Annotated in this window: 107 protein-coding genes (2 of these 107 cut by a window edge); 35 read left to right on the top strand and 72 right to left on the bottom strand. The window is 35.6% G+C overall.

Annotated elements, in window-relative coordinates; translation table 11 throughout:
* The 5 genes from MHB48_RS05595 to MHB48_RS05575 form a co-directional block, all read right to left on the bottom strand.
* Window positions 1–153 carry the beginning of a biotin carboxylase N-terminal domain-containing protein gene (locus MHB48_RS05595; protein WP_342600553.1) on the bottom strand. 1,209 nt of this gene lie to the left of the window's left edge, so 153 of the gene's 1,362 nt are visible here — the first part of the coding sequence; it begins with the start codon at window positions 151–153; its stop codon lies beyond the left edge, outside the window.
* 651 nt (window positions 154–804) lie between these two features.
* Window positions 805–1,233: a hypothetical protein gene (locus MHB48_RS05590; protein ID WP_342600552.1), complete on the bottom strand. Its 429-nt coding sequence runs from the start codon at window positions 1,231–1,233 to the stop codon at window positions 805–807.
* Window positions 1,234–1,293: 60 nt separating this feature from the next.
* On the bottom strand, window positions 1,294–2,055 hold the full coding sequence (locus MHB48_RS05585) for an enoyl-CoA hydratase/isomerase family protein (RefSeq protein ID WP_342600551.1): 762 nt from the start codon (window positions 2,053–2,055) through the stop codon (window positions 1,294–1,296).
* Between the two features lie 92 nt (window positions 2,056–2,147).
* A complete protein-coding gene (gene rpmF, locus MHB48_RS05580; RefSeq protein WP_340918757.1) occupies window positions 2,148–2,321 on the bottom strand; it encodes a 50S ribosomal protein L32 in 174 nt (57 codons plus the stop codon).
* Between the two features lie 24 nt (window positions 2,322–2,345).
* Window positions 2,346–2,891, bottom strand: a complete 546-nt coding sequence (locus MHB48_RS05575) for a YceD family protein (protein WP_342600550.1) — start codon at window positions 2,889–2,891, stop codon at window positions 2,346–2,348.
* A 125-nt stretch (window positions 2,892–3,016) separates the two neighbouring features.
* Between MHB48_RS05575 and MHB48_RS05570 the strand changes: the two genes are divergently transcribed.
* Window positions 3,017–4,231 carry a nucleotidyltransferase gene (locus tag MHB48_RS05570; protein ID WP_342600549.1) on the top strand — a complete coding sequence of 405 codons (1,215 nt, stop codon included), beginning with the start codon at window positions 3,017–3,019 and terminating at the stop codon, window positions 4,229–4,231.
* Window positions 4,232–4,234: 3 nt separating this feature from the next.
* Here MHB48_RS05570 and MHB48_RS05565 read toward each other — a convergent pair whose 3' ends face one another.
* On the bottom strand, window positions 4,235–5,281 hold the full coding sequence (locus tag MHB48_RS05565) for a SepM family pheromone-processing serine protease (RefSeq protein ID WP_342600548.1): 1,047 nt from the start codon (window positions 5,279–5,281) through the stop codon (window positions 4,235–4,237).
* A gap of 222 nt (window positions 5,282–5,503) precedes the next feature.
* Between MHB48_RS05565 and MHB48_RS05560 the strand changes: the two genes are divergently transcribed.
* Window positions 5,504–6,379 carry a hypothetical protein gene (locus MHB48_RS05560; RefSeq protein ID WP_342600547.1) on the top strand — a complete coding sequence of 292 codons (876 nt, stop codon included), beginning with the start codon at window positions 5,504–5,506 and terminating at the stop codon, window positions 6,377–6,379.
* Window positions 6,380–6,476: 97 nt separating this feature from the next.
* Here MHB48_RS05560 and coaD read toward each other — a convergent pair whose 3' ends face one another.
* The 3 genes from coaD to MHB48_RS05545 all read right to left on the bottom strand — a co-directional run bounded on the left by coaD (window position 6,477) and on the right by MHB48_RS05545 (window position 9,229).
* Window positions 6,477–6,962: a pantetheine-phosphate adenylyltransferase gene (gene coaD / locus MHB48_RS05555; protein WP_342600546.1), complete on the bottom strand. Its 486-nt coding sequence runs from the start codon at window positions 6,960–6,962 to the stop codon at window positions 6,477–6,479.
* Between the two features lies 1 nt (window position 6,963).
* Window positions 6,964–7,530, bottom strand: a complete 567-nt coding sequence (gene rsmD / locus MHB48_RS05550; protein WP_342600545.1) for a 16S rRNA (guanine(966)-N(2))-methyltransferase RsmD — start codon at window positions 7,528–7,530, stop codon at window positions 6,964–6,966.
* A gap of 280 nt (window positions 7,531–7,810) precedes the next feature.
* On the bottom strand, window positions 7,811–9,229 hold the full coding sequence (locus tag MHB48_RS05545; RefSeq protein ID WP_342600544.1) for a hypothetical protein: 1,419 nt from the start codon (window positions 9,227–9,229) through the stop codon (window positions 7,811–7,813).
* Window positions 9,230–9,281: 52 nt separating this feature from the next.
* On the opposite strand from MHB48_RS05545, the gene MHB48_RS05540 reads away from it, so the two are divergent.
* Window positions 9,282–9,668 carry a methylthioribose kinase gene (locus MHB48_RS05540; protein WP_340918738.1) on the top strand — a complete coding sequence of 129 codons (387 nt, stop codon included), beginning with the start codon at window positions 9,282–9,284 and terminating at the stop codon, window positions 9,666–9,668.
* A gap of 11 nt (window positions 9,669–9,679) precedes the next feature.
* Here the strand turns inward: MHB48_RS05540 and MHB48_RS05535 are convergent, their stop codons facing one another.
* Window positions 9,680–9,952 carry a DUF2129 domain-containing protein gene (locus tag MHB48_RS05535; protein WP_340918736.1) on the bottom strand — a complete coding sequence of 91 codons (273 nt, stop codon included), beginning with the start codon at window positions 9,950–9,952 and terminating at the stop codon, window positions 9,680–9,682.
* Window positions 9,953–10,259: 307 nt separating this feature from the next.
* Between MHB48_RS05535 and MHB48_RS05530 the strand changes: the two genes are divergently transcribed.
* A complete protein-coding gene (locus MHB48_RS05530) occupies window positions 10,260–11,162 on the top strand; it encodes a glycerophosphodiester phosphodiesterase (protein ID WP_342600543.1) in 903 nt (300 codons plus the stop codon).
* Window positions 11,163–11,208: 46 nt separating this feature from the next.
* On the opposite strand, the gene MHB48_RS05525 is transcribed toward MHB48_RS05530, so the two are convergent.
* On the bottom strand, window positions 11,209–11,658 hold the full coding sequence (locus MHB48_RS05525) for a YlbF family regulator (protein ID WP_342600542.1): 450 nt from the start codon (window positions 11,656–11,658) through the stop codon (window positions 11,209–11,211).
* A gap of 83 nt (window positions 11,659–11,741) precedes the next feature.
* On the opposite strand from MHB48_RS05525, the gene MHB48_RS05520 reads away from it, so the two are divergent.
* The gene (locus tag MHB48_RS05520) at window positions 11,742–12,239 is read left to right on the top strand and encodes a PaaI family thioesterase (protein WP_342600541.1); all 498 of its coding nucleotides are present in this window, start codon (window positions 11,742–11,744) and stop codon (window positions 12,237–12,239) included.
* On the opposite strand, the gene MHB48_RS05515 is transcribed toward MHB48_RS05520, so the two are convergent.
* Window positions 12,188–13,627 (bottom strand): UDP-N-acetylmuramoyl-L-alanyl-D-glutamate--2,6-diaminopimelate ligase, encoded by a 1,440-nt coding sequence (locus MHB48_RS05515; protein ID WP_342600540.1) that lies wholly within the window; start codon window positions 13,625–13,627, stop codon window positions 12,188–12,190. The genes MHB48_RS05520 and MHB48_RS05515 overlap by 52 nt on opposite strands.
* A gap of 129 nt (window positions 13,628–13,756) precedes the next feature.
* Between MHB48_RS05515 and MHB48_RS05510 the strand changes: the two genes are divergently transcribed.
* On the top strand, window positions 13,757–14,488 hold the full coding sequence (locus tag MHB48_RS05510) for an aspartate kinase (RefSeq protein ID WP_342600539.1): 732 nt from the start codon (window positions 13,757–13,759) through the stop codon (window positions 14,486–14,488).
* On the opposite strand, the gene MHB48_RS05505 is transcribed toward MHB48_RS05510, so the two are convergent.
* The gene (locus tag MHB48_RS05505; RefSeq protein WP_342600538.1) at window positions 14,489–15,565 is read right to left on the bottom strand and encodes a CAP-associated domain-containing protein; all 1,077 of its coding nucleotides are present in this window, start codon (window positions 15,563–15,565) and stop codon (window positions 14,489–14,491) included.
* A 152-nt stretch (window positions 15,566–15,717) separates the two neighbouring features.
* Here MHB48_RS05505 and MHB48_RS05500 point away from each other — a divergent pair, with 152 nt between their 5' ends.
* Together MHB48_RS05500 and ytvI are read left to right on the top strand one after the other, a co-directional pair.
* Window positions 15,718–16,086 carry a YugN family protein gene (locus MHB48_RS05500; protein WP_342600537.1) on the top strand — a complete coding sequence of 123 codons (369 nt, stop codon included), beginning with the start codon at window positions 15,718–15,720 and terminating at the stop codon, window positions 16,084–16,086.
* A gap of 116 nt (window positions 16,087–16,202) precedes the next feature.
* Window positions 16,203–17,255, top strand: a complete 1,053-nt coding sequence (gene ytvI, locus MHB48_RS05495; protein ID WP_342601302.1) for a sporulation integral membrane protein YtvI — start codon at window positions 16,203–16,205, stop codon at window positions 17,253–17,255.
* A gap of 724 nt (window positions 17,256–17,979) precedes the next feature.
* Here ytvI and MHB48_RS05490 read toward each other — a convergent pair.
* The 7 genes from MHB48_RS05490 to cyoE form a co-directional block, all read right to left on the bottom strand.
* Window positions 17,980–18,441 (bottom strand): DUF420 domain-containing protein, encoded by a 462-nt coding sequence (locus tag MHB48_RS05490; RefSeq protein WP_342600536.1) that lies wholly within the window; start codon window positions 18,439–18,441, stop codon window positions 17,980–17,982.
* Window positions 18,442–18,474: 33 nt separating this feature from the next.
* Window positions 18,475–19,386, bottom strand: a complete 912-nt coding sequence (gene ctaG, locus MHB48_RS05485; RefSeq protein WP_342600535.1) for a cytochrome c oxidase assembly factor CtaG — start codon at window positions 19,384–19,386, stop codon at window positions 18,475–18,477.
* Between the two features lie 156 nt (window positions 19,387–19,542).
* A complete protein-coding gene (ctaF, locus tag MHB48_RS05480; protein WP_342600534.1) occupies window positions 19,543–19,878 on the bottom strand; it encodes a cytochrome c oxidase subunit IVB in 336 nt (111 codons plus the stop codon).
* A gap of 1 nt (window position 19,879) precedes the next feature.
* Window positions 19,880–20,506: a cytochrome (ubi)quinol oxidase subunit III gene (locus MHB48_RS05475; RefSeq protein ID WP_342600533.1), complete on the bottom strand. Its 627-nt coding sequence runs from the start codon at window positions 20,504–20,506 to the stop codon at window positions 19,880–19,882.
* A complete protein-coding gene (locus tag MHB48_RS05470; protein WP_342600532.1) occupies window positions 20,506–22,371 on the bottom strand; it encodes a cytochrome c oxidase subunit I in 1,866 nt (621 codons plus the stop codon). The genes MHB48_RS05475 and MHB48_RS05470 overlap by 1 nt, the downstream gene beginning before the upstream one ends.
* Before the next feature lie 33 nt (window positions 22,372–22,404).
* Window positions 22,405–23,487, bottom strand: coding sequence for a cytochrome c oxidase subunit II (coxB, locus tag MHB48_RS05465; RefSeq protein WP_342601301.1), 1,083 nt, complete (start codon window positions 23,485–23,487; stop codon window positions 22,405–22,407).
* 99 nt (window positions 23,488–23,586) lie between these two features.
* Complete coding sequence (cyoE, locus tag MHB48_RS05460) at window positions 23,587–24,510, bottom strand: heme o synthase (protein ID WP_342600531.1); 924 nt, start codon at window positions 24,508–24,510, stop codon at window positions 23,587–23,589.
* A 326-nt stretch (window positions 24,511–24,836) separates the two neighbouring features.
* Between cyoE and MHB48_RS05455 the strand changes: the two genes are divergently transcribed.
* A complete protein-coding gene (locus tag MHB48_RS05455) occupies window positions 24,837–25,748 on the top strand; it encodes a heme A synthase (protein ID WP_342600530.1) in 912 nt (303 codons plus the stop codon).
* A 40-nt stretch (window positions 25,749–25,788) separates the two neighbouring features.
* Here MHB48_RS05455 and pyc read toward each other — a convergent pair whose 3' ends face one another.
* The 3 genes from pyc to MHB48_RS05440 all read right to left on the bottom strand — a co-directional run bounded on the left by pyc (window position 25,789) and on the right by MHB48_RS05440 (window position 30,757).
* Window positions 25,789–29,229: a pyruvate carboxylase gene (gene pyc / locus MHB48_RS05450; protein ID WP_342600529.1), complete on the bottom strand. Its 3,441-nt coding sequence runs from the start codon at window positions 29,227–29,229 to the stop codon at window positions 25,789–25,791.
* A 16-nt stretch (window positions 29,230–29,245) separates the two neighbouring features.
* The gene (locus MHB48_RS05445) at window positions 29,246–30,409 is read right to left on the bottom strand and encodes an FtsW/RodA/SpoVE family cell cycle protein (RefSeq protein WP_342600528.1); all 1,164 of its coding nucleotides are present in this window, start codon (window positions 30,407–30,409) and stop codon (window positions 29,246–29,248) included.
* 66 nt (window positions 30,410–30,475) lie between these two features.
* Window positions 30,476–30,757 (bottom strand): YlaN family protein, encoded by a 282-nt coding sequence (locus tag MHB48_RS05440; RefSeq protein WP_340918690.1) that lies wholly within the window; start codon window positions 30,755–30,757, stop codon window positions 30,476–30,478.
* Between the two features lie 177 nt (window positions 30,758–30,934).
* Here MHB48_RS05440 and MHB48_RS05435 point away from each other — a divergent pair, with 177 nt between their 5' ends.
* Window positions 30,935–31,432 carry a peptidyl-prolyl cis-trans isomerase gene (locus tag MHB48_RS05435; protein ID WP_342600527.1) on the top strand — a complete coding sequence of 166 codons (498 nt, stop codon included), beginning with the start codon at window positions 30,935–30,937 and terminating at the stop codon, window positions 31,430–31,432.
* 11 nt (window positions 31,433–31,443) lie between these two features.
* Window positions 31,444–31,647 (top strand): YlaI family protein, encoded by a 204-nt coding sequence (locus MHB48_RS05430; protein ID WP_342600526.1) that lies wholly within the window; start codon window positions 31,444–31,446, stop codon window positions 31,645–31,647.
* Between the two features lie 1,378 nt (window positions 31,648–33,025).
* Here the strand turns inward: MHB48_RS05430 and MHB48_RS05425 are convergent.
* Entirely contained in the window at window positions 33,026–33,358 is a 333-nt protein-coding gene (locus tag MHB48_RS05425; protein WP_342600525.1) for a YlaH-like family protein, read from the bottom strand.
* 21 nt (window positions 33,359–33,379) lie between these two features.
* A complete protein-coding gene (gene typA / locus MHB48_RS05420; protein WP_342600524.1) occupies window positions 33,380–35,227 on the bottom strand; it encodes a translational GTPase TypA in 1,848 nt (615 codons plus the stop codon).
* Window positions 35,228–35,331: 104 nt separating this feature from the next.
* Here typA and MHB48_RS05415 point away from each other — a divergent pair, with 104 nt between their 5' ends.
* Window positions 35,332–35,517: a YlaF family protein gene (locus MHB48_RS05415; protein ID WP_342600523.1), complete on the top strand. Its 186-nt coding sequence runs from the start codon at window positions 35,332–35,334 to the stop codon at window positions 35,515–35,517.
* A gap of 84 nt (window positions 35,518–35,601) precedes the next feature.
* Here the strand turns inward: MHB48_RS05415 and MHB48_RS05410 are convergent, their stop codons facing one another.
* Together MHB48_RS05410 and MHB48_RS05405 are read right to left on the bottom strand one after the other, a co-directional pair.
* Window positions 35,602–36,393, bottom strand: coding sequence for an inositol monophosphatase family protein (locus MHB48_RS05410; RefSeq protein WP_342600522.1), 792 nt, complete (start codon window positions 36,391–36,393; stop codon window positions 35,602–35,604).
* Between the two features lie 101 nt (window positions 36,394–36,494).
* Window positions 36,495–36,695, bottom strand: coding sequence for a hypothetical protein (locus MHB48_RS05405; protein ID WP_340918674.1), 201 nt, complete (start codon window positions 36,693–36,695; stop codon window positions 36,495–36,497).
* 153 nt (window positions 36,696–36,848) lie between these two features.
* Between MHB48_RS05405 and MHB48_RS05400 the strand changes: the two genes are divergently transcribed.
* A complete protein-coding gene (locus tag MHB48_RS05400; RefSeq protein ID WP_342600521.1) occupies window positions 36,849–37,478 on the top strand; it encodes a DUF1054 domain-containing protein in 630 nt (209 codons plus the stop codon).
* Window positions 37,479–37,521: 43 nt separating this feature from the next.
* Here MHB48_RS05400 and MHB48_RS05395 read toward each other — a convergent pair whose 3' ends face one another.
* Window positions 37,522–37,791, bottom strand: a complete 270-nt coding sequence (locus MHB48_RS05395; protein ID WP_342600520.1) for a UPF0223 family protein — start codon at window positions 37,789–37,791, stop codon at window positions 37,522–37,524.
* 12 nt (window positions 37,792–37,803) lie between these two features.
* Window positions 37,804–38,763 carry a nitronate monooxygenase family protein gene (locus tag MHB48_RS05390; RefSeq protein WP_342600519.1) on the bottom strand — a complete coding sequence of 320 codons (960 nt, stop codon included), beginning with the start codon at window positions 38,761–38,763 and terminating at the stop codon, window positions 37,804–37,806.
* A 138-nt stretch (window positions 38,764–38,901) separates the two neighbouring features.
* On the opposite strand from MHB48_RS05390, the gene MHB48_RS05385 reads away from it, so the two are divergent.
* Window positions 38,902–40,359, top strand: coding sequence for an aminotransferase class I/II-fold pyridoxal phosphate-dependent enzyme (locus tag MHB48_RS05385; protein ID WP_342600518.1), 1,458 nt, complete (start codon window positions 38,902–38,904; stop codon window positions 40,357–40,359).
* Between the two features lie 713 nt (window positions 40,360–41,072).
* Here the strand turns inward: MHB48_RS05385 and MHB48_RS05380 are convergent.
* The 4 genes from MHB48_RS05380 to MHB48_RS05365 form a co-directional block, all read right to left on the bottom strand.
* Window positions 41,073–41,750: an LrgB family protein gene (locus tag MHB48_RS05380; RefSeq protein WP_342600517.1), complete on the bottom strand. Its 678-nt coding sequence runs from the start codon at window positions 41,748–41,750 to the stop codon at window positions 41,073–41,075.
* Complete coding sequence (locus tag MHB48_RS05375) at window positions 41,747–42,124, bottom strand: CidA/LrgA family protein (RefSeq protein ID WP_342600516.1); 378 nt, start codon at window positions 42,122–42,124, stop codon at window positions 41,747–41,749. Before MHB48_RS05375 ends, MHB48_RS05380 begins: the two co-directional genes overlap by 4 nt.
* A gap of 364 nt (window positions 42,125–42,488) precedes the next feature.
* Window positions 42,489–43,307: a polysaccharide deacetylase family protein gene (locus tag MHB48_RS05370; RefSeq protein ID WP_342600515.1), complete on the bottom strand. Its 819-nt coding sequence runs from the start codon at window positions 43,305–43,307 to the stop codon at window positions 42,489–42,491.
* Window positions 43,308–43,393: 86 nt separating this feature from the next.
* On the bottom strand, window positions 43,394–46,441 hold the full coding sequence (locus MHB48_RS05365; RefSeq protein ID WP_342600514.1) for an efflux RND transporter permease subunit: 3,048 nt from the start codon (window positions 46,439–46,441) through the stop codon (window positions 43,394–43,396).
* A gap of 104 nt (window positions 46,442–46,545) precedes the next feature.
* On the opposite strand from MHB48_RS05365, the gene MHB48_RS05360 reads away from it, so the two are divergent.
* Complete coding sequence (locus MHB48_RS05360; RefSeq protein WP_342600513.1) at window positions 46,546–47,160, top strand: helix-turn-helix domain-containing protein; 615 nt, start codon at window positions 46,546–46,548, stop codon at window positions 47,158–47,160.
* A gap of 35 nt (window positions 47,161–47,195) precedes the next feature.
* Here MHB48_RS05360 and lpdA read toward each other — a convergent pair whose 3' ends face one another.
* The 5 genes from lpdA to MHB48_RS05335 all read right to left on the bottom strand — a co-directional run bounded on the left by lpdA (window position 47,196) and on the right by MHB48_RS05335 (window position 53,349).
* Complete coding sequence (lpdA, locus tag MHB48_RS05355; RefSeq protein ID WP_342600512.1) at window positions 47,196–48,608, bottom strand: dihydrolipoyl dehydrogenase; 1,413 nt, start codon at window positions 48,606–48,608, stop codon at window positions 47,196–47,198.
* Between the two features lie 4 nt (window positions 48,609–48,612).
* The gene (locus MHB48_RS05350; protein ID WP_342600511.1) at window positions 48,613–49,965 is read right to left on the bottom strand and encodes a dihydrolipoamide acetyltransferase family protein; all 1,353 of its coding nucleotides are present in this window, start codon (window positions 49,963–49,965) and stop codon (window positions 48,613–48,615) included.
* A gap of 31 nt (window positions 49,966–49,996) precedes the next feature.
* Complete coding sequence (locus MHB48_RS05345; protein ID WP_340918651.1) at window positions 49,997–50,974, bottom strand: alpha-ketoacid dehydrogenase subunit beta; 978 nt, start codon at window positions 50,972–50,974, stop codon at window positions 49,997–49,999.
* Between the two features lie 3 nt (window positions 50,975–50,977).
* Window positions 50,978–52,090 carry a pyruvate dehydrogenase (acetyl-transferring) E1 component subunit alpha gene (gene pdhA, locus MHB48_RS05340; RefSeq protein ID WP_342600510.1) on the bottom strand — a complete coding sequence of 371 codons (1,113 nt, stop codon included), beginning with the start codon at window positions 52,088–52,090 and terminating at the stop codon, window positions 50,978–50,980.
* A 611-nt stretch (window positions 52,091–52,701) separates the two neighbouring features.
* Window positions 52,702–53,349 carry a YkyA family protein gene (locus tag MHB48_RS05335; protein WP_342600509.1) on the bottom strand — a complete coding sequence of 216 codons (648 nt, stop codon included), beginning with the start codon at window positions 53,347–53,349 and terminating at the stop codon, window positions 52,702–52,704.
* A gap of 134 nt (window positions 53,350–53,483) precedes the next feature.
* Between MHB48_RS05335 and def the strand changes: the two genes are divergently transcribed.
* Window positions 53,484–54,041 carry a peptide deformylase gene (gene def, locus MHB48_RS05330; protein ID WP_342600508.1) on the top strand — a complete coding sequence of 186 codons (558 nt, stop codon included), beginning with the start codon at window positions 53,484–53,486 and terminating at the stop codon, window positions 54,039–54,041.
* A gap of 41 nt (window positions 54,042–54,082) precedes the next feature.
* On the opposite strand, the gene MHB48_RS05325 is transcribed toward def, so the two are convergent.
* Both MHB48_RS05325 and MHB48_RS05320 read right to left on the bottom strand, forming a co-directional pair.
* Window positions 54,083–55,018, bottom strand: coding sequence for a carbohydrate kinase (locus tag MHB48_RS05325; protein WP_342600507.1), 936 nt, complete (start codon window positions 55,016–55,018; stop codon window positions 54,083–54,085).
* Between the two features lie 11 nt (window positions 55,019–55,029).
* On the bottom strand, window positions 55,030–55,803 hold the full coding sequence (locus MHB48_RS05320) for a Cof-type HAD-IIB family hydrolase (protein ID WP_342600506.1): 774 nt from the start codon (window positions 55,801–55,803) through the stop codon (window positions 55,030–55,032).
* Between the two features lie 281 nt (window positions 55,804–56,084).
* Here MHB48_RS05320 and MHB48_RS05315 point away from each other — a divergent pair, with 281 nt between their 5' ends.
* Window positions 56,085–56,294 carry a DNA-directed RNA polymerase subunit epsilon gene (locus MHB48_RS05315; protein ID WP_342600505.1) on the top strand — a complete coding sequence of 70 codons (210 nt, stop codon included), beginning with the start codon at window positions 56,085–56,087 and terminating at the stop codon, window positions 56,292–56,294.
* A 3-nt stretch (window positions 56,295–56,297) separates the two neighbouring features.
* Complete coding sequence (rnjA, locus tag MHB48_RS05310; protein WP_340918637.1) at window positions 56,298–57,965, top strand: ribonuclease J1; 1,668 nt, start codon at window positions 56,298–56,300, stop codon at window positions 57,963–57,965.
* Window positions 57,966–58,011: 46 nt separating this feature from the next.
* On the opposite strand, the gene MHB48_RS05305 is transcribed toward rnjA, so the two are convergent.
* Together MHB48_RS05305 and MHB48_RS05300 are read right to left on the bottom strand one after the other, a co-directional pair.
* On the bottom strand, window positions 58,012–58,671 hold the full coding sequence (locus tag MHB48_RS05305) for a TrkA family potassium uptake protein (RefSeq protein WP_342600504.1): 660 nt from the start codon (window positions 58,669–58,671) through the stop codon (window positions 58,012–58,014).
* A 101-nt stretch (window positions 58,672–58,772) separates the two neighbouring features.
* Window positions 58,773–59,225 carry a TlpA disulfide reductase family protein gene (locus tag MHB48_RS05300; protein WP_342600503.1) on the bottom strand — a complete coding sequence of 151 codons (453 nt, stop codon included), beginning with the start codon at window positions 59,223–59,225 and terminating at the stop codon, window positions 58,773–58,775.
* A gap of 196 nt (window positions 59,226–59,421) precedes the next feature.
* On the opposite strand from MHB48_RS05300, the gene MHB48_RS05295 reads away from it, so the two are divergent.
* From MHB48_RS05295 to MHB48_RS05270, 6 genes are all read left to right on the top strand, one after another.
* Complete coding sequence (locus MHB48_RS05295; protein WP_342600502.1) at window positions 59,422–59,964, top strand: XRE family transcriptional regulator; 543 nt, start codon at window positions 59,422–59,424, stop codon at window positions 59,962–59,964.
* A gap of 217 nt (window positions 59,965–60,181) precedes the next feature.
* On the top strand, window positions 60,182–61,288 hold the full coding sequence (locus MHB48_RS05290) for an ABC transporter ATP-binding protein (protein WP_342600501.1): 1,107 nt from the start codon (window positions 60,182–60,184) through the stop codon (window positions 61,286–61,288).
* A complete protein-coding gene (locus MHB48_RS05285; protein ID WP_340918626.1) occupies window positions 61,278–62,099 on the top strand; it encodes an ABC transporter permease in 822 nt (273 codons plus the stop codon). The genes MHB48_RS05290 and MHB48_RS05285 overlap by 11 nt, the downstream gene beginning before the upstream one ends.
* A complete protein-coding gene (locus MHB48_RS05280) occupies window positions 62,086–62,889 on the top strand; it encodes an ABC transporter permease (protein ID WP_342600500.1) in 804 nt (267 codons plus the stop codon). The genes MHB48_RS05285 and MHB48_RS05280 overlap by 14 nt, the downstream gene beginning before the upstream one ends.
* Entirely contained in the window at window positions 62,886–63,959 is a 1,074-nt protein-coding gene (locus MHB48_RS05275) for an ABC transporter substrate-binding protein (protein ID WP_342600499.1), read from the top strand. Before MHB48_RS05280 ends, MHB48_RS05275 begins: the two co-directional genes overlap by 4 nt.
* Before the next feature lie 408 nt (window positions 63,960–64,367).
* Window positions 64,368–65,552: an MFS transporter gene (locus MHB48_RS05270; protein WP_342600498.1), complete on the top strand. Its 1,185-nt coding sequence runs from the start codon at window positions 64,368–64,370 to the stop codon at window positions 65,550–65,552.
* Window positions 65,553–66,671: 1,119 nt separating this feature from the next.
* Here the strand turns inward: MHB48_RS05270 and MHB48_RS05265 are convergent.
* From MHB48_RS05265 to fadH, 12 genes are all read right to left on the bottom strand, one after another.
* On the bottom strand, window positions 66,672–69,272 hold the full coding sequence (locus MHB48_RS05265; RefSeq protein WP_342600497.1) for a VWA domain-containing protein: 2,601 nt from the start codon (window positions 69,270–69,272) through the stop codon (window positions 66,672–66,674).
* Window positions 69,256–71,013 (bottom strand): BatA and WFA domain-containing protein, encoded by a 1,758-nt coding sequence (locus MHB48_RS05260; RefSeq protein WP_342600496.1) that lies wholly within the window; start codon window positions 71,011–71,013, stop codon window positions 69,256–69,258. Before MHB48_RS05260 ends, MHB48_RS05265 begins: the two co-directional genes overlap by 17 nt.
* 11 nt (window positions 71,014–71,024) lie before the next feature.
* Window positions 71,025–71,900: a DUF58 domain-containing protein gene (locus MHB48_RS05255; RefSeq protein ID WP_342600495.1), complete on the bottom strand. Its 876-nt coding sequence runs from the start codon at window positions 71,898–71,900 to the stop codon at window positions 71,025–71,027.
* Window positions 71,897–72,889 carry a MoxR family ATPase gene (locus MHB48_RS05250; RefSeq protein WP_342600494.1) on the bottom strand — a complete coding sequence of 331 codons (993 nt, stop codon included), beginning with the start codon at window positions 72,887–72,889 and terminating at the stop codon, window positions 71,897–71,899. The genes MHB48_RS05255 and MHB48_RS05250 overlap by 4 nt, the downstream gene beginning before the upstream one ends.
* A gap of 12 nt (window positions 72,890–72,901) precedes the next feature.
* A complete protein-coding gene (locus MHB48_RS05245) occupies window positions 72,902–74,338 on the bottom strand; it encodes a hypothetical protein (RefSeq protein WP_342600493.1) in 1,437 nt (478 codons plus the stop codon).
* A 13-nt stretch (window positions 74,339–74,351) separates the two neighbouring features.
* Window positions 74,352–75,194, bottom strand: a complete 843-nt coding sequence (locus MHB48_RS05240; protein WP_342600492.1) for an ABC transporter permease — start codon at window positions 75,192–75,194, stop codon at window positions 74,352–74,354.
* Between the two features lies 1 nt (window position 75,195).
* Entirely contained in the window at window positions 75,196–76,125 is a 930-nt protein-coding gene (locus MHB48_RS05235) for an ABC transporter ATP-binding protein (protein WP_342600491.1), read from the bottom strand.
* A complete protein-coding gene (locus MHB48_RS05230; protein WP_342600490.1) occupies window positions 76,122–78,533 on the bottom strand; it encodes a hypothetical protein in 2,412 nt (803 codons plus the stop codon). Before MHB48_RS05230 ends, MHB48_RS05235 begins: the two co-directional genes overlap by 4 nt.
* A gap of 57 nt (window positions 78,534–78,590) precedes the next feature.
* Window positions 78,591–79,466: a LysR family transcriptional regulator gene (locus tag MHB48_RS05225; RefSeq protein WP_342600489.1), complete on the bottom strand. Its 876-nt coding sequence runs from the start codon at window positions 79,464–79,466 to the stop codon at window positions 78,591–78,593.
* 2 nt (window positions 79,467–79,468) lie between these two features.
* The gene (locus MHB48_RS05220; RefSeq protein ID WP_342600488.1) at window positions 79,469–80,938 is read right to left on the bottom strand and encodes an MDR family MFS transporter; all 1,470 of its coding nucleotides are present in this window, start codon (window positions 80,936–80,938) and stop codon (window positions 79,469–79,471) included.
* A gap of 664 nt (window positions 80,939–81,602) precedes the next feature.
* Window positions 81,603–82,055 (bottom strand): cyclic-di-AMP-binding protein CbpB, encoded by a 453-nt coding sequence (cbpB, locus tag MHB48_RS05215; protein ID WP_342600487.1) that lies wholly within the window; start codon window positions 82,053–82,055, stop codon window positions 81,603–81,605.
* A gap of 114 nt (window positions 82,056–82,169) precedes the next feature.
* Window positions 82,170–82,937: a 2,4-dienoyl-CoA reductase gene (gene fadH / locus MHB48_RS05210; RefSeq protein ID WP_342600486.1), complete on the bottom strand. Its 768-nt coding sequence runs from the start codon at window positions 82,935–82,937 to the stop codon at window positions 82,170–82,172.
* Window positions 82,938–83,451: 514 nt separating this feature from the next.
* Here fadH and MHB48_RS05205 point away from each other — a divergent pair.
* From MHB48_RS05205 to MHB48_RS05195, 3 genes are read left to right on the top strand one after another with little or no spacing between them, the layout of a single operon-like run.
* Window positions 83,452–83,691 (top strand): helix-turn-helix transcriptional regulator, encoded by a 240-nt coding sequence (locus MHB48_RS05205; RefSeq protein WP_342600485.1) that lies wholly within the window; start codon window positions 83,452–83,454, stop codon window positions 83,689–83,691.
* Window positions 83,681–84,031 carry a DUF2178 domain-containing protein gene (locus MHB48_RS05200; RefSeq protein ID WP_342600484.1) on the top strand — a complete coding sequence of 117 codons (351 nt, stop codon included), beginning with the start codon at window positions 83,681–83,683 and terminating at the stop codon, window positions 84,029–84,031. Before MHB48_RS05205 ends, MHB48_RS05200 begins: the two co-directional genes overlap by 11 nt.
* A 39-nt stretch (window positions 84,032–84,070) precedes the next feature.
* Window positions 84,071–84,199 (top strand): hypothetical protein, encoded by a 129-nt coding sequence (locus tag MHB48_RS05195; RefSeq protein WP_342600483.1) that lies wholly within the window; start codon window positions 84,071–84,073, stop codon window positions 84,197–84,199.
* Window positions 84,200–84,516: 317 nt separating this feature from the next.
* On the opposite strand, the gene MHB48_RS05190 is transcribed toward MHB48_RS05195, so the two are convergent.
* Window positions 84,517–86,559: an EAL domain-containing protein gene (locus MHB48_RS05190; RefSeq protein WP_342600482.1), complete on the bottom strand. Its 2,043-nt coding sequence runs from the start codon at window positions 86,557–86,559 to the stop codon at window positions 84,517–84,519.
* A gap of 202 nt (window positions 86,560–86,761) precedes the next feature.
* On the opposite strand from MHB48_RS05190, the gene MHB48_RS05185 reads away from it, so the two are divergent.
* A complete protein-coding gene (locus MHB48_RS05185; protein WP_342601300.1) occupies window positions 86,762–87,229 on the top strand; it encodes a YkyB family protein in 468 nt (155 codons plus the stop codon).
* A gap of 121 nt (window positions 87,230–87,350) precedes the next feature.
* Here MHB48_RS05185 and MHB48_RS05180 read toward each other — a convergent pair whose 3' ends face one another.
* The 7 genes from MHB48_RS05180 to MHB48_RS05150 form a co-directional block, all read right to left on the bottom strand.
* Window positions 87,351–88,253, bottom strand: coding sequence for a chemotaxis protein (locus tag MHB48_RS05180; RefSeq protein WP_342600481.1), 903 nt, complete (start codon window positions 88,251–88,253; stop codon window positions 87,351–87,353).
* Window positions 88,254–88,321: 68 nt separating this feature from the next.
* On the bottom strand, window positions 88,322–89,191 hold the full coding sequence (locus MHB48_RS05175) for an NAD(P)-dependent oxidoreductase (RefSeq protein ID WP_342600480.1): 870 nt from the start codon (window positions 89,189–89,191) through the stop codon (window positions 88,322–88,324).
* Between the two features lie 141 nt (window positions 89,192–89,332).
* Window positions 89,333–90,577: a hypothetical protein gene (locus MHB48_RS05170; protein WP_342600479.1), complete on the bottom strand. Its 1,245-nt coding sequence runs from the start codon at window positions 90,575–90,577 to the stop codon at window positions 89,333–89,335.
* Window positions 90,549–91,727: a DUF58 domain-containing protein gene (locus MHB48_RS05165; protein ID WP_342600478.1), complete on the bottom strand. Its 1,179-nt coding sequence runs from the start codon at window positions 91,725–91,727 to the stop codon at window positions 90,549–90,551. The genes MHB48_RS05170 and MHB48_RS05165 overlap by 29 nt, the downstream gene beginning before the upstream one ends.
* Window positions 91,724–92,662: a MoxR family ATPase gene (locus MHB48_RS05160; protein ID WP_342600477.1), complete on the bottom strand. Its 939-nt coding sequence runs from the start codon at window positions 92,660–92,662 to the stop codon at window positions 91,724–91,726. The genes MHB48_RS05165 and MHB48_RS05160 overlap by 4 nt, the downstream gene beginning before the upstream one ends.
* A gap of 21 nt (window positions 92,663–92,683) precedes the next feature.
* A complete protein-coding gene (locus MHB48_RS05155) occupies window positions 92,684–92,860 on the bottom strand; it encodes an aspartyl-phosphate phosphatase Spo0E family protein (protein ID WP_340918575.1) in 177 nt (58 codons plus the stop codon).
* A 94-nt stretch (window positions 92,861–92,954) separates the two neighbouring features.
* Window positions 92,955–93,143 (bottom strand): hypothetical protein, encoded by a 189-nt coding sequence (locus MHB48_RS05150; RefSeq protein ID WP_342601442.1) that lies wholly within the window; start codon window positions 93,141–93,143, stop codon window positions 92,955–92,957.
* Window positions 93,144–93,269: 126 nt separating this feature from the next.
* Here MHB48_RS05150 and MHB48_RS05145 point away from each other — a divergent pair, with 126 nt between their 5' ends.
* The 3 genes from MHB48_RS05145 (at window position 93,270) to MHB48_RS05135 (ending at window position 94,864) form a co-directional block, all read left to right on the top strand.
* Window positions 93,270–93,458 (top strand): DUF2187 family protein, encoded by a 189-nt coding sequence (locus MHB48_RS05145; RefSeq protein WP_340918573.1) that lies wholly within the window; start codon window positions 93,270–93,272, stop codon window positions 93,456–93,458.
* Window positions 93,459–93,613: 155 nt separating this feature from the next.
* Window positions 93,614–94,225 (top strand): CPBP family intramembrane glutamic endopeptidase, encoded by a 612-nt coding sequence (locus MHB48_RS05140; RefSeq protein ID WP_342600476.1) that lies wholly within the window; start codon window positions 93,614–93,616, stop codon window positions 94,223–94,225.
* Window positions 94,226–94,273: 48 nt separating this feature from the next.
* Window positions 94,274–94,864: a hypothetical protein gene (locus MHB48_RS05135; protein WP_342600475.1), complete on the top strand. Its 591-nt coding sequence runs from the start codon at window positions 94,274–94,276 to the stop codon at window positions 94,862–94,864.
* Between the two features lie 166 nt (window positions 94,865–95,030).
* On the opposite strand, the gene MHB48_RS05130 is transcribed toward MHB48_RS05135, so the two are convergent.
* Both MHB48_RS05130 and MHB48_RS05125 read right to left on the bottom strand, forming a co-directional pair.
* Window positions 95,031–95,477 carry a MarR family transcriptional regulator gene (locus MHB48_RS05130; RefSeq protein WP_342600474.1) on the bottom strand — a complete coding sequence of 149 codons (447 nt, stop codon included), beginning with the start codon at window positions 95,475–95,477 and terminating at the stop codon, window positions 95,031–95,033.
* A gap of 73 nt (window positions 95,478–95,550) precedes the next feature.
* Window positions 95,551–96,606: an ATP-binding protein gene (locus tag MHB48_RS05125; RefSeq protein ID WP_342600473.1), complete on the bottom strand. Its 1,056-nt coding sequence runs from the start codon at window positions 96,604–96,606 to the stop codon at window positions 95,551–95,553.
* A gap of 196 nt (window positions 96,607–96,802) precedes the next feature.
* On the opposite strand from MHB48_RS05125, the gene MHB48_RS05120 reads away from it, so the two are divergent.
* Entirely contained in the window at window positions 96,803–98,542 is a 1,740-nt protein-coding gene (locus MHB48_RS05120; protein WP_342600472.1) for a B12-binding domain-containing radical SAM protein, read from the top strand.
* A gap of 1,112 nt (window positions 98,543–99,654) precedes the next feature.
* Here MHB48_RS05120 and MHB48_RS05115 read toward each other — a convergent pair.
* The 6 genes from MHB48_RS05115 to MHB48_RS05090 all read right to left on the bottom strand — a co-directional run bounded on the left by MHB48_RS05115 (window position 99,655) and on the right by MHB48_RS05090 (window position 110,228).
* The gene (locus MHB48_RS05115; protein ID WP_342600471.1) at window positions 99,655–101,007 is read right to left on the bottom strand and encodes a TrkH family potassium uptake protein; all 1,353 of its coding nucleotides are present in this window, start codon (window positions 101,005–101,007) and stop codon (window positions 99,655–99,657) included.
* 159 nt (window positions 101,008–101,166) lie between these two features.
* Window positions 101,167–101,934, bottom strand: a complete 768-nt coding sequence (locus MHB48_RS05110) for a TerC family protein (RefSeq protein WP_342600470.1) — start codon at window positions 101,932–101,934, stop codon at window positions 101,167–101,169.
* Between the two features lie 218 nt (window positions 101,935–102,152).
* Complete coding sequence (locus MHB48_RS05105; protein WP_342600469.1) at window positions 102,153–103,241, bottom strand: SDR family oxidoreductase; 1,089 nt, start codon at window positions 103,239–103,241, stop codon at window positions 102,153–102,155.
* Window positions 103,242–103,302: 61 nt separating this feature from the next.
* Window positions 103,303–106,380: an efflux RND transporter permease subunit gene (locus MHB48_RS05100; RefSeq protein WP_342600468.1), complete on the bottom strand. Its 3,078-nt coding sequence runs from the start codon at window positions 106,378–106,380 to the stop codon at window positions 103,303–103,305.
* Window positions 106,381–107,452: 1,072 nt separating this feature from the next.
* Window positions 107,453–109,027: a peptide chain release factor 3 gene (locus MHB48_RS05095; protein WP_342600467.1), complete on the bottom strand. Its 1,575-nt coding sequence runs from the start codon at window positions 109,025–109,027 to the stop codon at window positions 107,453–107,455.
* Between the two features lie 151 nt (window positions 109,028–109,178).
* The gene (locus MHB48_RS05090) at window positions 109,179–110,228 is read right to left on the bottom strand and encodes a M42 family metallopeptidase (protein WP_342600466.1); all 1,050 of its coding nucleotides are present in this window, start codon (window positions 110,226–110,228) and stop codon (window positions 109,179–109,181) included.
* Window positions 110,229–110,334: 106 nt separating this feature from the next.
* Between MHB48_RS05090 and MHB48_RS05085 the strand changes: the two genes are divergently transcribed.
* Entirely contained in the window at window positions 110,335–111,900 is a 1,566-nt protein-coding gene (locus tag MHB48_RS05085; protein ID WP_342600465.1) for an ATP-binding protein, read from the top strand.
* A 310-nt stretch (window positions 111,901–112,210) separates the two neighbouring features.
* Here the strand turns inward: MHB48_RS05085 and MHB48_RS05080 are convergent, their stop codons facing one another.
* Window positions 112,211–113,599, bottom strand: a complete 1,389-nt coding sequence (locus MHB48_RS05080) for an aldehyde dehydrogenase (protein ID WP_342600464.1) — start codon at window positions 113,597–113,599, stop codon at window positions 112,211–112,213.
* 294 nt (window positions 113,600–113,893) lie between these two features.
* On the opposite strand from MHB48_RS05080, the gene MHB48_RS05075 reads away from it, so the two are divergent.
* The gene (locus tag MHB48_RS05075; RefSeq protein WP_342600463.1) at window positions 113,894–114,037 is read left to right on the top strand and encodes a hypothetical protein; all 144 of its coding nucleotides are present in this window, start codon (window positions 113,894–113,896) and stop codon (window positions 114,035–114,037) included.
* Window positions 114,038–114,094: 57 nt separating this feature from the next.
* Here the strand turns inward: MHB48_RS05075 and MHB48_RS05070 are convergent, their stop codons facing one another.
* Window positions 114,095–114,937, bottom strand: coding sequence for a DNA-3-methyladenine glycosylase (locus tag MHB48_RS05070; protein WP_342600462.1), 843 nt, complete (start codon window positions 114,935–114,937; stop codon window positions 114,095–114,097).
* Window positions 114,938–114,986: 49 nt separating this feature from the next.
* On the opposite strand from MHB48_RS05070, the gene MHB48_RS05065 reads away from it, so the two are divergent.
* On the top strand, window positions 114,987–115,343 hold the 5' portion of the coding sequence (locus MHB48_RS05065) for a thermonuclease family protein (RefSeq protein WP_342600461.1). The gene runs 366 nt beyond the window's last position; only the first 357 of its 723 coding nucleotides appear in the window; its start codon is at window positions 114,987–114,989; the stop codon falls past the right edge of the window.

Genomic DNA, 115,343 nt, shown 5'->3' with positions numbered 1-115,343 from the left:
ACCAATTAAGAATGCAAAATCCGCTTCTTTCACGTAAGGTAAATCCTGATCTGCCTCGGAATAGATTGCTACCGTCTCGATATTTAACTTTTTACACGTTTTAATTATTCGACGGGCAATTTCTCCTCTGTTTGCAATTAATACCTTTTTCATCTCTTTTCCCCCTTGTTACAAAAAGTGAACCCCTTCTCTATTAGTCTATACGAAAAATGAAAGCGATTTCAACTAAATATGAAATTTTCTAACAAAATAGTGACTCCACTTCATCTACATTTTAACAAATGGCTCTTGATGAATATATTTTGTGTCGAAATTCTGCGAGACTCCTGCGGAAAAACGGACTGACAAAACCCAATAGCGGCCTTAAAGGAACAAATCCTACATTCACCACATCCAAGTGGCAACGGATTTGCATCTGTCGCCTACGCCCTTCGACGCAGAATGGGCCTTGTTTCCTCGAGGTGGCTTGGTAGTTCGTCCACGGAAAGCGAGCGGATTTTCAGCCATAACTACATGATTGTTTAAAAAAACAACAACCTGGTTTCACAGAGCCTGAGTAAATTTCATAAATAGTACTTTGTCATTAAAATGCGAACATTTTTCACTTTGTTGATTGAAGCGGCTGGCGGTGATGGCTTATAGCTCACCCCGCGGAAAGCGTACGCCTATAGCGGGAATCAAATATTATTTATGTAAATTGGAATTATGAAGTTAATTCGCCTAATAAATAAATTAATTAAACTAATCATTTTTCCAACTATTTCTGCAACAAAAAAGAAGCCTCTATTTCTAGAGACTTCTTTTTTAGTTATGCTCAATGTGTGTAAGGCCCTGCTTTGCCCAGTTTACTAATACCTCGTAATCTTTTTTCAATAAGTTATACGCATTAGAAATTTCATCGTACGATTGTCTCATTTCATCATAGCTTTGCATTGCTAACTGCAAGTGGTTTTGAAGGGAAGTAGAATCTACCAATTCTTTTGTTGTATCATCTTTTGATGTATCTTCTTTTAATGTTGCCTCAAAAGCAGATACTTCTTTTCGGAAAATTTGAGAACGTAGATTTTTATTCCAGCGGAATGCACAAGCTTGTTTGGAGCGTCCTAATAAAATGCTTGCCTCCTGAAAACCAGAAATTTGGGTATGGCCTTGCTCAATCTTTTTCAAAACTAGCTCTTTTAATAGATTGTCTTCTTCTATAGTCCAACTATCTTTTCTCATTTTAACATTCATTTAGTTCACCCTTTGCTTTTTTACTAATATATGCAAAGTAGGGCTAAATAGACTCTCATTTTATTTCTTTTTTGCTAAAAACAATTCGACTGCTTCATGATGTACATCTTGCTCCCAAAGGATTGAACATGCCTTAACTTCATCCATTATTCTCTCGTATAATTGCGACTGTTCCCATTTTCGGATAGCCAGCTTTTTATATGCTATTAATACGGTAGAGTGAGGAATAATCATTTTTTCGATAAACTTATGCAATGCAACTTGTTTATCTCCCTCAAAAATGTCAGTTGCCCAACCAAAGGATACAAGCTGAGCAGCATCATAAGGCACTGCTTCCGTAAGCATTTGAAGTGCATAGTCATGTCTCATTCCTTTTTCAAATAAGTAGGATCCACCACCCCATCCAGATGTAATGGCTAACTTACCTTGAATGAAACCACATTTCGCTTCTTTCTTTACTAAACGGTAATCGCATAATGTAGCAATTTCACAACCACCACCTATTGCAATTCCATTTACTAAAGCAAGCGTCGGAATTTCTAATGTTGCTATATCATATAAAACTTTTGCAGCTTCACTTAACATTTCAAAAGACTCTACTGCTGTTTTTAATTTATGAAAAACAGATAAGTCCCCTCCCGAACAAAATGATTTTTCACCTGCTCCTGTAATGACTGCTAATTTTATCGCTCTATCTGTTTTCACAGTATGTATGAATTTCCTAAATCCTTCTAAAACTTCTCCATTTATCGCATTATGAATAGCAGGTCTATTTATTTCAAAAATAATTATTTCATCTTTTTTCTCAATAGTATAAGCCATGTATTCCACCCCTTGTTAAATGTGTATATAGAGAAAAAGGCTACCGAAGAGCCATGGTCTCTTTGGTAGCCTTTTGAGAAACAAATACTGAATTATTTGCTTACTACTTCTTTCCCTTTGTATTGTCCGCATGATTTACAAATACGGTGAGCCAATTTCATTTCACCACAATTTGAACACGAAACCATACCAGGTACGGATAATTTAAAATGTGTACGACGTTTTCTTTTTACAGTTTTAGAAGTTCTTCTAGCTGGTACTGCCATTGGTGGCACCTCCTTACAGATCTATTATTCGTCTGTTTGATCAAAATACTTAGCTAATTCAGCAAGTCTTGGATCCAATTTTGGTTGGTCATCTTCTTGCAAATCATTAAGATCTTCATCTGTTGTATAACTCCAACCGTTTCCACCTTCATGTTTAAATTGGTCTGCACCTTCTTTATACACTTGCATTGGAATTTCTAAAAGGACTAACTCCTCTAGAACCGGATCTACATGAATAACATCGCCTTCAACTATATGAAAGTTATCATTTGTTTGTGCGGATGCTAATGCTAATGCAGTCTCAGACCAGTTGAATACTTCAACAGTTTCAATCTCAAAAGGATATTCTACATCTTCCCATGTGCGAGCACATGGCAATATTAGAGTCCCTGAAAGCTGTAGATGACAAGTCATTTGCGCTGCACCAAACGTGCAGTGCCCTTTTACATGAACGGGTGAAATGTTTCGAACGTCATGGTTTCGTTTTTCCACATTTTCGAGAACAACGAATTCATCTAACGTCATCCCGTTCTCACGATATTTAGCTAGCTGATGAATTACCCATTTCATACGATTATCACCTCAAGACAACAAAGTTGATTATATAATGACTATTTTTAGATGTCAAGATAATTTCTTGTCACTACATTATTTTAACATTATACTTTCATTAAGGGAAAGGATTTGATACGAAGATGAAAGCCACTGGATTAGTAGTAGAATACAACCCATTTCATAATGGACATTTACATCACTTACAACAATCAAGCGTGAAAACTAATAGTGACATTATTGTAGCAGTAATGTCTGGTAACTTTCTCCAACGTGGTGAACCAGCCCTTGTTGATAAATGGACACGAGCAAAAATGGCTCTCTCTGCTGGTGTTGATTTAATAATAGAGTTACCTTATGCTTTTGCAACTGCCCAGGCCAGTGATTTTGCAAAAGGCGCTATCTATTTATTGGAGTCTTTAAAATGTGAGACTTTTTGCTTTGGAAGCGAGGAAGGATCTTTAGAAGCATTTCAACATACCTATCAATTATTATTGGCAAAAAAAGCGGATTATAATACAGCTATTTCAAATTTTATGAAACAAGGAATTAGTTATCCAAAAGCATTAAATGAAGCATATAAAGTGGTAGCTTCGGATGCTTCTGTTCCTTTAGTCGATTTATCTAAACCAAATAATATTTTAGGTTATCATTATATGGAAGCTGCTTATAATTTAAACGCGGCAATCAAACCGGAGACAATCCAGCGCGTCGTTGCTAATTACCATGACGAAGCTAAGCATTCTGAAACTATTGCAAGTGCAACTGGAATACGAAAAGTTTTATTCGATGAAAAAGAACTATCTGCCGTTCAACATTTTCTACCACGTACAAGTATAGAGGAATTAAACGAGTGGAAAACCACAGCCCAAGCATTCGGTTGCTGGGATAGATTTTATCCTTTATTGCGCTTTACAATTTTACGTCATAATAAAGAACGATTAGCTCAATTTGCAGAGGTTACGGAAGGAATGGAAAATGCCATTTGGAATGCCGCTATGACAAGTGAAAATTTCCATACATTTATGCTGCAAATTAAGTCTAAACGATTTACATGGACGAGAATTCAAAGAATGTTAACGCATATTTTTACAGAGTTTACATGGGAACAGCTGCAGGAAATCGACCTACCCACTTATATTAGACCACTAGCAATGAATAAAAAGGGGCAAGCTTATTTACAATCAATAAAAAAAGACTTGCAGCTCCCTCTTGTAAGTAGAGTAGCCGCAAGTAAAGAAAATAAGCTGCTTCAATTAGATATTAAAGCAGCAAATTTATATTATTTGGGTTTACAAAATGATTTCGGGCAAAGCATGGTTGGAAGCGATTTTCGTAAAATCCCAATTTTTCAATAAAAATTATTTGGGATCTAGTTGTTCCAAATAAGCTAAAGCATCATCAATAGTTTTTACAGGTACAATTTTCATTTTTGTGCCTATTTTTTTTGCGGATTTTACCGCTTCTTCATAGTTCGAAGTAAGATCCGGATTATTTGCAAGTATGGCTGGGTCTATTTCGTCATCTGGGGCAAACATTATTTCCATACCTTTTCGGTCCGCGGCAATTACTTTTAAATCAATTCCGCCAATTCGCCCTACTGTTCCATCTGGTTCCATCTCACCAGTTCCAGCAATATTATATCCTTTTGTAATATCTTCAGGTAACAATTGATTTAATATCTCTAATGTAAACATAAGGCCAGCAGAAGGTCCTCCTATTTCTTCCGAGTTAATACGGACTACAGGAGTTGTTTCAACTAACTTATCCTCCGTATACGAAATACCGATTCCTGCTTTCCCTTGAACGCCGGGGATTGCTTTAAGTGTAACCTCTTTGGAAAGTTCCTTGCCATCTCGTTCAATTGTTAATTGAATAACGTCACCTGCTTGCTTGTCTGCTAAGTACGTTTTGATTGCTTCTTCGGTTAATTTTTTTGTATTATCCATTTCTAATATCTTATCGCCAGGTTCTAACACATTATCTGCTGCACTACCATCTACGACATTAAAAATAAATATTCCGTTATTTGTCACAGTATAAGGCATTTTTGCTCGATTGAAAGCAACTGTAATAGCATTAAATTGAGAATCAGACATAAGCTTTAATTGACGAACATTATATTCTTTTTCATCTTCATCTTCTTGACGAATTTGATTTGCTTTATAGATTTTTTGATTATCCACCACTTTAGCATATGCATAAGTAAGAGGAGTTGCTTTTGCTAATGCAATAGTTAATAGGCTCATCGTTCCGGCGTCATCTTCATCTCCGCCTTCGACTTCTACGAATGGAGTAAGTTCGTAAGCGCCGCCTGGCTTGGAAATATAAGATTCCATTGGATAAAAGGCTAATGCAGCTACAAGTGCTACAACAAAAAGAAGGATTAATGGCTTTCTCTTCTTCATAAGTTATCCCTCTCTTTCATAAATACAATTAAGTATTAGTTTATCACTTCCATTTTTTTCTGACAAAATATATAAACAGGAAAATGGAAAACTCACTTTTTTGGTGACGATTAACACGTAATCAGAAGTGGCAATCGCGCTTGAAAGACTTTTTACTAGAGACTAGACATTAACTATGAGGGAACCTACAATTTTCCCTCAAGAAATAAGGGATGAAATAGGATGCATATGATTATTACAATCGGTAGTTGGGCACTTATTATACTATTGTTTTTACAACCGGGTATAGCGCATAAAGGTGCAGTAGAAGGGATGCGAATATTCACGACAGCATTACTTCCCTACTTATTGCCTTATCTAGTTATTACCCAAATGTTTATTCGATCACAAAAAACTTTTTTAAACACGACCAACAAGTTCAAATTGTATATGAATATATACATTCTTACTGCATTAGGAGGCTTTCCAAGTGGAGCTGCTATTATTTCTTCCCTAAAGGAAATAGGTACCTTAAACGAGCGAAATGCGAGTTGGTTATTAGCTATTTGTCATGCTCCAAGCCCAATGTTTGTAATTGGTTTTGTTGGCATCGAAATTTTTAATGCCGAGATTGCGGGTTTAAAATTGTTAATTATTATCCATCTCGTCAATTTGGCATTCCTTTTAGTATTCATCATTTTTTCGAAGCCTATTCAAATGAATGATTACGTCAAAAAAGCATCGATCTCACCATTTCAGGAAAGCATTAGAGAAACATCGCAAATACTATTGCTAATTGGAACAACTGTAATATTTTTCACAACAGTAAGTATTATTGTTTTTGAATCCGTAAAAGAAGTAATACCATCCATTTCTCCGTTCGTATTAGTGCTAATTGCATCTTTTTTTGAAATGACCGGTGGCATTAGTTTGGCAGGAGAAATTTTATCAGGAACTACAATATTACCCTTTGTAGTAGCGATAATCATAGCTTTTAGTGGACTTAGTATTCATATGCAAATTATTGTTCTTGCGCAAAAAGCAGGAATTCCGATCAAACATTACATCCTATTTCGCTTCCTAAACATGCTCATCCTACCAATATTTTTCATCCTCTAACATGTCAAAAGTGTTACTGGTGCCAGGCACCTGTAACTATCTTGTAACATAACTTTCCCCTTTATGACAAAGAAAAAACCTTGCAAAATTTGCAAGGTTAATCGTTATTGTACTTTAACTTAAGAGCTGCTTCCACTTGAGGTGGTACGAGCTCTTCTATTTTCCCACCATATTTAGCAACTTCTTTGACAATGCTAGAGCTTAAAAAGGAATATTGATTTTTTGTCATAATGAAAAATGTCTCAATTTCGTCATTTAATACTCGGTTCATGGAAGTAATTTGCATCTCGTATTCAAAATCGGATACCGCTCGCAATCCACGGATAATAGCACTGGCACCTACGTTCTTAGCATAGTCCATTAATAGTCCAGAAAAAGTGTCGACCTTTACATTAGGAAGGTGAGAAGTAACATCTTTAATAAGTTTCATTCTTTCCTCTACTGAAAAAAGGGGATTTTTAGATGAGTTATTTAATACAACTACAAAAACTTCATCAAAAATAGATGCTCCTCGCATAATAATATCTAAGTGTCCGTTTGTAATTGGATCAAAACTTCCTGGTACGACTGCTATTTTACTCAACTTAATTCCCCTCTTCTACATGGCTACGATAAATCGATATGACCGTCCCACCATAATTCTCTCTTCTTACGAGTTTAAAAGCACCAAATTCATCTTCTAAAGTAAGCATTTTATCATGTTCACAAACGATCATCCCCGATTCGTTCATGCACCCTTTTTCTACAATTGTTTTAACTAAGTCATAATAGATAACTTTGCTATATGGAGGATCTACGAATAATAAGTCTATTTTTAAATCTCTTTTTTCAAATGCTTTTACAGCTCTAGATGCATCAATTTTATAAATTTCACTTGTGTCCTCTAAACGACACTTCGTTAAATTTTCGTTGATTGTTTGAATTGCTTTTTGATCTTTTTCTATAAAAATACAAGTATCAATTCCTCTACTTAATGACTCAATACCTAAACTTCCACTTCCCGCAAACAAATCTACAGCAAGACCGCCATCAAAATAAGGACCAATCATATTAAAAATGGATTCCTTCACTTTATCTGTTGTAGGTCTTGTATTTGTTCCTGTCACTGCTCTTAAAGGTAGCCCTTTTCTTGTTCCTGATATAACTCTCATACTATTTCTCCTAGTTATCAAATTCGCATTGGCGTTTTTCTTCCGCTTCACCTTGTTCAGCCCCGCAGGAAAAACAACTGCTCCTGCGTTAAACTCGACGCAGAAAACCGTGCGCCAAAATTTTGCAACACCTGTCTTGCCAGGTGAACTCCTTTACAAAATCTGTGACATCCGACAGAGGCTTTACTCTATTCAGCAGGTGTTTAGACACCAGTAAAATCGAAGAACATTAGCATACATTTCACCACTTATAGAAACGGGAGACTTCTGCTGAATAAAGTTAAAATGAAGCGGATTGTGTAACACTTATTCGTTTTTCTTGTTTTTCAATATCTACTAAAAACAAACGATTCATCCACGATTCTTCCAAATAAAAATCTGCTCCGATTTTTTCAAATGGTTCTGACATTGCATCATATCTTTTGTCGTTTAATACATAAAATGGTTCCTTAATAGGAAAACGAAACGCTCTCATTGCATTTTGCACATATAATCCTTTATCCGTATCTTTCAACGTATAGCCTAATGCTGTTAACAATGGTTCCGCAGCATACATTACTTTCCCATCTTTAAACAGTACTTTTACGTCTTTTTGCTGTTGATCATTAATGTACACTGTTCTATTATCCTCAAAGAGCAATGGATATTTATCTGCTTTAAATTGTTCATTTAAAGTAAAGAAGGAAGTTTTCAATTCAATTACTTCCGATAATAATCCATCCAATTTTTGGGCACTTAACTGTTTGTTTTCCATTAATACTTTTTTCCAATCAGAAAGCTGATCTTCCGTAAAATAATTGGTTAAGGTTTCATACATCCAGATCGATTTCTCAGATCCAATAGGAGAATCCGTTAAGAAACTACTAATAACCTCAGCCATTATTAAATTTTCAGCAACTAATCCATATTGTAATTGTACATTTTTAATAATTAACTCTCGTTGAATGGAAGCAAGATCCTTGTTTTCAACAAATGCAATTCGAGAAGATTTAATATTGTATTTATTTTCCGTAAAAAGGACAGATATATGTTCACTATTTGTCAGCTGCATCTCAGTCAAAAGTGTCTTTAGATCTTCTGAGAGTTCTTCTTTTGAGTGAATAGTGAAATTGTCGTTCTCAAATTTGACTGGTAGTAATTCTTCTTGCCAATACAAATCAGTGAAACTACCTGCTCCGAAAAAGAGTGAATAATCAATTTCATCTAAAGAAGTGGTTCCAACTATTGGAAGACCACTAACCCACATACCGCCTTTTTTTAATTCATCCGTAATGTGGAGAGTTGTATATGAAACTCCACCCTTTTCAAGCTTAGCTAAAAAACCTGATAAAACGATTCCGTCATGTAATCCATCTATTAAAGGTATTTCATAGGAAATACTTTGTTTGGATGTATCTCCTTCCTTAAAAGATATAAGATCTTCGGACAATCGGTTACAGCTCTCACTTGTATCTAAGTAACAACTCCTATTTTCACTTGAAATAGGCCAGGTGATCTTTATTTTTTCTTCAGGCAAATTCATAAAATGTTGCCTGATCATGAGCTTATCCTTTTTTAATTTTATTTCAATTTCTTGTTCATATAAGAAAGATTGCTCACTATCTTCCAACCCAGAAGAGTACACGTGATATTGAAATAATAGCAATACACTATTAGTCACAATGAGTAACATAGATAAAAAACTTAGAATAATTTTCATAGAATTGTCCTCCAACAAAGTGGTAAGATGGATTGGAAAGGAAGTGTTTTCATTGATACAACGTTTTATAGAACTAGGTGAAGGCTACGGAGATATATTTGAACTTTGTGAACTCGCTCGAGTAAATAAAAATCGAATACACCATGCATTTATTTTCACTTCTAAAAACGGCGAAAAAGAATATTGTTCTATTGCAATTGCACTTAAGCCGGTTAATAGTGCTAACTTTTTCCCGATTTATATATGTCGAGAAGGAATAGCTAATACTCAACCGGAAACAAAAAGACTTACGTCATTTAAAGATACTTTAAATGAGTTACAAATTAAACCAATCCAAATTGACCTTAAACACTCTTCCACTTTTGTGGATACTCAATTATATTATCAGTATATAATTGGCATATTACGTTTAAATCATTTAGTACCACCGCTGCAATAGACTAAACTAACCTATAAGCCGATTTTGTAATCGTATTCTTTTGCTTTGTCTGGTTTACTATTTTCAAATTCTGTAATAAGAAATGGTCGATAGGATTCCAAAATTTCTTTAACAAATGGAAGTTTATTCATCTTTTGCTTAGCAGTTTCAATCTGATCTTGATCACAATATAACACAACATATTTCTGTTTTTTCGAAATATAATGGACATGACCGTATTTTCTTAAAGATTTCGCTTGTTTTAAATGATGCACATAGACAATTAATCCTTGTCTTTCTGTCATACGCTTCCCCTCATTTCTTCATTTCAAGAATACCATATGGAGGAAATTGATAGCAACAACAACAAGCTGACAGTTTTGAGTACTTTAACTATAATAAAAGGACAAGGCTAGGAGACTTGACGATTACTACGTAGGTTTCTTTCTTATAAATTGACTCTGTTAAACGATCATGTTGTTACCTGCCGAAAATCCTCTCGCTTTCCGCCGTTTTCGTCACAAAATAGGTGCTTCTAAAAAACAACAACCTAATTTAACAGAGCCTATAAATTAAATGAAAGCTTTCATGAAAAGGAGGATAAATAAATAGATGGGTAAAAAATCAAATGTAGCACTCGCTATTGCCGCAGCTGCTGGAGCTGCTTGGGCAAGTACAAAAGCACTTTCTAAACCACAAAGTCGGTCTTCAAAAGAAGCACTTGAATATGGGCATCCAATCATACTAGCCCATCGCGGTGGATCTGCACTGGCACCTGAATGCTCTCTTGCGGCTTTTGAAAAAGCAGCAAAATTAGGTGTCCATGGATTTGAAATTGATTTAAGGTTAACTAAAGATGAAGAAATTATTGTATTTCATGATGAAGATTTAGATAGGGTCACAAACTTTAATGGTAAAGTAGCAGATTATTCATTAGCAGAATTAAAAAAAGCAGACTTAGGATATCACTTTACCGATTTAGAAGGTTCGTACTCTTATAGAGATTGTGGGGAGCAAATTATTACATTAGGTGACCTTCTTGAACTGTATCCTCAAATGCTTATTAATATGGATATAAAAGATGCTCCTCAAACTTACGAAGGTAGCTTAATGCCTTCTAAGCTTTGGAGACTTTTAGAAGAAAAACAAGCTTTTCAGCGTGTAGTTGTCACGAGCTTTTATGACGAACAAATTGACCGTTTTAACTTATACGCACAAAATGCAGTTGCATTAGGGGCTGGGGAAAAAGAAGTCAAAAAAGCTTACACAGCATATAGTAGTCAATTTAAGCATTTATATCATCCCAAGGCTGATGTATTTCAAATTCCAGTCAAATCAAATGTTTTTCCATTAGATACTGCAGGTTTTATTAAATTCTTAACATCACTAAACATCCCTGTTCATTACTGGACAATTAATGATCCAGTGGTGATGAAAAAGCTTATCCAGAACGGCGCAAAAGGTATCATCACTGATCGACCAGACCTAGCAATCGATGCATTAAAACTCGATTAAAAAAGGATGTGTGCATTACGCACACATCCTTCATTTTCCTCGCATATTAAGCAGAGCAAGAACAAGAACCACCCGAACCACAGCCGCTTCCACAGCTAGAGTTACTAGATGCAAAAAATGGATTGCTTACAGGTACTTTAACACCTTCTGAAACAGATTTACCTATTAACAAACTTACTTCATCTAGTAAGTCTTGTAATTCGTTTTCAGCAACTCTTAAGGTTGCTATTTCATCTATCATATCCAGTTTTCGTTTTGTTACTCGAATATCCTTCATTACTGTCGAATAATCTGGATGATATTTTCCGAATCGCTGAACCTCTTCATATTGATCTTTCAGTTTCGTGAAATGATTTATTTCACGAACTAAATTCGGATTTGTATATATAGCACAATGTGCTTCTAAGTATTGGTAAAATTGTTCAGAGGAAAGAACCATTGTACATAGCATATCTGACTGGTCCATTATCGTGGCCCATTCATTAGTCATTATCATAAGTGAAACCTCCAATCCTGTTTATCATAACAGAAATGCAGAAATAAATGCTAAACTATTATCTTATTGTTAGGAGAAAAATTATGAATGAATTAAAAACACTGCTTACTCAAGTAACTGAAAATGCATCAGAGGTTGAAATGAGCTTACTAAAAGAATTCCTGAAAGGTATTCAAAATAAACAACAAAATGCTGCTCCCACCTATTTAAATGCCATTTTTCATATGGATACACAATATGAACAAGATATTTGTGTTGTAACGGTACCTGTAACCCCACTTATCCACAATAGCTTTCATATGCCTCACGGTGGAGTCATTGCAACGCTAACAGATAACGCAATGGGATTCCTTGTAAACAAAGATCTTCAACCGGAAGGAAAAGGTGCTGTTACAACAAATATGACGATTCATTACGTTAAGGCTGCTACAGAAAAAACGTTGATTGCGACAGCTTCATATTTACATAAAGGACGTCAAACATTAGTTTTAGAATGTACTGTAACCCAGCCGGATGGAAAGAAAATTGCTTATGCCACAGGATCATTTTTTGTCATTGAACCACCTAGCTCTTCAAAATAACTAAGAACTACCTGATGATCAGAAAAAGGGACTACAAGACCATTCATTATTTGCTCTTGCTCATGTCCCTTTCCTGCAATTAACACAACGTCCCCGTTTTTCCCGATGCTTAAAGCTAGCCTAATCGCTTCTCTACGATCTGTCTCAATAAGTACCTTCCTTCTATCTAAATCTTTCACAATATCAGCGATGATATCTTCTGGATGTTCGTTTCTAGGATTGTCAGATGTTACGATTGCTATTGTTGCATAGCTTGTTGCCACCTCACCCATCCATTTCCTTTTTTGCTTATCTCGATTGCCTCCACATCCAAACACTACATAAACATTCTTTTTCGCATAAGACACAATTGTAGATAAACAGGCCTCTAGTGCATCAGGGGTATGCGCATAGTCTATGAGCACTTCTATTCCCCTGCTATTAGGAATACGTTCTAGTCTCCCAGCAGGCAGTTTTACAGGCTGTATTTCTTCACAAGGAAAATCCAAAGCCAACAAAGTAGCTACAGCTGCAGCTAAGTTCATCCCATTGTAATGACCGTTGTTTCTCATCTTAACTCGTAATTTTTTCCCTCTTACTATTAGCTCATATGACACTATTTCCGTCGTATAATTTTCTTTTGAATAAATAACGTCATTTGTCTGTTTTTCTCCAAATCGAATGACTGGTAAATACGCTTTTTGTGCTACGGTTCGACACCACTCATCATTATCATTTACAACAAGCTGCTTTGCTAATGAAATAAGTAACTCCTTTGATTTTTTGTAAGGAACCATTCCCCCATGGAACTCTAGATGGTCTTTTCCTATATTTAAAAATACTCCAATATCAATAGGATAACTTCCTAATCGATTGTCCAATAAACCTTGAGAAGAGGCCTCTAATACAATAAATTCTACATGGTGATCAGAACAGTATTTTACTACTTGAATAAAATCATAAAACGGTAAAGTTGTATTATTTCGAAAGTTTTGTTCTATTTTCTTACCATTTACAAATACACCTAGCGTACCAATAACACATACCGATTTATTCTGTTGCATTAGTAATTGTCCTACAAATGTAGCAACCGTAGTTTTTCCATTTGTTCCAGTTATTCCAACTGTTTTTATTTGTTTACCATACAATTCATATGTCATATATGCGATTCTATCCTTCATAAGATACATATCCGCTGGTATGATAATCTGAGGAACAATACAGTCTTGAATAAAAAATGACGTAAGGATCGCTATCGCTTCGTGCTGAATTGCTTCTTCTATAAACGAACGATTATTTGTTTCGGAAACAAATACATCTCCTTTTTTTATTTGCTTTGAATGATCAATAAATCTGTTTATCGTTAAAACATCTAAATCCCCAATTATCTTATAATCTAAGCCATCCATAAGCTCTTTTAATCGATAAATAGTAGCTCACTCCCTACACCATTCTTGTAAAATCGCATACAGTAAATTGAATTCCTTGTATCGTATGAACGGAGTGTTTGAAATGTCACGAGTAGAGTGGTATAAATTATGATTGTGCAAAAGTATGGCGGAATCGCAATGCAGGATCGACCAAGTAGACAATTAGTTATTGCAAGAATTCAAAAAGCAATTAGTGTTCATCAAAAAGTATTAATTGTTGTTTCAGCCATGGGAAGAAGAGGGCAATACTACGCAACAGACACCTTATTAGATCTTATTCCAAATTCGACCAATGGCGTTGAAACAGACTTACTATCTGCATGTGGTGAACTTATTTCTGCATCTGTTTTATGTGCAGAACTAAAGAGTAAAGGAATTTTGGCAACCATTTTATATGGAAAAAGTGCAGGTATTATTACGAATGAAGCTTATGGAAATGCTCAGATAGAAAAAGTAAATACAAGTAGCTTCATAACCGCATTCCAAAATTTTAATTGTATCGTAGTACCCGGATTTCAAGGTGTTTCAGAAAAGACTCAAACCTTTACTACTCTTGGTAGAGGTGGAAGTGATTTAACTGCTGTCGTTTATGGGCATTACTTAAACGCAAAAGTTGTTGAATTTTATAAAAATGTACCAGGTGTTATGACTTCAGATCCTTTCACAAATGAAAATGTTGAGTTAATACCCTTTATGACATATGAAGAACTTCAAAATAAAATAAATGAACCAGTAGAAATAATACAAAAAAGAGCAGCAAAATTTGCTGCCCTCCACAAAGTTCCTTTGCATATACGATCCCTATATGAAGATAGAGAAGGTACAATTGTATTTCATTAATTATTCCTGAATTTCTTTTATCATAGGTCGGTCAATGAAATTTTGTGTGTAGTAATTACCGTATACCCCTACTCCTGTATGGGTATACCATTTCCCTAACAAAGTCTCACGATGATCTTTAGAATTTAACCAACCATTTACTGCCTCTCCCGCATCAAAATAAAAAGCCGCGGTATTACCTCCAGCACGGTCGAAAACAATTGACGATTCTTTTAACATATCACTAAATTTGGAAACTTCGAATGTCTCATTTGTAACGATATTATTTTTCGCCATTTCTTCACTATGGGAAATAGCTATTTTTTGTAACGTATTATCAGACTCTAACACTTTTAAACCATGGCGAAAACGAAATACATTTGTGATTTCTACGATTTGTCTTTCATTCGCTTTATCAATTTCAGCTTGCAATGAAGATGAAGGTGCATTTGTTTCAATAATTGTTCCCTCATATAAAATGTCATATGGTTTATGTAAGAGAAGTGTTTTAGCATCCGTAAATCGAACTGCCTCTAACTGCTGATCTTTCTCATCAATATATAGCATCGCGAATAAGTCATCGAATTGAACTAAAATACGGTTGTTAATATCTTGTTCATTTAACGAAAAAGTATATGTGTTTTCGTCAATAGACATTGTTATTTCTGATTGCACAATAGTAAAACGATAAATTTCTTCCAACGACTGTCCAATCTTATAAGGAGTAGCGTCCACATCACTACCGATCAAAAATGCTTGTGTTACAATGTCCCCTGTTACTCCAAAAAGCTTATATGAAGAAAAGGAATCATTATATACCCACCAATCGTACCCATATGCGGATGGTTCAATTCGATTTGGCTTACCAAACAAGCTAGTTAATTCGTGAGATGGTTTGCCTATTAAAGTAGAAATACCTTTTTTAGGCTTCGAAAAAATATTATTGACTTCTACTACATCCGGTGTTTTCTGTGGTATTAGTTGTCCAGAGTTATTAGGCCCTGTGATGATTTCATTCTCTTGAACCGGGTTATCAAAATATATCAATATGACTAGTACAATAGCAACAGCAATTAAAATACGAAATAGATTTTTCATCTCATTTTACTCCTGACTTGTCACTTCTTTTTCACTAGTATAACAAGCTTCTATGCAATTACACAATGTTGCCATTGCAACATTTTCAAATTTGAATTAATATTAATAGGAACGTATTCTAAGGTATTTTGAACGTGAAGGAGGACAATTCAATGTATTTCGAAAACACTGGTATAGAAAACACTGTCATTGATCTTAATCTATTAGATGATCTTATGGAAAAGCAAGGTTTGATTCGCGCTGGTCAATGGGATTACGAACGTGTAACTTATGACAAAAAGTATGAAATAAAAGAAGGTACATTTTATCTTCGTGTATTTGGTTTTACTAAAGATGGTGATGTTGGGGCACACGAGGCAAATATCACTCTATTAAAACCAGTAATCGGTAAACACTACTTTCCACACGGTGTCGAGTATGGTGAAAACGAAGTATTCCCGAATCACTTGCTTAAATCATGTGAACAAACACTTTCAGCTGTTAAAGCAGATTTAAATGCATTTGAAATTAATGCGCGATAAATGTAGTGCCTAAACGTTAGAGAATATATTCTCTAACGTTTTTTCTGTTCAAAAAACAGTATGTTGTCTATACTAATTTAAAAGGTCTAGAAAGGAGAATAAGAATTGGTTTGAAAATGTTCAAAAAAGAGTATGTAAAGTACGCATTGCTTGTTCTATTCATTTTATTAACTGCTATTTTTATTCTCCCTGTTTCGGTCCCAATTATATTAGCTCTACTTACTGCTATTATTATTGAACCAGTAGTAAAATTTACACAAAAGACATTTAAATGGAAACGGAAACCATCCGTTATTGCAAACTTTATTTTCTTTATAAGTATCCTTTCAGGACTATTATATTTCGTTATAACTAAACTTATTAGTCAGCTAATATATACGTCCAACGTAATTCCATTTCACTTAAATAACTTAACTGGAATATGGATTGATATTCAAAATAATTTATTTAAATATACCGAAGGTCTCCCGAAAGAAGTTGTCTCATCTATTCAAGGTAAGTTTGATTCTACATTAGAAAGCATGAAAGAAGCTTTACTTGATTTACTTAGTTATTCCAACATTACAGCTCTTCTAACTAATATTCCAAACTTCTTGATTAGCTTTATTGTATTTATTATTGCTCTATTTTTATTTATGCTGGATTTAGAAAAATTACGAGCAAAGTTTTTCTACTTACTATCAGAGGATTCAGCTGAAAAAGTTACTTTTATGTCTTCTAGCCTTAAAAAGGTAGTTATTGGATTTATGAAAGCACAAATTTTAGCTAGTTTCATTATTTTAGGTGCTTCCCTAATTGGATTATTATTTATTATCACACCAAAGTATGCCATAATCATGTCCATCGTCATTTGGATCGTTGACATTATCCCTATTTTAGGATCTATTGCTGTTTTAGCACCTTGGGCTATCTATCACTACTTAACAGGAGACGTCATTTTAGGTACCAAACTCACTGTTTTAGCAATTATTTTATTAGTTATCCGAAGAGCTGTGGAGCCTAAATTAATGGGATCTCAAATGGGTATTTCACCACTTGCTATACTTATTGCCATGTTCATAGGAGCTAAACTGTTTGGTTTTCTTGGCTTTATAATAGGTCCATTTATCGTCATTATTTGCATTACTGCGAAAGAAGCAGGCATGATTAGACTAAACTTTAAAATATAATAAGAAAAGCACAAGCGCCCTTTAAGTGCAATACCTGTTCGCAGACGTTTCCGGATTGCTTTGCAATGGACTTTAACTACATCATAACGGCGCGATTTTTAGAATAAGGGGCTGTCCTTGAAGTCATATAGTGACTGAAAGATGGTCCCTTTTCCAATGTATTGATTTCCGTTCCAGACGGACGCTATCCGCGGGCATGGCTTCAGTCTCCTCAGGCCAACACGATGTTGGTCACGAAGGCGTTGCCACACGAGGTGGCGTTCTTAGCCTTCGTTCCTTTGTTCGCTCCTGCGGGGCCTTCAGCTCATGCACCTGCCGCTTCGCTTTCGGTGCAGAAAACATCTGCTATTCCCGCTGGAGTCGCCGTCTTCCACTACAATCAATTGCCTACAAAAAATAGTAGTTTTAATAAAAAGTATACAAAAAACAGGTGTAGAATAAGACTCGTTTTTCTACACCTGCTTCAATTTATGGGCTTATTGGATAGCCTCCTCTCCTTTTTCTGTAATCTTGTGGCTTTTGTACTTCCGTCGCCCTGCTGCAACTTTAGGCAACAGGCTAGTGCTGTTTTGGATAATGAAAGAATAGATTCTTTCTTACTCAAGTTGAAGGCTCCCGACTAGCTATTTTTCTGACCATAAGCTCTATCTACAAGTGATAGCTCTTATAATTTCCTTAATAGAAATAAAAACCAACACAAAAATGTGTTGGTTTTTATTTCTATTTATCCACCGATAATTGCCTTAATAACTGACGTTGTTTCTCCACCCTTATAAAATACATAAAGTAATAGGTAAACAGCTACTCCTGTAATTGCGACAAAGAACCAAATTACGCTTGTAATGGGACCTATCTTACGATGCTTTTTAATATTATCTTTATAGCCTAAATATAATGTTACAACTCCGAATACAGCTCCTGTAGTTGCTAAAGTAATATGAAAAATTAAAAACAGCGTATAATAAACTTTAATATCATCTGGTCCACCGAATGCAGTATTCCCGATAAAAAGTGTGCGAGAAACATAGATAATGAAAAAAGTTAAAGCAGAAATTGCTGCAGCAATCATAGTTTTTTTATGAGCTTCAATTTTTCTTTGTTTAACAAAAGCCCATCCAATTGCTACTAATACAGCACTCAATACGATAAAAAACGTACTTATTGTTGGTAGTACAGGTAAACTCATCCTCATTCTCCTCGAATAAATTAATATAAGTTATTAAAGCTTAGCTTGAAGTTTCAAATCATCCAATGCTTTTTGAGTAATTTCATCTGCATTGTCTTGCTCATTTTTGAACCACTTAAAGAAGATAGAAAATAAAAATGCAGCATAAATAATTTCTTGAATTACTTTCATAATAATGCCACCCAGTTGCTGATCTTCTACAGGAGCCATGTTTGAAAATAGTTCTGGTCCTGAGAGTGACAAGCCTGCTAAAGTACTAGCAGGTACACATAATTCCATAGCCTTCAACCATACGTCACCATTCGTATAAGTCGCATACATTGCATGTCCAGAAAAAATTATAAGTGCACAAGCTGGGGTAATTAAAACCGCACTCGCAATTATAAAACCGATTTTCTTTAAACCATGCAGTTTCTTCTCTGATTCGATAACGTCGACGATAGACCACCACATAAAAATGGCAGATAAAAATAACAAGAACGTATATGTCCCGTGAAGAACCTCATTCATCTTAATATAATCAAAAATTAACGGAATGTGATAGAAAGAGAAAAGGCCTGTAAACACAATTAAAGCAAGTAATGGTTTAGTTACAAATGGTAAAACTTTTCGGATTACCGGTAATTCAAGGACGACTTTCCAAACCCACCAGGGAATCCCCTTCATCAATAGAGGCGGAACTAACAATAATAAAAGAGCCATTTGCGTCATATGTACAGAAAACATAATATGAGCCATTAAATCTATAGGAGAGCCTTTTACTATATATAGAAGAACTAAACTTGTTAAAAAGTAAACAGCTTCTTTTCTTTTTAAAGGTTCTGATACTTTAAAGTCACTTCTCCATTTTACTGTGATCAAAAAATATAAGATTGCAATGCAAACTACTAATCCTATCATAACAGGGCTCCACAATGCTTGGAAGCCAAATATACTTAAAGGCATACGTATCCTCGCTCCTTCTTAGGTTGCTACCTCCATTATAATGGTCATTACGAAGAACATCAATGAACGAACTATGACAAATATATCCTGTATCATCTTTCATTCCTTAAAAAAAACGAGACTAAGATTTAACTTAGCCTCGTTATTTCAATTCAATTATTGCCACCATACTATTGTTAGGAATGTTAATACAAAAGTAAATGCAATCAATGCCCCGAAAAATAAGAAAAATGCAGGGAAACTATGATTTTTTTCACTCATATGCATGAAGTAGTAAAGTTGTAATACTACTTGAATGCCAGCAAGTAATAAAATAATTGGAACAATAAAGTATTTAGAAAAATCAGCTGCTACCGCAGAGAATGCAATTAGAGTTAAGAAAATCATAATTGCAAAAGTTGTTACTTGGCTACGCATAGCTTGCTTTCTTTTTCTTTTCAGATATTCAAACTCTGTTTGTGATTTTACATAGACTTGAGCGTCGTGTGACATGTTAACCAACAACTCCCATCAAGTATACTACTGTAAAGATGAATACCCACACAACATCGATGAAGTGCCAGTATAAAGAAGCAGTATAGTATTTTGGTGCATTATATAAACTAAATCCACGTTTTGCATTTCGTACAATTAATAAAATAATCCAGCCTAAACCAATAACAACGTGAAGACCATGCGTACCAACTAATGTAAAGAATGAAGATGAAAAAGCACTTTGTCCATATGTGAAACCTAAATGTACATAGTGATTAAACTCATAAATTTCTAAACCTAAGAACGCTAATCCTAAGATTACAGTAATTGCTAACCAAGTTTGCATTCCTTTAAAGTTATGATTTTTCATATGGAACATCGCGTATACACTTGTTAAGGAAGACGTTAATAGTAACATCGTCATAACAAACACTAAGGGTAATTCAAATAACGTATTAGTTGAGAATTCCATTCCACTTGGACCTTTGTTTTTAAGCGCTAAATACGTTGCAAACAAACTCGCAAATAGTACAGTTTCTCCACCTAGAAACAGCCAGAAACCTAAAAATTTATTTTTACCTTCAAGGGTAGACTGTTCTGGGTGATCTGGCCAAGATTGTGGGGTGTACTTTTTATTAAAGTCCATTATTTTTTACCCCCTTCATCATCCATTAAATCTTCTTTATGAATATGATATCCATGGTCATCTTTTAGTGAACGAACTGCCATAGAAGCTAAAGTAATAGCTAAGCCAAGAACTAAAACAGGAATAGCCCAATCTTTTTCGCCATTATAAAGTGCACCGAAAGCAGCTACGAATAAACCGAATGTCATAACAAAAGGAATAAAAGAGTTATTTGGCATATGAATATCAGAAAGTGGTTCCGCATATGTCATACCTTCTTTATTACCTTCTTGTTTTTCAATCCAGAAAGTGTCAAGTCCACGAACAAGTGGCGTTTGTTTAAAGTTATAGAATGGAACTGGTTGTGGAATTGCCCACTCCAATGTACGTCCATCTTCCCAAGGGTCATTACCAACTTTTTCATTCTTAACAACAGTGATAATAATATTAATAACCAGAATAATAACCCCGATTGCCATGAAAATAGCACCGAAAGAACTGATTGCGTTAAATAGATCCCAACCTTGATCTGCTCCGAACGTAAATACGCGACGAGGCATACCCATTAATCCTAAGAAATGTTGGATAAAGAACGTCATATGGAATCCGATAAAGAAGAACCAGAACGTCCATTTACCAAGTTTTTCACTTAGCATTTGGTTAAACATTAAAGGCCAGTACAAGTGTAGTGCTGCTAAAATAGCGAGTACTACTCCACCAACGATTACGTAGTGGAAATGGGCAACGATAAAGTACGAATCATGTAATTGGTAGTCTAGCGGAGCAGCAGCTTGCATAACTCCAGTTACACCACCTGCTACGAATGAAGGGATGAACCCTAATGCGTATAGCATCGGTGTCGTAACTTTAATACTACCTCCCCAAATCGTAAGCAGCCAGTTAAATATTTTCATACCAGTAGGAACAGCAATTGCCATTGTTGCAACTGCGAAAATAGCATTAGCTGTTGGTCCTAAACCAACTGTGAACATATGGTGAGCCCAAACCATGAATCCTAAGAAACCGATTAATACAGTTGCAAATACCATGGATGAGTATCCAAATAGGCGTTTACGTGAGAATATAGAGAAAATCTCAGAGAATATACCGAAAGCAGGTAATATTAAAATATATACTTCAGGATGTCCAAATATCCAGAATAAATGCTCCCAAATAATTGTATTTCCACCCATTGTATGATCAAAGAAATTTGCTCCAAACATACGGTCAAAAATCATGAAGAAAAGTCCGATAGTAAGTGGTGGGAAAGCAAATAATATTAACGCACTTGCAACAAATGTTGTCCATGTCATTAATGGCATACGCATGTATGTCATACCAGGAGCTCTCATATTAATAATCGTTACAAGAAAGTTAATACCGGCTATATATGTACCGGCACCGGATATTTGAAGTCCTAGTGCATAAAAGTCAATCCCATGGCCTGGTGATGCAAGAGATAAAGATGCGTATGAAGTCCATCCTGCATCAGGCGCTCCGCCTAAGAACCATGATAAGTTAAGGAAAATTCCTCCAAAAAGGAACATCCAAAAACCAAGTGCATTTAAGAATGGGAACGCAACGTCACGAGCCCCAATTTGTAAAGGTACAACTGCATTCATATAACCAAACAATATTGGCATGGCCGCAAGGAAAATCATGGTTGTACCATGCATTGTAATAATTTCATTAAATAGTCCAGCACTTACAAAATCATTATCCGGTTTTGCTAATTGAATTCGAATTAGCATTGCCTCGATACCACCGATTACGAAAAATAAACCACCGGCAGCAAGGTAAAGGATAGCGATTTTTTTATGGTCGACTGTCGTTAAATAGTCCCATAGAGTTGCGCCAAAGCCTTTTTTCTTAGCGATAGAACTCACAACTTTAACCTCCCTCATAATTATCTGTCGAAATTATTTTTCAACAGAAAGTCCCATTAGATATTCTGCAAGAGCGTCTAACTGCTCTTCACTAAATTTTTCGCCATTGTTAATTTTTTCAGGCTGAGGCATTAAGTTACCTGGTTTATATTCTTGAGGATTATTAATCCATTTTTTCAAACTTTCTTCATCGTGAGTCATGAAACCAGCAACACGGTTGCGATCACCGAATGCAGCTAAGTTTGGCCCAACTCCACCAGTAGAACCAGCACCAGAAGTTGCATGACAAGCGATACAGCTTGTATTAAAGATTTCTTCACCTTGTGTAGCAAGATCACCTTCTGCAGTATGTACAGTAGTTTTCATTGCTTCTGCCCAAGAATTGAAGTCTTTGCGATCAAGTGTTTTTACTTTGAAATCCATTAAAGCATGAGAAGGACCACAAAGCTCTGCACATTTCCCGTAAAATACTCCATCTTTCAGTCCAGCCGATTCTTTATCAAATTCTAGATAGAATTGGTTTACGTTTTCTACGTTCGTATCCATCTTACCACCAGCTGTTGGGATCCAGAATGAATGTTTCACATCAGCTGCTTTTAGATTAAAGTAAACCTTTTCACCAGTAGGAACAACAAGTTCTTGAGCAGTTACAATACCTAAATCTGGGTATTCAAACTCCCACCAATAAAGTTTAGCAGTTACATTAATTGTAAGAGCAGTTTTGTTTCCATCTTCATCCACATGATCCATTGCTGCAACATCTGCATGTTTATAAGTATACATTACTGTTGGAACTGCAAGTATTAATAATAGGACAATTGGAATAGCTGTCCAAATAACTTCCAGTGTATGACTTCCTTCCACTTGTTTAGGAATAACGTTTTCTCCAACTTTTGTTCGACGGAATTTCACTAGAGCAACTACATAAATAATTACTACGACTATAATAACTAAAGCCATAATAGCAGATGATAGTAGTAATAAATTAAATTGATCTCTACCGACTTGTCCAGCAGGTGTAAGCGTTGATAAATATTCTTCGCCACAACCCGACAAGAAAATCGTAAGAGCTGCTAAAAGTGAAAAAAGTCGCCATTTTTTAAGCCCTTTCATCATAGCTAAATCAAACCCCTCTTTCATAATTGTATTCATGTTCATTGGACTGTGGTTCTCTTCTATATGAATTCTTGTTGACTAAAGAAAGAATTCCAGTAGTTAAATAAAAATGGAGAAGATAATCATTGATACAAAAAGAATGGTCATATAGTTTAACGAATAGATAAACATACGAGTAGCCCATTTTATATCATCTTCTGCTCGGAAACCTTTGATCGATAGTAATAACCAGCCAATATTCAGCACCGTTCCTAATACGACAAAAGCAACTCCTAGTTCCATAAGTAAAAATGGTAATGGAAACAATAGTAAAATCCAAAGAAGCATCGATACCTTAGTTCGTTTAAATCCTTTAACTACAGGTAACATTGGTATGTTAGCTGCTCTATATTCTTCTGTGCGCTTCATTGCAAGTGCATAAAAATGCGGTGGCTGCCAAGCAAACATTATTAAAAATAATGCCAATGCACCTAAGCTTAAACCTGGTTCTACTGCTGCCCATCCAATTACTGGAGGTATTGCACCAGAAATACTACCAACTATAGTATTGCTGACATGCCTTCTTTTCGACCACATAGAGTATAAAACAACGTAACTAATGATTCCCGCAAGTCCCCAAACTCCCGCAGAAGGCGAAGCCAGAAACAAAAAGATTTCACCTACAATCAATAATGCAAAAGAAGTTATCAGCACGGCTGTTGGAGTAAATCTTCCAGTTACTGTTGGTCTGCCCTTTTTACTTTTCATGACAGGGTCAATATCACGATCGATATAGTTATTCATCGCTGCAGAGCCGGCTATAATAAGTGCTGCTCCAAAGAGCGTAAAGAATATTAAATCTAATTCCTTTAGAAAATTACGGTTAGTAAATTGAAAAGCTAACCACAAACCTGTAAACGTCGTAACTAAATTTGAATTAACTATCCCGATTTTAATAAGTGATAAGAAGTCCTTATAAAATGATGTAGAAACGGGATCTGTTTTCGGTTCGTTAGTTGCGGTTATCGAATGACCATTTGACATGCTGCCCCTCCTTTCAAAGTTGTAAGCATTTTCCGCTACATTATACTATATCGAAAATACTTTGAAATTTCTATAGAGAATAAAGATTTCCGAATAATAAGTTCTATATACTTTTTATAAATAGTTAGAACATATCAATAATAAATCATTTCTTGCTTCTATTTGTGAAGGTTCAAGCACGAATTTATGAACAATTTGTGAATTGACCTTATCGTCTACAAGTGTTCAATCGTTTTACATTGTATTTTCTTTCATGTTTCGATATTATCTATAAGCAGATACCGTCTTTAATAGACGAGCAATATATACATAAAGTAGGTGGAGTATTGCACATTCATAAATATTTAAAATGGTTGGCTATTGCTTCTTCTGTTGGTATGCTTCTAATCCTCTTAGGTGGAGCACTTGTTACAAAAACCGACAGTGGCATGGGTTGCGGGAGGCATTGGCCAGGTTGTAATGGTCAACTAATACCAGATGAAATTACCGCGGAAGTATTAATTGAATTCTCACATCGCCTTGTAACAGGAGCTGTTGGTATATTAATACTCGCTTTAGCTATTTGGGCTTGGCGTGCGTTAGGACATGTTCGTGAGACAAAATTTTTAGCATTCATGGCTGTCTTTTTTTTAGTATTACAAGCTCTTATTGGCGCTGCACAAGTGAAATGGGGACAAGGTGATTTTATTCTCGCACTTCATTTTGGAATCTCACTTATTTCATTTGCGGCTGTACTCTTATTAACCTTATTAATCTTTGAGGTTGATCGGAAGTTTGATACAGATAAAATTAATATCGGTAAAACACTAAGATTTCATACCATCGGTGTAACATTATATTCTTATTTCGTTATTTATACTGGGGCTCTTGTTCGTCATACTGAATCTAGTTTAGTATGTCTCGATTGGCCATTATGCCGTAATAACGAGTTCTCTCTTCCAACGAACTTATACGAGTGGATTCAAATGGGACATCGAGCAGCTGCAGGTTTAATTTTTATCTGGATATTAATTATCACGATTCATGTCATTAGAAATTACAAAGACCAACGCGCCATTTATTGGGGCTGGATTATTTCTTTAGTCCTCGTAACTACTCAAGTTTTATCAGGAATGTTTGTTGTGTTAACAAAACTTAATTTGTTTGTTGCATTATTACACTCCTTAGTCATCTCACTTCTTTTTGGATTATTATGCTATATGATCTTATTATTATCCCGTAGTAAAACAAGAAAATAATAAAAGGCTGTTTGACAATGATTTGTCAAACAGCCTTTTTTTATTCCTTATCCATTTCAATTAGTAGATCACCCGTTGCAATAGCTTCTCCAGCTACAACATAGATTTCTTTCACAATACCATTAAACGGAGCTTGTACCGTTGTTTCCATTTTCATTGCTTCCGTAATAAGTAAATGTTGCCCTCTTTTTACCTTACTTCCAGTGGCAACTGCAACTTTCAATACAGTTCCTGGCATTGTTGCTCCAATATGTCGTTCATTCGTCACATCCGCTTTTGGTTTAGCAATGTGACTTACTTCAATATTCATATCGAGAATGGAAATTTCACGTGGTTGTCCATTTAATTCAAAATAAATTATTCTATTTCCATCATGAGTTGGATTACTAATGGAAACTAATTTAATAATCAATGTTTTCCCTACTTCAATCTCTACCTCAATCTCTTCTCCAAGTCTCAAACCGTATAAGAAAGTTGGTGTGTCTAAAACAGAAACGTCACCAAAATTCTTTTCTGTCTCACTGTATTCTTCAAATACTTTTGGATACAGTGTATAAGCTAGAATTTCTTGGCTAGTAACTGGACGCTCAAATTTATGAAATAACAACTCTTTTACAGCTTCGAAATCAACTGGCTCTAATAACTCACCTGGTCGGACAATAATAGCTTGGCGATCCTTTAAAATGACTTTTTGAAGCTCTGCTGGAAAACCACCATACGGCTGACCAATATAACCTTCAAAAAATTCTATAACCGAGTCTGGGAAGTCAATCGTTTTCCCTCTTGTAATGACAGAAATTTCATCCAAGTTGTTTTGTACCATGAATAAAGCCATATCTCCTACCACTTTAGATGAAGGAGTAACTTTCACAACATCTCCAAATAGTAAATTGACACGAGAGTACATTTCTTTTACTTCTTCCCATCTCTCACCTAAACCTACTGCTTTAGCTTGTTGCTGAAGATTACTATATTGACCACCTGGCATTTCATGGACATATATTTCCGTATGTGGACTCATCATGCCACTTTCGAAAACTTGATAATACTTCCGAACATCCTCCCAGTAATAGGAAATTTTTTCAAATGCATTTACATCCCCAATCACTTCTCGATTGGAGCCTTTCATTGCATAACTTAAACTGCTAGCGCTAGGTTGAGAAGTTAGTCCTGCCATGGAACCTAATGCAGTATCTACAATATCTACTCCTGCTTCAATCGCTTTTGCATAAGTGAAAATTCCATTACCACTTGTATCATGTGTATGCAGATGAATTGGGATATCCACTGTGCTTTTAAGCTCACTCACTAAACGATATGCTGCTTCCGGTTTTAATAATCCAGCCATATCTTTAATCGCTAAAATATGCGCACCTGCAGCCTCTAATTCTTTCGCCATCTCTTTATAGTATTGAACGGTATATTTTGTGCGAGAATCATCTAAAATGTCTCCTGTGTAACAAATAGCTGCTTCTGCTATTTTTCCTGATTGTCTTGTTGCGTCAATTGCAACTTCCATTCCTTTGATCCAGTTTAAGCTATCAAAAATTCGGAAAACATCGATACCAGCTTCTGCAGATTCTTGAATAAAATCACGAATAACATTATCAGGATAGTTTTTATATCCTACTGCGTTAGCCCCGCGGAATAACATTTGGAATAGTACATTTGGAATCATTTCACGCATTTTTATTAATCGATCCCAAGGATTCTCCTTTAAGAAACGATACGCCACATCAAAGGTAGCCCCTCCCCACATTTCATAAGAGAATAAATTATGCATACCTTGAGCTGATTGATTGGCAATTTCAAACATATCATGAGAACGAACTCGAGTTGCTAATAGTGATTGATGGGCATCACGGAATGTTGTATCTGTTAGTAGGACACCTTGCTGCTCTTTCACCCACTTAATAACTCCTTCAACACCTTGTTGTTCTAAAATTTGTTTTGTTCCAACTGGAGGTGCTTGAGATATATCAAAATTCGGCATTCTAGCAGCACCAAATATTGGTTTTGACTTTTTCTCAATACCCGGAAAACCATTAACAGTGACATTGCCAATATAGTTTAATAATTTGGTTCCTCTATCTTTCCTTTTTGGAAATAGAAATAACTCTGGTGTTGAATCAATAAAACTTGTATTAAACTTTCCAGAAATGAAACTTGGATGTTTCACTACATTTTCTAAAAAAGGAATATTAGTTTTAATTCCACGTATTCTAAATTCCTGTAAGTTTCGATTCATTTTAGCTGCAGCCTCTTTAAATGACATACCCCATGTTGAAACCTTTACGAGTAATGAATCATAATAAGGTGTAATTACAGCACCTTGAAATCCGTTACCTGCATCCAGACGCACCCCAAATCCTCCACCTGATCGATAAACCATCAGCTTTCCTGTATCCGGCATAAAATGATTTAAAGGATCTTCGGTAGTGACACGTGATTGTATAGCAAATCCAAACAATGGAATATTTTCTTGACTAGGGATCCCCATTTCTTCACTTGGTAATGTTATACCATCCGCGATTTTAATTTGTGCATGTACAATGTCAATACCCGTAATCATCTCTGTAATCGTATGCTCTACTTGAATACGTGGATTTACTTCAATAAAGAAAAATTCATGATCTGTTACTAAAAATTCTACAGTACCAGCATTTACGTATGAAACATTTTTCATTAATTTAACAGCAGCTTGACATATTTTATCTCGAAGTTCAGCATTTAAAGAATTGGATGGTGCAATTTCTACAACCTTTTGATGTCTTCTTTGAATCGAACAATCCCGTTCATATAGGTGAATTAAATTACCTTCTATATCTCCTAGTATTTGCACTTCAATATGCTTTGGTTGATATATAAATCGCTCCACATATACTTCGTCCGATCCAAATGCAGCTTTGGCCTCTGATTTAGCACGTTCGTACGCACTTTCTAAATCATCTTCCGTTTGAACCACACGCATTCCTCGGCCTCCGCCACCTAAAGAAGCTTTAATCATCAAAGGATATCCATGAGCTGCTCCAAAGCTACGAACTTCTTCTATACTTTCTACTGGGCCGTCGCTACCCGGTATGACAGGAATTCCCGCTTTTACCGCTTGATCACGCGCTTTTACTTTGTCACCAAACATATCTAAGTGTTGGGAAGTAGGACCGATAAAAATAATTCCTTCTTCTTCGCAGCTTCTAGCAAAATCAACATTTTCTGATAAAAAACCGTAACCAGGATGAATAGCATCAGCCTTACTTTCTTTGGCAATGCGAATGATATCCTCAATATCTAAATAAGCATCTATCGGCTTTTTACCTTCTCCAACTAAGTAAGACTCGTCCGATTTGAAACGATGAAATGAACCACTATCTTCTCTTGAATAAATCGCTACAGTACGTAAGTTTAACTCGGTACAAGCACGAAAAATTCGAATAGCAATTTCCCCTCTGTTTGCCACGACTATTTTTTTAATATTATTCATCCCATTACACCCCTTATCATTTTGTTTTCTCGTGCTTCACAAACATGGAAACATTCATTAATATTCCAATAGCAGCAGATAAAATGATGACGGAAGTTCCTCCATAACTAATAAAGGGAAGAGGAACTCCAGTAAGTGGAATAATCCCCAACATTCCACCTAAATTAACAAATGTCTGAAAACCAATGATACTTCCAATACCAGCGGCAATCATTCGAGCTTGAGGATCTCTCGTAGATATAGCAATCGATATCGCTTTAAACACAATAAAAAACAAACCACATAAAACAAATAATACACCAAAAATACCAAGTTCTTCTGCAATAATTGCCATTATAAAATCTGTATGTGGTTCAGGTAAATAACCGAATTTTTGATTAGAATTTCCCAACCCTAAACCTTTTAGACCGCCCGAACCTATCGCGATATAGCCATTTACAATCTGATATCCATATCCTTGTTCATAGTCAAATGGATTAAAAAAGGCTTCTAACCTTCCTCTACGATGGGGTGTAAGTAAAGCATCTTTCATGACATAAATAGCAAACAAGCCCATTGTTATTACTATGCTTATCAAACCAATTATTTTAGCAAATGATTTAAATTTAATTCCACTTGATGCTATTACTGAAATTGCAACAAAGCTAATAATCAGTGTATTTCCAACATCTGTTTCCATCATGATGGAAACAAATACAAAAAACAATACCACCAAAGGCGGTCCAACTGACTCGTTTAATTTATTTAACGTCCCATTCTCGTGTTTTTTTGTAAATATACCTGCAAAATATAACACTATGATTATTTTAGCAATTTCAGAAGGTTGAATATTTCCAAAGCCCAAATAAATCCAACTTTGAGATCCACTTTCTCCACCAGATCCAATAATGTGGACTAGAAATAATAAGGAAAACATGACTAATAACATAAGTTGCATCATGAATCTGCTTTTATAATGCTTATAAGGAAAAATAGAAGCCAAAAAGAAAGCTGGAAAAGCCAATAGCAAATTTAATTTTTGCTTATTAAAAAAATAATCAGGTTCCCGTCCATACTTTATAACTGACCAACCCATACTAGCACTATAAATCATGACTAATCCAAACAAGCACAATGCCAAATAAACAAAAAATAGTGGATAATCAAAATTACGTAAATATCGTTTTAAATATGTAATCATGGTAAAAACCTCAATTTCTTTAGATAGAAAAAAAACTCAAACATTAGCTTTGTTTGAGTTTAATATTTATTTTTCTGTGTGGATATCATGTAAAACGGACAATTCTTGTTCAAGTGAAGCAATTATTTCTTTCCCCTCACTTCTCTCCAAAAGCCCAAGTTTTACCGCAAAATCTATTTCACGCGATAATCCAAACATTTGAGTGTCCAAAACCTCTTCATAAAGAGGACATTGAGGCATCGTTAAGTTATCCATTTGCACTTTTATCAGTTGTGCAATCTTTTCCGCATCTTTTTTCAAAAGCTCCAGCGCTTTATCTTGATACGAGAGTTGTATATTAGTATCCATGAGGACGCCCCCATTATTATTATTTATCGTTCTTCATCTCCCTAAAGTGTATCTTTTGCCTAGAAGAATTGCAAGTATTCTCTTTTTCAACTTACCGAAATAATGAAATATTCTTTTGAACTTTTCATTTTAACGGTATACTAATATTGAATAGATAGTTTAGAGGAGGCAATTTCTTTGGAATTTATTATCCCTATTAAAGGTGCAGTTAAATTTAATATAACGCTTGACCCTACAGTTTGGATTTTTGATGATCGTAAAATTGATTTAGATGATTTTTTTTCTGGTGAATACGAGTACAAGGATGAACTAGAAGAATATGCAAAAGTTACTTCCGCTCACTGGTCTCGTGAAATTATTGAAGGTTCAACCACCCCCCCAACATTAAAAACTGAAAAGAAATATGAACGTACAAAAGTATTAACAAGTACATTTGGTATAGATTTAAAGCAATTTATTTTTAACGCTGAACCCTTAAAGGATGCTACTTCCCTTATTATTGAAACAACCGAGGGTGAGCATTCTATTCCATTCGAGGAATTAGATTCTTTATTATTAAAATTTAGTCATAAAGGGAAGCCTCTTAAAGAAGATGGTCCAGTTCATGTGTTAAAAAAAGACGGTTCAAATATTAATAATCCAATCAAATTTGTCAAAGCATTCCGCATAGAATAGGAGATGTCTATATGAAAGTCCAATGTGTCATTTGCGAACGAATTGACGAACTTCCTGATGACTTACCGCTTGCAAAAAAACTTAGAAATCGCCCTATTCATACGTATATGTGCAAAGAATGTCATGACCGTATAGAAGAAAAAACAAACAAACGATTGGCAACAGGAAAATTTATCTTTTATAAAAGCTCCCGTTTAATCGAAAATGAATTTTAATAAGAAAAGCGCAAGTGCCCTTTAAGTGCAATACCTGTTTTGTCTCGCTTTCGGAGGTCTTTGGACAGATCTATTGCTATATCATTACCGATTGATTTTTAAGAGAGGCTGGTCGTGACTGACGTCACGACCAGCCTCTCTTTTTTCGGTAATCTTATGGCGTTTGTCTGTCCGTCGCCCTCCTTCAACAGTACGAATAAGGTTAAAATCTTTTTGGATAATGAGTGAAAAGATGCTTTCCAACTCATAAAGGAAGCACCCAAAGATGCAATTTCGGGTGCTCTAGTACTCTTCTAAACAATAGATGCTAACTATTTTTTGGTCATATACTCTTTTACCAGTAGAAGAAAATTAGCAGAATTGCTCTTCTTAAAGATTCTTGCTAGCTAACAGATCCATCCTGTCTACCTTACCTTGTATATAATCCTCTGTATTTTCCTATCGTTCAAAGTACCAGTGACTTTATGCACTCAAAAACTATATACTTCCTTATCTTTTAGTTGTCCTATCTTTTATGATTGAATTGAAAACATTTTACTTGATTGTAGTGGAAGGCGGCGCCTCCAGCGGGATGATTGAGACAGATGAGACATCACAACGGACGCGTGAGCTACGGTGATGGCTCATCGCTCACCCCGCGGAAAGCGTCCGCCTATAACGGAAATCAACAGTAGTATTGATTCTTTCTTTTTCTCCAAAATATCTGAAACACTGGATTAATGGAACGGAAAATTATATACTTTCTTATTCTATAAGAAAAGCGCTAATCGTGCCCTTTAAGTACAAACCTGTTCGCAGAATTTCCAGATTGCTTTGGAATGGACTTTAGCCAAATCATTACCGAGTAATTTTTAGGAGGGTGGGATCGTGACGAGCATCACGATTCTACTCTCCTTTTCTATAATCTTGCGGCTTTCGTCCTAAAGTTACCCTCCTGCAACTTTAGGCAATAGGTAAGTGCTGTTTTGGATAATTGAGAGAATAGATTAATCCTTACTTATGTTGAAAGCTCCCGAGATGCAATTTCGGGAGCTCTTTTGCAACTATATAAGTTGTATGCTAACTATTTTTTGTCATATGTTCTGTTTTGAGTTAATTTCATAAATAGTACTTTGTCATTAAATACGAACATTTATCACGTTGATAGTAGCGGCAGGCGGTGATGGCTTTTCGCTCCCCCCCCCGCGGAAAGCGTCTGCCTATAGCGGGAATCAACTATACTTTATTTCGCTTAAAATATATATTTCTTGCTATCAGATTAATAACTTTGTTTTGCATGTAATCCATGATAGTTTTTTATTCTTCCGACTACCATGAACACTGAGTTCAAGGCACATCGATTTTATATACTTTCTAATCATATAAAAAAACAACTCCACTACCTTAAGGTAGTGGAGCTGTTTCTTTTTTCGAGTCGTAATCGAATCTTATAAACAATTAAAATTAAGGCTGCTACGATTAATCCCTCTACAACCGGAAGGAAAAACGCTAAAAATGTCAACATTAAACATCCTAATAATAAGAAAAGATAAATGACTAAGTTTTGTTTGAAATGTAATTTTTTCGCAAATCCAAGCTTGTACACAAGTAAGGATAGTAAAAAAATGACTAAAAATAATACATAACCCGCTATATCGAATGATGGCATTGTCTCGTAAATAAAACGCGAAATACTAGACATTCTATCAAGTACGAATTGCTGTTCCTCCAAGGTTATTCACCCTTTCAGTTCCTATTCAAGTTCTGCACTTTTCTTTTTCTTTGTAACACGTTCACGTTCACTCTTCTCTAGAATCTTTTTGCGTAAGCGAATTGATTCAGGCGTTACTTCTAGGTACTCGTCATCACCTAAGAACTCTAATGCTTCTTCAAGACTTAAGATACGAGGTTTTTTAATAACGTTCGTTTGGTCTTTGTTAGCTGAACGAATGTTTGTTTTTTGTTTCATTTTTGTAATGTTAACAGTGATATCAGCATCACGAGTATTTTCACCAACAATCATACCTTCGTAGATTTCAGTACCTGGTTCTACGAATAATGTACCGCGGTCTTCAATCCCCATCATACCGTAAGTAGTTGATTTACCAGTTTCCATAGAAACAAGTACACCTTGGTGACGTCCACCAACACGACCTGCAACTACCGGCTGATAGCTATCGAACGTATGGTTAATAATACCAAAACCTTTTGTTAGTGACATGAATTCTGTCGAGTAACCAATTAATCCACGAGCTGGTACCATAAAGATTAAACGAACTTGGCCATTTCCACTGTTGACCATATCAACCATTTCACCTTTACGTGTACCCATTGATTCAATGATCGCACCTACACAATCTTCAGGTACATCAATTTGAACTCGTTCAACTGGCTCACATTTTTTACCTTCAATTTCACGAATAATTACTTCTGGTTTTGATACTTGTAATTCATAACCTTCACGACGCATATTTTCGATTAAAATCGACAAATGAAGCTCTCCGCGACCTGAAACTACCCATGCATCTGGAGATTCTGTATCATCAACACGTAAAGATACGTCCGTTTGTAATTGAGAACGAAGGCGCTCTTCAATTTTACGTGATGTAACCCATTTACCTTCGCGACCAGCGAATGGTGAGTTATTTGTTAAGAATGTCATTTGTAATGTTGGTTCATCAATACGTAATGGCGTTAAAGCATCTGGATGATCTGTAGGACAAATTGTTTCACCTACGTTAATATCCTCCATACCAGAAATTGCAATTAAATCTCCAGCCTTTGCCGATTGAATTTCTTCACGTTTTAAACCGAAGAAACCGAATAATTTTGTTACACGATAGTTTTTAACTTTACCATCTAGTTTCATCAAAGAAACCTGTTGACCTACTTCAACTGTCCCGCGGAATACACGACCAATACCAATACGACCTACATAATCATTATAGTCAAGTAATGCTACTTGGAATTGTAATGGATCTTCTGAATTATCAACTGGTGCTGGGATTTCTTTAATAACCAATTCGAATAGAGATTTCATGTTTTCTTCTTGGTTAGCAGGATCTGCATCTAGTGAAGAAGTACCATTTACACCTGAAGCATAAACAACTGGGAATTCTAGTTGGTCTTCATCAGCACCTAATTCTATGAATAATTCTAAAACTTCATCTACTACTTCTAGTGGACGAGCTGAATCTTTATCTACTTTGTTTACTACAACGATAGGAGTTAATTTTTGTTCTAACGCTTTTTTCAATACGAAACGTGTTTGAGGCATACAACCTTCATATGCATCTACTACTAATAAAACTCCATCTACCATTTTTAAAATACGTTCTACTTCACCGCCGAAGTCAGCATGTCCAGGCGTATCAAGAATATTGATACGTGTACCATGATAGTCTACTGCTGTATTTTTAGCTAAAATCGTAATACCGCGTTCACGCTCGATATCATTCGAGTCCATCGCACGTTCTTCAACGTGTTCATTTGAACGGAAAGTACCTGATTGTTTTAATAATTGGTCAACTAATGTCGTTTTCCCATGGTCAACGTGTGCTATAATTGCAATGTTTCTTATATCTTGACGTAAATTTGTCATTTTTCCACTCCATATTCTTTTTTCGAGTCCATAACTGTGCTATTATATCACAAGTAGCACTAAAGTAATAATATTTTTCAATATTTTTTTTGGAGGTAATCATTTTGGGTAATGTAAAATGGATTTTTGTTCTATATTCTTTTGGTGCAATTTTATCGATGGCACTTATTGGAATCGCAATCGCACTTCGCAATATTCCTCTAATTTTCCTGTTTCTTGCTTTACTTTTTGTCGTTATGGGATTTGGTTTTAAGACAAAGAAAAAAATGCGTGAACAAGGATTGTTATAGTATACATTCAGCAAGTAATCACTTGCTGAATTTTTTTATTTTGGCATTGTAAACATTCTAAAAAACAGCAACCTAATTTGACCTTTATTTTAATTGGATATAATTGGATAATAATTGCTCGTGTAAGCCAGGTTTTGAAATAATAAAGGTGTTTTGCTGCAATAAATTAATCGGTTCGTTAGTCAGTGTAGTCACAACTGCACCTACCTCCTTTGCAATCACCATGCCTCCGGCAATATCCCACGGTGATAATCTCATCGACATGTATGCATCTAATCGACCTGTAACAACATATGAAATCTCAATAGCAGCTGATCCATAAGATCTTGACCCTCTCACTGTTTGTAAAAGTTTAATCATACCTTCATGCTGTATATGCTTATTCGGAATGACCCAGCTAGCATTTACTCCAACAATAGATTGTTCCACACTGGCAATTTCTACTGTAGGAATACGGATATCGTTTGAAAAAGCCCCTTCTCCTATTGTTGCACTTAATAAATCATCTTCCATAACATTGTAAATATAACCAAGAATCCCTACACCATCTTTGTAAATTCCTAAAGAAATAGCAAAGTTCTTTTTTTGATGAATAAAATTCATCGTGCCGTCTATTGGGTCTAGCATCCATACATATCCATTTAAATCATGGATCTCGTCTCCAAATCCTTCTTCTCCAAATATTCGATGATCCGGTAGATCTCTTTTAATATGATTGATAAAATATTGTTCGGTTTCTTTATCAATATTTGTTACTAAATCATTCGCTTCTGACTTCGACTCAATTATTAGTGTGGATGAGAAAGAAGATTTAATGTTATTTGCTGCTTCTTTAATTAATGATTTCGCATATTTATCAAGAGTATGTATGTTCATTTCAACCATCCTTTCCAAAACGTTACCTTTAGTATAAAGAAAAAAACACCCGCTGTCTTTCTAATTAGCTGGTGTTTTACGGTTCTATAGAAGGTAAATCTTCAATCGAGTGCATTTAGCTCCCCCAGAAGTTTGTGTATTTCTATCAGCTGCATTTTTGATTCCTTTATCTCTTTTTCATTTTGACTATTCATTGCGTCAAATAAAGTAGCAAGTTGGTAATCCAACTCCAATTTTAATGTTTGAATTCTTTCTTTTTCCACGTCATTTTTGCGAATAATTTGCACAACCTGTCTCATCATTAACACCCCTTCCCTTTTATTATAACTAAATATTCAGAACGTTTTATATAATTTATGCCATCAACTAACTTATGTTGACTGAAAAATACTACCTACATGATTTTTACCCATATTTCCGATAAAATAAACATAGAAAGTGAAAGGAGTTTACATATGAGCAATTTTTTTTGGAAAGACGAGGATTTTGATGTATTTCAAATAGATGGTCTAGAAAACAGGATGACCGCACTTATTAAAAATGTCAGACCAAAATTTGAGGAGCTAGGAAAACAATATAGTCTCTATTTTTCAAGTGCACTAGGGGATGAATACTTTCCACATGTAGCAAAACATGCACGACGCTCCGTTAATCCACCAAAGGACAGTTGGGTTGCTTTTGCTCCGTATAAAAGAGGATATAAAGCACTACCACATTTTCAAATTGGGTTATGGGGAAGTCATCTTTTTATCATTGTAGCTGTCATCTATGAAGCACCTGATAAAGTAGCCATAGCAGAACGATTATTAAAGAAAAAAAGTTTGTTTAAAAAATTGCCAGCTGACTTCATTGTATCTGGAGATCATATGAAGCCTGAAGCAACTCCTCTGAAACAAGCAAAAGGCGATGAGTTGGAGCAATTATTAGTAAGATTACGTGATGTGAAAAAGGGAGAATTTTTAGTAGGTCGACATATGGCCAGAGAAGAAGTAGTAAAGCTAACGGAAAATGAATTCTTTAAACTTGCGGAAGAAACTTTTGAACAGCTTCTACCTATTTACAAAACAATGATCAATCGGAAGTAAATAAAACCACCTATAGCTTTGTAGTTATAGGTGGTTTTATTAGTTATGCTTTAATAATAGCGCTATCTTCTAGTTCCTTCATCTTTTTTACGATTGGGTAGCTAGCGTAACCACTTTCTTTTTCAAACTCACGGAAATATGTTTTTTCTTCTGCAATAGAAGGAACAATTTCTTTAAAGCGTCTGTATTTTTTTAGTAACTCTTCTCGTTTAACGCCCTTTTCGTACGCATTTTCAATTACTTCAAAAAATTGTACTACATCTACTATTTCATCTGTAGACCAATCTAAAGAAAAAGGATATGTGTATTCCATTTTTATACTCTCCTATACTTGCCATTTTTTTCGAACTTCTAACGCTTCAGAAACCATTCGTTTGATAAGCTCTTCTGTAGAGGGCACATCTTTGATTAAACCGACAGATTGCCCTGCCCATCCAAATCCTTTATCTATATTCCCCTCATAGATAAACTGCTTATTTGCTTCACCACTAACAAAATCCTTTAAAGTATCATATGTTGATTTTTCCTTTTCGATACGTAAAATTGTTTCCGTCCAGCTGTTTTTAATCGCTCTTGCTGGAGCACCAATGGTTCTTTTAATTACTGTAGTGTCAGTTTCTTCGCTAGACAATAAAGCATTTTTATATGCTTCTGAGGCGTGAACGCATTCTTTTGTAGCGATAAATCGAGTGCCCATTTCAATTCCTTCGGCTCCAAGTGCATGAGCTGCCATCCAGCCTCTCCCGTCAGCAATTCCTCCTGATGCAATCACCGGAATCGATACTGCATCTACTACTTGTGGAATTAATACGATCGTTCCAATATCATCTCTACCTAAATGACCTCCACCCTCTTGACCAACAACCATTATAGCATCTGCTCCAAGTTGTTCCGCTTTTTGTGCTTGGCGCTTAGCTGCTACAAGCACTAATTTCTTTACGGGCGTACCTTTGAGTTTTTCTAGAATAGGTGCTGGATTTCCACTGGTCATGGAAATAACAGGTACTTTTTCATCTATTGCTACTTGTAACATATGCTCATAGGCTCTTCCCGTTTGCCCTATAGCAAAATTTACACCGAACGGTTTATCTGTAAGTACTCTGACTTTACGTATTTCTTCTCGCAATTCTTCTGGTGTTTTCAAGCTCATGGCTGTAACTTGGCCTAGACCACCTGCATTCGAAACAGCTGCACATAATTCAGAATATGCTAAATAAGCAAGTCCCCCTTGAATAATTGGATAGTTTATTCCCAATAATTCAGTTACCCTTGTTTGAAAAATCATCCCTATCCCTCCCATAGCTCTAAGTGTAAAAGAATTAGCATCATGATTCAATTCACAAAGATTTTTATAGTAATAGAATTAACGAAGTGCTATAATTTCATTTGTTTTAAAAAAAAAATATTAGAGGTGGTATGAGCGTTGTCACAATTAGAAACTCCATTGTTCGATGCACTACTGAAGCATCGAAACCGTCATCCTATCCAGTTTCATATTCCTGGGCATAAAAAAGGGAAAGGGATGGACCCTGCATTTCGAGAGTTTGTTGGAGATAATGTACTTTCCATAGATTTAATCAATATCGCCCCTTTAGATGACTTACATTCCCCTAAAGGTGCCATTAAACAAGCTCAACAATTGGCTGCCGAAGCATTCGGGGCTGATGAAACGTTTTTCTCTGTACAAGGGACAAGCGGCGCTATTATGACAATGATACTTACTATTTGTGGTCCTGGTGATAAAATACTTGTTCCACGAAATGTGCATAAATCAATAATGTCTGCGATTGTTTTTGCAGGGGCAATTCCTGTTTTTATTCATCCAGAAGTAGATGTAGAATTAGGTATTTCCCATGGTATTTCAGTAGAATCGGTTGAAAAAGCATTAAATGAACATCCTGACGCAAAAGGATTATTAGTTATTAATCCTACTTATTTCGGATTAGCAGCTGACCTGAAGAAAATTGTGGACATTGCCCACGAAAGAGGAATTCCAGTAGTAGTGGATGAAGCACATGGCGTGCATATTCATTTTCATAATTCCCTTCCTATTTCAGCGATGGAAGCAGGAGCTGATATGGCTGCAACTTCCGTTCATAAATTAGGTGGCTCTATGACACAAAGTTCTATTCTAAATGTTAGGAATGGACTTGTTTCTACTAAACGTGTGCAATCCATTTTATCCATGCTTACAACAACATCTACCTCGTATCCTCTTTTAGCCTCTTTAGACACAGCTAGAAGACAATTAGCCATTCACGGTGAGGATTTAATCGGTGATGTCATTGACCTTGCTAAGGATACGCGTAAACGTATAAATGAAATTCCACATATTCGATGTGTTGGCGAAGAAATTTTGCATTCTTCCGCAACATTCGATATGGATCCAACCAAATTATTAATTAGTGTGAAAAATTTAGGGATGACAGGCTATGAAGCAGAAATATGGCTGAGAGAAAAAGCTAATATTGAAGTAGAACTTTCTGATCTATATAACATTCTTTGTTTAATAACACTTGGGGACTCCAAAAAAGAAACAAACTTACTAGTAAACGCACTTACTCGTATGGTTGAAGCTCATGAATCTGAAGCTGTAATTGTTGAACCATCCGTTACTTTACCTGATATTCCAGAACTTGCAATGTCACCTCGTGATGCATTTTACGCTGCAACAGAATCAATTCCCTTGTCAGATGCTAGTGGACGAATTTCCGCAGAATTCGTTATGGTATATCCACCTGGAATTCCTATTTTTATTCCCGGGGAAATAATTACGCAAGGAAACATCGATTATATTCAGATGAATATAAAAGCTGGTCTACCTGTACAAGGACCAGAAGATGATACTTTAGAAATGATTCATGTTATTAAAGAAGATTAAGTAAGAAAAGCGCAAGCGCCCTCTAAGGACAAAACCTGTTTTGTCTCGTTTTCGGGGGTCTTTGGACAGACTTATTGCTATATCATTACCGATTGATTTTTAAGAGAGGCTGGTCGTGACTGACGTCACGACCAGCCTCTCTTTTCTTGGTAATCTTATGGCGTTTGTCTGTCCGTCGCCCTCCTTCAACAGTACGAATAAGGTTTAGATCTTTTGGGATAATGAGTGAAAAGATGCTTTCCAACTCATAAAGCTTCAGAGGAGGACAGTCTAAGTTCGCGACTTCATGGTGCTCCTGCGCAAAGCTCGTGCAAAATAAAAGAACATTTCGCAACGACTGTCTGACCCGCATCGTGCGGGCCTTCTATTCCTATCGTTCAAAGTACCAGTGACTTTATGCACTCAAAAACTATATACTACCTTATCTTTTAGTTGTCCTTTTTTTATGATTGATTTGAAAACATTTACTTGATTGTAGTGGAAGGTGGCGACTCTAGCGGAGGCCAACAGGATGTTGGTCACGAAGGCGTTGCCACATGAGGTGGCGCTCTTAGCCTTCGTTCCTTTTTAAACACTCTGTGGGAATATCACATTTCTCTCTTTTTAGGTGATGGCTCATCGCTCAACCCCGCGGAAAGCGTCCGCCTGAAACGGAAAATTATATACTTTCTAATCTTTCAATAAAAGAAGAGATGTTACCATCTCTCCTTTTTTCATGTAAATAATAAAGCAAATAAAGGACATATAAAGGATCCTACTACCGCACTTAATGTCATGGAAACAGTACCCATGGACAATGCTTGCTCTCCATATTCTGATAGTTTAGCTACACCAATTCCATGAGATGCACTTCCCATCGAAACTCCTTTACTAATCACTTTTTCAATACGACAAATTTTATATATGATAGGCCCAGTTAACGCCCCAGTTAAACCCGCCAATATAACAAAAACCGCAGTTAACGATGGAATACCTCCAATCGATTCGGTTATTTGCATGGCTACTGGTGTAGTAATAGATTTGGGTAATAAAGATATGATCAATTCATTATCGAAGTTTAATAATTTCGCAAATACAATCACACTGATTAAACCTGAAAGCATTGCAACTATGACACTGATTATAATAGAAAACTTATTTTTTATTATTGTTTCTCTTTGTGCATATAAAGGATATGCCATACTTACAACAGCTGGACCAAGCATCGCATCAATCCATTTTGCTCCGTTCATATAGGAGTCATAAGAAACGTCGAAAATTTGTAATAAAATAATAACCGTTATTGTTGTGGTTAACACTGGAAGAAGTAGAGGGGTTGTAAATCGGGCATACACCTTTTTCATAACGAAAAAGACAAAGATTGTTCCTACTATCATCGTAACTTCACTCATGAGACAGACTCCTCTTTCGATTCTTTCCCTTCTATATATTGACAAACTCTTCCTGATACAATGATTGCCAAAATAGTACTTACAATAATTGTAAAGACTAGGAGCATTCCATTGAAAGATAAGAATTCAGGATAATTCATTACTCCAACAGTTGCAGGAACAAAAAATAATGCAAGGAGTCCTAATAATAACCCTGCTCCATCTTTAATTAGATTCACAGGAATTATTTTTGCATATAAACAACCTAAAAGTATCAATAAACCCATAATACTTCCCGGAAAATTAAAAGGTAATATTTGTACGATCAAAGACCCTACAAGGGAGAATAAATAAAGAATAATAACTTGAAATGCAATGCGAATATATTTTCCCATACATAATCTTAAAAAATGTAATCTTTTAAAGGTTTTCACCTCCTATAAACTAGTAACAGGAACATTCTACGCTTAATATGTTACGATATCCACGCCTCAAAAAATACCTCTGTGAAGAGCATTATCACAGAGGTAATACCACACGTGTTGATTAACCAAAAGTACCCAATAATTGCTTGCTAAAATGGTGATAACACACCAGGCACTATATGTATAGGGCTTTTTGGAGTGCTTGGAACTGAACGAGTTCTACACCATTATCGATATTTCTTGATGCGACAAAGTCGCTTCCTCCGCATTTTTCCGATAATCGTGTGGTAGTCGTTCGTCTGTCGCTCTCCATAGCTACTTGGGGTAATACAATTTATTCTTCTATTCCCTTAATTGTCTGGGGATCAATAAAGTCATAACCTTTTGCACGAAGACCTTCTACAATGTCTGTTAAAGCTTCTGCCGTCCATTTACGATCATGCATTAAGAGATTCGCCCCGTTTGTCAGATATTCCGTATTGACCATAATATCTGCTAAACTTTTAGCTTCCATATATTGTTTCTCCCAATCATAGCCGTACGTCCAATTCATCAGAAGCATGCCTTCTTGTTTTACAAGTGCTTTGCTAAAATCTGTATTTAGACCGAATGGCGCTCGGAAGAACTTTGGTTTTTCCCCAATCACAGCCTCTACTGTTTCATTTACTTTTAGTATCTCTTCTTGTTGCTGCGCTTCTGAACTATTTTTTAAATTAATATGTGTTTGCGTATGATTACCAATGGCAAAGCCCATATCGTATATTTCTTTTAAATTCGCTTTTTCGTCCTCTGTATCAATGAAATGACCATTTACAAAGAAGATGGCAGGTGCATTTAGTGATTTTAATGTTTTAGCCATTTCAAGAGCATATTTATCTGGAGCATCATCGATTGTAAGTAATACAACCTTCGGATTAGCTTCCCCAATTGGTTGGAATGTCCAATTAGCTGCATTTAATTCATAAAGCATCTCCGGCTTCTCTTCCACTACGGGTTTCTCTTCAATCACTTCTACTGTTTCTTCCAAATTCTCGCTAGAAACTTCTATTATTTCTTCCGTTTCCGTTTGTACAACTGGTTTTTCTTCTGTAACACCACATGCTGAAAGTACAAGCATTATTACAGCAAGTAATGTCCATTTTGTAAGATTCAATTAGATCACCATGTCCTTTCCTAACTATTCTAACATGTCAAAAAGAAAACCGTGTAGAAAATTTCTACACGGTTCACTCAGTATATTTAGTTATTTGAGACTTTTTTTCTTCTAAACTTTGCAAAAAATTCATATACCATTGGCACGATTATTAATGTAAGTAAAGTTGAACTTATTAATCCGCCGATTACAGTAATTCCCAACCCTTTTGATATTAAGCCACTACCTTCTGCTCCAATTGCAAGCGGTATTAGCGCCCCAATTGTAGCAAGTGCAGTCATTAAGATTGGGCGAAGTCTTGTCGATCCAGCTTCAAGAATAGCTTCACGAGTTGAGTGACCTTCTTTTTCTTTATGAATTACTCTATCAATTAATACAATCGCATTTGTGACAACAATCCCTATTAACATTAATAGACCAAGCATGGAAGATACACTTAGTGTTTCACCCGCAATCGCTAATCCAACTAAAGCCCCAATAGCTGTGAACGGTAATGAGAATAGAATCGCAAACGGTGCAAGTCCTCCGCCAAACGTTATGACAAGGATTAGATATACAATCGCAATCGCTGCTAGCATGGCTAAACCTAGTTGCGTAAATGCCTCCGTAATATCCGCTGTTACACCAGAAGTATTAATTTCTATACCTGCTGGAACATCTAACTTATCGATTTCTGCTTGAATAGCTTTAGAAGTTTTTGCTACATCTTTAGCAGTTAAAGTACCAGAAACACTCGCAAAGATTTTTCCTTCTCGACGATTTACAGTATCAGAACTTGTTCCTTCTTCTACATGTACCAGTTCAGAAATTGGAACTTCTATACCAAGTGGAGTTGCTATTGTTTCTTTTAATAAATCTTCTACTGATGTTTGTTTTTCAATCTTTTTATCAATATATACATCAAACGTTTGATCTTCTTTCGTAATCGTCGTTAGAACTTCTCGTTGCACATTTGGATTTAACTTCATCCCAATTTGTGCTGTTGTTAAACCGTATTGTGTTAGTTTATCTTGGTCTACTACAAAAGTATATTCTTTATAGGATTTAGATAAGCTTGTATTCACATCTTTGATATCTTTATTGTCCTCTAAAATAGATGCAATATCTTCTATAATTGGTTCAATTTCTTTTTTATTATTTCCATACACAAAATAACTGACTCCATTACTTGAACCACTTGTCGAGAAGTCTTGAGATTTCCATTCACCTTTTACATCAAATGATTGGATTTCTTTCATCACATCTTCTTTTACTTTCGTAAATTCTTCCGTTTCAGGATCAAATGTGATGTACATTAAGGAACCGTTAGAAGCTCCTGGGGCCATTGGATTTGCTCCACCAATGGATACTTGAACAATATCAACGTTCTCTTTTTCTAAGAAGTAGTTTTCTACTTGTTCGACACTCGCACTAACATCATCGGATGTTTCTCCAGCATCTGGTGTATACGTTACATACATTAACTTTTGCTCTTCATCTGGTAAGAAACTGACACCTACTATTGGAATCAGAAACAAACTTGCGACTAGCAATACAACTGCAGCTATAGAAGTAATCGCCTTGTGGTTTAACGCCCAATTTAAGGACTTTTTATAACCAGCAGCAAGTTTTCCTTGCGTTTCTTTATGAGAACCTGGACCTTTTTCCATATTCTTTTTGAATAAAGAATGAGCAAGCATCGGAACGATTGTAACCGCTACAAGTAATGATGCAAGTAATGCAAATACCATGGTTAATGCGAATGGTAAAAATAATTCTCCAACCATACCACTAACTAATCCTAAAGGTAAAAATACTGCAATAGTAACTAGTGTAGATGATAAAATTGGAACAAACATTTCTTTTGTTGCTTCACGAATTAAGTCCTTGCCTGTTAATTTTTCACTCGTCAAGTTCATTCTTCGATAAATATTTTCCACAACGACTATAGAATCATCAATAACACGTGCGATAGCTACCGTCATTGCTCCAAGAGTCATCATATTCAGTGTTATGTCCATTTGATTTAGTAAAATAAACGCGATTAAAATGGATAACGGAATGGAAATAATGGAAATGATGGTAGACTTGAAGTTACGTAAGAACAATAAGATGATAATTACCGCAAATAGTGCACCAAATAACGCTTTGCTCATCATTGTTTCCACAGAAGCCTCAATAGGTTCTCCTTGATCCAAGGTTAACTCAACATCTAAACCATCAAAATCTTTCTCTAAATCCGGAATCATGTCTTTCACAGCATTTGCTACATCTACTGTATTTGCATCTTGTGCCTTTACAATTTGAATAGCAATCGCTTCTTGCCCATTTGTACGTGAGATAGATTCTGCTTTACCAATAAATTCAATTTTAGCTATCTCTTTTAGAGTCACAGAAGACATTCCTGTAGGACTTACTACTGGAATTGGAAGGTTTTCTAGATCTGCTAATGTTGCAACTTTCCCATCTACTACAACTGACTGTTCTTCCTCAGAGAATTGGAATAATCCTAAAGGCATCGTTAAATTTGTACCTTGTATGATAGCTTTAACAGTTGCTTCATCTAAACCAATTTGAGCCATTTTCTTTTGATCAAAAACTAAACTAACTTCTTCTACTTGTTGTCCAGAAACAGCAACAGAAGATACACCTTCAATTCCTGCTATTTGAGGAACAATATCATTTTCGACATCATCTGTTAACGTAGCTAGATCTTTTTCGCTATTCGAAACGCTTAACGCAATAATTGGGAATGCGTTCATACTAATTCTTGCAATCGATGGATCTTGAACGTTATCAGGCTTTACTACATTGTCCAAAGCTGCTTTTACTTCTGCTTCTGCTTCTTTCATATCAATTCCATATGCAAATTCAATTTGGAGTGAAGATGCATTTTGAAAGGATGTAGAACTTACAGTTTTCACACCTTCTAGATTATTGACAGCTTTTTCAAATGGCTCAGATACATCCTTTGCCACTTGTTCCGGTGTCGCTCCAGGATAAACTGTCGTAACCGTAACTACTGGAATCGTAATATCTGGAATTGTTTCTAGTTTCATTTGTGTTCCAGCATAAATACCAGTAACAGTAATGATTAACGTTAATAGCCATACCGCTAATTTATTCTTCATAACAAAATTAATTATGGAATTCATTATTTTCCCCCACGTTTATTTATTTTGACTGGCTGGTCACTTTACTTTACAATAGTAAATGACCAGTCAGTCATAAGTCAACTAAAAAGAAAGTAGGTCCTAATATGCCTGACAAAAAAATATTAATTATTGAAAAAGCAGTCGAATTAATTGCAAAGAATGGCTTTGAAACAACTTCTGTACAAGAAATAACAGAAGCATGTGGAATTTCTAAGGGTGCATTTTATATATATTTCAAATCAAAAGAAAGTCTTCTAATTAGTATATTTGAATTATTTTCAGAAAGACTATCCGAAAGAATTTCTACTGTTTTTGAAATGAATATACCTGCAAAGGAAAAGTTACAAATGTTCCTATGTATACAACTTGAAGAAATCGATAAATACTCTGATTTTATTCTCATGCAACTTAGAGAAAATACAAAGCCTGACAATCGCGAGTTATTTAGTGTTATGACTCAAATGGACATGAAACTAAATGAACATCTACAAAACTTACTTGTCGGTTCTTACGGGGATAAGGTCTCCTTGCATTTAAAAGATTTAATTTTGTTAGTAAAAGGGATAACAAAAAGTTATGTAGAATTGATCGTTCTTTGCAAAACAAATTTTAATTATCGTGATTTAGCAAAATTCCTAGTTGATCGTGTTGACTCATTAGTTGCTGGCTTGACCACTCCATTTTTGACAGAAGACACAAAAAAACTACTTGATCGCTGAAAGAGTATTCAGCGACAAGTAGTTTTTTATTTATATTATTTAGAAAGGATATGAATTGGATGACCCATTACTACTTCCGCAGCTTCCATTGCAATTTCACCTAAAGTTGGGTGAGCATGAATAGTCATTGCGATATCTTCAACAGTCATACCAGCTTCAATAGCTAAACCAAGTTCAGCGATCATATCAGAAGCTCCTTGCCCTACGATTTGCGCTCCAAGAAGTAACCCGTCTTCTTTACGAGAAACAAGTTTCACAAAACCTTCTGTAGCGTTAAGTGCAAGTGCACGACCGTTTGCTCCGAATGGGAATTTCCCAGCAGCAACATCATAACCTTGTTCTTTCGCTTGCGCTTCTGATAAACCAACTGTCGCTAATTCTGGATCTGTGAAACAAACTGCAGGAATTGCTAAATAATCTACAACAGAAGTTTGTCCAGCAATTACTTCAGCAGCTACTTTACCTTCATATGAAGCTTTATGTGCAAGTTGAGGACCTGCAACAACATCACCGATTGCAAAAATATTGTTAATGCTTGTGCGACATTGCTTGTCTACTTCGATTAATCCGCGTTCTGCAAATTTAATACCTAATTCTTCTAATCCGATTTCATCCGTATTTGGACGACGACCTACAGTTACTAATACGTAATCAGCTTCTACTTTTTTCTCTTCTCCGCCAACTTCATATGTAACTACTACGCCATTATCAGATTCTTCTACACCTTTAGCAGATGCTTTAACAGCAATTTCAACGCCTTTTTTCTTCAGGCCTTTTTTAACTATTGTCGTCATTTGTTTTTCGAAACCAGCTAAAATATCATCGCCACCTTCGATAATTGTTACTTTAGAACCTAAGTTAGCAAACGCTGAACCTAGCTCTGTACCAATGTATCCGCCGCCAATAACTACCAAGTTTTCTGGAATCTCAGATAAACTTAAGGCACCTGTAGAGTTAATTACACGCTTTGTATATTTAAACGTCGGAATTTCTACTGGACGTGATCCAGTTGCGATAATCGCATGTTTAAATGTATATGTTTGTGCAGACTTTTCGTCCATTACACGAACTGTATTTGCATCAACAAAATAAGCTTCTCCACTAACGACCTCTATATTGTTTCCTTTTAATAAACCAGAAACACCACTCGTTAATTTTTTTACAACACTATCTTTGAAAGCTTGAGATTTTGTAAAGTCAATTTTCACGTCAGTTGCTGTAATACCCATTTCATCCGCATGCTTTGCTTGTTCAAAACGATGACCAACAGAAATCAATGCTTTGGAAGGAATACAACCTACGTTTAAGCACACTCCACCTATATGTTCTTTTTCAACTACTACAACTTTTTGTCCTGTTTGTGCAGCACGAATTGCAGCTACATATCCTCCGGGACCTGAACCTATTACTAAAGTATCTGTTTCAATCGGGAAATCTCCTACTACCATTTTTTTACGCCTCCATTAATAATAGTTCTGGACTGCTAAGCAAACGTTTCATATGGTTCAACGCATGTTGCGCAGTCGCGCCATCGATCATTCGATGATCAAAGCTCAAGGATAATGCTAACACAGGAGCCGCTACAATTTCACCATTTTTTATTACTGGTTTTTCTGAAATTCGACCAATTCCTAGAATTGCAACTTCTGGATGATTGATAACTGGCGTAAACCATTGCCCTCCAGCTGAACCAATATTCGTTATAGAGCAAGACGCGCCCTTCATTTCAGCAGAAGATAATTTACCATCACGTGCTTTAGTTGCAAGTGCATTAATTTCATCTGAAATAGCAAACACAGATTTGCGATCTGCATTTTTAATAACAGGAACTAATAGCCCTTTATCTGTATCCGCTGCAATACCAATGTTAAAATAGTGTTTTTGAATTACTTCATTCGTTGCATCGTCGTACGATGTATTGAATTGCGGGAACTCTCGTAATGCACTCACAAGCGCTTTTACCACATAAGGTAAGTATGTTAACTTAATGTTTTTCTCAGCAGCAATATCTTTGAACTTTTTACGATGTGCTACTAGCTCTGTTACATCTACTTCATCCATTAGTGTTACATGAGGTGCAGTATGTTTGGAATGTACCATTGCTTTTGCAATTGCCTTACGCATTGGAGATAGTTTTTCCCTTGTTTCTGGGAATTCACCTTCTAATGGAACTGGTGCAGATGTTTTTTCTTCTATCTTCGTTTCGTTTGTTGTTTCTTTAACCTCTGCTGAAGCAGAAACTTCGGCAGATTTTTGACCACCAGATAAGAATGATTCAATATCTGCTTTTAAAATTCGACCATTTTTCCCTGAACCGTTTACATCCGCAATATTTACCTCGTTTTCACGAGCAAATTTACGAACAGAAGGCATCGCTACGACACGTGTGTCCCCTTTAGGTTCTTGTTTGGACTCTTTTTTCACTGCTTCATTAGAAACTTCGGATTGTTTAGGCGTTTCCACAGCTTCTTTTTCGATCTTTTGACCAGCTTCTGCAGTTGCTTGAACTTGTGCTTCTGTTTGTTCTTCTTCGCTATGATCTCCTTTAAACTTAAGGTCCTCATATCCAGGAGCGTCTAACTTAATCAGTATATCTCCCACTACTGCTACTGTTCCTTCACCTACTAATACTTCCGTTACTTTTCCTTTTACGGGAGAAGGAATTTCTACAACAGCTTTATCATTTTGTACTTCACATAATATATCATCTTCTTGTACTTCATCACCAGCTTTTACAAACCATTTAACGATTTCGCCTTCATGGATACCCTCACCGATATCCGGTAATCGAAATTCAAACGACATAGTCTTCACCCTTTCTATAGTGAGTTTAAAATTAGAACGTTAAAACTTTTTTAGCTGTTTCTACTATATCCTTAGAATTAGGTAACCAAACAGTTTCTGCTTGAGAGAATGGGAATACTGTATCAGCAGCAGTCACACGTAGCACAGGAGCTTCTAAACTCAATATAGCTCTTTCTGTAATCTCTGCTACTACGTTTGCAGCTATACCAGCTTGTTTTTGCGCTTCTTGTACAACAATTGCACGATTTGTTTTTTCTACTGAAGCGATAATCGTTTCAATATCTAACGGTTGAATAGTACGTAAATCCACAACTTCTACCGAATGACCTTCTTTTTCTAACTCTTCTGCTGCTTTCAAACTCTCATGCACCATTGCACCGTATGCAATAATGGTTAAATCTGATCCTTCACGTTTTACATCAGCTTTTCCAAGAGGAATTGTATACTCTTCTTCTGGAACTTCTCCACGGAAAGAACGGTATAGTTTCATATGCTCTAGATAAATTACTGGGTCATTATCTCGTATCGCAGAGATTAATAAACCTTTTGCATCGTAAGGTGTAGAAGGAATAACCACTTTTACACCAGGTGTAGAAGTCATTAAAAGCTCTAAACTATCTGCATGCATTTCTGGAGTATGAACGCCTCCACCAAATGGAGAACGAATAGTTACTGGTGCATTAAATGCTCCACCTGTACGGAAACGCATACGAGCAAGTTGACCAGCAATAGAATCCATTACTTCAAATACAAATCCAAAGAACTGAATTTCAGGAACTGGACGGAAACCTTGTAATGATAGACCAACAGCTAATCCACCAATACCAGATTCAGCTAGAGGTGTATCGAATACTCTGTCTTCTCCGAATTCTTTTTGTAACCCTTCAGTTGCACGGAATACACCGCCGTTAACGCCAACGTCTTCACCGAAAACTAGAACGTTTTCATCATTTTTAAGCTCAGTACGGAGTGCATCCGTAATTGCTTGAATCATCGTCATTTGTGCCATCGGTTACTTCGACTCCTTCTCTGTATAGTAAGCTAATTGCTCATCTAAGTTATATGGGTTTTCTTCATACATGATATTAATTAAGTCAGTTACTTTTTGTTTTGGAGCAGCATCTGCTTTTTTAATTGCTTCTTTAATTTCTTCTTTTGCTTTTTCAATTATCGCAGCTTCTTTTTCTTCATTCCAAATACCTTTAGTTTCTAGGTATTTACGGAAACGAACTAATGGGTCTTTCTTTTCCCATGCAGAATCTGTTTCGGATGTACGGTAACGTGTTGGATCATCACCAGCCATCGTATGTGGACCATAACGGTAACAAAGTGCTTCGATTAAGCTTGGGCCTTCTCCATTAATTGCACGATCTCTAGCGTCCTTCGTAGCAGCGTAAACCGCTAAAGGATCCATTCCATCTACCAAAACACTTGGAATTCCAGCGGCAATACCTTTTTGAGCAATTGTTTTCGCTGCAGTTTGTAATTCACGAGGTGTTGAAATAGCGAATTGATTGTTTTGTACTATAAATACTGCTGGAACTCGGTAAGCACCTGCAAAGTTGATACCTTCGTAGAAATCACCTTGTGACGATCCTCCATCACCTGTGTACGTTATTGCAATCGCCTTCTTACCACGCTTTTGCATACCAAGCGCTACTCCAGCAGCTTGAATGAACTGTGCACCAATAATAATTTGTGGAGGGAATACATTTACACCTTCTGGAATTTGGTTCCCCATGAAATGACCACGAGAAAATAAAAATGCTTGCCATAAAGGTAAACCATGCCAAACGATTTGCGGCACATCACGGTAACCTGGTAAGATAAAATCTTCTTTTTCTAGAGCAAATTGGGATGCAAGCTGAGATGCTTCTTGACCTGCCGTAGGTGCGTAAAATCCTAGACGTCCTTGACGGTTTAAAGAAATAGAACGTTGGTCTAAAATTCGTGTATACACCATTCGGTTCATTAATTCTACGAGTTCTTCATCCGATAAGTTAGGGTTGGCTTGTTCATTAACAATTTCCCCTTCTTCGTTTAAAATCTGGAACATTTCAAACTTTTCTTCAATCTCATGAAGCGTTTTCATTGGATCCAACTGCGGTACTTTTTTTGCAGCCATAATAGCAACTCTCCTTTTCTTCTGTATTAAAATTTCTTAACATATAAAGTAATACAACAACATTTCACTCTTAGTATACTCAAGAATAAATCTATGGTCAATCATATGAAATAAACGTTTTTTTTGAAAGAATATTAGAAATACTAAATTCTGTACTATAGATAAATTATGTCTGTACTATATCAGATTAGTAGAATCATAAAAAAAGCAGCACCATAAAGGGGCTGCTTTCAGACTGTAGACAAACTCAATTTTTGTGGCTAGAGTTTTATATTAAATTCGGCAAGGACTACCACTTCGCTTTCCGTGGGCTTGGCTTCAGCCTCGGGCCAACACGAGGTTGGTCATGAAGGTGTTGCCGCAGGACGCGGCATTCTTAGCCTTCCTTCCTCAAGCGTTCCTGCGGGGTCTTCAGCTCAAGCTGTTCCCACAAGAGTCTTCGTGGTGGTCCTTGCCTTATAAACAATTTCTTATAGATATCCACTATCTTTACTTTTAATTAGATAAAGTAACCTCTTTAGGAATACTTATCGATATTATTATTCATAACAATGTATAAAAATACTTTTGTCGTCAAGCTGAAAGCAGCACCATAAAGGGCTGCTTTTCGCTTACTTATTTTCTGTTTGCAAAGAAGTAAAAACTTCTTCCTTCACTTGATTAAGCTTAGCGGTCAAATCATTAAAATTTTGTACCGATTGTTGCACTACTTCATTTTGCTTATTCACTTCCATCACTTGTTCTTGAACAGAGCTTATTTCCACATCTTCTTCTATTAACATGTTATATAAATTTTCTTGTAAGTCAGCAAGAGTAGTATATTGCACTGTTAAATTGTCATATGCATCATATCTATTTTTTAATGCTTCTTCCACTTGTTCAACGCTTGCTTTCTCTGATTCTTCTTTTGTCTCAGAAATTAGTATTTTAATATCTGCCAATTTATCTGATGCTTGATTAATTGCAGCTTTTTCTTTTTCTACTAATACTAATCTTTCTTCCAACAGTTTAGCTGTTTCCTCCACCTGAACAGTTAATTCTTCCTTTTGATCTTTAGTTAGTTCCATCATACTTTGAAAATTAGCTTGCTCTTTTAATTCTGTTTCTGCTAATAGCTTTTGTACATCTCTGTAATCAGATTCTAATTCATAGGTTTCCGATAGGATGTTAGACAATTTTTCTTCTGTTTTTCCCCCTAAAGAACATGCAGAAAGGAGTAAAACCACGCATACGAGTACAAAATATTTGATTTTTTTCATTTCTTAACCCCCTATATTCATTTCAACTATAATAGTTCTAGTTGTTAATATCAACTGACCATTTTTCTCTTTTTGTTTAGTAAATGTTCATTATTCGTTATAATAGTAATATGAAATTCGAAAGGACGATTAGAATGATTTTAATGCAAGATATCATTAGAGATGGCCATCCCACTCTACGTAAGAAAACACATGAAATGACATTCCCTTTATCGGAAGATGATAAAAAACTTGCTAATGACTTATTAGAATATGTAATAAATAGTCAAGACGATGAGTTGGTGGAGAAATACAAAATACGCCCTGGTATTGGGATTGCTGCTCCACAGGTAAACGCTGAAAAAAGAATGTTCGCACTTCATTTAACTGATGAAGATGATAATGAAGTTAGTTTTGTAGCTGTAAACCCCAAAATAATTAGTCACTCCGTGGAAAAAACGTATATTTCTGCTGGCGAAGGCTGTTTATCAGTAGATGAAGTAATTGAAGGATATGTTCCTAGATATGCACGTATTACAGCATCCGGCTTTCATCCAGATGGAACTCCTTTTAAGAAACGCTTAAAAGGTCTAACAGCTATTGCATTTCAACATGAATTAGACCATTTAAATGGGATTATGTTTTACGATCATATCAATAAAGTAAATCCTTATGCGGAAATTCCAGATGCAGTTCCTTATGATAGAAAATAAACAAAAACGGAGCCATTGTAAACAATAGGCTCCGTTTTTGTTTAATCTAGATCCGATAATCTTGGCATTGCAGAAAGTGCTCCAATTTTTGTCGCACAGATTGCTCCAAGTCTATTACCAAAAGAAATGTAGTCAATCCATTCTTCTTTTGTTTTTGGCTTTCCTTTTAAGTACATACTTGAAAGAATACCTGCCATAAAGGCATCTCCTGCTCCTGTGGTGTCCACTGGTACTACTTTTTCCACTTTAATATGTATAAGTTCATCGTCAATCACTGCAAAAGTACCATTTTCTCCTACAGTAACCAGGATAATCGGAATATGATATGGACGAAGCTTCTTAAGTCCTTCTTCTAATGACTCTGTTTCAGTCAAAAAGAAAAGTTCTTCATCTGTTAGCTTCAATAAATCTACAGAATGAAGAAATGAACGAATAGTGTCTCTACAAACTTCTTCACTTTCCCATCTTAATGGTCGAATGTTTGCATCAAACGACAAAAAAACATTTGCTTGATTAAATTGCTCCACAATTACATTTGTAGTTTTAAGTGCAGATGGGTGAAATAAAGTCCCTGAGCAAAAATGAAAAACGGAGGCTTGTTGGAATGCATCATTATTCAATGAAGAAAAATCAACCTGAATATTAGGCGTTTCATCCACATACGAATGAAAGATTCGGTCGTTATCCTCCGTTAAATGAACATATACCCCACTTACTCGCTTTTCAGGAACGACTTGAGCATATGTTAAATCCACCCCTTCGGAATCGAGCTCATTTTTTACAAACTCCGAAGTTTCATCATCTCCTAAAACAGTAATAATAGAAGATGCCGCTCCTAGTCTAGCAATTCCTGCTGCAACATTTACTGTAGCTCCACCTAAAAACATCGTAAATTCCATGTTTCTTTGGTCCTTTGCTATATAATCTACAAATGCATCACCATAGATCAGTATAGATTTGTTTGTCATTTCGTTCATAAAAGACTCCTTTAAATTAGCTTTAAATGCTTCATGGCATTTGTTAATCCGTTTTCTGATACATGGTCCGTAACAAAGGAAGCATGTTCTTTTAATTCCTGTACTGAGTTACCCATTGCTACTCCAGTACCTACATATTGAAGCATTTCTACATCATTTAATCCATCACCAAATGCTACCGCGTCTTCCTTTGTTTTCCGTATATGTGTTAATAGTTTTTCAATCCCGGTTGCTTTGGAAACTTCTTTAGGAAGTACGTCACAAGATACTCGATGCCAACGGACGAACTTTAACTTCGGAAATGCTTGTTCATATACCTTTTGTTCTTCTATATCACAAAAAATAAGCGCTTGGTGAATATCATTCGTTAAAAAAAAATTTTCACCCTTACGTGGAAACTTTATTTTTAATGTTGAAATACTTTCCACCACATCATGATGATCAGGTAAATTAGAAACCATTTCATCACTGTCCATGTACACTAATGGTTGCTCTCGTTCAGTAGCAAATTCGGTTAAATCCTGAAGTTCGCTTTTATCGATTATCCCTTTATGTATAATCTCCCCTTGAAACTGGACAATTTGCCCATTGTAACATATAAAAGAATCTATTTTTAGTTGTTCTAAAATAGATTGTGCGGTAAATGGTGACCTACCGGTTGCAATCACCACTTCATGGCCATTTCTTCTTGCTTTATCGATAGATTCTTCCACACCAATCGGAATGTTTTTATTACTATCTAAAATAGTTCCATCAATATCGAAAAATAACACTTTATTCACCATAAAAAAATCCCCTATCTAAAATGCGAATTATTTGACTTTTCAGTAAGAATCCTTTACACAATAAAATATTTTGTATATACTAAGTAATAAGGAGTGAAGTGCCATGTTGAAACGCCTTAAAAGAAAATGGTTGAGACGGCTCGGCGGAATACTCAGAAAAAAAACAATCGCTTAAATTCAGTGCCCTTCAAAAAATGAAGGGCTTTTCTTTATTTTAAAGAACTAGCGTGATAATATAAAGAGAATTGATTTATTTTGAACGTGAAAAAGGAGAGTATAAAATGATTTTTAAAGTTTATTATCAAGAAAATGCACTAGAGGTACCAGTTCGCGAAAACACTAAGAGTCTATACGTTGAAGCAGATTCAGAGCGTGATGTCCGTGCTCTGCTAAAAGATCGTAAATATAATATCGAACTAATTCAGTTGCTTGAAGGTAGTCATTTAGAGTACGAACAAGCAAGCCCGAATTTTAAAGTAGAGAAGATATAACCTATGAAATTTGTAAAAAATGATCAAACTGCGGTTTTCGCCCTCGGCGGACTAGGCGAAATCGGCAAAAACACTTATGGTGTTCAATTTCAAGATGAGATTATTTTAATAGATGCAGGGATCAAATTTCCTGAAGACGATCTATTAGGAATAGACTATGTTATTCCAGATTACACTTACTTAGTGAAAAACGTGGATAAAATTAAAGGGCTATTTATCACGCATGGTCACGAAGATCATATTGGTGGGATACCATACTTACTTAAACAACTAAATGTACCCGTTTATGGTGGTAAACTAGCTCTTGGTTTATTACGAAATAAATTAGAAGAACATGGCTTACTTCGACAAACGAAAATGCATGTAATAGAAGAAGCTGATGTGATTAAATTTAGAAAAACAGCCGTGAGTTTCTTTAGAACTACGCATAGTATACCTGATGCTTATGGGATTGTTGTTAAAACACCACCAGGTAATATTGTTCACACTGGGGATTTCAAGTTTGATTTTACACCAGTTGGAGAGCCAGCAAATTTAACTAAAATGGCTGAAATTGGTCGTGATGGAGTTCTATGTTTACTTTCAGATAGTACAAATGCGGAAATTCCTAATTTCACCATGTCTGAACGCAAAGTTGGAGAAAGTATGGATTCCATTTTCCGTAAAGTAAATGGCCGTATTATCTTTGCTACTTTTGCATCTAATATTCATAGACTACAACAAGTAACAGATTCTGCAGTACAACACAATCGTAAAATTGCTGTATTTGGTCGAAGTATGGATAATGCCATTACAATTGGACGTGAGCTTGGTTATATTACAGCTCCAAAAGAAACATTTGTTGATGTGAGTGCTCTAAATCGATTGCCTGCAAACGAAGTATTAATACTTTGTACAGGTAGTCAAGGTGAACCAATGGCAGCTCTGTCCAGAATTGCAAATGGTACACATCGTCAAATTCAGATTCAACCAGGAGATACTGTTGTCTTTTCTTCTTCTCCAATCCCAGGTAATAGAGCAAGCGTTAATCGTACGATTAACTTACTATTCCGTGCAGGAGCAGAAGTAATACATGGTTCTTTGAATAATATCCATACCTCTGGACATGGTTCTCAAGAAGAACAAAAACTGATGCTCCGATTGATGAAACCGAAATTCTTTATGCCAATTCACGGTGAGTACCGTATGTTAAAAATTCATACAGAGCTAGCTGTTGATTGTGATGTAGCTCCTGACAATACATTTATTATGGAGAATGGAGATGTTCTTGCTCTAAGTGCCAATGAGGCACATGTAGCAGGTCGTATTCCTTCTGGAGATGTATATATCGATGGAAGTGGAATTGGCGATATTGGTAATATCGTTTTAAGAGATCGTCGTATTTTATCTGAAGAAGGGCTAGTTATTGTCGTTGTGAGTGCAGACATGGAAAGAAAGAAAATAGTTTCTGGTCCAGATATTATCTCACGCGGATTCGTTTATATGCGTGAATCCGGTACAATGATTAATGAAGCACAGCAAATGTTAAATAAACATCTACGTTTCACACTTCAAGATAAACCAATTGATTGGTCTGAGCTGAAAAATGAAATTACAGATGTTTTGAGCCCATATTTATATGAAAAAACAAAGCGTCGCCCGATGATATTACCTATTATTATGGAAGTATAAAAATAAAAAAATGCCAGAGGAATATAGTTCCTTCTGGCATTTTTCTTTAGGAGAGCACTTTCTTTTCGAAACGATTAATATCTACATCTGCCCCAATGATAATAAGTACATCGTTTAACTGAAGCTTTTCATCTGCTTGTGGAGAGACAATAATGTTATTTCCTCGTTTAACTGCAACAATATTAATTCCATACGTTGCACGTATATCTAAATTTATAATAGAGTGTCCTGCAATTTTCTCATTTGCTATTATTTCTATAATTGAATGCTCATCAGAAAGTTCCAGGTAGTCAAGTACATTATTAGATATAATATTATTCGCGATACGGATCCCCATGTCTCGTTCGGGATGTACAACTTTATCTGCACCAATTTTACGAAGTACTTTTTCATGATAATCATTTTGTGCTTTCACCGTAATTTTCTTCACGCCAATTTCTTTTAGCATTAAAGTAGTTAAAATACTGGATTGAATATCATCTCCAATAGCAACAATCACATGCTCAAAATTTCGAATACCAAGAGACTTCAAGACAGATTCATCTGTTGTATCCGCTACAACTGCTTGCCGTGCAATGGAAGCAAATGCGTCTACGCGTTCAGACACTTTGTCTATCGCCATTACATCCGCGCCTTGATCGACTAATTCTTTTACAATACTTCCTCCAAATCGACCTAATCCAATTACAACAAATTCTTTATGCATACACTAGCCTCCTAGAAATCCAATGCACCTAGTTTAACACAACCTAGTTCTTTCTGCGAAGAGTTGCCGTAGAAGTATTAAGAACAAAAAAATGGTTCTTCCTAATATTTTTTTGATTCATTCATAAGAAGCACTAAACGTTTTTCTAACATTTTCAATCCAAGCTCTCCAATTTGGATATGTCGTAATAATCCTTGCTTATCAAACAAATAATAAGTTGGAACTACTCGATTTTGATATTTTTGTGTAATCTCTAAATTATGATCTAGACAGATTGGGTTGGTCATATTCATTTGAAAAGCCTTCGCTTGGATAAGGCGATTATTAACATCCTCTTTTGACCTAGGCATATGCACTCCAACGAGCTTAAATTTATCACCATAAATTCTTTTCCAATCATTAATGATTTTAAATGCCCCTTCACAAACATGGCAACTCACTGACCAAAAGTGAACTAGAATAGGAACCTCTCCTATTAAATTCAACTTTGTTACATTTCCATTCATCCATTGAGTAGTCCGAGAAAACTCGGGTAACTCCTCTCTTAAGCGCATTCATTTCTCCCCTTTTCCTTTCGTCCACATTTAGTTTATGCACCACCCAAATAACTGTCCCCTGTTAAAAATCCAATTGGAAAAAATATTTTTAAAATAATTCATATAAGTTGTTAAAGTAAACTTAAAGTTGTGTTAAAATAAACTTTATTTTATAAGATAGCTCTGCATCTTATTTAGAAGGAGCCTTATAATTATGCAAATAGGCAAAAAAATTAAAAGATTACGTTTGGAAAAAGGATTAACCCAAGAAGAATTAGGTGAAAGAACTGATTTAAGTAAAGGATTTATTTCTCAATTAGAAAGAGATATTAACTCACCTTCCATTGAAACGCTTTTTTCTATTTTAAATGTGCTGGGTTCTAAACCAAAAGACTTTTTTGATGACGAACAGGCTCGAACAAAGGTTGTGTATGAAAAAGAAGAACAAACGATTTTTGTAGATGTAGAAAAGAAATATAAACTTCACTGGCTCATATCTGAATCAAATGAAAATGAAATGGAACCAGTACTTATTTCTTTAGGAACAGGTGGACAATTTAAACAGTTCGAGCCCTCCTTATCCCAAACGTTTATATTTGTATTACAAGGAAAAGTGGAGTTAACACTAGGTAAACAACATTATTTTGCTTCTAAAGGGGAATCTCTCTATTTTGATGCATCCGATCACCATCTATTACAAAATGGTTCTGATGAAGATGCACAAGTAATTTATGTCGTTACAAATTCTTACTTATAAGAAGAGCGTTAGGCGATTTGTGGAATGGATAGATAATTGTAAAAAGCTGATACTTACTTATCAAATAGGCTCTGTTAAATTAGAGGGAACTGAAAAAGTGTCCCTCTAGCCGCTAAGAGAATTTAGCAAATAGTTCCTACAAAAATCCGGATTTTCGGCAGGTAACTACACGCATGATCGTTTAACAGAGCCCTAAAATAAAAATTGGAGGTTTATTATGACAGAGACACCCATCATTCGTTTCGAGAATGTGACAAAAAACTATGACGAAGAAACTACTGTTTTAAAAAATATTAACTTTGAGTTAGAACGTGGTAAATTCTACACTTTACTAGGACCATCTGGTTGTGGAAAAACGACCATTTTGCGATTAATAGCAGGCTTTATGCAGCCATCTAGTGGAAGCATATATTTCAATGGGAAATTAATTAATAATGTACCCGCAAACGAAAGACAAGTTAATACAGTATTTCAGGACTATGCCTTATTTCCTCACTTAAATGTTTTTGAAAATATAGCATTTGGACTTCGTATAAAAAAATTAGGAAAAAAAGAGATTGAACAAAAAGTTTTAGAAGCACTCAAGTTTGTCAACTTAAGTGGATATGAAAATAGAGAAATTGCCGAAATGTCGGGTGGTCAAAGACAACGTGTAGCAATTGCCCGCGCAATCGTAAATGATCCTGAAATCATTTTACTAGATGAGCCACTTTCAGCTCTAGACTTAAAACTACGTTCTGAAATGCAATATGAGCTTCGCGAGCTTCAACAAAGACTTGGCAAGACTTTTATTTTTGTTACACATGACCAAGAAGAAGCACTGGCTATGTCTGATGAAATCTTCGTTTTAAACGCTGGTAATATCGAGCAAAGTGGAACTCCAATGGATATTTACGATGAACCAATTAACCGATTTGTTGCAGATTTTATTGGAGAATCTAATATCGTTTCCGGAACAATGGTAGCTGACTTCCGTATACATATCGGTGGAAAAGAATTCGAATGTGTCGATCAAGGGCTTAATCCAAATGAAAAAATAGATGTTGTCATTCGCCCTGAAGACTTAGAAATTACTACAGTTGAGAATGGAAAAATGAAGGTTAAAGTAGATACACAGTTATTTAGAGGAGTTCACTACGAACTCTCTACTTATGACGATGAAGGAAATGAATGGCTTGTTCATTCTACGAAAAAAGCAGAAGTTGGAGAATTTATCGGGCTAGACTTTGACCCAGAAGCTATTCATGTTATGCGTCTAAATGAAACAGAAGAAGAATTTGATAAGCGACTTGAGTCTTATGGAGAAGACGCTTATGCAAACTAAAAATACGAAGAGGTTTTATTTAATACCTTATTTTGTTTGGATTGTTCTTTTTGTAATTGCTCCAATTGCTTTGATCACCTATTATTCTTTTTTCGATTTAAGCGGTAATTTCACATTAGACAATTATAAAAACTTCTTTACTTCTGTCTATTTAAAGTTAACTCTTAGTTCTTTCTGGTATGCATTTCTTATTACTCTGTTTTCATTATTTGTGGCATACCCAACTGCTTATCTACTGACAAAAACAAGACATAAACAGTTATGGTTATTACTTATCATCATTCCATCTTGGATTAACTTACTTTTAAAAACGTATGCATTCATTGGAATTTTTGGATTGTACGGACCGGTTAATGCATTTTTAAATGTTTTTGGTATGAAGGAAACACAAATATTATTTACAGACTTTAGTTTTATTTTTGTATCTGTTTATATTTTTATTCCATTTATGATCTTACCTATCTTTAACTCTCTTGATAAATTAAACCCATCGTTAATCGATGCGAGTAGAGATTTAGGTGCTTCCAGTTGGACAACCTTTTCAAAGGTTATTTTCCCCTTAACAGTAAATGGGGTTAAGGCTGGAATTCAAGCGGTATTCATTCCTTCCCTTTCGCTATTTATGATTACGCGATTAATTGCGGGGAACAAAGTAATTACACTAGGAACTGCTATTGAGCAACAATTTCTAGTAACTCAGAACTGGGGAATGGGTTCAACAATTGCCGTGTTCCTAATTATATTTATGGTCATTATAATGATTATTACTGGTCAGAGAGACAAGGGGGCTACTTCTAATGGAAAAAACTAGTAGAACAGCAAAACTGTACTTAGTCCTTGTTTTTGTCATTTTGTATGCACCCATCTTTTACTTAATCTTTTACTCTTTCAATAGTGGCGGCAGCATGAATGATTTTGAATCTTTCACGCTAGAACATTACGCTGCTGTGTTTTCGGATACACGACTTATGATGATTCTTATTAATACGGTGATTGTAGCGCTTCTTTCGGCACTACTATCTACAATAATTGGAGTATTTGGTTCGCTCGGTATCGTTTACATGCGTAACAAATCGCTACGTAATTCCATATTATCGTTAAATAATGTATTAATCGTAAGTCCTGATGTTGTAATTGGTGCTTCTTTCTTAATCTTATTTACGATGATTGGAGTGAAACTTGGATTTGCATCCGTTTTAATTTCACATATTGCTTTTAGTATTCCAATCGTTGTGCTTATGGTATTACCTAAGCTGCAAGAAATGAATAGCTCATTAATAGACGCGGCCGCTGATTTAGGTGCTACTAAAAGAGATATATTAACACGCGTTATTATTCCATTTATCAAACCGGGAATTTTTGCAGGTTTCTTTCTAGCACTTACGTATTCCTTAGATGATTTTGCTGTAACCTTTTTTGTAACAGGAAATGGTTTTAGCACACTTTCTGTTGAAATATACTCGATGGCACGTGCAGGCATCACTCTAACGATTAATGCATTATCCGGCATAATCTTTATCGTGACACTTGTTCTCGTTGTGGGTTATTACTTTATAAGCCAACGCGGGAAAAACCCTATCGGAATGGGGGTACGAAAATGAAAGACATACTTAGAGCGTCGATAGCTATCTTGATCGTTTGTATCGTTTTATTTATAGTAAATGATTATTTGGATAAAAGCTCTGGTAAGGCTGGTAGTGATACGGTAACTATATTTAACTGGGGAGAATACATCGATCCAGATTTGATTGCTCAGTTTGAAGAAGAATCAGGCTACCGTGTTGTGTATGAAACATTTGACTCAAACGAAGCAATGATGACGAAAATAGAGCAAGGTGGTACTTCGTATGATATTGCGATTCCTTCTGAATACGCAATTGAGAAAATGAAGGAAAAAGATTTACTTCTTTCGATTGATCATACAAAGATTCCAAACTTAAAAAATATTGACCCTTACTTTTTAGATTTATCATTTGACCCCAAAAATAAATATTCGATCCCATATTTCTGGGGAACAGTAGGAATTGTTTTTAATCCTACATTGCTCGATGGACAAACTTTTGAAAGCTGGGAAACACTTTGGGATCCTTCTTTAAGAGGGCAAGTTCTTTTAGTTGATGGTGCTCGTGAAGTTATTGGAATGGGACTAAATAGTTTAGGATACTCGCTAAACTCAACAAATGAAAAAGAATTACATGAAGCAGTAGAGAAACTGAAAAAGCTTTCTCCAAACATTAAGGCAATCATTGGAGATGAAGTAACTCAGCTCATGATAAACGAAGAAGCTGCTGTAGCACTCACCTGGTCTGGTCAAGCAGCGGATATGATGTGGGAAAATGAGGAACTTGACTATGCTGTTCCTAAAGAAGGATCGAACTTATGGTTTGATAATATGGTTATTCCTAAAACAGCAGCTAATATAGAAGGTGCTCATGCATTTATTAATTTCATATTAGATGCAGAAGTTTCAGCTCAAAATGCTGATTATGTCGGTTATTCTATTCCAAATGCAGCTGCGATGGAGTTAATGGATGAAGAGGTTACTTCCGATGAGCGTTTTTATCCTTCTGTGGAACAACGGGACAACCTAGAGGTATACAATAATCTTGGCCTTGAAATGCTTGGTAAGTACAATGAATTATTTTTAGAATTTAAGATGAGCTCAAACTAATAATTAGAATCGTCTTTTTATAGGCGATTCTAATTTTTTTATTCTTAACACACGTGTTGATTAACCAAAAGTGCCCAGTAATTTGCTTATTAACATTTTCCAAACTATCTCGGTTTTCTTTTGAGCGTTGTAGGTACGTAACGGACAAATCTCCACAACAGGATAATCGAAAATAGTTTAGCCCTCTAGTAATCATTTCGTCCAAACCGAACCAAAAACGTACAAGGGCAAAATGGAATCCTTGCACATTTCTTGTGAAATTTTAATGGGGAAAATTGGATAATCAACAGCCGTGTTCTCTTAATAAACAATTAATAATAATTCGTGATACGAAAGTTTTTATTCTTCTAGGAATGTGATAGAATCTATAGACATATGTAAGATTTTTTTATAGAAAGTAGGAAAAGTATGACAAAGAAATCAAATCAATTTGCACTTTACATATTAATGTTTAATATGTTTATAGCGATGGCTGGAATTGGGCTAGTTGTTCCAGTTATGCCTCAATATTTAGAAACGTTTGGTGTAGCGGGTCAAGCACTTGGATTTATTGTCGCTTCCTTTGCTTTAGGCCAATTTTTATTTTCTCCTATAGCGGGAGATTTATCCGATTCATTTGGACGTAAAAAATTAATTATAGTAGGTTTAGTAGTCTTCTCTGCCTCTCAATTATGGTTTGGATTGGCAACTCATGAATGGATGCTTTATGCTGCACGTTTTGTTAGCGGAATTGGGGGAGCTTTTTTAATTCCGGCAACGATGGCATTTGTTGCAGACATAACATCATTTGAAGACCGTGGAAAAGGGATGGGACTATTAGGCGCTTCCATGTCACTTGGATTCATGATTGGACCCGCTTTAGGTGGATTTTTAGCGAAAGTTAGCTTAACTTTCCCATTCTATATGGCTGCTCTAGCAGCAATTATTTCTGCTGTTGTCTCATTCATCATATTGCCGGATATTAAAAATGTTGTCTCCGCAAATCCTTTAGAAAAGAAAAAACGAGAAAACATATTAATTCAAATGAAAAACTCAGTTAAAACACCTTATTTTATGATGTTAATCATCATCTTTGTTTTCTCATTTGGTATCGCCAATTTCCAAACGACCTTCTCTTTATACGTGGATCATAAATACAATTACACACCACAAGATATCGCAGTAGTTCTAACAGTCGGTGGATTCATTGGAGTACTCATTCAAACACTTGTCGTCTCTAAGTTATTTAAACGGTTTGGTGAATTGAATGTAATCTTGGTAAGCTTAGTAGTTGCAGCGTTGTCATTCTTGCTATTTTTCGTTGTAGATGGATACTGGCTAATATTAGTAGTAGCTTCTATTTTCTCAACAGCAACTACACTTATTCGACCAGCTGTAAACACGGTTGTATCCAAGCTAGCTGGGCATGAGCAGGGATTTGCTGCTGGTATGAATAATGCCTATATGAGTTTAGGAAATATGATTGGGCCAGCATTAGCAGGAATACTTTTTGATATAAATATTAACATTCCATTTGTTATAGGCTCGATTATTTTACTATTCTCTTGGGGTATAACGCTTGTTTGGATTAAAAAGAAAAAACCGATTATATAATAACAATAGAGCATAGCGTCCATTAAGTGAAATACCTGTTTTGTATCGTTTTCGGAGGTCTTTGGACAGACTTATTGCTATATCATTACCGATTGATTTTTAAGAGAGGCTGGTCTTGACTGACGTCACGACCAGCCTCTCTTTTCTCGGTAATCTTATGGCGTTTGTCCGTCCGTCGCCCTCCTTCAACAGTACGAATAAGTTTAAGATCTTTTTGGATAATGAGTGAAAAGATGCTTTCCAACTCATAAAGCTTCAGAGGAGGACAGTCTAAGTTCGCGACTTAATGGTGCTCCTGCGCAAAGCTCGTCGCAAAATAAAAGAACATTTCGCAACGACTGTCTGACCCGCATCGTGCGGGCCTCCGAAAATACAATTTCGGGTGCTCTAGTGTTCCTCTATACAATAGATACTAACTATTTTTTGGTCATATACTCTTTTACCAGTAGAAGAAAATTAGCAGAAATGCTCTTCTTAAAGATTCTTGCTAGCTGACAGGTCCATCCTCTACCTTACCTTGTATACAATCCACTGCATTTTCCTATCGGTCAAAGTACCAGTGACTTTACTTTATGCACTCCAAAACTATATACTTCCTTATCTTTTAGTTGTCCTTTCTTTTATGATTGATTTGAAAACATTTACTTGATTGTAGTGGAAGGTGGCGACTCCAGCGGGATGAGTGAGAAAGATGAGACATCACAACGGACGCTTTAGCGGCGGTGATGGCTCATCACTCACCCAGCGGAAAGCGTAGGCCTGGAACGGAAATCAACAGTAGTATTGAATCGATCTTTTTCTCCAAAATATCTGAAACACTGGATTTATGGATCGGAAAATTATATACTTTCTTATTCTTTTAAAAAAGCGCAAGTGCCCTTTAAGTGCAATACCTGTTCGCAGACGTTTCCGGATTGCTTTGGAATGGACTTTAGCTACATCCTAATCTTTTAAGAAAAGAGCAAGCATCCTGTAAAAGCCAAACTGTTCGCTCTCTTTTTCGAGGAGATTTGGGCTGTGTCATAACATGAAAAGCTGCTAGTGAATTTCTGGACTGCCCTATAAATGTTAGTTAGTGTCTAACATTTATGGGGCAGTTCACTTCTCACTAGCAGCTTTTTAACGATTCTTTTTGCCTTTTACGAGTTTTTCTACATTGCTTGTTACATCTGTGTTAGCACTAATTTCTTTTTTCCGGTTCATTTGAGAAAATGGAGCAAGCAATTGTCTAAACCCAAATCTTCTGATCGTGATATCCATGAAGAACAATATTATTGCAGCGAGTATAAGGAACTGCTGAATCGATTGTTTTTCAGAACTTTTTAAATCGATTGTTCGGAATGCTTCAGAAGGTTCGGTAAGCATCTTTCCACCTGTCCGACTAGCGATCATCTCCAAATTTCCTGTGTTCGGCTTTTGGACTTTATATTCTTCGCTATATGGAATGGAAATACCTGCTTGATACACCGCCTCTTGCTCATTTGATACTCGGAAAAACACTAGTCCTGGTTCACTATCAACAGTCACTCTCGATTTGCCTGGTGCAAGCGGCTCTGACAATACTGGTAGCTCTTCTCCTTTTTCATTAACCGCAGCTATTTCAATAAAAGAAGATTTCCCCGAAGGATCCGTTACTGTATAACTGCCGTCACTAGCCTTTTGAATCGTAAAAGGAACTTCACTATATGCTGGTAGAAGTCTTGAAATAGCAGTGTTCCAAAGGTCTCCCCAATTACTCCATCTAGCGAAATCTCCACTCCACTCTCCAGTAGAATCAGAGGTAAAGGCAATCGTTCTTCCTAATCCATACATCCATTCCGCTAGTACAGGATCTTCCTTCTCACTTTCGGCAATTACTGTAGCAGTTTGCTTAGGAGTCGTTGCAATATATGCATTCATTTGTGGTACCCCGTCTGCAAATAAACTGGTCCAAGTTGCATCACCATAAATGATCGGATAGAAAGGATTATCTTCAATATATGTTCTAGAAATCATTGCTGTTTCCGTCGACATGATAGCAGGAATGGTCGATTCATCTTCCACCTCGTAAAAGGTACCTCCACCCATTTCAGCTAAACTTTCCAGTAGTGCTCTATCCGCATCTTGCCCCACTGCAACAGTCGACACCGTAATTAAATTCTCAGCTCCCTCTTCGATTAACGTTTGATAGTCATTACTAGTAGAAGACTGACCGTCTGTTAGTAAAATGATATGCTTTCTTTGAAGCTTTAATGGAGCTAAACGTTCATATGCGAGAGCCAGACCAGAATAAATTTCCGTTCCTCCACCGGATCCTACAGATAAAATACTCTCCACTGCAGCATCCCTATTGGAAAGGGGTTCTGCTTCGATAATTTCCCAAGGACGATCATCAAAAGCTATAAATCCAAGTGTATCCTCGTCACGAAGCATCTCTACAGAACGTGCAGCTGCTTCTTTCGCATATTCTAATTTAGAACCACTCATACTGCCTGAACGATCCATCACAATAATTAACCCTAGAGATGGTAACTGTTGTTTCCCTTTGATTTCCATTTCAACCGGTAATAGCTTTTCAATTGGAGTTTTGAAATATCCCCCTAAGCCAAAGCTATTTTTACCTCCAACCATCATAAAGCCAACACCGAAATTTTTCACAGCTTGTTCAATAACTGTCATTTTCTGCTCCCCAACTGCGTGCCCAGGGACATTGTCAAAAATAATAGCATCATAGGCTAAATAATTGGATAGATCATAAGGTAGTGCAATTGCGTCTATTACGTCAGTTGTTATTGCTTCTTGATCAATAACCGTTGGAATATTAGAATGGCTTCCTTCGTTTGTGACAACTAACAGTCTTGGAGAGCTTTCTACATTCGTCACGCTCGTCAATTTATTATTTTCAATTAAGCCATCATCAGGAACTATCACCTGAACTTGATACTTTAATAGTCCTTCACCTTTAGAAGCATTTCGGAAAGTAAAGCTATTAGTTCCTTTTTCTAATGTAATTTGTTCTCGTGACAATAATTGGTCATTTTGATAAAGAAGCAGCTCTCCTTTAGTATCCTTAGTTGCTTCTAATTTAACATTAAGCTGCTGTTGTTCTCCTTCAAAAGCAACTGGCGGAGTTTCAAAAGACGTGACAGCAACATCTTCCGAAGCTACTCTTTCTAGCTGTACAACATCTATTGTGACATTTCCCCCAGCAACTTTCACTAACTCATCTGCCACGGATCCACTTGTTTCTAATCCATCCGTGAACAGAACTATTCTTGTCGCTTTGTTAGGATCTACTATACCTGTAGATAGTTGTAAAGCTCTTGCTATATCCGTATTTCCAGGTGACTTCATCGGTGTAAATACCGGTAAATTTACTTCTTCAGCAGTTAACGCAACTTCCGATTGAAAATCTTCTGCAAATGTATATACCCCTACAACATGTGAATTTTTTCGAGAAGATAGACTCTCTTCAATCCATTCCGTCACTTGTTGCTCAGTGCCTTGGACAGAAGCTGAACGGTCCACTAAAAAGAGAACTTGTTCTTCTTTAATGGGTAATAAAAGATAAGGATTTGTTAAACCAAGAACTAAGCAGAAAACAGCAACAAGTCGAAGAAAAAATACTACTTTTCCTTCTCTTCGAAAAATCTTTTTATCTTTTCTCCAAGTCCACATAAAATAAATAACAATTGGAATAAGTATTAAAAGCCATAGCGGTTGGTCAACTCGTAAATCCACGTCGTCTTTGCACCTCCCACTCCATAACAAACAATAACAATAATAGTACTAGAATATAAGGGACAAACGATTGCTGATCATAATTTTCTAGCTGATCTATCTGTTGTCCACTTAATTGATAAGTAGCTCCTTTTGCAATTTCTTTTTCCTTTTGAGATAAAGCAACTGCAAAGTTCTTTTCTATGTCGTTCGAACGAAGCACATATAACCCTGGCTTCTTCGGTGCAACAAAAGCTCCACCGTTTTCAATGGAACATTCATAAGAATCATCCATTGTGTAAATTTCCCATTCATTTAATGCACTTCCAAGTGACTGTGGCTTTCGCTCATTTGGTGAAAAAGTTCCTATATACGTATTTCCGGCGGACAGTTGTTCCTTCACACTCCACATGAATAAGGGAAATGAAGGACTTAGTGGCCAATCTGTCATTTGAATATCGGAAAGAATGATAATATCTCCACGCGGGGATACCTGTATAAACGGCTCTTCACCTACTGTCGCAATGGTAGTATATCCATCGATCGGTGGGTATACGGCACTTACATAAATATCCGATAAATTAGCAAATGAAAAAAGCGGATGTTCAGTAGTTTGAACGACTCCATTTATCTCTTTTGCAGAAACGTCATTTCTACCAATAAATAAGGAGGCACTTTCTAATTGTTCAATTAAACCGAATTGATTCGTTACGATTATGCCTTCTTCCTTCAATAAACCCACTTGTTCAGCTGGTACACTGCTCACTTCTATATCCATCGATTGAAATGCAGTACGAACAAGTGCATGCATAGAACTGTCCACAAACACTTTGGATAATTGATCCTGCATAAATACAGTCATCGAATTATCTAAAGCATATTGATCCTGAACATCTAAAGATGCTTTTAAATAAGAAGATTCTATCATTTCATCGAAGGATAACGTAACCGTTTCATTTGGTGGTATTGTCACATCTTCTTTCACTAATTCTTTCTGCTCGTTTGAAAGACTTAGAGTGGTTACTTGTTCCTTGTTCGACTGATTTTCTAGTTGAATGAGAGCTGAAATTCCATTACTCGTTTTCGTTGCACCAAAACGTTTAATAGACGTATTGGTTACTTCCGATGTTTGCCCTTCCACATTCCAACTAACATTTTCATATTGTAAAGGCAACGACTGTCTATCTAACTCATCTGTAAAAACATATACGGAGCTAGCCTTTTTTTGGAAAAAGGATTGGGCAAAATCTAATGACTTCGACATATTTTCGTCTTCATAGCTTACTTCTAATTTATTTATCTCACTTTTAATAAGATTAAGATTCGTTTCTTGGCGCAGAAGAACAGCTGGTTGATTTCCCGTAGTAATCACTGTTAATGGCTTTCCTGATAATTGATCCACAAGACTTAGCATCTCTATTTTATGCTGTTCAAAAAGCGTAGTATCATTTGTATTTACTTCCATTGTTGCAGAAGTATCTACGATGAAGATTACTTGTTCCCCAGCAAGCGCTTTCGTTTTCCAAAACGGCTGAAGTAAAGCAATAACAAGTAATATCATTGCAAGCATTTGTAAATAAAATAAAGCATTGCGCTGTAAATGCTGCAAATAAGGGGATGCTTTCGTTTCTTTCATCACTTCCTGCCAAAAAAGTGTAGAAGAAACAGACTGCTTCGTATATTTTTTTCGAAAGAAATAATAAAGCAATACAGCTATTGGAAATATCGCTGTCCATAAAAATAATAGTTGATTAAACCCCAAATATTCTCACCTCACTGCACCCAATTTGCACGTAAAAGCTGATGAAATAATACATGTGAAATCCCATCTTCTGCATTTACTTGAACCATTTTCGCTCCAAATTTACTACATAATAATTCAAGGCCTCTTTGATGTAGTTTTCTTTCTTGCTCATATGTTTCCAGTACGCGAGAAGACATCGATACATTTAACTGATGTGATGTCTCTACATCTTCAAGTTGGACATCTCCTGTATATGATGGTGCAAGCTCGTCACTTGTAACAATCTGCAAAATGCGAATATCACCAGCAAACTTTGGTAGCTTTTGAAGTAACCTCTCCCACGACTCAAGACTTTCTAAGCAATCTGAAATAACAAATAATACAGTACTATCTTTTGGTAAAAAAATAGGGGCATTTTCAGCAAAAGACTGTACCATAGTTGGTTCCTTTAAATCAGAAACAGTCTGTGTAAATGCTTTTCGATAAGTTGCTCCCTTCCGTCGAAATGGTGGTTTCTTTTCAGTTGTTACGGCTGAAAATGTTAAACGATCATCTCTTTGTAGTACAAGAATCCCCAGAGAAACAGCTAGCTGTTTGGCAAATGTCCATTTCAATGGATCTCCCATTGATTTTGTTGAATCTAGCAATATATGAACTCGCATTTCCTGTTCGTCTAAAAATCGTTTAATAAAATACTTATCTGTTCGAGCATATACATTCCAATCTATTTGACGAACATCATCACCTGGAGCATATTCTCGGAAATCCGAAAAATCGAGAGAAGCACCAAAACGTGCGGAACGATGTGACCCTTTATGTTGACCACGTAACTTTGATCTTGTCGAGATGGAAAGCCGACTCAGTTTACCTGCCCAATCCTTTGGTACTAATTGATCTGTACTCATACGGTTTGTCCTTGCTTAATCGTTTGTAATACAAGATCTAAGAGTTCATCTGCTGTTTTACCTTCTGCTTCTCCTTCGTAATTAAGTAATAAACGATGTCTAAGTACAGGCTTAGCAACTGATTTAATATCTGCAATAGAGACATGATAACGTCCCGCAACTAGCGCACGTGCTTTCGCGAGCTTGATAAGACTTTGTAAACCTCGAGGTCCACTTCCATACTGAACGTACTTTGCAATTTCAGGAATTACTGCCGCCTCTGGATGGGTCGCGGCAATAATATCTACGGCATACTCCAGCATTTCATCTGCAATTAGAACTTCTTTCACCATTTGCTGTGCGTGTACAATTTCTTCCGCATTCATTATTTTATTTAACTCAATGGTTTGACCGCCCGTTGTTCGCTTTGTAATTTCCATAAGCTCTTCTTTGGAAGGATAAGAGACCAAAATTTTGCACAAAAAACGGTCCATTTGAGCTTCGGGTAATGGATATGTTCCTTCCATTTCAATGGGGTTTTGAGTAGCAAGTACAAAGAATGGTCTATCCATTTGTTTCGTTTCACCTAGTACAGTTACCGTTTTTTCTCCCATTGCCTCTAATAGAGCACTTTGTGTTTTTGGTGTTGCTCGGTTAATCTCATCCGCTAAAACCATTTGGCTAAAAATAGGTCCTTTTTGAAAGGTGAATTGCTGCTTACCATTTTCTAAACGTTCAATCGTACTTGTTCCCGTAATATCAGATGGCATTAAATCAGGGGTGAACTGAATTCGCGAAAAAGATAGATCCAAAACTTCTGAAACTGTTCGAATAAGCATGGTTTTACCAAGTCCAGGCAAACCCTCTAATAGTGCATGCCCATCTGCTAAAACGCAGTAAATGGAAAACTCCACCGCTTCTTTTTGACCCACGATGAAATTCCCAATCTCTGCACGTACTTCATCTAACTGTTTACTTATATTTACATAATCTTCTGTTGTGAAAGTCATTAGTTTCCTCCATTATTCGCTATTTTCAACTGATGAAAAGTAATCTTGCACAATTCGCTGCAGGTCAGACGGTAATTGCATACGCTCTGAACTCTTTATATACGATTCTGAATATTCATTAACAACTTCTTCATATGGTCTTGCAGAACCACGAGTAACAGGTCCTTCTGCTGGTTGCTCACTTGCAGATGTTCCATCTCCAAGCTCTCCTCCATCTACGCTAGTTTCAGAAGTTCCACCAACTCTTGTTGGAATCGAAAGGAGATTTCTTCCACCAGAGCCGGTTCCTGCCCCTGAACCTTGACCTTGACCTTGGCCTTGACCCTGGCCTTGACCTTGGCCTTGACCTTGGCCTTGACCTTGGCCTTGGCCTTGGCCTTGACCCTGACCTTGACCTTGGCCTTGACCTTGGCCTTGACCTTGACCTTGGCCTTGACCTTGGCCTTGACCCTGGCCTTGATTGTTTTGTCCAGCACTTTGATTTTGACTGGAGCCTTGTTGGTTTCCTTTTCCTGTATTGCTTGCATTACTTTTATTATTACTATTATTATTGGTGTTAGTCGAGTTTCCTTGTGCTACTGCACTAGCGTTATATGGCAGGGATTTACCCATCTTGCTTAAAGCAGTCTGAGTAGAAGCAGCACTTTTCGCCAATGTATTATTTACATCTTCTAAAGAGGCTAATTCTTTTTGTTCATCTGCTGTTAAAGACGATTCAGTCGATCCCTCTTGTTCCGTTAGTTCTTTCTTCTTTTCAAGCTTTTGTTCTTTTAAAGCCAATTCTTTTTGTTTTTTCACTACTTCACGTAACGCTTCCTCTGCAGTATCTACTTCTTTTAGCTTTTCTTTTAAATCCTTCAAGTCTTTTTTTACGGACTTCGCTAATTCTTTTTTCTCAAGTTTTTCTATTTCTTTTTTCATTTCTTTTACAACTCGATCTTCTTTTTCCATATCCTTTGCTTCTAATTGTGTTGCTGCTGGAAAAGCATACAGTACTAAAACTGCCGCTAGTGCAAGAACAAATCCTAGAAGCCATTTAGGCTGGAAATAGTGTTTTTCTCGTTGTTTAAATTTCTCAAATGCTTTCTCACAGCCCAGTTCTGCCTTTGCTAATAAACCTTTAATAAGCATAGATTTTTCGTTAAGAAATGATACTGCAGAAATTAATAAATTATCATGGAAAAAGGAATCTAGTTTATGAAGTGCCGCTTCTTTGGAAGGTCGTCTCCAAAATGCGTATACAAAAACTGCTACAAAAACAATACCTCCAACAATAACTGCGGTTCGGATATAGTATGGAAATACAAATAAGCGAGAAACAAATAGAATAGACGCAGCAGAAGTGAATCCGTAAAACAAAGCAGCTTGGAGCATTCTACTGTAGTGCTCTACTGTAAGTCTACGTCTAGCTTTATGGACGAAACGAATTAGCTTATGTTGGCTATTCATCTATAATTCCTCCTCATTTTTTACGTTTCATATTCACACGTAATTTTTTTACAGCAATAAATACAGATAGAATAGTTATACAAACATAAAAAATTGTATATCCAGCCCAAATTGGAAATTCCACCTTTGTAGATTGTGTAATAAAATCATCCGACCCTGGAGTGATAAGCGTAAGCATTAAAACAATCGGATTAATACTTGCAAAAAAGTGACCAATTGGTGAGGAAGTTAGTGTACCTGTTGCCATAGAATTCATTCCAGTAATGACAAGATAAATAAAACCAGTAACCGCAGTTAGAAATATCATTGTTCCATACGTTGCAATCATCGAAACGATCGTTTTACGAATAATTGTTGAATACATAATTCCTATTCCACCAATGGCAAGCATAGTTAAAAAGAAGAATAAGAAAATGATGCCTAGCTGTCCTGGAGATACTCCTCCAAAAAGAAAAACTAAACTGTAGATTGGTAATCCTGCGACTAATAACAAGAGAAGAAAAGCAATAGACGATGTTAACTTCCCAATAATGATTTGAAAGGAAGTCTGAGATGTAGTTAATAATATATTTAACGTTTGCTTTTCTCTCTCGGAACTAATGGCACCTGCTGTTAGCCCAGGAGTAATAAAGACAATAAGACCTAACTGAATATATGTCAGCATAGAGAACATGAAAAAGCTTTCTTCTGGTCGAAAATAACCTGTACCTGTGAAGGAAGTGGTCAACATAATAAAGCCGAAAACAAAGATAGACATTGCAAGTAAATAAAAGAGAATTCCAGTAAAGCTTTTTAGGGAACGAAAGCGTAATTTAATTTCTTTTACTAATACTGGATTTGAAAATGCTTGCTTCATCTTATTTCGCCCCCTTTGTAATTTCCATAAAGACATCTTCAAGGTTCGTTTCTGTCTCCGAGAAGGAAATAATTCTTAGTTGTTGGTCTAAAGCTTTTTTCAACAAATTAATTTGATCTTCTTCGGAACCTCGATAATTAAATATAATGGAACTTTTCTCTTCATGTATTTCCACTTTTGAAGCAAAGGGATCTTCTTCAAAAAACGTTGCAGCATTCTCCAACAATCCTTTAACCCTCACCGTAATTTGTTTTTCCCCTGCAAGTTGTGCTTGAATTTCAGCAACCGAGCCGTGCGCAATCAATTTACCCCCATCAATTACTCCAATTTCATCACACATTTCAGCAAGCTCTGGCAATATATGCGAAGAAATTAAAATTGTTTTCCCCATATTTTTTAGTTGTCTTAGGATATCTCTCATTTCCACACGAGCACGCGGATCAAGTCCCGAAGCAGGTTCATCCAGTATCAACACTTTAGGATCATGAATAAGTGCACGCGCTAAACATAAACGTTGTTTCATCCCCCTTGATAATAGATCTACGTAGTCATAACGTTTATGCGTTAGGTTAACCAACTCTAGTAGTTGGGGAATCAGAATTTGTCTCTCAGCCTCTGGAATTCCATAGCTTGCGCCGTAAAAATCTAAATACTCATTTGCTTTTAGTTGATCATAGACCCCGAAAAAGTCAGGCATATAACCTATTTGTTTCCGTACTTCATGCGGTTCGGTTTTGACACTTTTCCCATTCACATATGCCTCTCCAGAAGTTGGTTGTAGCAGTGTAGCTAATATAGAAAAAGTTGTCGATTTCCCTGCTCCATTTGCCCCCACAAATCCAAATACAGTTCCTTCTTGTAGGCTAAGGTTTAAATCATTTAAAGCATAAAAAGAACCGTATTTTTTTGTTAACCCTTTAATCTCTATCATTTCTGAACCTCCCCTTTTAAGCGAACCTCTGGAAGTCTTGTATACGGATCACCTTGAGCTGATTTTTTGATTAATTTGTAATATACTTCCCCGGAATCATTAATATAATTTTGAATGTTTTCGGAAATTGTAAATCTACTTTCTTCTATTGGTTCAAAAGCTTCGGTTTCCATATTCCAAATTTCAATTGTTTGAGAATTTCGATCGGTATTCGCTATTTGTAATTGTGTCCACATTACTTTATTAGTAGGAATGGTATCAGGTATTTTCCAATAGATGTTATATTCACCATCATCTAAATACCATTCTAAATTGCTATTTTGCACTGGTTCCATATACTTTCCAAATTCATTTGTATTAACATTTACCGTAAACGTTGTAGCTGGTAGCACAAAATCACCTGCAAAAATCGTTTCAGCTTTGAACGGCTGAATAATTAAATGGAGAGCAGACATCTCCACTTTTTTGTCCTTTAATTCGATTGGAATTAGATTGTCCTCTGCAAAGGCCGTAATTGCTGGACTACTACCTAATTGATTGAACATTTGACTAGAAGAATATAAGGATTGCTTTCTTTGTTCAGTCAAATCAATTTGATTTCCAATGTTCATGCCGTAGTTTCTATTAATATATGGATTGGAGGCTGGTGTTAACATAACAGTTCCTAAGTCTTTATTCACTTCTAGCTGTTCACCAGGCTGAAGATCACCTAACTTGATGAGTTTGCTTCCAGACCAAACAGAAACTTCTTTCAGAGCAAATGGAAAGTTATTCTTTACTGTTCCAATTAATTTACTCGCATCTACTCGAAGGTCTACTTCAAAATTCCCCACGTCTTTCAGATGTGTATCACCAAAGAAATTCGAGACAGACCAGTAACCTACATCTCTGAACGTTAATTCACTATTGGAAGCATGTTTTTCAATAATAGTTTTTTCATGTACATTCATATTCTGACCATTAAATGAATTGTTATTTCTTTGGGCAACCATTGTAGTGGATGTTGGTGCAACAAATGAGAATTCCCCGCTTTTATTACTTAATAAAGATTCAGCATAATAACCACTTAAACTATTATCCTCATTAACATATAAGAAGGAGGATTGTTGTACTTGTGGACGTGCAATACGATCCTTCGCTCCGTACCCGAAAATAGCAGCGGATGCAATAATAGCGGTAAGTGGAATAATACCCCACGCGTACTCTCGTTTGTCTTTTCTTTTCAATAAAAGGTATAAGAGCGGTCCTACTAGTATCATATAAATTAACACAATACTAATCATTAAAGGAGTTGATACTTTGAATGAGCTAAATAATGAGTTTGTGTTTCCTACTTCATACACTAGTTGATCCTTTCCATTGTAGCCATACATCATATTATTAGATGTATTTTGTGCTTTTACGGACTGTACAATTGTAGTCATCAAGTCACTATAGACAGGGTCTTTTGATAAGGGTTCATCACCAAGAGAAAAGGTTGTTTGAATAATAGCACCTTTACCTAATTGTTTCTTTGCGGCTATTATTGTTCCATCTATATTAAATGACGGTGTTGCTCCCTCATTTAAAGATGCATCATACACTGTTAAAGCATTGGACAATGGGTTATTTGCAGTCAAACCAAGTACTTTTTCAGGAGATAAAGATTGGGTACTTGTTTGAAGAGTTAGTGGTAAGTATTCTCCTAACTTGCCTAATTCCACTTTTGTATTGTCAGAGGCCCCAACTACAATAAAGCCTCCTGCACTAACATAGTCAACAAGCGCTTGTTGTTGTTGCTCTTCTAAATCTGCAAGGACAAATTCATCAATGACAATATAGTCTGCCATTTGCCAAGCTTCAGCCTCTGTTGGGAGCGGAAAGTTACTCAGTTGAGCTACATGAATCACTTGGTTACCTATTTGATTTTGTTGTTTTATTTGGCTTAATACTTTTAACCTGTCAGCACTATTGGTGAAAGATAAATAAAATATAGATGATGGATCATTAAAGCTTACTCTTAAATTTTTAGTGCCTTTAAAATCAATGGACTTTCCTTTTTCCCAACCACCTTCGTAAAAGTGAATCATTTGAAATGTAGACCCTTGATACATATAGTCTTCGGACATTCCAGACGCTGCAACCTGAATTGTCTTTGTCTCTCCCGCACCAATTTCAAATGGGATCGCTTGTGCATTTCCAAGATTGTAGGATTCCAAAATATCTAATACGATGTCTCCTGAAAAGGCGTCCCCTTTATTCTCAACGGTAATGGTAATTGGCAGCCCTTTCCCATATTTCGCTTTACCATTAAATCCAGCATTTGCTTTTACTTGTAGGTTAGGTGCAGCCGAGGCTTCAATTGTTGGTAATAGCAAAAAATAGATAAAGAGTGCAGAAATAACCAATGTAATTTTTTGGATACGCATTTAATTTCCCCCTTTTTATGTATATCTATTAGTACGTTTATCGCAGATGGAAGTTCCTTATTGAAACTTTTTTGCATGTTCTTTTACAATTGTGACAAAAGCTTCTACTTGTGGAAGGTCAAATGCAGCATCATAACCAATAAGCCAAGTGTCTCTCGTTAACTCAAACTGCTCTTCATCGTTCGTCAAAGGTATCTTCTGCACGTCCTCATGACCAGTCAATGTAATGGAAGGAAGTATCGCGTATCCAATACCATTTAAAGCCATTTGTTTACATGTCTCAATTTGATCTACGATTATTTGTCTCTTTGGATTAATCGAAAAATGTTTTTGCCACCATTGCTGAATTTCTTGATAATAGTTAGAATCACTTTTAAATTGAATAAATGGTTTCTCTGTTGTTAAAACATCGCTAACCGAGGTCATCTCTTTATCCACAAGGTAAAGTGTATCTCTGAATAAATGAATTTTATTTCCTTTCCAATCTGTTTGTCCACGTACAATTCCAATCTGTGCCTCTCCATCGTATATGGATTTTACAATTTCTGAACTCCAGCCTGTAAGAAGGGAAATCTTTGCTTCCGGATACGTTTGTACGAAATCTTTCAAAACTTTCGGCAGCCAATTATGACCAACGATGGAAGCACAAGCAATTTTTAACGTTCCATGTACTTTAGAGGTTAACGACTGAATCGCCTCATATACTTCTTCTTTCTGCTGAAGCATATTTACAGCATACTCGATTACAAGTTCTCCTTCTGGTGTTGGGGTTAACCCTTTCTGAGATCGTAAAAATAGTTTTGTCTGCCATTCTTTCTCAATGGTTTGAAGACGTAGAGAGAGAGCTGGTTGAGAAAGGAATAATCTCTCTGCTGCTTTTCGCATATTTTGTTCTTCTGCTAATACTTTAATAATGAGAAAATCTGATGTCATTTTTAAACCTCTTTCTTTTTAGGTAGTCCAAATACTAATACAAAACTAATTATTGCGAAGATAAAAGATGCAATAAATACTCCATGGAGAGCATACTCTAGTCCTTTTTGCAAAAATGATAGCTGCTCCATAGAGAATAGTTTTCGTTCATCTGCATCAAGCAACTGATTTACGTTACTTAATTCAAATGTGGATGAATGAATACTTAAATATCTGCTAATTGTTTTATTTACTATGACTCCAAGCAAAGCCGCTCCAAACATATTCCCGAAATTACGCATAAATAAATTACTGGCTGTTGCAACGCCCCTCCATTCATGCGTGACTGCTTCTTGAATCGTTACAATGAAGGATGTACTTGTAAGTCCCATACCAATACCAATGCAAAAACTACATACTGCAATTATAATCGGATGAAGTAAAGGATAAATGAAAATAAAAGAAAAAGTTCCAATCATTAAAAATATTGTCCCTATAAACGAAAGTTTGGATGCTCCATATTTGGGAAGTAAACGGCCTGCTGCCGTTGACGCAAGAGGCCAGCCAATAGATACAGCAGTTAATGTAAATCCAGCAACAATTGCTTTTTGCTCCATTACACCAGTTACATACATTGGTAAATAACTGGATAAGCCTATTAAAATTACACCGGTAGAAAATGAAATTAGATTGGCGAACAAGATTATTTTATTTTTCCATATTACCATTGGCATAAATGGTTCCATTGCTTTTCTTTCGACTTTAAGAAAAATGATACATCCAATCATCACTACACCCAGTAAACTAAAACTTACTAAAGATATCCAAGGAAAAGATTGTCCTCCTTCTACTAACCAAAATAGTAAAGAAGACAGGATAACCGTCATTAGCAAAGCCCCTTTATAATCAACTACTGGCTTCTTGCTTGAAACAGGCTCATGCAAAAATAGAACTATTCCAAGCATCGCAATAAGACCTAGTGGAATATTCACCCAAAATACAAACTCCCACCCGACTGTTTCTACTAATATCCCACCTATAGCAGGTCCAGAAACAGCGGATATCCCCCAAACACTTGCTAAATAACCCTGTATTTTTGCGCGTTCATCTCCTTGATAAATGTCTCCTATAATAATGGTCGCAATTGGTTGTACTGCTCCAGCACCTAACCCTTGTATTAAGCGGTAAACAATTAATTGCTCCATCGAGGTAGCGAAACCACATAGGAATGAACCGATTAAAAATAATGTAACGCCAATAAAAAATATTATTTTCCTTCCAAATAAATCAGCTAGCTTCCCATAAATTAAAACGGTTATTGTGCTCATTAATAAATAAGCTGAAAATACCCAACTATATCGAGAAAAGCCACCTAAGTCAGATGTTATACTGGGCATAGCTGTTGCAATGATAGTCGCTTCGACGGCTCCCATAAACATCGCAAGCATCACCGCTACTAATACAAAAGGTCTTTTTGTTGCTTTACTCTTCAAAACTCCCCCCCCATTTCCTAATAAAAGAATGGTCGCAACAAGATATATAAGGACTGCGTAGCCAAAATTGCATCTTAGGTCCACACGGCGTGGATCATGCTCCTGCGCACAGCCGTATAAGTCCATAAATTGAAGCAGGTGTAGAAAAACGAGTCTTTTTCTACACCTGTTTTTTGTATACTTTTTATTCAACATACCAGGATCGTGATTTCTGAGTGGGAGGCTGTCCTAAAGTTATTTAGAGACTGATAGTTGGTCCCTTTTCCAATGTATTGATTTCCGTTCCAGACGGACGCTTTCCGCGGGCATGGCTTCAGTCTCCTCAGGCCAACAGGATGTTGGTCACGAAGGCGTTGCCACACGAGGTGGCGTTCTTAGCCTTCGTTCCTTTGTTCGCTTCTGCGGGGCCTTCAGCTCATGCACCTGCCGCTTCGCTTTCGGTGCAGAAAACATCTGCTATTCCCGCTGGAGTCGCCGTCTTTCACTATAATCAATTGCATACAAAAAAATAGTAAACGATCATCTTAAAAGTTAATGGATGTAGGTACTTTTTCAAGAGAGTGCCCGAAAAGTACTGGAGTCTGGATAGTTAATGAGTAGAAGCGTATATACTTTTTTACTCTGAAAAAAAGAAGGCCTTTTAAGAGGCCTTCCCAGGTTGTCGTTACACTTGAGTTTCTTGTGATTGATATAAATACTTTTTCATTTGCTTTAAAATAACTCTTCTCGTTAATATACCTAAAAATGTTTGCTCATCATCGACTACACATACATAAGGATTGTTAACTAATAAATCTAAACCTTTTTGAAATTTTTCATTAAAATGAATGACTGGTATATCTTTTTTCATAATACTATCTACTTTTAAATCTGGTAGTCGTTCGTATTCAATATGTTCTAATCCTAATATTTCATCTGTTATTTGTTGTGTACTTATTAAACCTTGCAGTCTATATTTCACGTCTAGCACTGGAATAGAAGAGTATCCAGTTTTAGTTAATACTAATAATGCATGTTCAGCGTTATTTCCTAATTGTACGTGTGCTACTTTTTCCGCTGAAATAATGTAATCCTCAATCGGAATTTGTAAAAAATCTTTGCTGCTCACAGATATCATTGCATTCTACTCCTTTGTTTGTTTTCATGTTATGAAAACATAACGTATAAAACTATGATAGCATATGAAAGGAATAAAAACCTGTGAAATCGCTTACAAACTATTTATAATTTTTTAGAATGGAAATTGATTTAACCACTGACCTCCGTCTAATGTTACAATTTCTCCATTCATATAGGAAGCTTTATCAGATAAAATAAATGCAGCAAGCTCTGCAATTTCTTCTGGTTTACCAAGGCGACCTAATGGAATGGATTGAATGGTTCGTTTTGCTGCTTCCTCCGATTCCCAGAGTTTCCCTGCTCCACCTGTTCGCTCAATTGGGCCAGGAGCAATACCATTCACTCGAATACCGTATTTAGTTCCCCACTCGACCGCTAAAGTCCTAGTTAGTGACATAACTCCCGCTTTCGCAGCTGCAGAATGAACTACGCCCACCCCTGCTCCCCATGCATAAGTTACAAGCATATTCAAAATAGATCCTTTCGTTCCTTTACTGATCCAATAATTCCCTACCGCATTGGAACAGTAAAAAGATCCATTTAAAACTATATCAATAACAGCTTTCCAGCCATTAGGTGTAAGTTTCTCTGACTCTACAATAAAATTACCAGCTGCATTGTTTACCAAACCATCGATCTGACCATACGTTTTATCTGTAAACTCTACCATCGCTGAAACATGCTCCGGATTGCGCACATCCATTTGAAAAATGGCTATCGTATTACCATATGCTTCAATTTCTTTTTTTGCGCTTTCTAGCCTTTCTAAGTCACGACCAGTAATGACAACATTTGCTCCTTCTGAAACAAACTTCATTGCCATGTATTTTCCCATCCCATTTGAACCGCCAGTAACGATAATCGTCTTCTCTTTCAACATTAGTCAGCACCCCTTTAAAATAAATGAATATTCATTCATTTATTTTATCATAATATTAGAAAAGCTCAAGCGCCCTCTAAGTACAAAACCTGTTTTGTATCGTTTTCGTAGGTCTTTGGACAGACTTATTGCTATATCACTACCGATTGATTTTTAGAGAGGCTGGTCGTGACTGACGTCACGACCAGCCTCTCTTTTCTCGGTAATCTTATGGCGTTTGTCTGTCCGTCGCCCTCCTTCAACAGTACGAATAAGGTTAAGATCTTTTTGGATAATGAATGAAAAGATGCTTTCCAACTCATATAGCTTCAGAGGAGGACAGTCTATGTTCGCGACTTCATGGTGCTCCTGCGCAAAGCGCGTCGCAAAATAAAAGAACATTTCGCAACGACTGTCTGACCCGCATCGTGCGGGCCTCCGACGAGGCGGTTATAAAGATACTTCAACCTTTAGTATAAGTTTACTTTACTTTTGGAAAAGTTGAGTTTATAATATGATTCAAGAGGTGATTGTCATGAAGAAAGATTTTGGTGATTCGATATCAAATAAGGTTTATGAATATCGTGTACTTGCCAGAATGTCTCAGCAAGATTTAGCAGAGAAAGTCGGGGTTTCCAAACAAACCATCTTCGTAATGGAAAAAGGAAATTATGTTCCGACTCTGCTGTTGGCTTTTCGAATTGCCGATTTTTTTAATGTTGATGTAAACGATATTTTTACTTATGTGAAAGGAAGTGATCAAAATGAAAATTAAGTTTATCTCAGATATCCATAACGCAATTTTTCACCCTTTAAAGTCCTGGGCTGAACAATCTACGGGAAATTGGAATATTCTCATTGGAGTTGGTTTTTTACTGCTTATGGGTAGTGCAATTTTTACCTATGTATTTTATAAGAAGATTGGGCAAGACGACGAACGGACAAATAAAATCTTTTTGAAAAGCAGTTACTGTGTGCTGTGGGCAATTATTCTATGTGACTTGATTTTTCCTAAAGACTATATGTGGAACATCTTTTTCTTGTTCAAATATACGCTGGCATTTTTAGCTGGTGGAATTTACCTGGCCGTCCGATATAAAAAGGATTTTTCATAAGGAAAGGTCGAGGAGCGAAAATCGGATGAAGAGGAGGGATTGGAAATTCGGACAGCAATCAAAATTCGGCAGCCAATAACGATTGCGATTATTTTTCTTGTCGTGATAACGATGTCTGAAACATTGGAGCTATGGAACGGAAAATTATATACTTTCTTATTCTATTAAAAAAAACGTAAATCTCTAAAAGAAATCTACGTTTTTACTTTATTGAGTTAATTTCATAAATAGTACTTTGTCATAAAAATACGAACATTTATCACTTTGTTGATTGAAGCGGAGGTGGCGACTCCAGCGGGATGAGTGAGACAGATAAGACATCACAAACGATGCGTAGCGGCAGTGATGGCTTATCGCTCACCACGCGGAAAGCGTCCGCCTATAGCGGAAATCAATTATACTTTTTGCGTGTAAAATATAATTTCTTTAGTTTCCTTTAGTTTTGTTCGTGTCTTTTCATTTAGGTATGGAATTATGAAATTGATTCAATTCATATATGATTTGTTAATATCGTCTATTGGTACTGGACGACTAAAATAATAGCCCTGGGCTTTTTGACAATTTGCAGCCTTTAATATTTCCACTTGCTTATCTTTTTCTACACCTTCTGCAATAACTTCCATTCCTAAGCTATGTGCCAGTTGAATAATCGTAGTTGCAATCGCTGCATTTTTTTCATCCAATTCCATATCTTTAATAAACGACTGATCAATTTTAATTATATCAATCGGATACTTTTTCAAATAGCTTAAAGAAGAATATCCTGTTCCAAAATCATCGATAGAAATAACGATCCCAATGTCTTTCAACTCTTTTAACATGGTAAGCGTATCTTGCATATCAGTCATTGCACTCTCGGTAATTTCTACTTCTAATGAGCAAGGACTTATATTATATTTACGTATTTTATCCCGAATTTTAACAGCAAAATTTTCTTGTTTAAATTGCTGGGGTGAAATATTTACGGCAATACGAACTTCACGATAACCTTTCTCTTGCCAATATTTTAACTGTTTACAAACCTCTTCCAATACCCAATCACCAATTTGCATAATCATCCCTGATTGTTCCGCAAGTGGGATAAATTGCATTGGTGAAACATAACCAAACTTTCTATTATTCCAGCGAAGTAAGGCTTCAAAAGAGTTTATTTCACCTGTCACTAAATTAACTTGTGGCTGAAAATGAATAGAAAGCTCTTCTTTTTCTATCGCTCTTCGCAAATGAGATTCCATCAATGCTTCGTTTGGAAAAGATAAGTTCATTTGCTCCTGAAAATAACGATAATGTGCTCGTCCTCTGTCTTTTGCTACATATAAAGCTTGGTCGGCTTTAAGAAGCAACTCATCAATTTTATTACCATCATGAGGGAACATAGAGATTCCTACAGACGCAGTAACAAAGTATTCTTGATGGTCCAAATAAATGGGTTTAGAAAGCTCCATTAAAATACTTTCGGAAAACAAGCTCGTCTCTTCTCGGGATTTACCTTTTAAAATAAAAACAAATTCATCTCCACTTTGTCTATATAAATTACTCATTTTATCAATATAAAGACCAAGACGATCTGCTATTTTCTTTAATAATTCATCTCCATAGCTATAGCCAAGTGATTCATTTATAAGTTTAAATCTATCTAAGTCAATTCGCATAATGGCTATTTCACTTTGTAAGCTATTTGCTTGAATTAAATTATCACGTAAATGCTCTTTTAATGCTCTTCGATTCCATAATCCCGTTAAATGATCATGGTAAGCAAGATAAAATAATTGGTTTTGTTCATCCGTGTCTGTCATTGTATCCCGAATTATTAAATGAAAACCAGTTACTATCTCTTTATTTTGTATAGGAATCGCTTTTAAGTAAGTAGTAATATAATGACCTTTATCGTGCTGAATTAAACAATTCTGCATTTCAGTAGCATAACCACTTAAGGTTTGCTTCATCATAAGTTGGAAATTTCTTAAGGAATTTTCTTCAATCAATTTTTCGATTGGTTTCTTGACCAGCTTAACAGGATCATATCCGAAAACTTTTGAAGTCACCATATTCAAATACTGAATAATACCATTTTCATCAATAGAGAAGATAGAATCTAAATTATTGTTTACAAGTGAAAGATATTTTTCTTTCACTTCTGTTAAAACACGTTTTTCAGTTTCTTCTTCTGTCTTGTTATTCATTGTAATTCCGTACACATTATTGTATCCTTCTTCTATTAAAACAATCGAAATATCAAACACATATAGCTCATCTTCAAGTTTTAATGGGAAATTATATAGCACCTGTTGCTTTTGTTCTAAATTTGTATGAATAGGCAACTGATTCCAAATATTTTCTAATGATAAAGCTTGGGAAACTGTATTTATCTTTGCCAAAAAGTTTGTTGCAGCATTATTTAGATATATAATTGAAAACTCATTTTTCCTATTTTTCTTCAAAATACAAGTAAGTAGAAATAAATTATCTTGGATTACATCAACTAAATAATTACTAATAGCTTGCTTTGTATCTGTAGATTTGTTCATGTAGTCCTCCATTATGTAGCGCACTGAAGAATACGATACAATTTATAAATAATACTTTACCTCATTTTATCGACACAATTCTCACTTTCTTTAGATAATAAAGGTTAAAATCCTTTTGTACAATATTTTTTTGATTTGTTTACACAATTACTTGGAAAATTGGTATGATGGAGTATATAAAAAGCTTTCGTAGGAGGAATTTATCATAGCCACCAGCGTTGAAGAACTAATAGCTACTGCAATATACACCGTAAATAGACATGCTAAAACGGCAATCGACAATAAGCCGCTTTATGAACTAAAGAAATTAGCAATTCAAAAACTAATAGTAGAAAACAAAGCTAAAAAAATTGGACTTCATTTTGTTCGCAATCCGAAAAATAGTCAACAGCAATCCTCCGTATTAATACAATGTGCAGATTATTTTTTTCATATTATCCCTGTAAAAGAGGACTTTAAACAACTACAACATCTTGGGCATCTCGATGATACATATCGGAACCCCATTAGAAAAATGAATTTAAGAACTGCGAGACAAATTCTTACCGATTATATAGGACCTCAACCTATCATCAAAAAGTCCTCAAGCCAAACTACACATTTTGCTAAAAAATCTGCGCGAGTAACAAACAAACGCCCGCAAACGATGAAATCCTATTTAGATCGATAATAGATGGTTAGTCTCTCATTTATACTGGTACAACAGTTACGGTATTAAATGAGAATAGAAAATAGAAACATTCGAGAACGAAAAAAACTAGCGTGAAAAGAATTCTTTTCACGCTAGTTTTTTATAATATAAATTTATCTATTTTTAATACTAGTTCTGCAATTTCAGGTTTGCTAATTTGATCTTCCGCTCCCACTTGATCGCCTTTATGACGAAGATCATCCGTTATTAAACTACTAAAAATAAGTACTGGAAGTTTAGATAAGTGGCTATTTTCTTTTATATTTCTCGTTAAAGCATGTCCATCCATTTGAGGCATTTCAATGTCTGTCACCACTATTTGAACATGTTCCGAAATATCTGGTGACACTTTTTCTAATTGTTCTAAATAGTTAAGAGTGTCCTTTCCATTTTCGAAAAATTCCAGATTAACGTAGCCTGCTTCGTTTAATGTATCATGTAATAGCTTTCGCAGAAGTGGAGAATCTTCGGCAACGACTATTTTCTTATTGGAACGCTCTCGATGACCTAGTTTTTTGACAGAATCTACATTTATACCCGACTCCGGGTTAATATCTACAATAATTTTCTCAAAATCTAGTAAGAGGATCATTACATCATCTCGTTTAATAACACCTATTACATGAGAAGTTCCACCTTGATAAATATTGGAGGGCTTTTCTATTTGGTTCCAAGAAATCCGATGAATCTGCGTAACATTGTCAACATGGAAAACTACTCGTTGTTTATTAAATTCTGCAACTATATATTTTTCTTGCTCACTATTGATAGCTGGAAGTCCTAGAACTTTACTCATATTAACAACTGGTAATACTTCCCCACGGAGTTGAACGATACCTTCTACATGTGGATGTGCATGTGGAATATATGTGACAGCAATTGGTTGAATGATTTCTTTTACTTTAATAACATTAATTCCAAAGTTATTAGATCCTACTTGAAATTCCACTATTTCTAACTCATTTGTTCCACTTTCCAGTAATATTCCTTTATGGTCACTCACATAAATCGCCCTTTCCTTAACAACTAGAATAATCCGATTGTATCATATAGCAGTAAATAATTACTATGTCATTCGTATGTTTTTATTAAAGTCTGGGTTCCATTATTTTCGTAACCTTTTGCTATTAACTCATCGTACATAGATTTTGCCAGTTGCAATCCTGGTAATTGTAAATTCATGTTTTCAGCTTCTTCTAGGGCTATTTTCATATCTTTTACAAAATGTTTAATATAAAATCCAGGTTCGTAATTTTCGGTAATCATTCGAGGTCCTAAATTACTTAAAGACCATGATCCAGCTGCTCCAGTTGAGATAGACCGTAGGACATGTTCTAAGTCTAGTCCAGCCTTTTTCCCATAGGCAAGTGCTTCACAAACCCCAATCATCCCTGTAGCAATCGTAATTTGATTGCACATTTTCGTATGTTGACCTGCTCCAGCAGCACCTTGATATAAAATTGTTTCGCCAAAAAGATTTAATACAGGCAGCACTTGTTCAAATGTTTCTTTATCTCCTCCACACATAATGGAAAGTTTACCTAATTGCGCACCGATATCTCCACCGGAAACTGGGGCATCTAATGAGAGCATTCCTTTCTCTTTTGCTGTTATATTGATTTTTTTTGCAAGAGTTGGAGTAGACGTAGTCATATCAATTACAACTAGACCTTTGTTTTCCACAGAAAAAATACCGTTTATTCCAAAATAGATCTCTTCTACATCATGCGGATAACCTACCATTGTAAAAATAATATGTACATTTTCAGCTACATCACTTGCATGCTCTACCCAAGATGCACCTATTGTTATTAATTCCTCGGCTTTCTCTTTCGTTCTTGTATAAATAACGACTTCATGACCTGCTTTCAATAAATGCTTTACTAAACTTTTCCCCATAACACCCGTACCAATAAAACCAATTTTTAAATGCTCTGTCATTTGAAACCCTCCATTTACATTGTGAATATATATAGTGTACCAAAAAAGAGGACCATCCATGTAGCATTTGGATGGTCCTTTAAAAAGGGGGAAATGAGAATGTTGCTGTGTTCTTTATTATTATGCCCGGCTATCTTTTTTTTAAACATTTTTTTCAACAAAATAATATTTTTTTATTTCCTCTAGGTTTTTTATAAACATATCAGCTTTTGTATTTTCTATTAATTGTCCCCCATACCTAACTTCCTCGTATATATAAAAAAATTTATCCTCTACTAGCCAGTCCATTCTTTTAAACCATTCTCTAACAGTTTCGCTTTTATTTCTATCCAATTTAAATCGCTGCGCTTCTAATTCAAATTGCAAATACTTTTCTCTTAATAGGGAAGCTTCTACTTTATATAATGAGCTTTGTTGACTTTGTTGATTCTCTTCCGAATTGATCATTTGATTTGTTTCATTTTGAAAATTAATCCGTTCTACTTCTAATTTCTCTGGTTTATTTTTCAACAAATAGCGTACAAAAAATAGAATGACAATAGTAGTTAACCCAAAAACTATCCATTCCACTGGAAAGTTTAAAAAAGTTTCTTCCGAAACAATTTTATTCGGCTTTATTTTAACTTGTTCTCCAACTGGTATTCGTGTATCTTCTTTTAGTTCTCTAATTTCCAAGCTATTCATTAAATTCTCTAGATATTCTAGTAAAGGTCCAAAAGGTATGACTACTACACGCATTATGACTACAAAGAAAACATCCATCATTTTACGAACAACTGGAGCAATGAAATAAATAAAAACAGTGAAACTTGCTACGCTTACTAAACTAATAAGATAGATACCTAATACTTTGCCAAATGTAAAGGAATTGTGCTTGTCCGTATTTATCCAAACAGAGAATAATCGTATCCCTACAAATAAAGCGATTCCAGTTACAAACACTGTATAAAGAATAGATTGATACCCTTCATATCCCAGGAAAAAATTAATACAATGTACCACCAAAAATGTAGCAAAAAATAATAGCGTAAATAAACTATCATTTCCTTGCTCATTTTGCATTGTGTTAAATCTAGCTTGAATGCGCCAAATTGAAAAAATAACACTTAACCCAAATAACCAAAAAGGAGATCCAATAAAGAACAGGAATAACAGGATAAAAGAAGGGAGAATAAATGGTACTAAGATATTTGGTCCTGTTTTATGGAAGATTAGCTGGGCTGCAATCGCAATAACGAATTGTAGTCCAATCCAGATGAACGGGAGTGCATTAGTTGTTCCATTTTGAAACAATACAAAAATCAAAGCAAGAATCCAAATATCTTGCAAATATTTTCCAAACGACTGGACTTGAATATTAATCTGGTGGGTAGAGTGAAGTATCATAATTTCCCCCTTTACTTACATCCGTTCGGTACAAAACATTTGTCCGACGCTCCCAATGAGTTAGTAAAGGCAAAAACTGTTCTAACTCATGTGTCATAACATAAACCGCAACAGGGAGCTCCTCATGGGTTTCTATGTAAGTAATGATCCTTTCAAATGGAACGAAAAAATCACTAATTGACAATAAAGATAGAAGCTCTAATGCTTGAATGCGATGCGTATCTCCACTTCCTATTGGTAAATAAACAAAAGGGATTTTTCCATATGCACGTATATTTATTGCAAAAGAGAAGGGGATGTCTTCTTTATAACAGGCATCTATATGAGAGGCGAGCCACTCAATTTTTTCTTCAAAATCTTCAACTACTCTATACTTCTCCACAACATTTACAAGAAATAATACGGAGACGTTTGCTACTTTTGTAAATACCTTGGTTTGAAGCTGTTGCATTTTCGCACTAGCCTTCCAATGAATATGGTGAAATTGATCTCCTGGTTCATACTCTCTTGTTCCAATAGGAAAAAAAGGATCATCATATAAGGAAGAAGTTAATTCTAAATGACCTTGCTTCAATTTAGATGGAGTAAACTCTTCGTCAATGGTATACATCTGTGGGAACACAATCGCATCCATTAATATAAACGGCTTAAAGTCCAACCATACCGATCCCTCCGTTAAAGGATGTGGGATTTGAACCTCGATTTGTTTTATCCTAGCAAGACCTCTTCGAATACCTTTTATTGGGATTTTTACTTTTACACTCTTTTTATAGCCAATAGAGAAAGGAACTTTTACCTCATGAAAACCAGCATTTGTTGTATTTGAAATTCCATTAGGTGCTATAGCAGATTGAAATGATATTAAGAGAGTTGCATTCCAAATGGGCAATCCTTTATTTTGGAAAGTTAGTACAATGTGAGACGTGGAATCTTTAATTAAACGAACTCTCTTTTTTTCATTTATCAGTTCTAACTTTTTTCCTACTTTTTTATAATAGTACACTTGCAAGAGAGCAATAATTAGTAAAAAAGAAAGAACAGATAACAAGAGATATTGTTTAAAGAAAAGACTAAAAATACATGTGAATACAAGAAGATCTACATATATTCTCGTATTCTTCATACCTAGATCTTGACGAGTCCAATTCATCGAACATTAGCCTCAACTGGAACTTCAATCTCACAAACTAGCTCTCTCATTATTTCTGCTAAATTATGAATGAGCATTCCTTGTGAAGAAAGTTTCATACGGTGAAGACATACAGGTTCTATTACATTTTTTACATCGTCAGGTGTAACATACATTCTTCCATTAATAAATGCACTTGCTTTTGCAGCTTGTAGTAATGCTAGAGATGCACGACTACTCAATCCAAGCTCTATGTATGGATGGCTCCTTGTCTTGTGCACAATTTGTATAATGTACGTTAAAATATCCTCATGAACGACTACTTCTTTCACTTCCTTTGACCATGCTTCCACTTGTTCCAATGAAACGATTTTTTTCGTTTTAATTTCTCCAGGAGCTCGACCGAACTTTTGTAAAATAATTCTTTCCTCTTCCAATGTCGGGTAATCAATTGTTAGTTTAAATAAAAACCGATCTAATTGTGCAGCTGGGAGAGGAAACGTTCCTTGCTGAGATTCCACTGGATTTTGTGTTGCAATAACCATAAAGGGTGATAGTAGCTTAATCGTTTCCCCATCTATCGTCACTTGTTTTTCTTCCATTGCCTCTAACAAACTAGATTGAGTACGTGGAGTAGCTCGATTAATTTCATCCGCAAGTAAAATATTACTCATCACAGGACCAACTCGAAGGATAAATGATTGTTTTTGTGGATGGAAAAAACTTATGCCCGTGACATCAGAAGGTAATACATCAGGAGTAAATTGGAGTCTTTTAAATTCTCCTTGAATTGCATCTGCAAACGATTTAGCCATCATTGTTTTTCCTGAGCCTGGCACACTTTCTAACAGAACATGCCCCTGTACTAATAATCCCATGAGCATAAAGTTAATTTCTTTTTCCCTACCGACAATAGCCTTGTTCAATTCATCTTGAAGTAGTGATATATTGAGCATGTATAATTCTCCCTTTGAAAACTACTCAGCTTTATCCAATTTGCTATGCTGTTTTACTTGTGATTGAAATTCATTTAATAAATGATCCAATTCCTCACTAAGCTGAATAGTTTCTCTATTTGTCACACCTTTTTCAATTGCGGATTGAATCATTTTTTCTCTAGTATACTCTAATTTATTTAAAAAAGATTCTAACATAAAGAATCGCCCCTTTTACAAAATGTATATTCCTCTCAGCTTACCTTTTGTCTTCAGCGTTTAAACATAGAATATATCGACAATTGACGACAAATCAGCTTCTCGCTTTGCTTAAATAGGTATATACTATTTGGCCACCCTGCAATGCATTTCCAGAGAAGTGTTTAAAATCCTCTCTTTTGACCAATACTTCTCGAAACAACAAAAAATCATTTTTGGAAATTTCCAACGTTTTAATTTCTCCATTTTGGAGCATATTTAATTTATCTTCAAATAAATCCACTCAAGCTGCTCCTTTCTATTTATCAAATGATGTATAGTTTCCAAACTTTTGATTAAAATACTTTACGTACAGCTTTTTTTAGGGCAAACTATTAATATTATGTTCTAAAAGGGGATGGGACAATCTATGAAAATTGCTGAAGTCGGTAATATTATTGAATTTAAGGATGGACTTCAAGGTATTGTTGAAAAGGTTAATGAAAACTCTGTAATAGTTGATTTAACCTATATGGAGAACTTTAACGAGCTTGAAATAGAAGAAAAGACGGTAATCAATCATAAGCGTTATAAGATATTATATAGTAACGAAGATTAAACGTCATGCCGTTCCTCTCCTTTAGATGAACGGTTTTTTAACTGGTAATTACACCTTTTACTTCTCTCCCGCCTAAAGCTCTTTGAAGTAGACTTTCCCACCCCCAACTCATAGGACGTTTTATTTTTTCTGAATCTAGTAAGGATGTGCTTTTTATGTTTCGTCAAATACCAATAATCGGATTAATACTTTCACTTTGTTTAGCCTATGCTTTTAATTGGCTAACATTTTCAAATGACAAAGTATTTTGGTATTTCTACACATTTACCGTATTATTTCTCATGTCATTGGCTTTCTATTACGCTAAAATAGAAGATAGCTTAAGAACAACTCATTATGTCATACTTGGGCTGGCTTTTGGAGCGATCACATATGCTTTATTTGTTTTAGGTTATAAAGCTATTGATATTACCCCATTTATGTCCACAAAGAGTGTGACAGCCTTTTTAAGTAAGTTTGGACCTGTTGCCATATGGCAATACCTTTTACTTTTACTTATCATTGCTCCTGGAGAAGAATTATTTTGGAGAGGTTATATTCAACATCAGTTGAAAAGATGGCTCTCCCCAGTGTTTTCCATTATTTTAAGTTCTGTACTATATGGTTTTTCATTCGTCTTTAGTGGTTTTCCGTTAGGTATTTTTGCTGCGTTCATGACGGGTATTATTTTCGGCATTTTATATGAATGGAAAAAAAGTATGCCTCTTATCATATTATCCCATATTACGCTATTAGTACTATTATTTTTAGTACTTCCACTTCGTTGAAACATTTTGGAATCCATCTCGTCTATTTAAAAAAGGAGTTGAATGATATTGAAAAAAGTACATTCTCTAATTTCTATTATTTCACTTTCTATCGTACTTGCAGCTTGTGGAACAACTACGGAGAGTGAAAAAACGGACCAGCCAGCACCTACAACAGAAACTAAGAACAGCGAAGAAACGGTTAGTCCTACTAATCCTGAAAAAGAACTTTTAGGAACAACTGTAGAAAGTGAAAATCAAAACTACTCTATCACTGTAGTAGATAATTTTGAACTAACTAGTGAAGAGCCAAACAAAGATTTGATATTCAATCAAGAAAATGACTTGCAATCCATGCGAATTGAAACATTTGACCCAAACAATGGAACTCTAAAAGACGTCACACAAAATCTAGTTGATACCTTGCAAGCATCAAATGATAGCGGGACTGTAGTCGAAATTACAGATCAAAAGCTTATTCCAACAAATGAATCTATTGAGGATGCTAAAGCATTTCAAATAGATACATCTAGTGGAAAAGTTACTGGTTATACATTTGTACGAGAAGGGTTAATAGTTAAGCTTACTGTTTTTGATACAAATGAATCTCCAGCACTTGAAACCTTTGTAAAAATGGCAGAAACAATTAAAGTAAAATAAAAACTTCGGGCCTTCATGAAGGCTCGAAGTTTTTATTTTGTGAAATATTTTAGTGTAGTTTTTAGCATATCATTTGCGGGAGAATCCGCGCAGCCGAGGAGGCTTGTCGGTTCTCCCGTAGAAAGCAAGCGGATTCTACCAATAAACTGTTTAACAGACTCTTATTTTAATACGATAAATTTTTAATCGATAAACCTAGCTTCTTCAAGAGTGCAATTACTTGTTCTTTTTCTTCCTCTGATAAAGCATTCATTAATTCCACTAATTGTTCCTCGTGACGAGGAAAGAGCTCGTCCATAAACTTGCTTCCTTCGTTAGTGATTTCTGCATATGTTACACGTCGATCGGTGGCACTTGAGATGCGGCTAATATATCCACGCCCCTCTAATTTATCTACTACATAAGTAATAGAGCCACTCGCCAGCAAAATTTTGTTACCAATCTGTTGGAGGGGCTGTTTACCTTTATGATATAAGAGCTCTAGCACTGCAAATTCCGTTGGATTTATGCCATTTTTCTGAATAAAATGATTCGTACATTCATGAATTACTTTATGAGCGCGTGACAGTACAATAAATAATTTTAAGGCACTGTTCGATTGTTCAATTGTCATTCTCTTCATCCTCACCTATATAATACATTAAACATTATTATATAGGTCTTCCTATTATATTGTCAAAATAGGATTAGGAACCGATGTGTAGTGGAAGGATAAATTTAAATGTTGTTCCTTTTCCTACTGTGCTACTTACTTCAATAGTGCCCCCATGTGCCTCTATAACCTTGGACACATGAGACAATCCTAGGCCAGTCCCAGTATTTTTTGTAGTGAAGAATGGATCAAAGATTTTGTCTAAGTCATTACCTGCAATTCCTTGGCCTTGATCGTGTATTTCAACATTTATATAATTATTATCAACACATTTGATATTAATGCGAATTTTCCCACCATCCGGCATCGATTCAATAGCATTTTTTATTGAATTGATAAATACTTGTTTCAATAAATTTCGATTTCCAAATATTTTACTTCCATTATTAATTTCTAATAGTATAACGATATCAATTCCTTGCATTAACGCTTGTGGTGCCATAAAATTTACTACTTCCTTCATTAACCATTGCACTTCAAAATAAGTATACTCTGTATTAACTGGCTTGGAAATTTGTAAAAACTCAGTCAGAATTTCTTCCATTCTTTGAATTTCATCATCAATAACGTTTAAGTATCGTTTACTATCTTCTGTTGCTGTTTTTAATAATAATTGGGTAAACCCTTTTAGGGAAGTTATTGGATTACGTATTTCATGGGCAATACTTGCAGCGAGTTGTCCAAGAGCGCTAAGGGATTCAGTATGGTCGAGACGTCTTTTCATATTCATTTTTTCCGATTCATCATATATTTCCGTTAAATAAATGTTTGTGTCATTTTGTTTGGAAACAATCAAATGGATATACTTATATTCACCTATAAATGTTCGAACCTCACTAAATAGCTCTGCATATCCATTTTGAAATAATTCTTCCATTAATACTTTTTTGTTTTCTTCTGTTGCTAAAAATATTTCAAAAAGCTGTAAAGCATTCATCGTGAGGAGTTCATCTCTGCTTATTTGGAAAATTTTTTCGATATGTGAATTAGCTTCTAATATTGTTCCTTTTTCATTTATTAAAATTAGCCCACACGAAAAAAGCTGAAAGACATGTTCAAATTTTTGCTTGTACTTATACTCAGCTAACAACTATATCACCAAACCTCTCAACAGGAGTTTCATGAATAAATGAATTTCAACAATCATTTCAACAAAATCATTCAATATTTTATTTATTCTGATTATTTCATATTAATTACGATATTGAAATGATTCTTTTTACCTATATTGTCGTCTATGCGTTTCATTGTTACAATAGTTATACGAAAAAAAGGAGTTTAAGAACATGAACATTATATTAACAACCTTGAATGCAAAGTTCATTCACACTAATTTAGCGCTTCGTTGCTTAAAGGCTTATGCAGAACCTGAATATTCCCCCCTTATAGTTGAATACACCATTAAAGATCCAACATTCAATATAGTTGCTGATTTATATCAAAAAAAGCCTGATATAGTTGGATTTAGTTGCTATATTTGGAACATTGAAGAGACGATAAAAGTGATCAAGATGTTAAAAACAGTAGACCCATCCATTACGGTCGTTTTAGGCGGGCCTGAAGTCTCATACGATACAAACGTATGGCTACGACAAGTGAAAGAAATTGATTATATTGTCGTTGGTGAAGGAGAACATTCTTTTAAAGAATTGCTAAACTATCTACATGAAAAACAAACTTTAAAAGATGTACCTGGAGTAGCTTATGTGCATGACGACAAATTTATGCTTAATCCGCTACCACCAAAGTTAGATTTAAGAGATTCCCCTTCCTCCTATCGCTTTGAAGAAGATCTTCCCAATCTCTCTAAACGAATTGCATACATTGAAACAAGTCGTGGTTGCCCGTTTTCGTGTCAATTTTGCTTGTCCTCTATTGAAGTTGGCGTAAGATATTTTAATCGAGATAAAGTAAAAGACGATATTCGCTATTTAATGGCGAATGGTGCCAAAACAATTAAATTCGTTGATAGAACATTTAACATCAGTAGAAGCTACGCAATGGAAATGTTTCAATTTCTGATGGATGAACATATACCAGGAGTTGTATTTCAATTTGAGATTACAGCTGACATTATGAGACCTGAAGTAATACAATTTTTAAATGATAACGCTCCAGCTGGACTTTTCCGCTTTGAAATCGGCGTTCAGTCCACAAATGATTTGACGAATGAGCTCGTAAAACGAAGACAAAACTTCGATAAGCTAAAACGCACGGTAACAATGGTTAAAAGTGGCGGCAAAATTGATCAGCATCTAGACTTAATTGCAGGTCTTCCTGAAGAAGATTACGACTCGTTTACGAGAACTTTTAATGAAGTATTTGAAATGCGTCCCGAGGAATTGCAACTAGGATTTTTAAAGTTACTTCGTGGTACAGGTCTCCGAGTAGAAGCAGAGAAATATGGTTACGTCTATGTAGATCAAGCTCCTTACGAAATTTTCTCTAATAATGTGTTAACATTTACTGATATTTTGCGCATTAAACAGGTAGAGGATGTATTAGAAAAGTATTGGAATGCACACCGAATGGACCATACACTGGAATATTTATTTGCTCATGTGTTTGATACACCATTTGACTTTTTCCAACAATTTGGGACGTTCTGGGAAGAGAAAAACTGGTCGAAAATTGGCCATCAATTAGAAGATCTATATACACGATTATTTGCATTCTTAGACGGACTAGATAGTATTTCTGTACCAACCATCCAAAGTGTCATGAAACTCGATTATTTATCTAAACAAAAGTTCCAACCTCGTAAACCTTGGTGGGAAAATGACATAAATAAAGAAGAACAATCTACATTATACAAGCAAATATTAGAGAATCCTTCTATTGCTGGTGAAGAATTTGTGTTATTAGGTTTAAATGAACGAGAGCTATTTAAGCAAACATTTGTCACTCCAATCTCTATTTGTGTTGATTCTTATAAGCAAGGAATTATTAAAGAAAGAGAAGGATACCTTCTAACTACATTTGGTAAAAGTGCATCCCCTCATTTTTCTTTTATCCAAACGAAATAATCTAAGATATGCGCATGCTGCCACTAATTGCTAAACCTTTTGGCAGACGTTTACGGATTGCTTTGAAATGGACTTTAGCTACAACATTACCGCGCGATTTTTAGGAGAGGAGGATCGTGACTAACGTTACGATCCTCCTCTCCTTTTTCAGTAATTTTGTGAATTTCTTCCTTCCACAGCACTCAAAAAAACTGGCAACAGGTTAGTGATGTTTGGATTAATAAGAGAATAGATTCTTTCTTTTTCAAGTTGAAGGCTCCCGAAGATGCAATTTTGGGAGCTTTTTTGCAGTTCTAAAAGAGGATGCTAACTATTTTTAAGTCATATGCTCTCCTTACAAGTATGAGAAATCAGAGAGTAATTCTTAAGAAAAGCGCAAGCGCCCTCTAAGTACAAAACCTGTTTTGTATCGTTTTCGGAGGTCTTTGGATAGACTTATTGCTATATCATTACCGATTGATTTTTAAGAGAGGCTGGTCGTGACTGACGTCACGACCAGCCTCTCTTTTCTGGGTAATCTTATGGCGTTTGTCTCTCCGTCGCCCTCCTTCAACAGTACGAATAAGGTTAAGTTTTTTGGATAATGAGTGAAAAGATGCTTTCCAACTCATAAAGGAAGCACCCGAAGATGCAATTTCGGTTGCTCTAGTGCTCCTTTATGTAATAGATGCTAACTATTTTTGGGCCATATACTCTTTTACCAGTAGAAGTAAATTAGCAGAAATGCTCGTCTTAAAGATTCTTGCTAGCTACCAGGTCCATCTCCTCTACCTTACCTTGTATTCAATCCTCTGCATTTTACTATCGTTCAAAGTACCAGTGACTTTATGCACTCAAAAACTATATCCTTCCTATCTTTTAGTTGTCCTTTCTTTTATGATTGATTTGAAAACATTTACTTGATTGTAGTGGAAGGCGGCGACTCCAGCGGGATGAGTGAGACAGATGAGACATCACAACGGACGCGTGAGCTACGGTGATGGCTCATCGCTCACCCCGCGGAAAGCGTCCGCCTGGAACGGAAAATTATATACTTTCTTATTCTTTTAAAAAAAACGAGCATCTCGTCTTTAATAGAACGAATTGCTCGTTTTTTATATTTTAGATACTTTTTAACCAATGATGACACGTTCTTTTGGATAGCGATATTTTGTTTTATTACTCTTTCCTCCTAATGTAAACAAGAAAGAAATTAAGCCTACTCGTCCGATGAACATGAGGATCATTATAGTTATTTTACCAGTATTCGACAGATCTTCCGTAATTCCTAATGACATTCCACAGGTACCGAAAGCAGATGTGATTTCAAATATTAAGGTTGTAATAGGAATATCTGGCTCGGTAATGGACATTAAAATCGTTGCTACCAACACCATTGTAAGGGCTAAGATAATAACGGCAAATGCACGAAACACATCAACTAGCTGAATTTCACGATTAAATATTTGAATATTATCTTTACCTCTCGAGAAATTAATTAAAAACAGTATTGCGATTGCAAAGGTTGTTGTTCTGATCCCCCCACCAACTGAACTCGGTGAAGCACCAATGAACATAAGTGCACTCATAAATAAATTTGTACCCTCGTTGAAAAGTGTCACATCAAATGTCGTTAAACCCGCGGAACGAGTCGAAACGGAGTGAAAAAAGGCAGTAAAAAACTTTTCATGCCAAGGCATACCTTTAAAGGAGTTAAACATTTCTAGCAAGTAGATCATTATGGTTCCAAACACCAAAAGTATTCCATACGTAATAGTTGTTAGCTTTGTAAATAAAGAGAAACGAAAATTTTTGTTTTTATTAGAAAGAAACTCTTTAACTTCTATTAATACAGGGAAACCAATCGCTCCAAAAACAATTAATATACTTGTTATGATTTGAATGAAATAATCATGATGATAAGGGACTAGTGATTCGCCTGTAATATCAAACCCTGCATTTGTTGTAGCAGACACAGAAGTAAATATCCCATGAATAAAGGCTTCTTTAAGTGAATCATAATACTGAGTAAAATACATGGTTAAAAGCACTCCACCAAGAATTTGTATAAATATTAGAATCTTCACAATTTCTCGGATTAAGTGTACAACTCCCGATAAGCTAGATTGATTATGGTCGACCATAATTAACTGTCTCTCACGCAAACCAATTTTCTTTCCAGATATTAGCCAAATAAAGGTTCCTAAAGACATAATGCCGATTCCGCCTAGTTGCAAAATAAGTATTATCATGACGTATCCAAATACACTGTATGTCTCTGAAATATTTATGGCAGTTAATCCAGTAACACTAACTGCACTAACCGCTGTAAATAAGCTATCTATAAAATCTACTTTTACACCAGGTTTATGAACACCTGGAAGGCTCAGGAGAAGAACAGAGACAGCAATTGCTATAAAGTAATAAATGACAATCACTTGAGCTGGAGTAAATTTTAATTTGGCTCTTAGTTTAGTTTGTTTCATTTGACTATTTCCTTTCAGTAAAGCTTAAAGCCTATTTACATATTGTAAAAAAAAAAGTATAAAAAGATAGTCGAAAGAAACTATCTTTTCATACTCATTATAGCGTAGGTTGACAACAAATCCCAAATTGGAATGTATCACCTCAGATTATCTAGTTAATTAAGCACTATGATTCTTATTCTTCACAACACCTAGTAAGTAACCACCAAGCGCAATTGAAAGTAGCACAACCCAGAATGTAATCGTCCATGGTGTCGAATGCGGAAAGTCCTCATCCAATATTCCTACACCCGGATGGGAAAGTGTTAATACCGTTAGTTTAACCCCTACCCAACCTACGATTAAAAAAGCTGCAGTTTCAAGTGTTGGATATCTCTCTAGCAATTGAACAAATTTATGTGCAGCGAATCGCATAATGATAAGACCCATAACCCCGCCTAGGAACATAACTGTAAATTGCCCACCGTTAATACCACCAATTTCAAAGTTACCTAAATGTGGTAACGTAACTGCGATAGCAACTGCAGCAAGCATTGAGTCGATTGCAAAAGCAATATCTGCAAGCTCTACTTTTAAAACAGTAAACCAAAAACCTGATCCTTTTGATTCCTTTTCTTCATCCTCCATATGCGAATCTGGTTTCTTCCGTTGATCATAAATATGTTTAATCGAAATAAATAGTAAGTAAGCTGCTCCTATCGCTTGAACCTGCCAAATATTCACCAAGAATGTAATCATGAATAACGCTAAAAATCTAAATACGAACGCACCTAATAGTCCGTAAAATAACGCTTTTTTCTGTTGTACTTTCGGTAAATGTTTCACCATTACAGCCATAACGACTGCATTGTCAGCTGCAAGTAATCCCTCTAGTCCGACTAGTACAAGTAGAACCCAACCATACTCTAATAAAATTGCTATATCCATTGTTATCCTCCTTTTTGCATATAAAAAGACCCCTGCCTTTAAAAAGGCAAAGGTCTTGCTAAGCAAATATAATAATTGCTATCATAACCGATGGCTAAAGCCATGTAATGACGACTATGAAATAGGTTTCCCTATAGCTACTCCCCTTTGACGAAAGTCAAAAGTCTATTTAATTATGTTATTTATTATAACACAACTAACTCATTTGTAAATAAAAACTATTTAATCCGAATATGAAAAGCTTGGTCTTTTCTATGCAAATTATAAAAACTAATCATTGCAGGAACCGATTCAATAAAATCTGGACAGGTTATATTCCCTTTGGATAAGATACTTTCCGCCACAGTTGTATCAAAAGAAGAATTCCATGTTAAATAGTCCAATGTTTCTTTTTCAACTTGTAGCATTTTCCGAACAGGATAAATAGCAACAGAAGCCTTCGCAAGAGATAAGGGAATTCTTCCTTTTGGATATTTCCCAGTAATTTCTTTCACAAACGTGCGATACACTTCTTCCACAGGATATGGTTTAGGATCTGTTAAATGGACGGTTTGACCAATTGCATCTTCACTAAAGCTACAATAAATAGATGCTTTTGTTATATAATCACTAGGCACCACATTAATAAAAGCACTGGACTTTCCTAAGTAAGGTAGAAAAGGAAGTCTCCTTAAATTTGTAATCATATTAATAAAGAAATATGGACCATCAAATTTAATGGTTACACCTGTTTCAGAATGACCTCTTACTATTCCCGGTCGAATAATGGTAACTGGTATTTTTTCTTTCAGTTTTTCCACAAGAACTTCCGCTTCATATTTTGTCGCTTCATAATGATTTTTAAATCCAGTTGGTTTCACTAGCTCTGTTTCTAATAACTTTCCTTCTCTTTTCCCTGCAACATAAGCAGTACTGAAATAAATATATCTCTTAATACGAGGGAACTGAACAACTAGTTCATTAAAATTCTCTGTGCCTTGGACATTAACTTTCCAAGCAATATCTTTAGGAACTGCCAGATCATAAATGGCAGCAAGATGCCAAATATATTCTACTTCGCTTTGTAGTTGAATAAGTAACTCCTTTTCAATACCAGCGTTAGTTTTTGTAATATCCCCTTCTACAATCACAATACGCTGGTCCTCCAATCCATCTTCATAAATTTCTTGAATCATTTCTTTTGCTCTATCTAATTGATACGGGAGAACGATTACATAAACGGAAGATAATACCATTTGCTGGCGAAGTTCTTTTATAATATTTTTTGCTAGAAACCCTGGAAATCCAGATATTAGTGCTATTGACATTTAAGTCCACCCCTTTATAAAAAGTATAATGAAAAAGGGTCTTCAATTGAAGACCCTTCCACTAAATATTTTCAGAATGTTTAGATGACCTTTTTCTTCTTGTTTCTTTATCGAAAAAACTATATATCACTGGCACTACATATAAAGTTAAGAAAGTAGAACTGATTAATCCACCGATTACTGTAAGAGCCATTGGTTGATTAATTTCAGTCCCTTCTCCAATCCCCAGAGCTAATGGAACTAATCCAAGAATAGTAGTAAGGGCAGTCATTAGTATTGGTCGTACACGGTCTCTAACCGCAGAAGTAATTGCATCATACGAATTTATTCCCTCTGCTTTACGTTGGTTAATATAATCAACTAATACAATACCGTTATTTACGACTATCCCAACTAATATCAATATACCAATAACTGCGGAAATACTAATTGGTGTACTTGTTGTAAATAAACCGATAAATATACCAATAACGATAAGAGGTACTGTAAACATAATAACGAAAGGATATTTAAACGACTCAAATTGTGCAGCCATTACAATATATACTAAAACTACAGCTAATAAAACTGCTAAAATCATATCATTTTTAGCATTATCCAACAGTTCACGATCTCCACCAAATGAAATAGCAACATTTTCTTTTAAACCTTGATTTTGAATGGTCTCATCTATTAAATCAGACATTTCACCTAGTGAGTATTTAGATTCGTATTTAATAGAAAAAGCTACTGCACTCGCTTGATTTATACTTCTAATCGCTACTGGGCCTTTCGCAATTTCTATATTTGCAACGTCTTGCAGTTCTATAAACTGTCCAGAGGGTGTACGAAGTTTCAATTGCTTTAACTTTTCTACACTATTGCGATAAGCCTCGTCATATTTAACGTACACACCATATACTTCATTGTTTTCAGAAATAATTTGTGATGCAAACACACCTCTAGTGACGTTGTTCACCGTTTGTGCTATTTGAAACGGAGCTAATCCATATTCTGTAGCTGCATCACGTTTTACAGTCATTTGTACTTCTTCTACTGTAGAAATTAAGTCATTATTTACTTTTACTACCCCATCTAACTTCTCCAAGTCACTTTGTAAATCTTCCACTGCAGTAGTTAATGCTTGTTTATCCACAGAAGAAACGGTGAAAGAAACTACATTTGGAGAAGAGCCAGAAGCATTTTGTAAATTAAAGTTAATATCGACATTTTCTCCAACGACATCCACTACTTTTGGTTGCACTTCATCGACAAATGAGAATATAGAGCGGTTCCGTTCTGCTAAAGGTTTTAGCTTAACGGATATTTCTGCAACATTTGACCTGGAAGTACCCCGCGACTGACCCTCTTGACTCCCACCTACAAAGCTGACGTATACTTCAACATCTTTTTCTTTTTGTAATAGCGCTTCAATTTTATTTACGACCTCGTCCGTTGCAGTAAAAGAAGAGCCATTTTCAAGCTTCACTGAAATGGAGACAAATCCTTCATCGGTTGCTGGTAAAAATTCAGTACCCACCCGAAACAATCCAAATACAGAAACAAAAAGCAATACTACCGTTAACGAAAGGATGATTGTACGATGGTTTAGCGACCATTTTACAGATCGTTCAAAATTATTATAAGTTTTGGATCTGCGTCTCTTCGCTTCGACGTTTCCTTTTGGCTTTTTGAGCATTCTACTTGCCATCATCGGGATTACAGTAATTGCTACAACTAATGAAGCAATTAAACTAAATGAAATAGTTAAAGCAAATTCCGTAAAAATTTGACCAATCAAACCCGAAAGAAATACGACAGGTACAAAAACCGCAATGGTTGTTAATGTGGAAGCCGTAATAGCACCAATCACTTCTTTAGTCCCCGTAAAAGTTGCTTCTTTTGGATTTTTCCCTAAACTTAAATGACGCTCAATGTTTTCAATAACCACAATAGAGTTATCTACAAGCATTCCAATTCCCAGTGCAAGAGCACCTAGTGTCATAATATTTAATGAAAAACCTGCAAAATACATTAAAACAAACGTCACAATAACAGAATAAGGTATTGCAACACCAATAATAATTGGACTTCTGATTCCTCTTAAGAAAACAAATAGTACAACCATTGCCAATAAACCACCTGAGATAAGTGTTGAACCAATATTATTAATCGCAAGTTTGACATAGTCACCTTGGTCGAACAAAATATCTGCTGTAACACCTTTAAACGAATCTTTTTCTAATTGCTTGTTTAAAGCTTCTTCAAAGGCCGAGGACACACTGGCAGTATTCGCACTTGATTCTTGAAAAACAGATAATAATACGGCAGGTTCTTCATTTGCTCTTGTTTCCGAATTTCTCTCTTGTTCGGTCAGTTGAACAGTTGCAACATCCGCAATAGTTACCTTTTTCCCATCAAGTGGATTTACAGAAACGACTAAGTTTTTAATGTCATCTATAGACGTTAAAGTACTTATAATACGAGTAGTTAAAGATTTTTTATCTTCTGTTTCAATTGGATCCCCTGGAAGTGAAATATTATTAGCTTGGATCAATTGAACAATATCATTTTGTGTAAGTCCTTTGCTTTGTAACTTTTCTTGATCCAATAAAATTTGTACTTCTTCCACGAGGGATCCAGAAATATTTACACTGGCAACACCTTCAGTGCCTATTAATTCTTTTTCTAATTGCTCTGCAATCAAACGAATATCCGTTTCAGTATCTGCTGATCTAAGTGATAACTGAATGACTGGAAATTGTGCCGGGTCAAACTTTAAATATCTAGGCTTGTCTGCTCCAGTAGGAATTGGGACGTTGTCAATTCTTTGCATAACATCTAACTGAATATTATCCATATCTGTTGACCAATCAAACTCTAGGAGAATGAAATTAGCACCTTCTTGAGAAGTACTACTTATATTTTTAATTCCTTGTAGTGTGCTTAAAGATGATTCCAAAGGCTTTGTAATTTTTTCATCTACTTCTACAGGACTTGCCCCTGGATAATTCGTTACCACTACGGCAATTGGGGGATTTAAATCGGGAATTAAAGTGATAGGAATTTTAAAAAAAGACACTCCGCCCAAAATGATAACTAAAAACATTATAACGGTTGTAAAGACCGGCCTTTTTATGGAAAAATCACTTATTTTCATCTTTAGGGACCACCTTCTTATTTGCTATTTCTATCATATGCCCTAGAAAGCAAGAGTTCAAATTTATAATTTCGAAAGCAGTGAGAAAATTGGTTTTTTATAGGTATATTACTATTTAAGAGGTGATTCTATCATTTCGGGAGTTTCTCCGTTTTGAACTTGCCCTCACTTTAGAAAAGCGCAAGCGCAATCTAAGTACAAAACCTGTTTTGCATCGTTTTCGGAGGTCTTTGGACGACTTATTGCTATATCATTACCTATTGATTTTTAAGAGATGCTGGTCGTGACTGACGTCACGACCAGCATCTCTTTTCTCGGTAATCTTATGGCGTTTGTCCGTCCGTCGCCCTCCTTCAACAGTACGAAAAAGGTTAAGATCTTTTTGGATAATGAGTGAAAAGATGCTTTCCAACTCATAAAGGAAGCACCCGAAGATGCAATTTCAGGAGCACTAGTGCTCCTCTATACAATAGATGCTAACTATTTTTTGGTCATATACTCTTTTACCAGCAAAAAAATTAGCAGAAATGCTCTTCTTTAAGATTCTTGCTAGCTAACCGGTCCATCTCCTCTACCTTACCTTGTATACAATCCACTGCATTTTTCTTTATGGTGATTGGAGTGGAAGGCGGCGACTCCGGCGGGAAAAGAGCGTCCAGGTGAGACCCCGCAGGAGCTTGCGACGAGGAGGCTCACGGACCGCCCGCGGAAAGCGTCCGCCTGCAACGGAAATCAACAAATCGATCTTTTTCTCCAAAATACCTGAAACACTGGATTGTCATATGCTCTATTTACAAGTTTAAGAAATCAGTGTTAATTATTTTTCTTAAGTCCAATATTCGCCACATCCATGTGGTAACGGATTGAAGGCTTGGCAGTTCGTCCGCGGAAAGCAAGCGGATATTAGGCTGGTAACAACACTATCGTTTAACAGAGCCTTTATTTAGGCTTTGTTTTTTTAGTAGATTGATGTCAGGTACATTTTCATGATGCGCTCAAAAAATGCCGGTGTCTGGATAGTTAATGAGTAAAAAAGAGGCTACTTTTATAAAAAAAGTTAGCCTCTTGTAGATTATAGAAGATTATACAATTTAATATGCTCGTATTTATCTTGGAACCAACGAGTCGCAAATTCATTTTCAAATAAGAACACAAATTGATCATAACGATCTTTCACAAGCATACTTCTTGGACCAGTCATAGATTCTTTTACATCTTCTTCATTTTCAATCCAACGAGCTACTTTTGATCCAATCGGTTCAATTCGAACTTCGACGTTGTATTCATTTCTCATACGATGCTCAAATACTTCGAATTGAAGCTGTCCAACTGCTCCTAATATAACTTCTTCTGTATGCAGTGTCTTGTAATATTGAATCGCACCTTCTTGAACAAGCTGCATGATTCCTTTATGGAAATGCTTTGATTTTAACACATTTTTGGCAGTTACTTTTACAAACATTTCGGGTGTAAATTGAGGAAGTTTTTCATAATTAAATGCTTTTTTCCCCCCAACAACCGTGTCACCAATTTGATAGTTCCCCACATCGTAAAGTCCAATAATATCACCAGCTACAGCAATATCTACTGTTTCTCGATCATCTGCTAAAAACTGAGTAGATTGAGTCACTTTGAACGTTTTGCCTGTTCGTGCAAGCGTTACAGTCATCCCTCTCTCAAACTTACCAGAAACGATGCGTACGAAAGCAATACGATCTCGGTGTGCTGGATTCATATTTGCTTGTATTTTAAATATAAATCCGGAAAAATCTTCATTGAGAGGATTTACTTCCTCTTCATTTTCCGTCATTCGAGGCTGTGGAGTCGGTGCAAATTGTAAGTATGTTTCTAAAAAGGTTTGTACTCCGAAGTTAGTTAGGGCACTACCAAAGAAAACAGGCGTTAAATCTCCTGCCAGTACTTTTTCTTTATCAAAATCATTCCCTGCTTCATTTAAAAGCATGATGTCTTCCATAGCTTGTGTATAATAAGAAGTTTGTTTCATCGAATGATCAACAGCAAGTTCCCCATCCTCATTTAATGGAAGAAATCTTTCTGATTCTTCTGTTCGGAATTGTTCGATACGGCCATTAAATCGATCATAAATCCCTAAAAATTCTTTCCCCATACCGATTGGCCAGTTCATTGCATAAGACTGAATTCCTAACACTTCTTCAAGTTCTTCCATTAGTTCAAGAGGTTCTTTACCTTGACGATCTAGTTTGTTTATAAATGTAAAAATCGGAATTCCTCTCATACGGCAAACTTTAAAAAGTTTTAACGTCTGGGCCTCAATCCCTTTAGCTGCATCCACGATCATTACTGCACTATCTACAGCCATAAGCGTACGATACGTATCTTCACTGAAATCCTGATGTCCAGGAGTATCGAGAATATTAATACGGCAATTATTAAAGTCAAATTGCATAACAGAGGATGTAACGGAAATTCCACGTTGTTTTTCAATTTCCATCCAGTCAGATGTTGCAAATTTCCCTGACTTTTTCCCTTTTACTGTTCCTGCATCACGAATTGCTCCACCAAAGTATAAAAGCTTTTCCGTAATAGTTGTTTTACCAGCATCTGGGTGGGAAATAATTGCAAAAGTTCTTCTTTTTAATATTTCATCTTGTAATTTTATGTCCATAACGTTATATCTCCTTCTTATTCACTTTTTTATCATATGGATTTAAGCCCAAAAATACAAGTAAAAAAAGAACCAGCTCACGTTTTTTAACGATTTTAATCGTATAAAAGTTTGCTGATTCTATGAAATTTACTTGAATTATTTAGATGACTTACACCATTTTCGAATTTACATAGGCATACAACAGTTTTGCCGTGTTTTCTAACGATTCAATATGCGTACGCTCATATGCATGGGATGCTTCTATTCCTGGGCCAAATAATGCATGCTTTACATCAAAGCCTGCACGAATTGCGGCGGATGCGTCAGATCCATAGAAAGGGTAAATATCTAATTGATACTCAATATTTTCTTGTTTCGCAAGTTCAACTAATTGACGTGTTAATTCATAATGATAAGGTCCCGAAGAATCTTTCGCACAAATAGATACCGTATATTCATCCGATGTTTGCCCGTCTCCGATTGCTCCCATATCTACAGCTATATATTCAACTGTTTGCTCTGGAATATTGGAATTACCACCAAAACCTATCTCCTCATTGTTCGAAATATAAAAATGCGTTGTATGAGGTAATGTCCAATTGTTTTCCTGTACCGCTTTAATCAGCTGTAGCAACAACGCAGTACTCGCTTTATCGTCTAAATGACGTGATTTTATAAAACCTGTTTTGGTTTCTTCAAATCGAGGATCAAATGAGACAAAGTCTCCTACTTCTATTCCTAATTCTCGCGTACCATCAGCATTTGTTACTTTTTCATCCACACGAACTTCGATGTTTTGTTCATCTCTTGGAAGACTACTCGCATTTTTATATACATGCACGGTCGTTTGATGCATTAATATAGTTCCACGAATCCTCTTTCCACTCGCAGTATGTATGGTGCAATATTCCCCTTCTACAGCATTCCAGTTGAACCCTCCAACCATCGCTAGTTTCAATCTTCCACTAGCTTTGACTTCTTTCACCATCGCACCAAGGGTGTCCGTATGTGCTGTTAATAGCCGATGCTTTGTATCATCTGTTCCTTTGATGGTAGCAATTAAAGCGCCCTTATTTGTACGTATATAAGAGACATTTAGCTCCTTCAAAATTCTCTCCATAAAATCCATTATTTCCTTCGTATATCCTGATGGACTTGGTATTTCCACTAATTGTTTTAATAGGGATACGGTTTCTTTTGCTTGAAATGTATATGACATATTGAATCCTCCTTTAGTTCCTTCTTCTATATTAACAAAATCTTATATATTCAGATACTAATAAATACGTTACTATAGGTAAGAGTTATCAGATAAGAGGTGCAATATGGAAACTTTTAAAATTTATCAGAAAAAGAATAAATTATTTTTTACAATTTTCACACTCTTCACTATCAGTCATCTTCGTTTTTTTGAAGGTGAATCAACTATCTATTATGCGCTCATTTATTTAGTTTTACTTGCAACTTTATTTTTTTGGAATTCAGAAAGGCCGGTCATTCAATACATCTTACTATCTTGTTTAAACGTATACATATTAATAGTGAATATTCATAGTGTTAGTGTAGTAATGACAATATTCTTTATTTACCCGATTTACATAGCCATCCTTTACAATTCTATTTTACCTAGAATAATATTGTTCTTCACTACATTAATCGAAATCTGTGGTTTAATATATTTCAACAAAGCTTCGTATAATTATATTTTTACACTGGATGATTTTATAGCCTTTATCATTCTATTAACTATGTTAGTATCCACTTCAATACTTAATACTCTTTTTGACAATAAATATTGGTCGCGACTTTCTGACCAAAATAGATCAATGCGAAAGAAGTTACATTCTAGAGAAAGTTATTTACAGTTATTTTTTGACAACGCAAAAGATAGTATAGCTGTATTCGACAAGGATAATAAAATAATTGAAGTAAACCCCGCATTTGAAGAGTTGTACGGATGGAGAAGAGAAGAAATAATAGGGAAAAATGTACCATTAGTTTCACCACAAAATAAACTTGATGCAGAAGCTAGAAGGAAACAAGTCTTAAATGGAGCAAGCTATCATTTTCTAGAAACGAAGGATATGAAAAAAGATGGGACCTGTTTTGACGCACAAATCACAATATCTCCAATTTATGATTATGAAGGCGCCTTAGTTGCCCTTTCTGTGATAAGCCGAGATATCAGCTTTAAAAAAGAAGCTGAAAATTTGCTTTTACAATCAGAAAAACTAAAAATCGCAGGAGAGATGGCTGCAGGAGTAGCGCATGAAATTCGTAATCCAATGACTGTTATATCTGGATTTATTCAAATTATGAATAAGGATCCAGAACAGCCGTATTATCAATACTCAATGCTTATTGAAAAAGAGATAGAGCGTATTGATTATATAATTAGTGAATTTCTTATATTAGCAAAACCACACGCGAGGTTATCAAAGCGATATAACTTTATTAAAACACTTGACGACATTTGCATGTTGTTTCAGCCCGAGCTAAATTTAAAGGGAATTGTCTTGTCTAAAGAGATATTATTAGAGGACGCTTATATATTTGGAGAAGAAAGCCAGATGAAACAAGTTCTTATTAATCTGATTAAAAATGCAATTGAAGCAATTACTGATAACGGAAAAATAAATATCATTTGCACAAGTGATCAAAAGGAAATCCTAACACTAAAAATTATGGACAATGGGATTGGAATGGATATGTCTACTGCTGAGAAAGTATTTGATCCATTCTTTACGACAAAAGTGAAAGGCACAGGGCTAGGCATGATGATTTCAGAAAAAATAATTACCGAACATGGAGGTAATATTTTTATTGAAAGTAAAGAAGGTACTGGGACAACTGTAACCATTCAAATGCCACATAAGGAAAAGGACTGCTAATTGTGCCTCTTTTTTAGTTTAAAGAGTATTTATTTTAAGGAGATTAGAGTGGAAATCGTCCGCTTGCAACGGAATCACCTAGATGTTATTTTTAATCAAAAAGGGCTGTCCAATAAGCCTATAAATTGAAGCAGGTGTAGAAAAACGAGTCTTTTTCTACACCTGTTTTTTGTATACTTTTTATTAAACTAAATGTATTAATTTCCGTTCCAGACGGACGCTTTCCGTTGACAAACTGCCAAGCCTCCTCAGGAGCAACAATGTTGGTCACAAAATATTCTTCTGAAAAACAACTAATTTAATAGAGCCTTTATTTTAATAATCCTCTTACTAGTTTTACTTTATTTTTATATGGTGGATAGACAATGTTTACAGGTAATGATGTGCTTTTTTTCAGAATAGATTTTTGATGTGTAAATAACGTAAAGCTTGCTTCTCCATGATATGCTCGAACCCCTGAGTTACCTACTCCCCCAAACGGCAAATGAGTACTACCTACATGTGTGATCGCATCGTTGATACATCCTCCACCAAATGAAAATTCCTCTAAGAAATAATGTTGTGCGCGTTCCTGTTCACTAAACATATAAGCAGCTAATGGTTTTGGTAATTTTCGTATTTGATGAATAATAGTTGGCAAATCCTTATAGCTTATAATCGGTAATATGGGACCGAAAATTTCATCTTGCATGGAAGGACTTGAAAATGTTATCTCATCTAAAACGGTCGGCTCTATAAATAAATCATTTTTGTCTGTGTATCCACCAAAGATTATATGCTCTTTTTCTTGGTCCATTATTTCCTTTAATCGATTAAAATGATTTACGTTTACAATTCTTCCCAAATCAGGGCTCTCTTGAATATTCTTGCCGTAAAATTGATGAATCGTACGCTTTAAAATTTTGATAAACTTTTCTTTTACATTTTCTTCTACTAATAAATAATCAGGTGCAATACAAGTTTGACCAGCATTTACAAATTTACCCCATACGATTCGTTTTGCGGCTAACTCTAAATTTGCTGTATGATCAACTATTGCTGGACTCTTTCCACCTAGCTCTAGTGCAACTGGTGTTAACCTTTCTGAGGCTGCTTTCATAACTACTTTTCCTACATTCACACTCCCGGTAAAAAAGATAAAATCAAAAGGCGCATGAATTAATAAGGATGTTTCCTCTTTTTCTCCTTCCACTACCCGAATGTAATGAGGCGTAAATGCCTCTGCAATTATTTTTTTTATTATGCTAGTTGTATGAGGAGTTGCCTCAGAAGGTTTGATCACAGCACAGTTTCCTCCGACAATTGCACCGAGTAATGGTTCCATCACTAATTGAAAAGGATAATTAAAAGGTGCAATGATTAATACGGTTCCGTAAGGATCATGAACCATAAAACTTTTAGCTGGCATAAGTGCTATTGGAGTTTTTACTTGCTTTGGCTCCATCCATTTTTCCAGATTTTTTTTCATAAAGGAAATACTTTCGTACACTAAGCCTATTTCAGTCGTATATGCTTCGAATTCACTTTTTCTTAAATCATGAAAAAGTGCTTGTATAACATCTTTTTCATATTTTTTTATTGTATTTTTTAACATATTCAACTGATTTATACGAAATGTTGCTGATTTCGTCATTCCAGAATAATAAAAAGCATGATGTTCCTCTAACATTTTATCTAGCTGTTGCATAGTAAAACTCATAATATTAACACTCCTTTTTATGTATTTTTAAGTCTTAACAGAATCATACTATTTATCTCAAGTAGACGAAAGAATAAACAAATTTTATTCCAATACATGATTCTTTTTATTTTTGGAATACTACTTGTATAAAATCTATTAGGAAATACGCATTGCTCCTTTTAGTCTTTTAGCCTTATCCACCACATATGAGGAAAGATTCATTTTTCAAATGAAACGTTTGAGTAGAAAACTTTCTAGGGTATATGATGGTCAAATGATTAATTATTTGTTTTTGGAAAGGGAGGATATAAAATGACAGAAACAGAAACATGGTGGGAACCAATTTTTAAAGGAGCCTTAACAATGGGACTTAATAAAGAGCGAATGATTGAATTGGAGGAAGAATCTTTTCTTTACTTCGAAGAAGAAACAAAAGAAATGGAGACGAATAATTGAATAATGACTCATCATGAAATCAGCTTTCCCTTTCATAAAAGAAGGAAAAGCTGATTTTTATTCGATATTTCTCCATAGATATAAGGCGGCATAACTAAGATATGGAGACCAAGCTTTAAAATGAGAATTGATTTCTTCTTTTATTGGCTTATTCTCCATTTTCCAAAGTTGTTTCAATGAGTTTTGAAGACCTATATCCCCCACTGGAAATAGATTTTCTCGCCCAAGTCCAAAAAGTAAGAAGCTTTCTGCCGTCCAAGGGCCGATTCCACGATATTTAGTGAGTATTTTTAAGATGTTTTCGTCTGTTTCATTCGAAAGGGATTCTAACCGTAACTCTCCTTGTGCTATTGCTTGAGAGATACCAATTATATACTCTGCTTTCCTTGCACTAAATTGCATGCTCTTTAGTGTATCCACATCAAGGTTTGCTATCTTATCAGCTGTCGGGTAAATCCATACATCATCCACTTGTGTTCCAAAACTTTTCACAAAACGGGTAGTTAATGTTCTTGCAAAAGAGAGATTTAGTTGTTGATGAATAATGCTCTTAATCAGATTTGCGAATAAAGAATAATCGGTAATAATAGGTGTACCTTCAAATTTAGAAAATAATTCATGCAAATTTGTTTTAGCAAAGTGAGCATTAACTGATTCTAAACTACGATTAAAGTGAAATATGGAAGAAATACGATGAAGCTGTTCATCCGATTCAATTCCAGTTATCTCAAATTTTGGCTCATGAAATGATCCAATACTTTGCAAAGTGATAATCGAATGATCTAATGGTATTTTTACTAATTGATTGTTTATATCTACTGCATTTAGAGGGTCTAAAGCAAGTCTTGCAATTGCGTCATCAAATCTATAAGCGAAAGGTAATTCAATTGTCTGCGTCAATATGATCTCTCCTTTTCTACAGTATGCTACACTATGAATGGTGATTAAAATGAAAAAAGGGTTCATATTAATAGTTATTTCCCTGCTTTTTGGATGCTCGGAAATTCCATCAAACGGCGTCACAAAAACGAGTGGCAAAACTGACCAGATTCCTGTAGAGCTAGTGGAAGTAATTGATGGTGATACAATTAAAGTAAATAATTCAAACATTGAAACAGTTCGATACTTACTTGTTGATACGCCCGAAACAAACCATCAAACACTTGGTAAACAACCGTATGGAGAAGAGGCAAAAGTTCGTAATAAAGAGCTTTTAAACAGCGGCGATGTGACTATTGAATTTGATGTAGGAAATCGATTCGATGACTACGACCGCATGCTTGCCTATATTTACGTAGATAGTGTT

It is taken from the genome of Psychrobacillus sp. FSL H8-0483 (genome assembly GCF_038637725.1).
In the GTDB taxonomy this organism is placed as follows: Bacteria; Bacillota; Bacilli; order Bacillales_A; family Planococcaceae; genus Psychrobacillus.
The sequence above is the reverse complement of the archived record's forward strand: the minus strand, read 5'-3'. Positions and strand labels throughout refer to the sequence as shown.

What these genes read in the sequence shown, in the direction of transcription:
- MHB48_RS05590 (WP_342600552.1), bottom strand. Translation starts at nt 1,233, where the DNA reads ATGAATGTTAAAATGAGAAAAGATAGTTGGACTATAGAAGAAGACAAT.
- MHB48_RS05585 (WP_342600551.1), bottom strand. Translation starts at nt 2,055, where the DNA reads ATGGCTTATACTATTGAGAAAAAAGATGAAATAATTATTTTTGAAATA.
- rpmF (WP_340918757.1), bottom strand. Translation starts at nt 2,321, where the DNA reads ATGGCAGTACCAGCTAGAAGAACTTCTAAAACTGTAAAAAGAAAACGT.
- MHB48_RS05575 (WP_342600550.1), bottom strand. Translation starts at nt 2,891, where the DNA reads ATGAAATGGGTAATTCATCAGCTAGCTAAATATCGTGAGAACGGGATG.
- MHB48_RS05570 (WP_342600549.1), top strand. Translation starts at nt 3,017, where the DNA reads ATGAAAGCCACTGGATTAGTAGTAGAATACAACCCATTTCATAATGGA.
- MHB48_RS05565 (WP_342600548.1), bottom strand. Translation starts at nt 5,281, where the DNA reads ATGAAGAAGAGAAAGCCATTAATCCTTCTTTTTGTTGTAGCACTTGTA.
- MHB48_RS05560 (WP_342600547.1), top strand. Translation starts at nt 5,504, where the DNA reads ATGCATATGATTATTACAATCGGTAGTTGGGCACTTATTATACTATTG.
- rsmD (WP_342600545.1), bottom strand. Translation starts at nt 7,530, where the DNA reads ATGAGAGTTATATCAGGAACAAGAAAAGGGCTACCTTTAAGAGCAGTG.
- MHB48_RS05545 (WP_342600544.1), bottom strand. Translation starts at nt 9,229, where the DNA reads ATGAAAATTATTCTAAGTTTTTTATCTATGTTACTCATTGTGACTAAT.
- MHB48_RS05535 (WP_340918736.1), bottom strand. Translation starts at nt 9,952, where the DNA reads ATGACAGAAAGACAAGGATTAATTGTCTATGTGCATCATTTAAAACAA.
- MHB48_RS05530 (WP_342600543.1), top strand. Translation starts at nt 10,260, where the DNA reads ATGGGTAAAAAATCAAATGTAGCACTCGCTATTGCCGCAGCTGCTGGA.
- MHB48_RS05525 (WP_342600542.1), bottom strand. Translation starts at nt 11,658, where the DNA reads ATGATAATGACTAATGAATGGGCCACGATAATGGACCAGTCAGATATG.
- MHB48_RS05520 (WP_342600541.1), top strand. Translation starts at nt 11,742, where the DNA reads ATGAATGAATTAAAAACACTGCTTACTCAAGTAACTGAAAATGCATCA.
- MHB48_RS05515 (WP_342600540.1), bottom strand. Translation starts at nt 13,627, where the DNA reads ATGGATGGCTTAGATTATAAGATAATTGGGGATTTAGATGTTTTAACG.
- MHB48_RS05510 (WP_342600539.1), top strand. Translation starts at nt 13,757, where the DNA reads ATGATTGTGCAAAAGTATGGCGGAATCGCAATGCAGGATCGACCAAGT.
- MHB48_RS05505 (WP_342600538.1), bottom strand. Translation starts at nt 15,565, where the DNA reads ATGAAAAATCTATTTCGTATTTTAATTGCTGTTGCTATTGTACTAGTC.
- MHB48_RS05500 (WP_342600537.1), top strand. Translation starts at nt 15,718, where the DNA reads ATGTATTTCGAAAACACTGGTATAGAAAACACTGTCATTGATCTTAAT.
- ytvI (WP_342601302.1), top strand. Translation starts at nt 16,203, where the DNA reads ATGTTCAAAAAAGAGTATGTAAAGTACGCATTGCTTGTTCTATTCATT.
- MHB48_RS05490 (WP_342600536.1), bottom strand. Translation starts at nt 18,441, where the DNA reads ATGAGTTTACCTGTACTACCAACAATAAGTACGTTTTTTATCGTATTG.
- ctaG (WP_342600535.1), bottom strand. Translation starts at nt 19,386, where the DNA reads ATGCCTTTAAGTATATTTGGCTTCCAAGCATTGTGGAGCCCTGTTATG.
- ctaF (WP_342600534.1), bottom strand. Translation starts at nt 19,878, where the DNA reads ATGTCACACGACGCTCAAGTCTATGTAAAATCACAAACAGAGTTTGAA.
- MHB48_RS05475 (WP_342600533.1), bottom strand. Translation starts at nt 20,506, where the DNA reads ATGGACTTTAATAAAAAGTACACCCCACAATCTTGGCCAGATCACCCA.
- coxB (WP_342601301.1), bottom strand. Translation starts at nt 23,487, where the DNA reads ATGATGAAAGGGCTTAAAAAATGGCGACTTTTTTCACTTTTAGCAGCT.
- cyoE (WP_342600531.1), bottom strand. Translation starts at nt 24,510, where the DNA reads ATGTCAAATGGTCATTCGATAACCGCAACTAACGAACCGAAAACAGAT.
- pyc (WP_342600529.1), bottom strand. Translation starts at nt 29,229, where the DNA reads ATGAATAATATTAAAAAAATAGTCGTGGCAAACAGAGGGGAAATTGCT.
- MHB48_RS05445 (WP_342600528.1), bottom strand. Translation starts at nt 30,409, where the DNA reads ATGATTACATATTTAAAACGATATTTACGTAATTTTGATTATCCACTA.
- MHB48_RS05440 (WP_340918690.1), bottom strand. Translation starts at nt 30,757, where the DNA reads ATGGATACTAATATACAACTCTCGTATCAAGATAAAGCGCTGGAGCTT.
- MHB48_RS05430 (WP_342600526.1), top strand. Translation starts at nt 31,444, where the DNA reads ATGAAAGTCCAATGTGTCATTTGCGAACGAATTGACGAACTTCCTGAT.
- typA (WP_342600524.1), bottom strand. Translation starts at nt 35,227, where the DNA reads ATGACAAATTTACGTCAAGATATAAGAAACATTGCAATTATAGCACAC.
- MHB48_RS05410 (WP_342600522.1), bottom strand. Translation starts at nt 36,393, where the DNA reads ATGAACATACATACTCTTGATAAATATGCGAAATCATTAATTAAAGAA.
- MHB48_RS05405 (WP_340918674.1), bottom strand. Translation starts at nt 36,695, where the DNA reads ATGATGAGACAGGTTGTGCAAATTATTCGCAAAAATGACGTGGAAAAA.
- MHB48_RS05400 (WP_342600521.1), top strand. Translation starts at nt 36,849, where the DNA reads ATGAGCAATTTTTTTTGGAAAGACGAGGATTTTGATGTATTTCAAATA.
- MHB48_RS05395 (WP_342600520.1), bottom strand. Translation starts at nt 37,791, where the DNA reads ATGGAATACACATATCCTTTTTCTTTAGATTGGTCTACAGATGAAATA.
- MHB48_RS05390 (WP_342600519.1), bottom strand. Translation starts at nt 38,763, where the DNA reads ATGATTTTTCAAACAAGGGTAACTGAATTATTGGGAATAAACTATCCA.
- MHB48_RS05380 (WP_342600517.1), bottom strand. Translation starts at nt 41,750, where the DNA reads ATGAGTGAAGTTACGATGATAGTAGGAACAATCTTTGTCTTTTTCGTT.
- MHB48_RS05375 (WP_342600516.1), bottom strand. Translation starts at nt 42,124, where the DNA reads ATGGGAAAATATATTCGCATTGCATTTCAAGTTATTATTCTTTATTTA.
- MHB48_RS05365 (WP_342600514.1), bottom strand. Translation starts at nt 46,441, where the DNA reads ATGAATTCCATAATTAATTTTGTTATGAAGAATAAATTAGCGGTATGG.
- MHB48_RS05360 (WP_342600513.1), top strand. Translation starts at nt 46,546, where the DNA reads ATGCCTGACAAAAAAATATTAATTATTGAAAAAGCAGTCGAATTAATT.
- lpdA (WP_342600512.1), bottom strand. Translation starts at nt 48,608, where the DNA reads ATGGTAGTAGGAGATTTCCCGATTGAAACAGATACTTTAGTAATAGGT.
- MHB48_RS05350 (WP_342600511.1), bottom strand. Translation starts at nt 49,965, where the DNA reads ATGTCGTTTGAATTTCGATTACCGGATATCGGTGAGGGTATCCATGAA.
- MHB48_RS05345 (WP_340918651.1), bottom strand. Translation starts at nt 50,974, where the DNA reads ATGGCACAAATGACGATGATTCAAGCAATTACGGATGCACTCCGTACT.
- pdhA (WP_342600510.1), bottom strand. Translation starts at nt 52,090, where the DNA reads ATGGCTGCAAAAAAAGTACCGCAGTTGGATCCAATGAAAACGCTTCAT.
- MHB48_RS05335 (WP_342600509.1), bottom strand. Translation starts at nt 53,349, where the DNA reads ATGAAAAAAATCAAATATTTTGTACTCGTATGCGTGGTTTTACTCCTT.
- def (WP_342600508.1), top strand. Translation starts at nt 53,484, where the DNA reads ATGATTTTAATGCAAGATATCATTAGAGATGGCCATCCCACTCTACGT.
- MHB48_RS05325 (WP_342600507.1), bottom strand. Translation starts at nt 55,018, where the DNA reads ATGAACGAAATGACAAACAAATCTATACTGATCTATGGTGATGCATTT.
- MHB48_RS05320 (WP_342600506.1), bottom strand. Translation starts at nt 55,803, where the DNA reads ATGGTGAATAAAGTGTTATTTTTCGATATTGATGGAACTATTTTAGAT.
- MHB48_RS05315 (WP_342600505.1), top strand. Translation starts at nt 56,085, where the DNA reads ATGATTTTTAAAGTTTATTATCAAGAAAATGCACTAGAGGTACCAGTT.
- rnjA (WP_340918637.1), top strand. Translation starts at nt 56,298, where the DNA reads ATGAAATTTGTAAAAAATGATCAAACTGCGGTTTTCGCCCTCGGCGGA.
- MHB48_RS05305 (WP_342600504.1), bottom strand. Translation starts at nt 58,671, where the DNA reads ATGCATAAAGAATTTGTTGTAATTGGATTAGGTCGATTTGGAGGAAGT.
- MHB48_RS05300 (WP_342600503.1), bottom strand. Translation starts at nt 59,225, where the DNA reads ATGCGCTTAAGAGAGGAGTTACCCGAGTTTTCTCGGACTACTCAATGG.
- MHB48_RS05295 (WP_342600502.1), top strand. Translation starts at nt 59,422, where the DNA reads ATGCAAATAGGCAAAAAAATTAAAAGATTACGTTTGGAAAAAGGATTA.
- MHB48_RS05290 (WP_342600501.1), top strand. Translation starts at nt 60,182, where the DNA reads ATGACAGAGACACCCATCATTCGTTTCGAGAATGTGACAAAAAACTAT.
- MHB48_RS05285 (WP_340918626.1), top strand. Translation starts at nt 61,278, where the DNA reads ATGCAAACTAAAAATACGAAGAGGTTTTATTTAATACCTTATTTTGTT.
- MHB48_RS05280 (WP_342600500.1), top strand. Translation starts at nt 62,086, where the DNA reads ATGGAAAAAACTAGTAGAACAGCAAAACTGTACTTAGTCCTTGTTTTT.
- MHB48_RS05275 (WP_342600499.1), top strand. Translation starts at nt 62,886, where the DNA reads ATGAAAGACATACTTAGAGCGTCGATAGCTATCTTGATCGTTTGTATC.
- MHB48_RS05270 (WP_342600498.1), top strand. Translation starts at nt 64,368, where the DNA reads ATGACAAAGAAATCAAATCAATTTGCACTTTACATATTAATGTTTAAT.
- MHB48_RS05255 (WP_342600495.1), bottom strand. Translation starts at nt 71,900, where the DNA reads ATGAGTACAGATCAATTAGTACCAAAGGATTGGGCAGGTAAACTGAGT.
- MHB48_RS05250 (WP_342600494.1), bottom strand. Translation starts at nt 72,889, where the DNA reads ATGACTTTCACAACAGAAGATTATGTAAATATAAGTAAACAGTTAGAT.
- MHB48_RS05245 (WP_342600493.1), bottom strand. Translation starts at nt 74,338, where the DNA reads ATGAATAGCCAACATAAGCTAATTCGTTTCGTCCATAAAGCTAGACGT.
- MHB48_RS05240 (WP_342600492.1), bottom strand. Translation starts at nt 75,194, where the DNA reads ATGAAGCAAGCATTTTCAAATCCAGTATTAGTAAAAGAAATTAAATTA.
- MHB48_RS05235 (WP_342600491.1), bottom strand. Translation starts at nt 76,125, where the DNA reads ATGATAGAGATTAAAGGGTTAACAAAAAAATACGGTTCTTTTTATGCT.
- MHB48_RS05230 (WP_342600490.1), bottom strand. Translation starts at nt 78,533, where the DNA reads ATGCGTATCCAAAAAATTACATTGGTTATTTCTGCACTCTTTATCTAT.
- MHB48_RS05225 (WP_342600489.1), bottom strand. Translation starts at nt 79,466, where the DNA reads ATGACATCAGATTTTCTCATTATTAAAGTATTAGCAGAAGAACAAAAT.
- cbpB (WP_342600487.1), bottom strand. Translation starts at nt 82,055, where the DNA reads ATGATATCTGTGAGCAGCAAAGATTTTTTACAAATTCCGATTGAGGAT.
- fadH (WP_342600486.1), bottom strand. Translation starts at nt 82,937, where the DNA reads ATGTTGAAAGAGAAGACGATTATCGTTACTGGCGGTTCAAATGGGATG.
- MHB48_RS05205 (WP_342600485.1), top strand. Translation starts at nt 83,452, where the DNA reads ATGAAGAAAGATTTTGGTGATTCGATATCAAATAAGGTTTATGAATAT.
- MHB48_RS05200 (WP_342600484.1), top strand. Translation starts at nt 83,681, where the DNA reads ATGAAAATTAAGTTTATCTCAGATATCCATAACGCAATTTTTCACCCT.
- MHB48_RS05190 (WP_342600482.1), bottom strand. Translation starts at nt 86,559, where the DNA reads ATGAACAAATCTACAGATACAAAGCAAGCTATTAGTAATTATTTAGTT.
- MHB48_RS05175 (WP_342600480.1), bottom strand. Translation starts at nt 89,191, where the DNA reads ATGACAGAGCATTTAAAAATTGGTTTTATTGGTACGGGTGTTATGGGG.
- MHB48_RS05170 (WP_342600479.1), bottom strand. Translation starts at nt 90,577, where the DNA reads ATGATACTTCACTCTACCCACCAGATTAATATTCAAGTCCAGTCGTTT.
- MHB48_RS05165 (WP_342600478.1), bottom strand. Translation starts at nt 91,727, where the DNA reads ATGAATTGGACTCGTCAAGATCTAGGTATGAAGAATACGAGAATATAT.
- MHB48_RS05160 (WP_342600477.1), bottom strand. Translation starts at nt 92,662, where the DNA reads ATGCTCAATATATCACTACTTCAAGATGAATTGAACAAGGCTATTGTC.
- MHB48_RS05155 (WP_340918575.1), bottom strand. Translation starts at nt 92,860, where the DNA reads ATGTTAGAATCTTTTTTAAATAAATTAGAGTATACTAGAGAAAAAATG.
- MHB48_RS05145 (WP_340918573.1), top strand. Translation starts at nt 93,270, where the DNA reads ATGAAAATTGCTGAAGTCGGTAATATTATTGAATTTAAGGATGGACTT.
- MHB48_RS05140 (WP_342600476.1), top strand. Translation starts at nt 93,614, where the DNA reads ATGTTTCGTCAAATACCAATAATCGGATTAATACTTTCACTTTGTTTA.
- MHB48_RS05130 (WP_342600474.1), bottom strand. Translation starts at nt 95,477, where the DNA reads ATGACAATTGAACAATCGAACAGTGCCTTAAAATTATTTATTGTACTG.
- MHB48_RS05120 (WP_342600472.1), top strand. Translation starts at nt 96,803, where the DNA reads ATGAACATTATATTAACAACCTTGAATGCAAAGTTCATTCACACTAAT.
- MHB48_RS05115 (WP_342600471.1), bottom strand. Translation starts at nt 101,007, where the DNA reads ATGAAACAAACTAAACTAAGAGCCAAATTAAAATTTACTCCAGCTCAA.
- MHB48_RS05110 (WP_342600470.1), bottom strand. Translation starts at nt 101,934, where the DNA reads ATGGATATAGCAATTTTATTAGAGTATGGTTGGGTTCTACTTGTACTA.
- MHB48_RS05105 (WP_342600469.1), bottom strand. Translation starts at nt 103,241, where the DNA reads ATGTCAATAGCACTAATATCTGGATTTCCAGGGTTTCTAGCAAAAAAT.
- MHB48_RS05100 (WP_342600468.1), bottom strand. Translation starts at nt 106,380, where the DNA reads ATGAAAATAAGTGATTTTTCCATAAAAAGGCCGGTCTTTACAACCGTT.
- MHB48_RS05095 (WP_342600467.1), bottom strand. Translation starts at nt 109,027, where the DNA reads ATGGACATAAAATTACAAGATGAAATATTAAAAAGAAGAACTTTTGCA.
- MHB48_RS05090 (WP_342600466.1), bottom strand. Translation starts at nt 110,228, where the DNA reads ATGTCATATACATTTCAAGCAAAAGAAACCGTATCCCTATTAAAACAA.
- MHB48_RS05085 (WP_342600465.1), top strand. Translation starts at nt 110,335, where the DNA reads ATGGAAACTTTTAAAATTTATCAGAAAAAGAATAAATTATTTTTTACA.
- MHB48_RS05080 (WP_342600464.1), bottom strand. Translation starts at nt 113,599, where the DNA reads ATGAGTTTTACTATGCAACAGCTAGATAAAATGTTAGAGGAACATCAT.
- MHB48_RS05075 (WP_342600463.1), top strand. Translation starts at nt 113,894, where the DNA reads ATGACAGAAACAGAAACATGGTGGGAACCAATTTTTAAAGGAGCCTTA.